At 45.5% G+C, this 115343-nt stretch carries 110 protein-coding genes and 1 tRNA gene (2 of these 111 running past the window's edge); 50 read left to right on the top strand and 61 right to left on the bottom strand.

The features are described from left to right. The 4 genes from cysD to B5D26_RS03545 form a co-directional block, all read right to left on the bottom strand. On the bottom strand, positions 1-191 hold the 5' end (the start) of the coding sequence (gene cysD / locus B5D26_RS03560; protein WP_078744316.1) for a sulfate adenylyltransferase subunit CysD. It extends 721 nt beyond the left edge of the window; 191 of the gene's 912 nt are visible here — the first part of the coding sequence; it begins with the start codon at positions 189-191; its stop codon lies off the left edge, out of view. Between the two features lie 231 nt (positions 192-422). Continuing rightward, on the bottom strand, positions 423-1205 hold the full coding sequence (locus tag B5D26_RS03555; RefSeq protein ID WP_078744315.1) for a metallophosphoesterase: 783 nt from the start codon (positions 1203-1205) through the stop codon (positions 423-425). A 55-nt stretch (positions 1206-1260) separates the two neighbouring features. Then, the gene (locus B5D26_RS03550; protein WP_078744314.1) at positions 1261-1725 is read right to left on the bottom strand and encodes a DUF1249 domain-containing protein; all 465 of its coding nucleotides are present in this window, start codon (positions 1723-1725) and stop codon (positions 1261-1263) included. Between the two features lie 28 nt (positions 1726-1753). Further along, entirely contained in the window at positions 1754-2389 is a 636-nt protein-coding gene (locus B5D26_RS03545; RefSeq protein WP_234985172.1) for an NUDIX domain-containing protein, read from the bottom strand. Positions 2390-2641: 252 nt separating this feature from the next. Between B5D26_RS03545 and B5D26_RS03535 the strand changes: the two genes are divergently transcribed. Together B5D26_RS03535 and greB are read left to right on the top strand one after the other, a co-directional pair. Then, on the top strand, positions 2642-4276 hold the full coding sequence (locus B5D26_RS03535; protein WP_078744312.1) for a methyl-accepting chemotaxis protein: 1635 nt from the start codon (positions 2642-2644) through the stop codon (positions 4274-4276). Between the two features lie 94 nt (positions 4277-4370). Beyond that, positions 4371-4901 (top strand): transcription elongation factor GreB, encoded by a 531-nt coding sequence (greB, locus tag B5D26_RS03530; RefSeq protein WP_078744311.1) that lies wholly within the window; start codon positions 4371-4373, stop codon positions 4899-4901. 67 nt (positions 4902-4968) lie between these two features. Here greB and B5D26_RS03525 read toward each other — a convergent pair whose 3' ends face one another. The 16 genes from B5D26_RS03525 to ffh all read right to left on the bottom strand — a co-directional run bounded on the left by B5D26_RS03525 (position 4969) and on the right by ffh (position 21906). Continuing rightward, positions 4969-5172 (bottom strand): YgaP family membrane protein, encoded by a 204-nt coding sequence (locus B5D26_RS03525; protein ID WP_078744310.1) that lies wholly within the window; start codon positions 5170-5172, stop codon positions 4969-4971. A gap of 120 nt (positions 5173-5292) precedes the next feature. Beyond that, positions 5293-6303 (bottom strand): tRNA 5-methoxyuridine(34)/uridine 5-oxyacetic acid(34) synthase CmoB, encoded by a 1011-nt coding sequence (cmoB, locus tag B5D26_RS03520; protein ID WP_078744309.1) that lies wholly within the window; start codon positions 6301-6303, stop codon positions 5293-5295. 55 nt (positions 6304-6358) lie between these two features. Then, positions 6359-7114, bottom strand: coding sequence for a carboxy-S-adenosyl-L-methionine synthase CmoA (cmoA, locus tag B5D26_RS03515; RefSeq protein WP_078744308.1), 756 nt, complete (start codon positions 7112-7114; stop codon positions 6359-6361). A gap of 40 nt (positions 7115-7154) precedes the next feature. Beyond that, positions 7155-8297: a methyltransferase gene (locus B5D26_RS03510; RefSeq protein ID WP_078744307.1), complete on the bottom strand. Its 1143-nt coding sequence runs from the start codon at positions 8295-8297 to the stop codon at positions 7155-7157. A gap of 52 nt (positions 8298-8349) precedes the next feature. Then, positions 8350-9192: a methyltransferase domain-containing protein gene (locus tag B5D26_RS03505; protein ID WP_078744306.1), complete on the bottom strand. Its 843-nt coding sequence runs from the start codon at positions 9190-9192 to the stop codon at positions 8350-8352. Between the two features lie 125 nt (positions 9193-9317). After that, positions 9318-10220, bottom strand: a complete 903-nt coding sequence (locus B5D26_RS03500; protein WP_078744305.1) for a porin — start codon at positions 10218-10220, stop codon at positions 9318-9320. 311 nt (positions 10221-10531) lie between these two features. After that, a complete protein-coding gene (gene recJ, locus B5D26_RS03495) occupies positions 10532-12295 on the bottom strand; it encodes a single-stranded-DNA-specific exonuclease RecJ (RefSeq protein ID WP_078744304.1) in 1764 nt (587 codons plus the stop codon). Positions 12296-12319: 24 nt separating this feature from the next. After that, entirely contained in the window at positions 12320-14212 is a 1893-nt protein-coding gene (locus B5D26_RS03490) for a DUF3413 domain-containing protein (RefSeq protein ID WP_078744303.1), read from the bottom strand. 99 nt (positions 14213-14311) lie between these two features. Beyond that, positions 14312-15706, bottom strand: a complete 1395-nt coding sequence (gene thrC / locus B5D26_RS03485; protein ID WP_078744302.1) for a threonine synthase — start codon at positions 15704-15706, stop codon at positions 14312-14314. Between the two features lie 146 nt (positions 15707-15852). Next, positions 15853-17160 carry a homoserine dehydrogenase gene (locus B5D26_RS03480; protein WP_078744301.1) on the bottom strand — a complete coding sequence of 436 codons (1308 nt, stop codon included), beginning with the start codon at positions 17158-17160 and terminating at the stop codon, positions 15853-15855. Positions 17161-17286: 126 nt separating this feature from the next. Further along, positions 17287-18027 carry a DsbC family protein gene (locus tag B5D26_RS03475; RefSeq protein ID WP_078744300.1) on the bottom strand — a complete coding sequence of 247 codons (741 nt, stop codon included), beginning with the start codon at positions 18025-18027 and terminating at the stop codon, positions 17287-17289. Between the two features lie 202 nt (positions 18028-18229). After that, complete coding sequence (rplS, locus tag B5D26_RS03470; protein ID WP_078744299.1) at positions 18230-18586, bottom strand: 50S ribosomal protein L19; 357 nt, start codon at positions 18584-18586, stop codon at positions 18230-18232. 38 nt (positions 18587-18624) lie between these two features. After that, a complete protein-coding gene (gene trmD / locus B5D26_RS03465; protein ID WP_078744298.1) occupies positions 18625-19371 on the bottom strand; it encodes a tRNA (guanosine(37)-N1)-methyltransferase TrmD in 747 nt (248 codons plus the stop codon). Positions 19372-19383: 12 nt separating this feature from the next. Then, complete coding sequence (rimM, locus tag B5D26_RS03460; protein ID WP_078744297.1) at positions 19384-19917, bottom strand: ribosome maturation factor RimM; 534 nt, start codon at positions 19915-19917, stop codon at positions 19384-19386. 36 nt (positions 19918-19953) lie between these two features. Beyond that, entirely contained in the window at positions 19954-20196 is a 243-nt protein-coding gene (gene rpsP, locus B5D26_RS03455; RefSeq protein WP_078744296.1) for a 30S ribosomal protein S16, read from the bottom strand. 330 nt (positions 20197-20526) lie between these two features. Next, entirely contained in the window at positions 20527-21906 is a 1380-nt protein-coding gene (gene ffh, locus B5D26_RS03450; protein ID WP_078744295.1) for a signal recognition particle protein, read from the bottom strand. Positions 21907-22196: 290 nt separating this feature from the next. Between ffh and B5D26_RS03445 the strand changes: the two genes are divergently transcribed. Together B5D26_RS03445 and B5D26_RS03440 are read left to right on the top strand one after the other, a co-directional pair. Continuing rightward, entirely contained in the window at positions 22197-22991 is a 795-nt protein-coding gene (locus B5D26_RS03445; protein WP_078744294.1) for a cytochrome C assembly family protein, read from the top strand. 150 nt (positions 22992-23141) lie between these two features. Then, positions 23142-24398: an HlyC/CorC family transporter gene (locus tag B5D26_RS03440; protein ID WP_078744293.1), complete on the top strand. Its 1257-nt coding sequence runs from the start codon at positions 23142-23144 to the stop codon at positions 24396-24398. 26 nt (positions 24399-24424) lie between these two features. Here the strand turns inward: B5D26_RS03440 and B5D26_RS03435 are convergent, their stop codons facing one another. Continuing rightward, a complete protein-coding gene (locus B5D26_RS03435) occupies positions 24425-25366 on the bottom strand; it encodes an alpha/beta hydrolase (protein ID WP_078744292.1) in 942 nt (313 codons plus the stop codon). Positions 25367-25505: 139 nt separating this feature from the next. Between B5D26_RS03435 and B5D26_RS03430 the strand changes: the two genes are divergently transcribed. After that, positions 25506-25793, top strand: a complete 288-nt coding sequence (locus B5D26_RS03430; protein ID WP_078744291.1) for a hypothetical protein — start codon at positions 25506-25508, stop codon at positions 25791-25793. A 6-nt stretch (positions 25794-25799) separates the two neighbouring features. Continuing rightward, positions 25800-26468, top strand: a complete 669-nt coding sequence (locus B5D26_RS03425; RefSeq protein WP_078744290.1) for a potassium channel family protein — start codon at positions 25800-25802, stop codon at positions 26466-26468. Positions 26469-26521: 53 nt separating this feature from the next. On the opposite strand, the gene B5D26_RS03420 is transcribed toward B5D26_RS03425, so the two are convergent. Continuing rightward, positions 26522-27862: a diguanylate cyclase gene (locus tag B5D26_RS03420; RefSeq protein WP_200810609.1), complete on the bottom strand. Its 1341-nt coding sequence runs from the start codon at positions 27860-27862 to the stop codon at positions 26522-26524. 134 nt (positions 27863-27996) lie between these two features. Here B5D26_RS03420 and B5D26_RS03415 point away from each other — a divergent pair, with 134 nt between their 5' ends. Then, positions 27997-28785, top strand: coding sequence for a DUF72 domain-containing protein (locus B5D26_RS03415; protein WP_078744289.1), 789 nt, complete (start codon positions 27997-27999; stop codon positions 28783-28785). Positions 28786-28923: 138 nt separating this feature from the next. Here the strand turns inward: B5D26_RS03415 and B5D26_RS03410 are convergent, their stop codons facing one another. The 3 genes from B5D26_RS03410 to purL form a co-directional block, all read right to left on the bottom strand. After that, positions 28924-29739, bottom strand: a complete 816-nt coding sequence (locus B5D26_RS03410; protein WP_078744288.1) for a DUF3037 domain-containing protein — start codon at positions 29737-29739, stop codon at positions 28924-28926. Then, positions 29736-30464: a HipA family kinase gene (locus tag B5D26_RS03405; protein WP_078744287.1), complete on the bottom strand. Its 729-nt coding sequence runs from the start codon at positions 30462-30464 to the stop codon at positions 29736-29738. The genes B5D26_RS03410 and B5D26_RS03405 overlap by 4 nt, the downstream gene beginning before the upstream one ends. A gap of 107 nt (positions 30465-30571) precedes the next feature. Then, complete coding sequence (gene purL, locus B5D26_RS03400) at positions 30572-34477, bottom strand: phosphoribosylformylglycinamidine synthase (RefSeq protein ID WP_078744286.1); 3906 nt, start codon at positions 34475-34477, stop codon at positions 30572-30574. 289 nt (positions 34478-34766) lie between these two features. On the opposite strand from purL, the gene mltF reads away from it, so the two are divergent. Then, on the top strand, positions 34767-36227 hold the full coding sequence (gene mltF, locus B5D26_RS03395) for a membrane-bound lytic murein transglycosylase MltF (RefSeq protein WP_078744285.1): 1461 nt from the start codon (positions 34767-34769) through the stop codon (positions 36225-36227). Here the strand turns inward: mltF and tadA are convergent. Further along, the gene (gene tadA, locus B5D26_RS03390) at positions 36208-36726 is read right to left on the bottom strand and encodes a tRNA adenosine(34) deaminase TadA (RefSeq protein ID WP_234985171.1); all 519 of its coding nucleotides are present in this window, start codon (positions 36724-36726) and stop codon (positions 36208-36210) included. The two genes, mltF and tadA, sit on opposite strands and share 20 nt — an antisense overlap. Before the next feature lie 99 nt (positions 36727-36825). Here tadA and B5D26_RS03385 point away from each other — a divergent pair, with 99 nt between their 5' ends. Beyond that, complete coding sequence (locus tag B5D26_RS03385; RefSeq protein WP_078744283.1) at positions 36826-37644, top strand: substrate-binding periplasmic protein; 819 nt, start codon at positions 36826-36828, stop codon at positions 37642-37644. A 144-nt stretch (positions 37645-37788) separates the two neighbouring features. Continuing rightward, positions 37789-39213 (top strand): DEAD/DEAH box helicase, encoded by a 1425-nt coding sequence (locus B5D26_RS03380; protein WP_078744282.1) that lies wholly within the window; start codon positions 37789-37791, stop codon positions 39211-39213. Positions 39214-39319: 106 nt separating this feature from the next. Here the strand turns inward: B5D26_RS03380 and B5D26_RS03375 are convergent, their stop codons facing one another. Together B5D26_RS03375 and B5D26_RS03370 are read right to left on the bottom strand one after the other, a co-directional pair. Then, entirely contained in the window at positions 39320-39877 is a 558-nt protein-coding gene (locus B5D26_RS03375; RefSeq protein WP_078744281.1) for a YtfJ family protein, read from the bottom strand. Between the two features lie 199 nt (positions 39878-40076). After that, on the bottom strand, positions 40077-40562 hold the full coding sequence (locus B5D26_RS03370) for a YehS family protein (protein WP_078744280.1): 486 nt from the start codon (positions 40560-40562) through the stop codon (positions 40077-40079). A 297-nt stretch (positions 40563-40859) separates the two neighbouring features. Here B5D26_RS03370 and B5D26_RS03365 point away from each other — a divergent pair, with 297 nt between their 5' ends. Next, positions 40860-41555, top strand: coding sequence for a DUF3334 family protein (locus tag B5D26_RS03365; protein ID WP_078744279.1), 696 nt, complete (start codon positions 40860-40862; stop codon positions 41553-41555). Between the two features lie 118 nt (positions 41556-41673). On the opposite strand, the gene B5D26_RS03360 is transcribed toward B5D26_RS03365, so the two are convergent. The 3 genes from B5D26_RS03360 to B5D26_RS03350 all read right to left on the bottom strand — a co-directional run bounded on the left by B5D26_RS03360 (position 41674) and on the right by B5D26_RS03350 (position 44861). Further along, positions 41674-43071 (bottom strand): TRAP transporter large permease, encoded by a 1398-nt coding sequence (locus B5D26_RS03360; protein ID WP_078744278.1) that lies wholly within the window; start codon positions 43069-43071, stop codon positions 41674-41676. After that, positions 43068-43646 (bottom strand): TRAP transporter small permease, encoded by a 579-nt coding sequence (locus tag B5D26_RS03355; protein ID WP_078744367.1) that lies wholly within the window; start codon positions 43644-43646, stop codon positions 43068-43070. The genes B5D26_RS03360 and B5D26_RS03355 overlap by 4 nt, the downstream gene beginning before the upstream one ends. 228 nt (positions 43647-43874) lie before the next feature. Next, positions 43875-44861, bottom strand: a complete 987-nt coding sequence (locus B5D26_RS03350) for a TRAP transporter substrate-binding protein (protein WP_078744277.1) — start codon at positions 44859-44861, stop codon at positions 43875-43877. Positions 44862-45403: 542 nt separating this feature from the next. On the opposite strand from B5D26_RS03350, the gene yrfG reads away from it, so the two are divergent. The 3 genes from yrfG (at position 45404) to hslO (ending at position 47493) form a co-directional block, all read left to right on the top strand. Beyond that, a complete protein-coding gene (yrfG, locus tag B5D26_RS03345) occupies positions 45404-46090 on the top strand; it encodes a GMP/IMP nucleotidase (protein ID WP_078744276.1) in 687 nt (228 codons plus the stop codon). Positions 46091-46140: 50 nt separating this feature from the next. Continuing rightward, the gene (locus B5D26_RS03340; RefSeq protein WP_078744275.1) at positions 46141-46533 is read left to right on the top strand and encodes an RNA-binding S4 domain-containing protein; all 393 of its coding nucleotides are present in this window, start codon (positions 46141-46143) and stop codon (positions 46531-46533) included. A gap of 87 nt (positions 46534-46620) precedes the next feature. Beyond that, on the top strand, positions 46621-47493 hold the full coding sequence (gene hslO / locus B5D26_RS03335; RefSeq protein ID WP_078744274.1) for an Hsp33 family molecular chaperone HslO: 873 nt from the start codon (positions 46621-46623) through the stop codon (positions 47491-47493). A gap of 76 nt (positions 47494-47569) precedes the next feature. On the opposite strand, the gene B5D26_RS03330 is transcribed toward hslO, so the two are convergent. Together B5D26_RS03330 and B5D26_RS03325 are read right to left on the bottom strand one after the other, a co-directional pair. Next, entirely contained in the window at positions 47570-47851 is a 282-nt protein-coding gene (locus B5D26_RS03330) for a late competence development ComFB family protein (RefSeq protein WP_078744273.1), read from the bottom strand. A 91-nt stretch (positions 47852-47942) separates the two neighbouring features. Continuing rightward, positions 47943-49931, bottom strand: a complete 1989-nt coding sequence (locus B5D26_RS03325) for a monovalent cation:proton antiporter family protein (protein WP_078744272.1) — start codon at positions 49929-49931, stop codon at positions 47943-47945. Positions 49932-50163: 232 nt separating this feature from the next. Between B5D26_RS03325 and B5D26_RS03320 the strand changes: the two genes are divergently transcribed. The 4 genes from B5D26_RS03320 (at position 50164) to B5D26_RS03305 (ending at position 54434) form a co-directional block, all read left to right on the top strand. Beyond that, positions 50164-50805 (top strand): TetR/AcrR family transcriptional regulator, encoded by a 642-nt coding sequence (locus tag B5D26_RS03320; RefSeq protein WP_159445580.1) that lies wholly within the window; start codon positions 50164-50166, stop codon positions 50803-50805. Between the two features lie 63 nt (positions 50806-50868). Beyond that, positions 50869-51897, top strand: coding sequence for a hypothetical protein (locus B5D26_RS03315; protein WP_078744270.1), 1029 nt, complete (start codon positions 50869-50871; stop codon positions 51895-51897). A gap of 163 nt (positions 51898-52060) precedes the next feature. Further along, positions 52061-53593, top strand: coding sequence for a DUF3369 domain-containing protein (locus tag B5D26_RS03310; protein ID WP_159445579.1), 1533 nt, complete (start codon positions 52061-52063; stop codon positions 53591-53593). A 34-nt stretch (positions 53594-53627) separates the two neighbouring features. After that, positions 53628-54434 (top strand): sensor histidine kinase, encoded by an 807-nt coding sequence (locus B5D26_RS03305; protein ID WP_159445578.1) that lies wholly within the window; start codon positions 53628-53630, stop codon positions 54432-54434. A 33-nt stretch (positions 54435-54467) separates the two neighbouring features. On the opposite strand, the gene yegS is transcribed toward B5D26_RS03305, so the two are convergent. After that, the gene (gene yegS, locus B5D26_RS03300; protein ID WP_078744267.1) at positions 54468-55424 is read right to left on the bottom strand and encodes a lipid kinase YegS; all 957 of its coding nucleotides are present in this window, start codon (positions 55422-55424) and stop codon (positions 54468-54470) included. 566 nt (positions 55425-55990) lie between these two features. Here yegS and B5D26_RS03295 point away from each other — a divergent pair. Beyond that, complete coding sequence (locus tag B5D26_RS03295) at positions 55991-57043, top strand: DUF3549 family protein (RefSeq protein WP_159445577.1); 1053 nt, start codon at positions 55991-55993, stop codon at positions 57041-57043. A 185-nt stretch (positions 57044-57228) separates the two neighbouring features. On the opposite strand, the gene B5D26_RS16025 is transcribed toward B5D26_RS03295, so the two are convergent. Beyond that, complete coding sequence (locus B5D26_RS16025) at positions 57229-57630, bottom strand: hypothetical protein (protein ID WP_139776590.1); 402 nt, start codon at positions 57628-57630, stop codon at positions 57229-57231. Positions 57631-57884: 254 nt separating this feature from the next. Here B5D26_RS16025 and B5D26_RS03285 point away from each other — a divergent pair, with 254 nt between their 5' ends. The 3 genes from B5D26_RS03285 to B5D26_RS03275 all read left to right on the top strand — a co-directional run bounded on the left by B5D26_RS03285 (position 57885) and on the right by B5D26_RS03275 (position 60943). After that, positions 57885-58334 carry a hypothetical protein gene (locus B5D26_RS03285; RefSeq protein WP_078744264.1) on the top strand — a complete coding sequence of 150 codons (450 nt, stop codon included), beginning with the start codon at positions 57885-57887 and terminating at the stop codon, positions 58332-58334. A 41-nt stretch (positions 58335-58375) separates the two neighbouring features. Next, the gene (locus tag B5D26_RS03280) at positions 58376-59593 is read left to right on the top strand and encodes an EAL and HDOD domain-containing protein (RefSeq protein WP_078744263.1); all 1218 of its coding nucleotides are present in this window, start codon (positions 58376-58378) and stop codon (positions 59591-59593) included. Between the two features lie 111 nt (positions 59594-59704). Next, the gene (locus B5D26_RS03275; protein WP_159445576.1) at positions 59705-60943 is read left to right on the top strand and encodes an EAL and HDOD domain-containing protein; all 1239 of its coding nucleotides are present in this window, start codon (positions 59705-59707) and stop codon (positions 60941-60943) included. Positions 60944-60955: 12 nt separating this feature from the next. On the opposite strand, the gene B5D26_RS03270 is transcribed toward B5D26_RS03275, so the two are convergent. The 12 genes from B5D26_RS03270 to B5D26_RS03215 form a co-directional block, all read right to left on the bottom strand. Continuing rightward, positions 60956-62566: a methyl-accepting chemotaxis protein gene (locus B5D26_RS03270; RefSeq protein ID WP_159445575.1), complete on the bottom strand. Its 1611-nt coding sequence runs from the start codon at positions 62564-62566 to the stop codon at positions 60956-60958. 412 nt (positions 62567-62978) lie between these two features. Further along, positions 62979-63701, bottom strand: coding sequence for a DsbA family protein (locus tag B5D26_RS03265; protein WP_078744260.1), 723 nt, complete (start codon positions 63699-63701; stop codon positions 62979-62981). A 133-nt stretch (positions 63702-63834) separates the two neighbouring features. Next, positions 63835-64263, bottom strand: a complete 429-nt coding sequence (locus B5D26_RS03260; protein ID WP_078744259.1) for a DUF1641 domain-containing protein — start codon at positions 64261-64263, stop codon at positions 63835-63837. Positions 64264-64281: 18 nt separating this feature from the next. Beyond that, positions 64282-65472, bottom strand: a complete 1191-nt coding sequence (locus B5D26_RS03255) for an NAD(P)/FAD-dependent oxidoreductase (protein WP_078744258.1) — start codon at positions 65470-65472, stop codon at positions 64282-64284. A gap of 167 nt (positions 65473-65639) precedes the next feature. Continuing rightward, the gene (locus B5D26_RS03250; RefSeq protein WP_078744257.1) at positions 65640-66239 is read right to left on the bottom strand and encodes a TetR/AcrR family transcriptional regulator; all 600 of its coding nucleotides are present in this window, start codon (positions 66237-66239) and stop codon (positions 65640-65642) included. Between the two features lie 148 nt (positions 66240-66387). After that, a complete protein-coding gene (locus B5D26_RS03245; RefSeq protein WP_078744256.1) occupies positions 66388-66708 on the bottom strand; it encodes a Rieske (2Fe-2S) protein in 321 nt (106 codons plus the stop codon). A 34-nt stretch (positions 66709-66742) separates the two neighbouring features. Beyond that, positions 66743-67288, bottom strand: a complete 546-nt coding sequence (gene sufT / locus B5D26_RS03240) for a putative Fe-S cluster assembly protein SufT (protein ID WP_078744255.1) — start codon at positions 67286-67288, stop codon at positions 66743-66745. 28 nt (positions 67289-67316) lie between these two features. Beyond that, positions 67317-68579, bottom strand: coding sequence for a cysteine desulfurase (locus B5D26_RS03235; protein WP_078744254.1), 1263 nt, complete (start codon positions 68577-68579; stop codon positions 67317-67319). Next, positions 68579-69889, bottom strand: a complete 1311-nt coding sequence (gene sufD, locus B5D26_RS03230; RefSeq protein WP_139776591.1) for a Fe-S cluster assembly protein SufD — start codon at positions 69887-69889, stop codon at positions 68579-68581. The genes B5D26_RS03235 and sufD overlap by 1 nt, the downstream gene beginning before the upstream one ends. Further along, positions 69886-70638 carry a Fe-S cluster assembly ATPase SufC gene (sufC, locus tag B5D26_RS03225; RefSeq protein ID WP_078744253.1) on the bottom strand — a complete coding sequence of 251 codons (753 nt, stop codon included), beginning with the start codon at positions 70636-70638 and terminating at the stop codon, positions 69886-69888. The genes sufD and sufC overlap by 4 nt, the downstream gene beginning before the upstream one ends. Positions 70639-70733: 95 nt before the next feature. Then, complete coding sequence (gene sufB / locus B5D26_RS03220) at positions 70734-72179, bottom strand: Fe-S cluster assembly protein SufB (RefSeq protein ID WP_078744365.1); 1446 nt, start codon at positions 72177-72179, stop codon at positions 70734-70736. 120 nt (positions 72180-72299) lie between these two features. Then, on the bottom strand, positions 72300-72815 hold the full coding sequence (locus tag B5D26_RS03215) for an SUF system Fe-S cluster assembly regulator (RefSeq protein WP_078744252.1): 516 nt from the start codon (positions 72813-72815) through the stop codon (positions 72300-72302). Between the two features lie 288 nt (positions 72816-73103). On the opposite strand from B5D26_RS03215, the gene B5D26_RS03210 reads away from it, so the two are divergent. Continuing rightward, entirely contained in the window at positions 73104-73352 is a 249-nt protein-coding gene (locus tag B5D26_RS03210; RefSeq protein WP_078744251.1) for a hypothetical protein, read from the top strand. Positions 73353-73392: 40 nt separating this feature from the next. Here the strand turns inward: B5D26_RS03210 and B5D26_RS03205 are convergent, their stop codons facing one another. Continuing rightward, the gene (locus B5D26_RS03205; protein ID WP_078744250.1) at positions 73393-74187 is read right to left on the bottom strand and encodes a substrate-binding periplasmic protein; all 795 of its coding nucleotides are present in this window, start codon (positions 74185-74187) and stop codon (positions 73393-73395) included. A gap of 126 nt (positions 74188-74313) precedes the next feature. On the opposite strand from B5D26_RS03205, the gene B5D26_RS03200 reads away from it, so the two are divergent. The 3 genes from B5D26_RS03200 (at position 74314) to parE (ending at position 77490) form a co-directional block, all read left to right on the top strand. After that, a complete protein-coding gene (locus tag B5D26_RS03200) occupies positions 74314-74835 on the top strand; it encodes a methylated-DNA--[protein]-cysteine S-methyltransferase (protein WP_159445574.1) in 522 nt (173 codons plus the stop codon). A 124-nt stretch (positions 74836-74959) separates the two neighbouring features. Next, positions 74960-75604: a YqiA/YcfP family alpha/beta fold hydrolase gene (locus B5D26_RS03195; RefSeq protein ID WP_078744248.1), complete on the top strand. Its 645-nt coding sequence runs from the start codon at positions 74960-74962 to the stop codon at positions 75602-75604. After that, positions 75601-77490: a DNA topoisomerase IV subunit B gene (gene parE / locus B5D26_RS03190; protein WP_078744247.1), complete on the top strand. Its 1890-nt coding sequence runs from the start codon at positions 75601-75603 to the stop codon at positions 77488-77490. The genes B5D26_RS03195 and parE overlap by 4 nt, the downstream gene beginning before the upstream one ends. A gap of 19 nt (positions 77491-77509) precedes the next feature. Here the strand turns inward: parE and B5D26_RS03185 are convergent, their stop codons facing one another. The 3 genes from B5D26_RS03185 to B5D26_RS03175 all read right to left on the bottom strand — a co-directional run bounded on the left by B5D26_RS03185 (position 77510) and on the right by B5D26_RS03175 (position 79896). Then, complete coding sequence (locus tag B5D26_RS03185) at positions 77510-78316, bottom strand: helix-turn-helix transcriptional regulator (protein ID WP_078744246.1); 807 nt, start codon at positions 78314-78316, stop codon at positions 77510-77512. Continuing rightward, positions 78313-78918 (bottom strand): LysE family translocator, encoded by a 606-nt coding sequence (locus B5D26_RS03180; protein ID WP_078744245.1) that lies wholly within the window; start codon positions 78916-78918, stop codon positions 78313-78315. The genes B5D26_RS03185 and B5D26_RS03180 overlap by 4 nt, the downstream gene beginning before the upstream one ends. Before the next feature lie 81 nt (positions 78919-78999). Then, positions 79000-79896 (bottom strand): LysR family transcriptional regulator, encoded by an 897-nt coding sequence (locus tag B5D26_RS03175; RefSeq protein ID WP_078744244.1) that lies wholly within the window; start codon positions 79894-79896, stop codon positions 79000-79002. Between the two features lie 139 nt (positions 79897-80035). Here B5D26_RS03175 and B5D26_RS03170 point away from each other — a divergent pair, with 139 nt between their 5' ends. After that, complete coding sequence (locus B5D26_RS03170; RefSeq protein WP_078744243.1) at positions 80036-80674, top strand: NAD(P)-dependent oxidoreductase; 639 nt, start codon at positions 80036-80038, stop codon at positions 80672-80674. A gap of 59 nt (positions 80675-80733) precedes the next feature. Here B5D26_RS03170 and B5D26_RS03165 read toward each other — a convergent pair whose 3' ends face one another. The 7 genes from B5D26_RS03165 to B5D26_RS03135 form a co-directional block, all read right to left on the bottom strand. Further along, the gene (locus tag B5D26_RS03165; protein ID WP_078744242.1) at positions 80734-81249 is read right to left on the bottom strand and encodes a GNAT family N-acetyltransferase; all 516 of its coding nucleotides are present in this window, start codon (positions 81247-81249) and stop codon (positions 80734-80736) included. A gap of 105 nt (positions 81250-81354) precedes the next feature. Continuing rightward, on the bottom strand, positions 81355-82419 hold the full coding sequence (fba, locus tag B5D26_RS03160; protein WP_078744241.1) for a class II fructose-bisphosphate aldolase: 1065 nt from the start codon (positions 82417-82419) through the stop codon (positions 81355-81357). Positions 82420-82590: 171 nt separating this feature from the next. After that, entirely contained in the window at positions 82591-83799 is a 1209-nt protein-coding gene (locus tag B5D26_RS03155) for a phosphoglycerate kinase (RefSeq protein ID WP_078744240.1), read from the bottom strand. Positions 83800-83850: 51 nt separating this feature from the next. Continuing rightward, positions 83851-84909 (bottom strand): type I glyceraldehyde-3-phosphate dehydrogenase, encoded by a 1059-nt coding sequence (locus tag B5D26_RS03150; RefSeq protein ID WP_139776592.1) that lies wholly within the window; start codon positions 84907-84909, stop codon positions 83851-83853. A 207-nt stretch (positions 84910-85116) separates the two neighbouring features. Then, complete coding sequence (gene tkt, locus B5D26_RS03145; RefSeq protein ID WP_078744238.1) at positions 85117-87123, bottom strand: transketolase; 2007 nt, start codon at positions 87121-87123, stop codon at positions 85117-85119. Positions 87124-87382: 259 nt separating this feature from the next. Further along, complete coding sequence (locus B5D26_RS03140; RefSeq protein WP_078744237.1) at positions 87383-89017, bottom strand: sensor domain-containing diguanylate cyclase; 1635 nt, start codon at positions 89015-89017, stop codon at positions 87383-87385. Between the two features lie 295 nt (positions 89018-89312). Beyond that, positions 89313-89398 (bottom strand) — tRNA-Leu (locus B5D26_RS03135). Between the two features lie 131 nt (positions 89399-89529). Here B5D26_RS03135 and queA point away from each other — a divergent pair. From queA to secF, 5 genes are all read left to right on the top strand, one after another. Next, positions 89530-90591 carry a tRNA preQ1(34) S-adenosylmethionine ribosyltransferase-isomerase QueA gene (queA, locus tag B5D26_RS03130; RefSeq protein WP_078744236.1) on the top strand — a complete coding sequence of 354 codons (1062 nt, stop codon included), beginning with the start codon at positions 89530-89532 and terminating at the stop codon, positions 90589-90591. 64 nt (positions 90592-90655) lie between these two features. Continuing rightward, positions 90656-91783 (top strand): tRNA guanosine(34) transglycosylase Tgt, encoded by a 1128-nt coding sequence (gene tgt / locus B5D26_RS03125; protein WP_428838708.1) that lies wholly within the window; start codon positions 90656-90658, stop codon positions 91781-91783. A 244-nt stretch (positions 91784-92027) separates the two neighbouring features. Beyond that, positions 92028-92366 (top strand): preprotein translocase subunit YajC, encoded by a 339-nt coding sequence (gene yajC / locus B5D26_RS03120; protein WP_078744234.1) that lies wholly within the window; start codon positions 92028-92030, stop codon positions 92364-92366. Between the two features lie 73 nt (positions 92367-92439). Beyond that, a complete protein-coding gene (gene secD / locus B5D26_RS03115; RefSeq protein ID WP_078744233.1) occupies positions 92440-94290 on the top strand; it encodes a protein translocase subunit SecD in 1851 nt (616 codons plus the stop codon). Positions 94291-94347: 57 nt separating this feature from the next. Next, entirely contained in the window at positions 94348-95271 is a 924-nt protein-coding gene (gene secF, locus B5D26_RS03110; protein WP_078744232.1) for a protein translocase subunit SecF, read from the top strand. A 179-nt stretch (positions 95272-95450) separates the two neighbouring features. On the opposite strand, the gene B5D26_RS03105 is transcribed toward secF, so the two are convergent. Continuing rightward, on the bottom strand, positions 95451-96335 hold the full coding sequence (locus tag B5D26_RS03105) for an inositol monophosphatase family protein (protein ID WP_139776593.1): 885 nt from the start codon (positions 96333-96335) through the stop codon (positions 95451-95453). 137 nt (positions 96336-96472) lie between these two features. Here B5D26_RS03105 and trmJ point away from each other — a divergent pair, with 137 nt between their 5' ends. The 13 genes from trmJ to der all read left to right on the top strand — a co-directional run bounded on the left by trmJ (position 96473) and on the right by der (position 109248). After that, positions 96473-97255: a tRNA (cytosine(32)/uridine(32)-2'-O)-methyltransferase TrmJ gene (trmJ, locus tag B5D26_RS03100; RefSeq protein WP_078744230.1), complete on the top strand. Its 783-nt coding sequence runs from the start codon at positions 96473-96475 to the stop codon at positions 97253-97255. Positions 97256-97376: 121 nt separating this feature from the next. Continuing rightward, a complete protein-coding gene (gene iscR / locus B5D26_RS03095; RefSeq protein WP_078744229.1) occupies positions 97377-97841 on the top strand; it encodes a Fe-S cluster assembly transcriptional regulator IscR in 465 nt (154 codons plus the stop codon). 85 nt (positions 97842-97926) lie between these two features. Next, positions 97927-99072: an IscS subfamily cysteine desulfurase gene (locus B5D26_RS03090; protein ID WP_200810608.1), complete on the top strand. Its 1146-nt coding sequence runs from the start codon at positions 97927-97929 to the stop codon at positions 99070-99072. 44 nt (positions 99073-99116) lie between these two features. Further along, positions 99117-99443, top strand: a complete 327-nt coding sequence (locus B5D26_RS03085; protein ID WP_139776594.1) for a HesB/IscA family protein — start codon at positions 99117-99119, stop codon at positions 99441-99443. A 177-nt stretch (positions 99444-99620) separates the two neighbouring features. Next, positions 99621-100049 (top strand): nucleoside-diphosphate kinase, encoded by a 429-nt coding sequence (gene ndk, locus B5D26_RS03080; protein ID WP_078744226.1) that lies wholly within the window; start codon positions 99621-99623, stop codon positions 100047-100049. A gap of 154 nt (positions 100050-100203) precedes the next feature. Next, entirely contained in the window at positions 100204-101382 is a 1179-nt protein-coding gene (rlmN, locus tag B5D26_RS03075) for a dual-specificity RNA methyltransferase RlmN (RefSeq protein WP_078744225.1), read from the top strand. A gap of 80 nt (positions 101383-101462) precedes the next feature. Continuing rightward, entirely contained in the window at positions 101463-102203 is a 741-nt protein-coding gene (gene pilW / locus B5D26_RS03070; protein WP_078744224.1) for a type IV pilus biogenesis/stability protein PilW, read from the top strand. A 23-nt stretch (positions 102204-102226) separates the two neighbouring features. Beyond that, positions 102227-103222, top strand: coding sequence for a RodZ domain-containing protein (locus B5D26_RS03065; RefSeq protein ID WP_078744223.1), 996 nt, complete (start codon positions 102227-102229; stop codon positions 103220-103222). Between the two features lie 54 nt (positions 103223-103276). After that, positions 103277-104392, top strand: a complete 1116-nt coding sequence (gene ispG / locus B5D26_RS03060) for a flavodoxin-dependent (E)-4-hydroxy-3-methylbut-2-enyl-diphosphate synthase (protein WP_078744222.1) — start codon at positions 103277-103279, stop codon at positions 104390-104392. 191 nt (positions 104393-104583) lie between these two features. After that, the gene (hisS, locus tag B5D26_RS03055; protein ID WP_169917389.1) at positions 104584-105852 is read left to right on the top strand and encodes a histidine--tRNA ligase; all 1269 of its coding nucleotides are present in this window, start codon (positions 104584-104586) and stop codon (positions 105850-105852) included. Between the two features lie 53 nt (positions 105853-105905). After that, entirely contained in the window at positions 105906-106559 is a 654-nt protein-coding gene (locus B5D26_RS03050; RefSeq protein WP_078744220.1) for a YfgM family protein, read from the top strand. Positions 106560-106561: 2 nt separating this feature from the next. Next, positions 106562-107743, top strand: coding sequence for an outer membrane protein assembly factor BamB (gene bamB, locus B5D26_RS03045; protein ID WP_078744219.1), 1182 nt, complete (start codon positions 106562-106564; stop codon positions 107741-107743). A gap of 86 nt (positions 107744-107829) precedes the next feature. Beyond that, positions 107830-109248 carry a ribosome biogenesis GTPase Der gene (der, locus tag B5D26_RS03040; RefSeq protein ID WP_078744218.1) on the top strand — a complete coding sequence of 473 codons (1419 nt, stop codon included), beginning with the start codon at positions 107830-107832 and terminating at the stop codon, positions 109246-109248. A gap of 67 nt (positions 109249-109315) precedes the next feature. Here the strand turns inward: der and ilvY are convergent, their stop codons facing one another. Further along, positions 109316-110194: an HTH-type transcriptional activator IlvY gene (ilvY, locus tag B5D26_RS03035; protein ID WP_078744217.1), complete on the bottom strand. Its 879-nt coding sequence runs from the start codon at positions 110192-110194 to the stop codon at positions 109316-109318. A gap of 300 nt (positions 110195-110494) precedes the next feature. On the opposite strand from ilvY, the gene ilvC reads away from it, so the two are divergent. The 4 genes from ilvC (at position 110495) to B5D26_RS03015 (ending at position 113666) form a co-directional block, all read left to right on the top strand. After that, the gene (gene ilvC / locus B5D26_RS03030) at positions 110495-111511 is read left to right on the top strand and encodes a ketol-acid reductoisomerase (protein ID WP_078744216.1); all 1017 of its coding nucleotides are present in this window, start codon (positions 110495-110497) and stop codon (positions 111509-111511) included. Positions 111512-111748: 237 nt separating this feature from the next. Beyond that, positions 111749-112135, top strand: coding sequence for a response regulator (locus tag B5D26_RS03025; RefSeq protein ID WP_078744215.1), 387 nt, complete (start codon positions 111749-111751; stop codon positions 112133-112135). Next, complete coding sequence (locus B5D26_RS03020; RefSeq protein ID WP_078744214.1) at positions 112113-112718, top strand: chemotaxis protein CheX; 606 nt, start codon at positions 112113-112115, stop codon at positions 112716-112718. Before B5D26_RS03025 ends, B5D26_RS03020 begins: the two co-directional genes overlap by 23 nt. Positions 112719-112721: 3 nt before the next feature. Next, positions 112722-113666 (top strand): sensor domain-containing diguanylate cyclase, encoded by a 945-nt coding sequence (locus B5D26_RS03015; RefSeq protein WP_078744213.1) that lies wholly within the window; start codon positions 112722-112724, stop codon positions 113664-113666. Between the two features lie 34 nt (positions 113667-113700). Here the strand turns inward: B5D26_RS03015 and B5D26_RS03010 are convergent, their stop codons facing one another. Continuing rightward, entirely contained in the window at positions 113701-114084 is a 384-nt protein-coding gene (locus B5D26_RS03010) for a response regulator (protein ID WP_078744212.1), read from the bottom strand. A gap of 260 nt (positions 114085-114344) precedes the next feature. Here B5D26_RS03010 and coxB point away from each other — a divergent pair, with 260 nt between their 5' ends. Beyond that, positions 114345-115343, top strand: partial view of a cytochrome c oxidase subunit II gene (gene coxB, locus B5D26_RS03005; RefSeq protein ID WP_078744364.1) — the 5' portion only. 135 nt of this gene lie beyond the right edge of the window; 999 of the gene's 1134 nt are visible here — the first part of the coding sequence; the start codon lies at positions 114345-114347; its stop codon lies beyond the right edge, outside the window.

The raw sequence follows: 115343 nt of genomic DNA, 5'->3' as shown, positions 1-115343 counted from the left end.
ACATGCATCAGCGGGAATGGCGGCGTACCGGGGTAAAAAGCCTTGCGCGCCAGATGCAACATCACAGCGGAATCTTTACCAATGGAGTACAGCATCACAGGGTTATCAAACTCTGCGGCAACTTCCCGAATAATATGGATGCTCTCAGCTTCCAGTTGTTTCAGGTGCGTAAGGCGCTCTGGCGATATCATCGTTGTGATCCACTCCTGCAATATAAATAAGTTCGTCTGGCAACAGCTTTGCCACCAGCACTGAAAAATTAGCGGCTATTCTCAAGCAAGACCTCTTCTGAGCCAATTGGCCAGAGGTCAAAGCGGACGCAATAACCAGAATGAGCGTAGTTAAAACGGATTTTTTAATTACGTCAAATTATTTAAAATCATTGATTGATAACAAAAAAGAATATGCAACAAGATCAAGCACTAGGCTGTTAAGCGTTTTACCTCGGTGAAAAACCCGCCATCAGTTTCAAGCTGAATGATGCGATAACCGGCCTTTTGCTCATCCAGCTCAAAATCATTCACAGCGGCTTTAAACTGAATACTGGTAGCAGGCGTAGTGAGTAAAGTTAAGCCATCACGAATGACTTGTTGCGCTTGATGCACATGCCCACATAACACCAGTTTGACAGTAGGCTGTTGGCTTAAGGTCTGCCATAACCAACCCGAGTCTCGCAGTGGAATCTGATCAATACCTTGAATATTGTCGTCACCTTCTTGAGTCGAATGATGCAACTCACCTAAACGCCCCGCGCCAACCAATAAAGGATGGTGATGCACCGCAACCAGAATAGGCTTTGCCCGCTGCTGCTGAAGAACCTGTTGAATCAATACCCGTTGCGCTTGGTCTAACACGCCGTGTGGTTGGCCAGACTGGCTATTCAATAATAAAAAGCACCAATCTTTACACAGCACCAAAAACTCAATGGGGTGCAACGACTGCATCAAGTCAACACGGTCATGATTACCGGGCAACCAATACCAAGGCACACCGGTGGCCTGCATGGTTTGGTACAAGCGCTCGTAACTCTCTAATGACTCATCTTGGCTGAGATCCCCTGTTAAAAGGAAAAGATCAGGCCAGCCTGATTGTTCAATCTCCGCCAAGATCGCCAGAAAATTATGCCAAGGTTGCTGGCCTTTAAAGTCGGCCTCGGGATCTGCCAACAAATGCAGATCAGTCAGTTGTATCAATTTAAGGGACATAAAATGCTCAAGAAACCTCAACCTGTAGAACGAACCCTTGAGTTGAGGCGTAACATTATTGAGGAAGGGCAACAGGGGCTACGCTGTGCCCATACTGTTGAAGATGGGCCAGCCACTCACCTAAAAACAAGTTGATTTGTAGTTTTTCGTCTGGTTGACGCATTTTCGGATTAGGATACAAATAGCGCCCTTCAAAATGGCGCTGCTTTTGATAGCCCACCACCTCAGCCATGCGTGCATCGTGATATAAACGCACCGACAGCTCAGGCTGGTCTAACCACTCACCCCAAGGATCTTGCTGATAGATACGCAATAACGTGGTGTAACGGCTGCGCTCGGTCACATTGATATTGAGCACACCAAGATCAACCGATTCATCACTGATCGCAAATTGCCAATGTTCGCACCGTTCTAAATCAGGCAATAAACGCATCAGGCGCAAATAGTTAGCGTCACACTCCGCCATCTGACGCTTTAATTCCGCTACATAGTTTTTCTTTCGACGCGCTACAAATAACATACACTTCTCCAGCTGCCCCATTCACGGGTCAGGTTGGTTTGAACTTTTGCTGCAAACGGCCTCGATTCAGCTGCAACCATTGCAAGGCAATAATCGCCATCGCATTATTGATAGCCCCCTCAGAAAGCGCAGCAATGGCTTCAGTATAACTCACCAGCTGTACACGAATATCTTCTTGCTCGTGATCTAAGCCGTAAACACCTTCTGTTACTTGCGTACTGTCGATGATACCCAAAAACAGATCAATCTGCTCATCTGTACCACCAGGACTAACCCAGTATTTAAATAGATGCTCAAGAGCTTCTATTGTACAGCCTGCTTCCTCTTGTGCTTCACGCTGTACGACAGACTCTAAACTTTCGCCCGCCTCTGTCATACCCGCTACCATTTCAAACTGCCAAGGGCTTTGGCTCTGATCATAAAGCGCACCGGGACGGAACTGTTCAACCAATAATAATTGATCTGTACGCGGGTCAAACAACAACACGCCTACAGCATCGCCACGTACAAAGACCTCTCGTGAAAACTCACCGCTCCAGCCACCATCAAACTGCTTTTGCTTTAAGCGCAGTTTTTCTAGTTTAAAAAAGCCTTGAAACACCGTTTGGCGGCTTACAATTTCAACATCCGTTTGATGGTAGGTCGGTTTTAAAATTGAACGCAAAATAAGCTCCAAAAAATATTCAAAATAAAGGCACAATGTCATCAAGCTGTGGTCGATATAGCATACCCATCACTTTATACTCAAAAATCAATCCACTTTTCGTTAAAAGATTACAAAAAGGTGATGCTATATTGATAGTTTTTTGAACAAGATCAATGTGCAGAAAGGTTAAGCACATCATAGTGCTACCTTTTAACGGCATTTCTAATAAAAACAACAAAGAAGTCACCTGACTTTTTAGGATGAATACTCATGTACTCTCTGTTAGGCAACATTAAGATTAAATATAAGCTGTGGGTAATCATTGGCTTAATGGCGATGGGCACAGCAATACTAATTAGCGTGTCGCTAATGTCTCTAAAAGAGAACCTATTAGAAGACCGTAAACAAAAAACCAAACACGTTGTTGAGACCGTTTACAGTTTTTTAGCGTACTACCACGAGCAAGAAACAAGTGGGCTACTGAGCAAAGACGCCGCTCAAGATGCAGCCAAGCGTGCTATTGAGAAGCTGCGCTATGACAAAGACGAGTATTTCTGGCTCAACGATATGCAGTCAGTCGTCATCATGCACCCTATTAAGCCCTCTTTAAATGGCAAAAACCTAAAAGACCTGCAAGACGCCAACGGCAAACGTATCTTCACTGAATTCGTGAATGTAGTACGCAATCATGGAGAAGGCTATGTGGATTACCTATGGCCTAAACCGGGTCATGAACAACCGCAAGCAAAAATCTCTTACGTGAAAGGCTTTAGCCCTTGGGGCTGGGTTGTGGGTAACGGCATTTATCTGAACGATATGGATGATATTTTCTGGAAAACCTTAGTGCAATATTCCATCACCGTAGGCATGTTAACCCTGCTGATTGGTGGTTTAGCACTCTTTATTATCCATATCATCACCATACAAGTGACCACCCTGAAAAACACTATGGTGGCGGTAAAGGATTCTGGTGATTTACGTTCAAGAGTCGATATCACCTCAAAAGATGAGCTGGGTGATATGGCAGGCGCATTCAACCACATGATGGATAAGTTCCAAGACATCGTAAACTCGGTGGGTCAATCAACCAATCAACTAACCACTGCAATTGGGCAGATGACCAGCGTAACGGATACCACTATAGAGGGCGTATCACGCCAGCGTTCTGAAACCGAACAAAGTGCCGCAGCTATGAATGAGATGGCAGCCTCAGCGCAGCAAACCGCAGAGATTGCAGAACAGGCCAATGCCGCCACACGCAACGCTCACGCACAAACCGAGCGCGGTTTACAAATTGTGGCAGATGCCACGCGCAGCATTAGCGAACTTGCTCAAGATGTGCAGCAAGCCAGCAGCGTAATCAACCAGCTTGAAGACCATACCGCTAAAATCGAAAGCATCTTAGATGTGATTGGTGGCATCTCTGAACAAACTAACCTTCTAGCTTTAAATGCTGCCATTGAAGCCGCTCGTGCAGGTGAACAGGGTCGAGGCTTTGCGGTAGTGGCTGATGAAGTGCGCCAGCTAGCACAGCGCTCCGCGCAATCAACGCAGCAGATTCAAGAGATGATTCACGAGCTGCAAAGTCGTTCAAAAGTTGCAGTAGAGGCAATGAACACCAGCCGAGAGAAAGCAGAGGCGACGGTAACTAAAGCTGAAGATGCAGGCCAGTCCTTCCGAACAATTGCAGGTTCAATGGAAGAGATCAGCTCACTGAATGCTCAAATCATGCACGCCGCAGAAGAGCAAAGTAACGTTGCAGGAGAGATGAGCCAAAGCTTAGTTTCAATCGCCAATGTGTCAGAGGAAACCGAACAAGGCACCAGCTTGATTCAAGCTTCTGGCCGAGAGTTAACCCGAAATGCACAAAGCTTAGACAGCTTAATCAAACAGTTCCGCACCTAAAATTAACGGACTAAAACTAAAAGGGCGGTCTTGGCACCGCCCTTATTTATTAGTCATGCAAAAATTTGAATCACTCTAAAAGGCTAAACGCGCTATGAAAGGTCGTAATATGCAGCGTTGGCGCGATCCTAAAAAAGATCCCCGCAACGAACATAAAACCAATCTTATCACCCCTGAGGGTTACGCCAAGCTTCAACAAGAGCGCGATTACTTATGGAAGGTTCGTCACCCAGAGCTGGCGCAAAAAGTACAAGAAGCAGCCGCTCAAGGCGATCGCAGCGAAAATGCAGACTACACCTACAACAAACAGTTATTAAACAAGACCCTTGGTCGAATTCGTTTTTTAGACAAACGCCTTGAAGCACTGACGGTTGTCGATCAAAAACCCAGCGATCAAAGTAAAATTTTCTTTTCTGCGTGGGTCGCACTTGAACATGAAGAGGGCGATGAACGTACAATACGTATCGTCGGCCCAGATGAAACGGATCCAAACCAAGGTTTGATCAACATTGACTCACCTTTAGCCCGCGCACTTTTGGGCAAAACGGTTGATGATGAAGTTGTGGTGCAAGCACCGGAAGGGCCACAGATTTATTATGTTTTAGACGTGCGATACTTGCGCTAAAAGCCGAGCAGAAGGACAAGCAGAAGCGGATACTTGGAGGCACTTGGCCTCCAAGCGGAACAGCGTTTTACTTCAAAGCACAACCGACTGGAATACCCATCTTGGCGAAAATCTTAGCCGCAGGGCAAAAGCCTGTAAACGCAGACTGAATCAGATTCACACCAATAAAAGCGGTAAACCAGAAGAAGTTAGGGTGCACAAATTGAGTCAGCACAACACTTAACAAAATCATGCTACCTGCAAAAACAAACATTATACGATCAATATTCATAACAACCTCTTGGGGAATCAATCACCTATCTCTGGCTGCTATAATATTAGAAAAAACTTAATAAAAGAAATATTAGTTTATTCTAAAAAGAATAAGCTTATTCCATTTTTTCTAGTTTGATCAATGATAAGGCCGCTCGGCCAATACCACTGCACGCTTAGGTGCGGGATAACCTTCCACCGTTTTACTCTGATCCTTGGGATCAAGGAAATCGACCAACGAGTGAAACGTCATCCACTCGGTGCTGCGCTGTTCATCTAAGGTTGTGGTTGAGATATCCACAACGCGCACATTAACAAAACCGCATTTTTTCAACCAAAGCACCAAAGCGTCTGGACTAGGCAAAAACCACACGTTGTTCATCATGGCGTAGCGATCTGCGGGCACTAGCACTTGATTTTCATCGCCGTCAATCACCAAGGTTTCTAACACCAGCTCTCCCCCAGGGCGCAGGGCGGCTTTGAGTTGATACAGGTGATCCATCGGGCTTGGGCGGTGATACAACACCCCCATCGAAAACACTGTGTCAAAATAGTCTAGGTTAGCGGGTACATCCTCAATACCCACAGGCAGATGGAACACTTTATTGCCATCGGCCAATCCCATCAAACGTCGTAACAGTTGAAACTGCATATGAAAGCGCGGCGAAGGATCAATACCCACCACCATACGCGCACCAGCTCCCGCCATGCGCCAGCAGTGATAACCGCTACCGCAGCCTACATCCAAGATACGACGATTATGCAGCGGGGCGATAAATTCACAAAGTCGATCCCACTTCCAGTCTGAGCGCCATTCCGTGTTGATATAGGTGCCATGCAGTTGAAAAGGCCCTTTACGCCACGGCATCAGCTTTTTGAATAGGTTGCGATATTTGGCTTGTTCAGAGTCCGGTAACGCGGGGGTTGTTTCAATCGAAACTGCGCTTTGATCTAAAGCGATATTGATCTGATAGCCTTGCTCGGCAAGCTGCTCCACTGTTGGAAACTTTTCCAACACGCGCTGCCAGCCAGCAAGATCCGCATAACGCTTCACATCTAAACCTGCATCAAGCTGTTCAGGTACAAGCGCCAACCAGCGGGTTAAACCTTCTTCGGCAAATTTTTGATAAAGCGGTGCATAATTCAACATGGGTCAACTCTATTGAGCACAAACGGTAAACCGTGATTTAAAAACAGTACACAAGCTATCGGGCTTTAATCGCCAGCATCGAGGCAAAATTCAGATATTGAAACCAGACGCAGCTTTCAGCAAAACCCGCCTCAGCAAAACGCTGCTGATGGGTGGCGAAGCTTTCGGCTTGTAAGAAGTTTTCTAACGCCGCCCGCTTTTGGCTAATCTCTAATTCGCTATAGCCATTGGCGCGTTTAAAATCTAAGTGCAAATCAAACAGAGTGTCTTGCTGCTCGTGTTCATCAAAACGCACTTTTTCTGACAGCACCAGCACACCACCAGGGGCTAAACCTGCCATAATTCTTTTCAACAGCGGCAAGCGCGTCTCTAAGGGTAAAAACTGAAAGGTAAAGTTCAGAATCACCACTGAGGCATTTTCGATGGGAGAGTCATTAATGTCGGCACAAGCCAGATGAATATGGCGAGGCTCGCCCGTCTCAGTCAAAGCCTCTTGAGCAAACACCTGTTGGCAGCGCTCAATCATCGCTTGTGAATTATCAAGAGCGACAATCTCTAGGCTTGGGTCACTGATCTGATGACACACCGATAAGGTGCTAGCACCTAAAGAGCACCCCAAATCATAGATGCGCGTACCCGGCTGCCAATAGCGTTTGGCAATCACGCCCGTCATGCCGATCATATTGCTATAACCGGGCACAGAGCGTTTGATCATATCTGGAAAAACCTGCACCACCTGATCATCAAAAGAGAAGGTGGCTACTTTATCCAGTGGGTTCGCAAAAATCGCGTCTTTATGTTCTTTTTTCATGTGGTTCTTTTCGTTAATAGCACCTGTTAAGCCTGTCAGCTTAGACCCGTGCAGACCAGATACAAAACTTACCTGTTTCAGCAATGCGTTCACAATGGCCAAAGCTGGCTTCAATAATATCGGGATATTTTAAGAACCGATTCGCCACAATTCGCAACTCGCCATTACGCTTTAAGTGCTGCTTGGCTTGGCGAATAAAACGGTCAGCCAAGTCATAATCTGTTTTTTGCCCCGTATGAAAAGGCGGATTCGAGATAATCAGATCAAAACGCTCGGTAATCCCTTGCCACATATCAGAGGCGACCACGTCACCTGTCATCTGATTCAGTGCCAAACTGCGGCGCGTAGCCTCTAGCGCCATCGCGTTGACATCGCAGAAGGTCAGTGCAAGCTCAGGGGTTCTCTTCAGCAAACTTAAGCCAATCACCCCTGTACCGCAGCCCATATCCAATACCCGACGCTGACGCAGTTTGCTCTCTTTGATTCTAGGCAGATGTTTCAGCATCAATGCGGTGCCCTCATCCAAGCGGCCATGACTGAACACACCGGGCAAACTGATCAGTGTCAGTTCATTCAACAGCGCAAGGCGCTCAGCATCCTCGGGGAGCTGCCACTCAAGCTGCCAAGGGGTGGCGCCAAAGGGTTGATACGCTGCCTGCTCAATGTCATAAGCGCGCTGTAAACTGATCAACATCGACTTTTTGGCTTTATCGGCTTTGCTCAGCTGATAGCTCCCTTCAGGCAAGACAGCCTCAGCAGTCGCTAGAATCAATTTATCAGCCGACTTGATACCCCCATTGTTTTCACCCACCAGCCAAAACTGAGCGCCTGATTTTAATAAGGGCAATAGCTGCGCCATTAAAAAACGCGCCTGCTCTTTGGCTTTCGGCATAAACAACACAATATGGTCATAAGCCGCAAGCAGCCCAGAGTCTTGATCTTGGCCTAAATAGGCTTGAAACAATGGTAAAAAACGAGGTTCTTGCGCCACAAACGCATTCAGATCATTAAAGCTACGCCAGTCATCGGTCAGCAGGTGCAAACAGTCTACGCCAGATGTCAGTAAAGGCTTAATCAAGTTGTCCACACCATCGCCTACTGGGAGGTGCGCCATTAAAACCTGACCTTTAAGCTGAGATTGGTTACGCAGTAAAAGCTCTGCGGCGGGGGATAAACTGCTCATAATGGATCTCTTCTTTTAGTCAAATTTTAGGCAATTGAGGTATCACAGAGGATTAAGCCGCAGGCTTACGGGCAATGACATGAATATAACGCCCTAAGCGCCAGTATGGCTCTTGATGGCAGTAGCGCCACTCTAAGGCTTGTACTTTTTCTAAATCGGCCTCAGAAGGGGTTTTATCGCGTAAATAGTCGTTAAAAATACGAATGCCCGCCACCGATACAATTTCTAAGCCCTGTGCTTTTAAGCCGGATAACACGGTTTCAGGGTCTTGAGGACTAATCGGCGTTAAACGCAAACGCTGCCCTGTACCGTCTAAAGTATCGCGTAGAGCTTTATCGTAGTTCCCCTTTACAATATTGCTGAACCTTAAGCCATGTTCATTAAAAAACATCAGCGACAACCAGCCTTCAGGCTGCATCATATTGGCTAAAATGGGCAAAGCAGCTTGTGGTTCATGCAACCACTCCAGCACCGCATGGCACACCACTATATTGGCAGGGCTTAAATGGGCTTCAAGCTGCTGCAAACGATAGTTATAGACCTGAACAGGCGCGGCATAACTATTCTGTTGTGCGGTAAATAGATTAATTGCCTCTGCGCGCATATCGGTTGCAGGCTCGGTAAATACCACTTGATGCCCTTGCTGTGCAAACCAATCGCTCATTTGACCAAGGCCACCGCCCACATCTAACACTTGGCAGCTTTTTTGATCTGCAATAAATGGGATACGCTGTAAGTCTTGTGACAAAATATGCTGACGTAGCCAACCTTTGTTGGTGCCATAGACGTTATTGCGAAACTTCTGAGCTAGGCCATCAAATATTTTATCGGTGGTGATTTTAGTACGCGGAGCCGCCACAACAACCTCAGCAAACGGGCTTATAAGGCGAGGCATGGTACTGGATTTTGGAGGGGTTTAAAAGCAAGTGCCGACAAAGGTAAGCAGAGAGGTATAGCAGGCATAAAAAAACCAGCCCGAAGGCTGGTTTTTCAGTATAGGATCTTGCTAATCACTAAAGATTAGAAGTCTACACGGAAGCTAGCTGCTACAGCGTCTTTGATGCCTTCTGTAGTAGTTGCATCGTCATCAGCCATAATTGCAGAAACAGCTACACGTGCTTTTGCACCCAGTTTGTACTGAGCTTCAACTGCAACTTGTGAACCTTTTTCAAAGTTTACAAGGTTAGCAAGAACAGTAGCTTTCGGGCTTACAGCGAAAGACGCTGCAATTTCCATAGAGTCTTTCTTATTGATGTCGTCAGTAGTCATTTCTGCAGCAACATACAACGCATCCATGGTGTAAGATGCAGCTACAGATGTGTAGTTTTTATCTACGCCGTTGTTAGCCATGATAGTTGCAGCACCTACAGACAGATCGCCCATAGTGTAGTTTGCCGCAAAGTTGTATGCGTCGAAGTCATCATCATTCGGTTTAACTTTATCACCCGCAGCAATAACAACAGCCGCTAACTGTAGACCTTCTAAGCTTGGAGAGATATAAGCTAGAGTGTTGCCTTGACGACCCGCAACTGCATAGTTATGAGTTGGGTTAGAACCAACATCTAGGATATCAACTTTAGAAGAAGTCCACAGGTACTGAGGAGTCCACTGACGACCAGTAGTTACAGTACCGAAATCACCTTTAACACCGATGTATGACAGACGACCACCAGCCAATGCACCAGCTTCTGTGTCTACTTTTTGCTCGTAGTGAACTAAACCAGTTAGACCGCCATCAAGAGGAGTAGACGCTTTGATACCAACACGTGAGCTGTTGTCACCAATTTTCAAAGAAGTTTTTTCAGCTGATACAGCGTTAACACGCAGAGAGCCGTATAGGTCGTAGTTTACTTCAGCCGCTTGTGCAACTGCTGCAAAGCCCATAGTGCTAACGATAGCTGTTGCAATCAGAGTCTTTTTCATTTGTTTAATTTCCTTTCTCTACTCAATCGCTCTGCAGTAACGCAGAAATTATCGGCAGCTGGCTTAAAAATTATGCCAGCAAAAAAACCGTTATTGTTTCAATCGCAGGCGCTACTTTAAACATCCTACGCGCCCATGGCAATAGTCAAATCAGCCCTTTTTACTTGCATTCTGCTGTCTTTTGACCTGTATTAGTTATGCGAACATTCTGTAAGGCTATTGAATTAAGCTTACAGAATGATGACTAGGCCGCTTTTTGTTTTACAAAAGCGGGTCAGTGTCATTGGACATCCATCTCCATTAAATATTAATTACTCTGCCCACTCTACCAATAGCTGCACACTGCTTTGACCTTTGTACTCGTTTAAGCTGAGTTGATAAGCCACTTTGATATTCGCCCCCTCTTGGAAGTTGACTTTGGCACCTGCCGCTAAAGCTTTAAACCAAATAGCTTTAAAGCTAAAGCCAGTATTAGGGCAAGACAGCAGTAGCTGTAAATGGCTTTGATCGGCACCAACAGGGCGTAGTTGCTCTACAAAAAACACACCTAAAAACATAGGGTTATCAAACTCTCGCCCATAAGGTTGTAGCTGCTGTAGTTGCTGCCAAGTCTCTATATTTATTTGCTCAGGTGCTAAGTGTTCATCTACCCATAAGGTGGGGTTTAAATGCTCTGTTTCTGATAACTGTTGTTTAACAGCCCAGTCGAAAAGTTCAGCGAAAATCTCTTGCTGACTGCGCAAAATAGTTAAGCCCGCAGCACCTTTATGACCACCAAACTTTACTAAAACCTCAGAGTGCTGCTGCGCTACTAACTGTAATACGTCTCGAATATGCACTTGGTCAACACTTCGCGCTGAACCACTTAAATGATCAGGGTTTAAAGCAGGGCATAATACCACGCTTGGTTTACCTGTTTTTTGTGTCACCCTGGATGCGACAATGCCTTGCACCCCTGCGTGACCATCAGGTACAACAATGGCCAAACCTTGTCGACGCGCTAAAACCTGCTCTGTGGCGATACCTTGTGCATAAGTCGCCATCTCTTGTTCTATGGCTTTTCTATCTTCATTGTCTTGATCAAGCAAAGACAAATAGTGATCTGCTTGATGGTCATAAGCCGACAGCATAAAGTGCAATGCCGCATAAGGATCATCTAAACGGCCACGGGCATTAATTCTTGGCCCAAGCTGAAAACCGAGCATATCCGGTGTGAAGACAGCGTTATCTTTTTTTAATAAACGTCTGAATGCGCGCCAGCAAGGTTGATCAAACTGATTGATTAACGTTAGCCCTGTTCGTACAACGGCTCTATTGACAGCGCTTTGACCCAGCGACACACAATCAGCCACAGTACCCAAGGCCACGTAAGAGAGCAGCTTGCTCAGCTTAGGGCTAGAAACTGGCAGATAGTGCTTTTGAATCAAATGATTACGAGTTGAAGACATCACCAACCACGCTACCATACAGCCCGCAATGGTGGCATCAGGATAATCGCAATCTGCTTGTGTTGGATTGACGACCGCAAAGGCAGACTCAGGTACGCCAGACTCAGGTAATGCATGGTGATCAGTCACAATCACCTCAATTCCCGCCTGCCTTAGTAACGCAATACGTGCTTCATCACTAGAGCCGCAATCTGCTGTAATGATGAGATCAGGAAGAACAGGTTGCGATAGAATACGCGCAACCAAGCCTGCACTGACACCATAACCATCATTAATACGGTGTCCGATCAAACTTTGTACTTTATCAGGGCTAACCCCAAACCACTCCGTAAGCGTTCTATAAAACACTACATGGGAAGTGATACCATCGACATCGTAGTCAGTCAGTATGCCAATTACTTCTCCCTTAATAATCGCCTGAGCAATGCGCTGAGCGGCTTTAACTGCATCTTTTAAGCGCTCAGGGTGCGGCAAATAGCGTAACTCTGGCTGCACAATTGTTTGCAGATCAATTGTTGAGTCAGAGATTCGACCTGCTAGCACTTTGGCAACTAAGGGCGATAAACCAAGCGTTAATGCCTGTTCATAGACCGCAGGATTTAAATTGCGCTGTTTAATCTCAGGCATCGCGTGGTTGAGTTCCTAAATTGGCTACTTGTAAAAACGACTCATCTCTTTGAGTACTTGTCCAAACGTTGTCATATTAAGGCTGGCTTCTGGCTGAGTTTCATACTCTGGCGACAAGATTTCATACTGACCAGTCTGATAAGTGACGGTAATTCGATTAGGCTCAATTACACCATAATTTCCCACAGCGCCTGCTAAGCGCCACTGAGGAGCCCTCTCACTTGTTTGGGAGTTTAAAAGATGTCGGCCTGCACTGTAATCTTTAACATCATTTTGGCAACCTGCTATATCCGTTAATACTGTTGGTGCCAAGTCAAAATGAGAGGTTGCATGGTCTATTGTTTGACCTGCGGTGAAACCCTCGCCTGCAATAATCAAAGGTACTTGCAGCTGGTAACGAGTAAAATTACTGCCATGCCCCCAATAGTTTTTCTTATTATCATTAAACTCTTGTCCATGATCAGCTGTAATAATCACCAGTGTATTATCCAGCAGATTGCGCTGCTTTAAATCTCTTAAAACTCTACCAATTTGACTATCTGTAAAATGAACAGCGTTCTTATAGCGATTTAAGAAAGGTGTCGGATCAAAATTATTGTTTAAAGCTAAGAAATTGACTGAGCTCCATGCAGGACTAAATACTTCTGGGTAGCCTGCAATAGGGCTATAAGAGTGCGGCGCATCATAAAATAAAAAACCAAAAAATGGCTTGGTTGAGCCTTTCGATTGTTGTTTCAGCTCTAACCATTCCAGCCAATCATCGGTAAGCCGTATGTCACGCTCCGCTGAGCTGTTGCCAACGGTATCAATACGTAGATTCTGTATGGAGGAAAATACGGTTTTATCAAAGGCCGGACTGGTCAGTTTAGCATTTGAAAAAATACCAAACTCATAATCTTGTTGTTGCAGTTGCTGTATCATTAGCGCGGGTGTAGAGCTGCTGGCCATGGCATCCCAGTAGGTTCCCGGTAGGCCATAAAACATTGAAAAAACCCCTGTACGAGTGCCATTTCCGCCGCTGTAGTGATTAGTAAATCTCGTTCCGTATTGATTAGCAAAATTAGCGATATTAGGTGCTGTTTGCTCGTCCGCAGTATCAAAGCGCCATGAATCCACTGCAATCAATAAGACATTTTTCTGCGCTAATGGCTTTTCACACTGCATCGGTTGTAACGGGTAATGGACGACTCCTGAACCTTTTTTTAGCAGGGCCGCTTGCTTTTCTGCCTCTGGGTTTGAGATACCCCATTGTGCTAACTCTTTCTTGGCCTCGGTAGGAAAATGTACGGGATAGAAACGTGCTTGGCGCGTAACATCAAACAGGTACATCGCATGGGCATAAGCATGTATACCATGGCTACCCAACAAAGCGGCAAATAAAACCAAACTCACTAGCCAGCCTTTTCTAGCAGAGCGTATCTTGCTTAGATTTGACCATAGCCATTTTGCTGCGAATATTTGTGTTAGAAAAATACCCAATACACCCATGCAGGCAATAAGTTTTGAGGTCAATGAAAAGTCAAATATCTGGCCATCGGTATCATTTAGAATCAGGTCTAATACAAAGCCGTTAATATGAAAACGGTACTGATCAAATACAAAGCTGTCTAGAACTAACAATGTTAGTCCTAAGCTTGAGAGTACAACTGCGATAAATGTTAAGGTACGTTTTAATGGATAGATTAAAGCGACAATCAAGAAGAGAGGAACCATCAAAAATGACAGTAATGCGGCATGACCAATCCATGTGCTAATCAGGTATGACCAGCCCAAACCTGTGCTAGGTGTATCAATATAAGCTGTAAAACGAAAGAAGATTAATATGGCGAGGAAACTTACCCATACACCATACCAGCCAAGCCATGCACAGAGCTGTCCTCGGCTAGTTTTTTGTTTATTTCTTATTATGTTAGACACTTATATCGTCCCACTGATAGGTTAAAAGTGAAGTTTTAATGAATAAAAAGGGCGAACAGTTGTTCGCCCTAATCTATTAAATAAACGCCAATTTTCTAATTAGCGTTTATTTTCAACAACATATTGTTGAATAGCTGCCGCATCTGCTGGCAGTACTGTGTAGCGTTCTTCACGCTCTAACAAGTCAGCCATATGCGGTGGTAATGGCGCGCCTTGAGCAAAGCCTGCTTTTATCACAGCATCTTCAAATTTTGCTGGATGAGCAGTCGCCAAGGTAATCATCGGCACAGATTGGTCACGATTACAAACTTCAGCCGCACGATAGCCCGTTGCAGTATGCGGGTCTAATAGCTCGCCAGTACGCTCAAAAGCCTCTTTAATCACGTCAATAGTGGTTGCGTCATCAACGCTTAGGCTGTCAAACAATTTGCGAGCATTATCCCAGCGAGTCTGTTCAATTTGCACTGGTTCGTTATTGAAACGATTCAGTAAATCTTCCACCGCAGCGCCATCATTATCATAAAGATCGAACAATAAACGCTCAAAATTGCTAGACACTACGATATCCATACTTGGCGATAAAGTATGCAGCAGAGGTTGTTTGCTGAAATCATTTTTGCTGATGACACGGTGCAAAATGTCGTTAGCGTTGGTTGCCACAACAAACTGATTCACTGGCAGCCCCATTTTATAGGCCATATAACCCGCGAAAATATCGCCAAAGTTGGCTGAAGGTACGCTAAACGAGACTTTACGGTGTGGTGCGCCAACCGCAACAGCAGACACAAAGTAGTACACGATCTGCGCCATAATGCGCGCCCAGTTGATCGAGTTCACTGCCACTAGACGAGTGTTACCACCTAAGAAGCCTTGGTTGTTAAAGCTAGCTTTAACAATTGCTTGGCAATCATCAAAGTTACCTTCTACCGCGATATTGAATACGTTATCAGCCAGCACAGTGGTCATTTGACGGCGCTGTACTTCTGATACGCGGTTGTAAGGGTGCAGGATAAAGATATCCACATGCTCACAAGGCTTACAGCCCTCAATCGCAGCAGACCCTGTATCGCCAGAGGTTGCGCCCATGATCACTGCATGCTCATTGCGCTTACCTAGGAAGTGATCCAATAGACGACCTAGCATCTGTAAGGCAACATCTTTAAACGCTAAGGTGGGGCCGTGGAACAATTCCAATAGGTAGTGGTTGCTATCTAGTTGTTTAAGCGGTGTGACTGCATCATGTTTGAAGGTGCTATAAGTGTCTTCAATCATTGCTTTTAGAGTGTCGGCTGGAATCTCGTCACCGATAAAAGCGTGCATCACTTTGTACGCAATCTCTGTGTAAGATAGACCTGCCCATGAGGCGATCTCTTCTGCACTAAATTGTGGAATCGTTTCTGGTACATACAAGCCACCATCGGTAGCCAAACCAGTTAATACTACATCTTCAAAATTAAGGGCAGGCGCTTGGCCGCGAGTACTGATATAACGCACGGGAATTCTCGTTTTATTTGCAGGACTCAATGAGTCGAATCGTTTGTTATCTGTGCAGCAATCTTAAGGTCTGTGCTGCACAATAATTTATATGCTCTTGCGAAGGCTGAGCGATGAACGCTACAGCCTTTTTGCGGTATTGAAACTTAGTTATCTAAGCTTTCAACACGGATACGTATCACGTCACCGCAAATATCAGACAAAGATTCAATCTCACGGATTGCTTCATTCATCTGTTTTTCTTTGGCTTGGTGGGTCATCAAAATAATTGGCACTAGTTCACTTTCTTTGGCTTCTTTCTGGATGATAGCTTCAATACTGATGCCTTTTTCACTCAGAATCGTTGCAACACGTGCCAGCACGCCTGGACGATCAACCGCTTGAATACGTAAGTAATAAGCTGTATTCACTTCATCCATAGACAAAATTTCAGCGTTATTATCTAAAGCATCTTGAGCAAATGCCAAAGGTGGCACACGATCAGAGTAGTCTGCGGAGATATTGCGCGAGATATCAACAATATCAGCCACCACAGACGAAGCTGTTGGCTCTGCACCTGCACCTGGGCCGTAATACATGGTAGGGCCAACTGCATCGCCATGTACCATTACTGCGTTCAGTACACCATGTACATTGGCAATTAAGCGCGATTTTGGAATCAAGGTTGGGTGTACACGTAGTTCAACACCAGACTGAGTGCGACGCGCAATACCTAGGTGCTTGATGATATAACCTAACTCATCAGCCTGTACGATATCCAGTGGGGTGATTTTGGTAATGCCTTCTGTATAAGCTTTATCAAACTGTAATGGAATACCAAAAGCCACAGATGCCAAAATGGTCAGTTTGTGGGCTGCATCAATGCCTTCAACGTCGAAGGTGGGATCAGCTTCAGCATAACCTAGCGCCTGCGCTTCTTTTAAAACATCATCAAAGTCACGACCATAGTCACGCATTTGAGTCATGATATAGTTGCCAGTACCGTTAATAATACCCGCTAACCAGCTGATATTATTGGCCGCTAAGCCTTCACGAATGCCTTTAATAACTGGAATACCACCCGCTACAGCAGCCTCAAAAGCCACAACAACGCCTTTAGCACGAGCAGCTTCAAAAATTTCATTGCCATGTACTGCAATCAGCGCTTTGTTGGCTGTGACGACATGTTTGCCATTTTCGATCGCTTTCATGACCAATTCACGGGCGATATCATAGCCGCCAATTAGCTCAACAACGATGTCGATTTCAGGATTGTTAACTACGTCAAAAATATCACGCGTGACATTAATGCCTGTGGTATCGCAGTTGGCATTGTCACGACGGGCACCAATCTGCTCTACAATAATCGGGCGACCAGTACGACGGGCAATCTCTTCTGCATTACGATGCAATACATTCACAGTACCGCTACCGACAGTACCTAATCCACACACACCCACTTTAACTGGTTTCAATGCTTTACCCTCTTGACGTTTCCTGCAATTAACAAGCCGCTAAGCGCTTCCACTAACAATGCTAGCGACCCACAAAGGCTTTAAAGCCCTACATATTAGCCTCTTTTGGCGTAGAGAAAAACAGGCTTAAAGCTTTAGACCTAGTGTTGTTGCTATTCGAGCGGCAGGCATGTAACCGGGGAGTAATCGACCATCATCTAGAAAAATTGCAGGCGTGCCATTAACACCTAATTTTTGGCCTAACTGGTATTGAACCGCAATAGGATTTTTACAATCTTTAGACTGAATAGCCTCACCTTGCTTTGCTCGGGTCAATGCATCTTGTCGATTGTCTGAGCACCATACAGAGGCCATTGTACGATAGACCTCTGAACCTAGACCTGCCCTTGGGAAGGCCATATAACGCACACTGATGCCCATTTTATTTAGCTCAGGCACCTCTTGATGTAACTTTCGGCAATAACCGCAATCAATATCAGTAAAAACGGTGATTTGACCTTTTTTCTCCCCTTCAGCCGGAAAGATAACCAGCTCTTTTTCATCTAAGCTTTGAATCTGCTGAGCACGGGCTAACATGCGCCCCTCTTCAGTAATATTTTTAAAGCCCTGTGGTGCCACTTGATAAAGATCACCACTGAATAGATAACCGCCATCGGCAGTACTATAGAAGACCTCTCCGGAACTGAGTTCTACTTCATAAATATTTTCCACCACAGAAGGGCGAACCACTGTAACTGGAATATCTCTTCCTGCAGCTTGTAGCTTTTGCTTGATCACCTCTTCCGCTGTTACTGCATGAGCCGCGCTAAAAAATGCTAAACCTGCAAAACTCAGGCTAACAAAAGAAATTGCGTGTAGAAATTTCATTGGGGATCCTTTTAGTATCTCATTAGAGCCTAGCAACCAGCTCTATCATTTAAACTAAGCCAAGTAGTGTAGCTGGAATCAGAGGGTAGAGTAACTGGGACTCAAATAAACTGATGGTGTTCCATCTGTATGACCTTTATTTTAGACATAAAAAAACGGGCAACCCAAAGGTTGCCCGTTTTTTTCTGCCCAATCGTTTAGATTAAGACAATTTTTCTTTAATACGTGCAGCTTTACCGCTCAAATCACGTAGATAGTACAGTTTAGCCTGACGAACGTCACCACGACGCTTAACAGTTAGGCTATCTACGATAGGGCTGTAAGTCTGGAAAGTACGCTCAACACCAACACCGTGAGAGATTTTACGTACAGTAAAAGCAGAGTTCAGACCACGGTTACGCTTGCCGATTACAACGCCTTCAAACGCCTGTAGACGCTCGCGTGCACCTTCTTTTACTTTTACTTGAATAACTAGAGTATCGCCTGGTGCAAACTCAGGGATTTCTTTGTTGATCTGTTCGGCTTCAATCGCCTGAATTACAGTATTTTTGCTGCTCATTAGCTCGCTCCTAGATTTAAGCCGCTCGACTTGCGCGTTCAGCGCGAACCGTCATGATTGCGGATGAATTCTTCCAACAATGCCTGGCGCTCATCGTCCAGGTCGACCTTTTCCAGCAGATCAGGACGTCGTAACCATGTTCGTCCCAGAGATTGCTGGAGTCGCCACCGACGAATGGCTGCATGATTCCCGCTTAACAGAACCTCCGGCACCTGCAAACCATTAACCTCTTCAGGTCGGGTGTAGTGCGGACAGTCCAGCAAGCCTGTAGCAAATGAGTCTTCCTCAGCGGAATCTTCATGCCCCAGTACGCCAGGAATCAATCGTGATACGCTATCAATGAGAGTTAAAGCAGCTAGTTCACCACCGCTTAGAACATAGTCGCCTATTGACCACTCTTCATCAATCAGTGTCTCCACAACACGCTCGTCGATCCCCTCATAGCGGCCGGCAACAATAACCATTCGCTCACGAGAAGACAGCTCACGCACCCCTTCTTGGTCAAGAGGGCGCCCTTGTGGAGACATATAAATCACCTTAGCGTTCGGACCGGCTGCTTGCTTAGCTGCCATAATGGCATCATGCAAGGGCTGAACTTTCATCAGCATACCAGGGCCGCCGCCATAAGGACGATCGTCAACTGTGCGGTGCTTGTCTGTTGTGAAATCACGAGGATTCCAGAATTCTAGCGAGAGCAGTTCATTTTTAACCGCTCGCCCAGTCACACCGTACTCGGTAACTGCATCAAACATCCCTGGAAACAGGGATACAACACCTAACCACACAGTAATATCTCTTTAGAAGTCAGGATCCCAGTCCACCACCATTTTTCCGGTGCTGAGGTTAACTTCTTTGACTACCTGATCAATTAGATAAGGAATCAAACGCTCATTGTCATCAACGCTGTCGCTAGACGCATGTATGACCACGACATCGTTCGCACCTGTTTCCATCAGATAGGCAATCCGACCCAAATTAACACCCGCTACAGTGACTACTTCTAGCCCCTCTAGTTGATGCCAATAATAGTCTCCGTCTTCCAACTCAGGCAGTGTTTCTTTTGGTATACGAATTTCACTGCCACACAGCTTTTCAATTTGTGTACGATCCTGAATATTTTTCAGAAGTACGATCAAACCTTTACTGTGTTTCTGGCCCTTACTGACAACAAAGTCACCAACGTGTTTGCCGTCTAACCACAAAGACCAGCTTTTATGCTGAAAGATGTTGTCGATTGGATCAGTATAAGAATAGACCTTAACCCAGCCTTGAATACCAAAAGGACTTGTAAGCTTACCAAGTACTACGAAATCATCTTTTGGCTGAGACATAAGCAGATCTAATTCTCTATAGTGCAGCGTCTAAAATTACTTAGCCGCTTGCTTTAGCAGTTGAGCTACGCGATCAGAAACAGTTGCACCCTGGCTTTTCCAGAATTCAACACGCTCAAGATCAACACGCAGGCTTTCTTCTTGGCCACGAGCAACAGGGTTAAAGAAACCTACGCGCTCAAGGAAGCGACCGTTACGAGCGCTACGTGAATTAGTTACTGTCAAGTGGTAGAACGGACGCTTTTTAGAGCCGCCACGAGCAAGACGAATGGTTACCATTGCCTTTTTATCCTATGTTCGGAGTTCTCAAAATTTTGCTACAGACTTTCAGATACGGCCATTTAGGCCCGAAAGGCGGCATATTCTAAGTGAAAACACCGTCATAGGGAACCAAAAAAGCACAATATTCCATACAACTGCTCTTTTCATTGAAGTTGATGGATCTGTCAGCCTGAAAATGTGGACGCTATTGTAGGCACCCCAATACTAAACGCAAGTACTGTGAGCGCTTTTTTACAGTTCTGGAGCCTGAATACACAAAAAACCAGCAAATAGTTTAAATTTGCTGGTTTTAAGCTCTATCTTTCAGCGACTTTTTTCACACGTAAATTACATGCGAGGAAAGTTCCCTCCCCCCATGCTTGGTGGCAACATACCACCTAAACCACGCATCATTTTACCCATACCGCCTTTGGTACTGAATTTTTTCATCATCTTTTGCATTTGCTTGTGCTGTTTTAGCAAACGATTTAAATCTTGAATCTGTAGACCTGAACCAGCACAGATACGACGTTTTCTAGATCCAGAGATCAAGTCAGGCTTTTGACGCTCTTCTGGCGTCATAGAGTTGATCAAAGCTTCTAGCTTACCCATCTCTTTTTCAGCCGCACCACTTTTGGCAACCTCAGCCATCTGCCCCATACCTGGCAGTTTATCAATTAGGCCAGCCATACCGCCCATATTTTTCATCTGTTGCAGCTGGTCACGAAAGTCTTCAAGATCAAAGCCTTTGCCTTTTTTGACTTTATTGGCCAGTTTCTCAGCTTTATTTTTATCAATTTGCTGTTCGGCTTGTTCTATCAGGGACAGAATATCGCCCATTCCCAAGATACGAGAAGCAACACGATCAGGGTGGAATGGCTCTAAGGCATCTACCTTTTCGCCCATACCCATGAATTTGATCGGTTTGCCTGTGATATGACGCACAGACAACGCTGCACCGCCTCGCGCATCACCATCTGCTTTAGTTAAAATCACACCTGTTAGTGGTAGCGCATCATTAAAGGCTTTAGCTGTGTTCGCCGCGTCCTGACCTGTCATAGCATCAACTACAAACAGCGTTTCAACTGGCTTGATACCCGCATGTAGCTGCTGAATCTCACCCATCATATCGACATCAACGTGAAGACGACCGGCGGTATCCACGATCACCACATCAAAGAATTTGATTTTGGCGTGAGTAATAGCAGCATTGGCAATATCTAGAGGCTTCTGCTCGATAGAGCTTGGGAAAAACTCAACCCCCACTTCTCCTGCCAAGGTTTCCAACTGTTTGATCGCAGCTGGACGATAAACGTCAGCACTGACCACCAGCACTTTTTTCTTCTCACGCTCACGTAAGAAGCGCGCTAGCTTAGCAACAGAGGTGGTCTTACCTGCCCCTTGCAAACCGGCCATCAGAATAACGGCAGGCGGTGATGTGTGTAGGTTAAGCGATTCGTTCGCCTCTCCCATGATCAGCTCAAGCTCTTGCTGAACAATTTTCACAAACTGCTGACCAGGACTTAAACTTTTGCTGACCTCTTGACCGACCGCGCGCTCTCTAACTTTCTCGATAAATGCCTTAACAACAGGCAGGGCAACGTCTGCTTCTAAAAGTGCTTTACGCACCTCACGCAGAGTGTCTTTAATATTATCTTCGGTTAAACGTGCTTGACCCGTAATGGTGCGTAGGGTTTTCGAAAGGCGTTCGGTTAAATTCTCAAACATCCACAGTTCCTTGCTGCGGGCAGTGCCGCAGAAACACAAATAATTGACGTAATTGCCACCATTATAACCAGTGCAAGGGCTTCGCATCTATGGGAAAAGCAACCTGAGTGCAAATGCGGCCTTAATCAATATCGGCAACAGCATTACCTGATGTGGATGCAGCAGACTGCACAATCAGGTACTATTCAGCCTCCAATTGACAACCAACGTGCTCATCCGTCAAGACTAACCTTGAGCACCGCGCCTTGGATACAGACTAAAACTTACCGAAGCAGGATTGTTACCTCATTATGGATGCCATTGCGTTAGCACTGATTGCGATCATTTTTTACCTTGCTGCCGCCACATACCAACTACTGACCTTGCAGCGAAAAGCACCTGTTAGATCCACTGTTATTCAGATATTAGGTGGTGCTGCAATTTTGAATCACGGTTTAAGCGTTTGGCTTGCAATGTTTCAAAGTGATGGCGTACATCTCGGTTTAAGTGAGATGGGATCACTGGCAACTTTTTCTATTAGCTTAATGCTGTTGATCAGTAGTTTAAGAAAACCTGTATTAAACCTTGTAATAGGCGTTTTCCCCATGTCAATGGCAGCACTGCTGTTTGCAATTTGGGGGCCTGTTTCTGCACCTACTGGATACCTAAAAACAGGCTTACTACTGCACATTGTCTTATCACTTGTTGCCTACAGCTTAATGGTAATTGCAGCCTTTCAAGCTGTATTGGTTGCCATCCAAAACTATCAACTCAAAAACAAACATACACGCGGTATTATTCAAGTACTGCCGCCATTACAGACAATGGAACGTTTGCTGTTTGAGCTGATCTGTAGTGGTCTTGCAACATTAACTTTAGCGATAGCCTCTGGTGTATTCTTCCTTGATAACCTTTTTGCTCAGCACTTGGTACATAAAACAATTTTAACCCTTATGTCGTGGTTAGTTTTTGCCATTTTACTAGCGGGGCATCGCTGGCTGGGCTGGCGCGGTATGACGGCTGTACGCTGGACTATCGGCGGCAGCTTTCTACTGGTATTAGGCTATTTTGGGAGTAAAGTGGCACTTGAAATTCTATTGAACTAAACCAATATCCGCTGTCGTAGTGTACAGATTATGGCAAGATGCCAAACTTAGCACTGCGGCTGTTAGCATAATGAATAATAGCGCTGTCCTTGACAGCCTTGGTACAAGGCTCTAAAACACAGACTCTGTTTAGAAAGGAAACAACGTCTCTTGAACGACACCCCCATAGGCATCTTATTAGGCCTGCTTGTATTTTTGATTATCTGCTCTGGTTTCTTCTCTAGCTCTGAGACCGGAATGATGTCATTAAATCGCTACCGATTGAGCCACCGCGCCAAAAATAAGGATCGTGCTGCACTGCGTGTAAGTCGCCTTTTAGAGCGCCCAGATCGCTTAATTGGTGTGATTCTCATCGGCAATAACTTCGTGAATATTCTGGCTTCTTCGATTGCCACGATTATTGCGATTCGCCTGTACGGTGATGCTGGTATCGCCATTGCTACAGCACTATTAACTTTTGTAATTCTGATTTTTGCCGAGGTGACACCTAAAACCTTAGCAGCATTGAATCCTGAACGCGTAGCCTATCCATCCTCTCTAATATTGGAACCACTGCTCAAGCTGATGTACCCCTTGGTACTGATGGTGAACGGCATTACCAATGGCTTACTCAAGCTGATGGGTGTGAACCAAAATGACAGTAGCAATGACCAGCTCACCCCTGAAGAGTTACGCACAGTCGTATTAGAAGCGGGCGCAATGATTCCTCGTCGTCACAAGACCATGCTATTAAGCATTTTGGATCTAGAATCCATGACCGTGAACGACATCATGATTCCGCGTCATGAAGTGCAAGGTATTGACCTAAACGACCCAATAGAGTCGATTCTTGAGCAAGTTCAGAACTGCCGCCACACACGTTTAGTACTCTACAAAGGCGACATCAACAACGTGCTCGGTATTTTGCACATGCGTAATGCTGCGCGCTTTGTAGCCAGAGCCAACCCAACAAAAGAGAACTTGCTTGCAGAGGCACGTGAACCTTACTTTATTCCAGAGACCACACCGCTACAAACACAGCTGCTACATTTTCAAAAACTAAAGCGTCGTATCGGCATTGTGGTTGACGAGTACGGTGATGTAATGGGCATCGTCACCTTGGAAGATATTTTGGAAGAAATTGTCGGCGACTTCACCTCACCGATGAATGGCCAAAATGATGAGATCAAGCCAGATGCTGGCGGCAATTTTGTTGTTGATGGCACCGCAAGTATCCGTGATATCAACAAATCCTTAGACTGGGCGCTACCTGTTGATGGTCCTAAGACATTAAATGGCTTGATTATTGAACAACTTGAATCTATCCCAGAGGCTCATGTTTGTTTGAAAATTGGCCCATACCGCTTAGAAACCATCGAAATCAGTGGTAACTTAGTGCAAAAAGTTCGTTGTTGGGCGCAGGATTAAACCTGCACCTTCCGCTTTATTAACCTTTAATCTGCTAAAAAGCCTGCTATTTGCTGATAAGTTTCAGCGCAGGCTTCTGGCACCATTCGCTCTAAGTTTAAATAGGCATGCAGCATATCGGCATAAGTGCTAAGTCGAGCTGAGTGGCCTGCCTCATTTAACTTCTGCCAAAACGATACCGCCTCATCCCTAAGTGGATCAAAGCCAGCATTGATAATTAGCACTTCTGGAAAATCATGTGGTACGACCATATTCAATGGCGAAATTGAGGCCGGTTCAGCCCTACCTTGTAGATACTGTTCAAAATACCAACGCATGCGCTCAGCCGTCAGCAAATAGCCCTCTGCAAACAAGCGAACTGACTCGGTATCCATTCGATAATCAAGGCTTGGATAGAGTAAAACTAGCTTCTCTATTTTTGGCAAATCGGCCTCTGAGCTTTGTAGGCACAAAGTTGCAGCCATAGCACCGCCACCAGAGTCCCCCATTAAATGAATAGGTAGGTCAGCTGGCAAGCCAAATTCAACCAACAGATCAGGTAACGCAGCACGTATTGTTTGTAGATCATTCAGGCCACTAGGCCAAGGATGCTCAGGTGCTAGCCTATATTCAATCGCTAATACAGCCTGTTTTGTAGCTGCGGCTAGACGTCGGCAGATCGGCTCATAAACCTCAATACTGCCGGCCATATGACCGCCACCATGAACAAAAACAAGTACCGACTTAGGGCATGTTTCCTCTGCCTGATAGTAACGCAGAGGAATTTCGTCCCTTACGCTTTTATGCAACAGATCCCGCACAATATGTAGCTCTGGGCCATCCGTAACAAAGTGCTGCGTCATAGCTGCCAAGCCCTGACGCGCACTTTCTGGTGTGGGCTTAGCCGCCTCTGTAGTTAGCTCAGCCATCAGTTGGTTCACTTGCTGACGCCACGCTTCAAGTTTTGGGTGAAGTGTTTGTTGATTCACAGACAGATCCTTTTTGATTCAGTGAAAATATTAAACTGCCTCACAGTCTGCCAGAGACCGATAGCATAACAAAGTAAGCATTTACAGCTACCAACCTTATCCTTACCATTATTAAGCCCTTTATTGATCAGGATAGAATATGCCGCCTGCTTCTCTTCGTCTTCGTCTTCGTTGTTATCAGCTTTTAGATGGTGAAAATGCCACAACCTTTGTGGGTAAAATTGTAAATGGTTTTCTGATTGCTTTAATTATTCTAAATGTAATCGTGGTTATCATTGAGTCTATACCCGAAATAAACCAAGAATACGGTGGCTATTTTGCTATTTTAGAGCTGTTTTCAGTGGCGATATTCACTCTAGAGTACCTAGCAAGAGTTTGGATGAGTGTAGAAAGCCCGAAGTTTGGAAAGGGCTTCAAAGGGCGATGACGCTACATGTGTAGCCCTATTGCGATAATTGATCTGATTGTAATCCTACCTTTTTACCTTTCGTTGTTTATCAGTATTGACCTACGCTACTTGCGCTTGCTACGCCTGTTACGCTTATTAAAGCTCTCTCACTATATCCGCAGTATGGATGTTTTTGTCAAAGTCATTACTTCTGAGCTCGCCTCTTTGGCTTCAGCAGTTTTTGCTGTTCTCGTACTGGTTGTATTGGCTGCATGTTTGATGTTTACCCTAGAGCATAAAGCGCAGCCTGATCAATTTAAAACCGTGCTAGATGCTATTTGGTGGGCAGTGGTCACAATGACGACTGTCGGCTATGGTGATATGACACCTATAACCGCAGGGGGAAAAATTCTGGCTATTTTGATCATGCTGCTTGGTGTTGGTACAGTGGCATTACCTGCGGGTATGCTAGCAGCACGCTTCTCAGAGGAGTTGCAAAATCGAAAGTCCGCAATGACGGCAGAGGTCATTAACGCATTAGAAGACGGCGAGCTAACAGAGCAAGAACAGAAGTTACTTAAAACCATGAGTCGCCAATACGGTATTTCTGAAGAAGACCTTAATCAAATCATTCACAACCAGAGACTAGAGTTAGGACACAAACTACATTGCCCTCATTGTGGAGAGAGTGTATTTGACGCTCCTGCCAAGTAATAAAAAAGCCAACTGTAGCTGCTTCAGATAATCAGTCTGGCGGAAAGTTGTGATTACTCCGCCAGTTCAACCCTATTTCGGCCATTATCTTTTGCCCGATACATCGCTTGATCCACCCTTAAAATAACTGAGTGGAAGCTATCTGATAATTTGTTGAACTGCCCAACGCCAAAGCTACAAGAGATACGATCCATACCTTCAAATTGCAGCCCATTAATTGTACTTCTCAACTTTTCAGCAACAGTCTGAGCGCTTTCTAATGAGGTAGAAGGTAAAATTGCAACAAACTCCTCACCACCCCAGCGCGCCAAAATATCTGTTAAGCGCATATGTTGACTGACAGTTTGGCAAATTTTTTGTAACACTAGATCACCTATAGCATGACCGTGGTTATCATTAATTTTCTTAAAGTGGTCAACATCAAAAAACAACACCGAGAACGTCTCAGAGCCATAACGCTTGACTCGATCAATTTCTCGTTGCAGCTCCAGTTCAAACTTCGCGCGGTTGTAAATTCCAGTTAGATGGTCGGTCACCGCCAACGCCTCAAAACGGGTTGCACGGATTTTCAGCGCCTTATTCATTTCTCTTAATTGGGTGTCGTGACTACGTACCATCTCTGACCAACGAGAATAAACCCGAGTAATTAACTCGCCTTGTGTAATTTGTCCAACAATGATGCCATCACGATCAACCACAATCAGGCGTTTGAACTTCTTCAACTGAATAAAATCCAGCGCCTGTTTAATAGAGGTATCAAAAGAAACTGTTTGAATTGGGCGGCTCATATAGTTCGCAATCGGCTGAGTCAGATCACAACCTTCACCAAAAAGCCTGATTACATCTTTAGTGGTGATTATGCCTACAGGTTTATCAACATCGTAAATCATGACACAGTCATTCAATAGATGATCCATAAGGCCAATTACTTCAAGTGTTGACTCACTTTGCTGTGCTTGCTTAAGGTGTTGATTAAGAATAATTTCACCAATGGCACGTTTCTCCAGCAACATTCTAGGGTCAATGCTAGAGATAATATCTGCGTAAAACACAACGCCGGTCAGATTGTCTTGAGCATCCGTTACGCATAAGCACTCTATTTCGTGACTCACCTCTTCAAGAATATCTTCTAACTTTGCTTCTTCACTTATAGAAAATATTTTGTCGTATTTGATCGACTTAATCGGCAGCGAAAAATCAATCTTTGCAACACGTAAGCGAATCAAATCACTGGCGGTGAGCAAACCAAAGCGGTGATGGGCATTGTCAGAAATGACAATAATATTGCGGTGATTCTCCTTATACATCAAATCCACTGCACATCCGATAGACTCATGTTCACTGATTTTAATCACATTCTTCTGAGCAATATCTTTTATTTTAGGTGTATTCAATGCGCAGGCCCTTTACAGGTGGAGGGGTGACGGAGAAAAACAGTCCGTAATTTATCGACTTAAGCACACCTCTGCAAGCCTCTATACTTTGCGGTATTGTTACGTATAGAGATACTCCGTTAGGTAAAGTAAACATGACCTCAACCCGCTGCTATGTCGGCCTATCCCAGTGGAACCATAAACACTGGCAACAGACTGTTTTGTCAGGTAATGGCAGCTTATCACCTCTATTTCGCTATAGCCGCTGGTTTTCTAGCGTTGAAGGTAATACGAGTTTTTATGGTTTGCCAGAGGCACAAACAATCAAGGATTGGTATGAGCAAACGCCAGAGCACTTTCGGTTTTGCTTTAAGCTGCCGCGTACCATTACCCATGACAGAAAACTGCAAGTATCACATCAGGAGTTACTGACAACCTTAGAGAGATTTGCCCTATTAAAAGAAAAACTGGGCATGATTTTTCTGCAACTACCCGATAGTTTTGGGCCAGAGCAACTGCCCGTACTTGATCACTTTTTGCGCGGCTTACCGGAAGAAATGCGCTTCAGCTTAGAAGTACGGCATCGTGGTTTTTTCAATAAAGATGAGTCAGAGCGACAGCTCAATAGCCTGCTAATTGAGCTAGGTATTAACCGCACGATGTTTGATACCCGCGCCCTATTTCAACATCCTGCACCAGATGCCGACACGCAGGAGGCCTTAAAAGCCAAGCCTAACTTGCCATTGCATGTGATTGCTACAGGGCAAAATCCAATGGTACGTTTTATCACCGCAAAAGATTGGCAAGGGACGTTGTATTGTTTGGAGCCGTGGATCGTGAAAATAAGCCAGTGGCTGCAAGAGGGGCGCTCGCCCTATGTATTTTTGCATACACCGAGAACAGTCATGCCCCAGAAGTGGCCGCTTATTTTGTCGAGCAACTGAATCGCGAGATACCGGATAAGGTGTTGTTTACGCCGTGGCCGGAAGCACCAGAGCAACGGCAAGAGTCGCTGTTTTAGGGTTAGCACCCAAGCTTAAAAAAAGCAGCCGAAGCTGCCTGTAATAAAATTGTTATCATTTCTAATGCTCACGAGCGAACTTGATTATAGAGCATTCATCCTTAGCATTTGCCGTTTCAATTCCGAGTTCACTCAATTTGTCCTGAAACTTCCTGATATACCTTTCTAAACCTCTATCATTGACAGACTCAAAATCCAAAGTGAAAAGAAGATCTTTTGCATCAATATCCGCATCAACAAGGTGTTCTGCCTGGCTAAGCCATGAATCAGCATGCTTCACAGAACGCTCAACCGTGCTTTGATCAAACGCAATTGGTTTAATTCCACCTTTCAGGACTCCGCACTTCTGATGTACAAAAGGTAAAGAAATATTAATAAGCCCTGCATTGATCTTTGCTTCTTTATAAACATGATCGAGATTGACCTGTTTTAAGGTATTACGTAAGTTCTGCACCAGAATCGTCTCTCGATATTTTTTCGTATTAAAAGACCGACCTACAAAATGGTTATAAAGTTCATCAGTGGTTTGCTTTAGGCTGCTAGCCATTAAAACTCGAGTATCCGAAAAGTGAACGACCCCCCCCTTAGATCGGGACAGCTCGTTAAATATATCCTTCGCTCTAGTTCCACCTTCAATAGCCATTAACTTCTGGGTTCTGTCGAATTCTTTTCCCAGAGTGCTGATTATCTCTTTGTAAACAGACACTTCCATTCCTGTGAAAAACTGAGTCACACGACCAAACCTTGCAGGTGCCAAACGAAACTCAAGTTGAGAAGTTGAAGGACAAAAAAGCAAAATGCCGATATTGGCGAACTCTCCAGTTTCTAGAAACGGCATAAAACGCACAATTTTGTACTGACAAGCAAACTTTTTCATATTAAGTCCCCCCAAAAAGCGTCTGAACTCCCTTCTCTGAGAATTTCTGTTATAAAGTCGATCAAAGGCTCAGCTGCGGCAGAATGCTCCAACCACTCTTCTGGGATCTGTTCAATCCACACATTTAAATCACGCTCGGCAGATTTCATACGAGCCAAGTATTCAGCTTTATCTGCAAGATCAATAGGGTAAGCCTTTACCGAACTCCGAAACACATGATTGGACATTTGATCAATCGAAAATTTATCATCAAAAGCCAAGTTAAAATCGATGACCTGAAGCAACTGCGTTGATGACTGTATCAATAGATTTACATTCCCGCCATTAGGTCCCAAATTCCTATCTGAGTTTCTTACCCAAAGATCAAAAACGAATATGTCACGTTGTAATTTCAGAGGGATATTAGAAACATTAGACAGCGTCAATGTTTCACACGGCGCAACTGACTTTGATGCAAATACGTTCTCAAAATCAAGATCTCTGAGCCAAAAAGGGTCATCGATGACAGCCTTCAGCTCGGGGTCAAGATAAAGCAGAAGGCTGTCTGGAACTGGCAAACCAAATGCAATTGCTAACTTACTGGCAATCCACTCTCGGACAAGCCCTAAAACCGTTGAGTTTGACCCTTTTATAAAATACAGCTGTTCGTCCTCAGCTCTACAAATAAATGGTTGCAGAAACCCCTGACTCAAAGCGCACCTTTCAAGAATCTCTTTTATTTGCATCCTGCGATAACCCCTTTTCTAAGGGAATCTATCTTGACAGTACTCGAAACAATAATCGACAAAAAAGGCAGCCGAAGCTGCCTTTTTTGTGCCGAATGGGTCAGGTATTAACCCACCCAAACTCGCGCATTGCGGAACATACGCATCCAAGCGCCATCTTCGCTCCACTCATCCGGTGCCCAAGAGTTGGTTACCGCACGGTAAACACGCTCTGGGTGCGGCATCATGATGGTCACACGACCGTCAGTGGTGGTCACACCTGAAACACCCGCTGGCGAACCATTCGGGTTTGCAGGATAGGTTTCAGTCACTTTGCCGTAGTTATCCACATAGCGCAGCGCCAGTGCATCGCTGTCAAGCAGGTCGTCTAAGTGCTGTTCGTTACGGAACTCTGCACGACCTTCACCATGAGCAATGGCGATTGGCATACGAGAACCTGCCATGCCTTGCAGGAAGATCGACGGGCTGTCTTGTACTTCAACCATCGCCACACGGCCTTCGAACTGCTCTGACTGGTTACGTACAAAGCGCGGCCAGTGATTGGCACCCGGAATCAGCTCGTGCAAGTTAGACAGCATCTGACAACCGTTACACACGCCTAAGGTAAAGGTGTCTTCGCGGTGGAAGAAGTTGTAGAACTGCTCACGAGCAACCGCGTTAAACAGAATACTCTTCGCCCAGCCTTCACCTGCACCTAGTACGTCGCCGTAAGAGAAGCCGCCACAAGCCACTAAACCACGGAACTGATCTAAGGTGACACGACCAGACAGAATGTCGCTCATATGCACGTCAACCGCTGCGAAGCCTGCACGATCAAAGGCTGCGCCCATTTCGATTTGGCCGTTCACACCTTGCTCACGCAGAATCGCCACTTTTGGACGGTTGCCGGAGGCAATCAGTGGGGCTGCAATGTCTTCGTTCACATCGTAAGTCAGATCCGCGTGCAGACCCGGATTGGTTGAATCCAGTATGCCATCGAACTCTTCCAGTGCGCACTCTGCATTATCACGCATCGCTTGAATGCGGTAGCTGGTTTCGCTCCACTTGCGCTGATAGTTCACGCGGGCATTTTCAAGTACCGCTTCGCCATCGTAGGTGAAGCGAATCCAATCTTCGTCGTTCAAACCACCAATCACTGAAACGCAGTCGCCTAAACCTGCTGCTTCGAATTGTGCTAGCACTTCTTCAGTATCTGTTTGGCTGATCTGTACCACTGCACCTAATTCTTCATTGAATAGGCTAGCAAGTACGTCTTGGGTCGAATCACTATCTGCAACCAGATCAAGTTTGATGTTCAAACCAGTGTGGCCTGCAAACGCCATTTCGCAAACGGTCGCAAATAAACCACCGTCTGAACGGTCATGGTAGGCCAATAACTTACCGTCTTGGTTCAGACCTTGGATCACCGCGAAGAACGCTTTTAGGTCTTCGGCATCATCAAGGTCTGGTGCTTGGTTACCCACTTGGTTAAACACTTGCGCTAACGCTGAGCCACCTAAGCGGTTCTGGCTGCGGCCAAGATCAATCAGTAATAGATCGGTCTCGCCTTTGTCAGTACGCAGCTGCGGCGTCAATGTTTTACGGGCATTCAATACGGGAGCAAAACCTGTAATCACCAAAGATAGGGGTGAAGTAACCGCTTTTTGCTCGCCGTTATCATCCCAAACAGTGCGCATCGACATCGAGTCTTTGCCCACAGGAATCGCGATACCCAGTTCTGGCGCTAACTCCATACCCACCGCTTTAACAGTATCAAACAGGGCTTGGTTTTCACCATTATGGTTGGCAGCCGACATCCAGTTAGCCGACAGTTTAATGTCGCCCATCTTCTCGATATTTGCTGCCGCCAAGTTGGTAATAGCCTCTGCAACAGCCATACGGCCAGAAGCAGCTGGGTTGATCAGCGCCAGCGGAGTACGCTCGCCCATTGCCATCGCCTCACCCGTAATCGAGTCTTGAGTCGTGGTGGTTACGGCTAAATCCGCAACAGGCACTTGCCAAGGGCCAACCATTTGATCACGCGCCACCATTGCGGTGATCGAACGGTCACCAATGGTGATCAGGAACGATTTACTCGCCACTGAAGGTAACTGTAGTACGCGCTTGGCCGCTTCTTTCAGTGTCACCGCAGACAGATCTAAAGCAGGCAGTTCCGGATTAACGCGGTTAAATTCGCGGTGCATTTTAGGCGGTTTGCCAAACAAGACGCTCATCGGCAGGTCAACGGGTTCATTGCTGAAAACCGTATCTTGAACGGTCAGATGCATCTCTTCAGTGGCTTCACCAACGATTGCAAATGGACAACGCTCACGGGCGCAGATCGCTTCAAATCGAGCCAAATTCTCAGGAGAAACGGCCATTACATAGCGTTCCTGAGATTCGTTACACCAAATCTCTAGCGGGCTCATGCCCGGCTCGTCATTCAACACTTTACGAAGGTTAAACTGACCACCACGTTCGCCATCTTTAACCAGCTCAGGCAGTGCGTTAGATAAACCGCCCGCGCCCACGTCATGGATAAAGCTGATTGGGTTGCGATCACCCAATTGCCAACACTGGTCGATTACTTCCTGACAGCGGCGCTCCATTTCTGGGTTTTCACGCTGTACAGACGCAAAGTCTAAATCTTCAGAACTAGCACCCGTTGCCATTGATGAGGCCGCACCGCCGCCTAAGCCGATCAACATCGCTGGGCCGCCCAGTACAATCAGCTTAGCGCCAACAATAATTTCGCCTTTTTCAACGTGGTCTGCACGGATGTTACCCATTCCGCCTGCTAGCATAATAGGCTTGTGGTAACCCCACATCTCTTCGCCATTAACGCCCGTTGCTTTCTCTTCAAAGGTACGGAAGTAACCATTCAGGTTCGGGCGACCAAACTCATTGTTGAACGCCGCGCCACCTAGTGGGCCTTCAATCATAATGTCTAAGGCCGACACAATGCGCTCAGGCTTGCCGTAGTTGCCTTCCCAAGGTTGTTTTAGCTCAGGGATATTCAGGTTAGAAACTGTAAAACCAGTTAAACCTGCTTTTGGCTTAGAACCACGACCTGTTGCACCTTCATCACGAATTTCACCGCCAGAACCTGTCGCAGCACCAGGGAATGGTGCGATAGCGGTTGGGTGGTTGTGGGTTTCAACTTTCATCAATAGATGAACTGGCTCGCTGTTTTTGCCATAGACCTTGGTTTCAGGATCTGGGAAAAAGCGATTGGCCACAGGGCCAACAATCACAGATGCGTTGTCTTTATAAGCCGACAATACGTTCTCTGGACTTTGTTGGTAGGTGTTTTTGATCATGCCGAACAGAGATTTCTCTTGGGCAACACCGTCAATAGACCAGCTCGCATTAAAAATCTTATGACGACAGTGTTCAGAGTTAGCCTGTGCAAACATCATCAGTTCGATGTCGTTTGGATTACGGCCCAGCTCGACAAAGCTGGTGACTAGGTAATCAATTTCATCTTCTGCTAAGGCTAAACCCAAGCTCTGGTTGGCCTCTTCTAGAGCTGCACGACCGCGGCCTAGAATATCAATAGAGGTCAGAGGACGCGGAGACTCATGGCTGAATAAGCATTCAGCCGCATCTAGATCAGGCAAAATAGCTTGAGTCATACGGTCATGCAGCATCGCTTTAACCACGGCGACATCTGCATCGCTTAGATTGTCAGCTTGTACGTAATAAGCAATACCGCGCTCAATGCGTGAAATTGCCTCTAAACCACAGTTGTGGGCAATATCCGTTGCTTTAGATGACCAAGGTGAAATTGTACCGGGACGCGGTACAACCAAAAACAGCACTCCAGAGGACTCCTTTGCTTCAGCGGTTGGGCCGTAGCGCAAAATACGATCGAGTACAGCCTGTTGCTCTGCACTTAGATCGGTGGTCAACTCTGCAAAGTGCATAAATTCTGCATTCACATCCTGCACAGCAGGCACTGCGGTTTTGAGTGCTTGACGCAGTTTACGGATTCGGAAAGCAGATAGGGCGGGCGCTCCACGCAACTTAAGCATGACGAAAAGAAGCCTCTTAAAAAATGTCTAAAACCAGAACTAGTTCTACTATTTAAGCAGATCAATTCAGATATGATACGGTGATACTATCCGTTGACCCACTGACAAAAAGCAGAAGGAATGAGGCTGCTAATAATACTGCAAACCTCATGATCAAAGCTAATTGAAGCGTGCATTTTCTGCCAATTTAAACGCTAACTTTACAAAAGATGTCAAAAAAAATGCGACAATCAGGCTAGTATGCGATAAATAAGCATCAAGATATTACAATTAACAAAGGTTGATTAGGGTGCAACAGACGCATCAGACAGAGCAAAAGTGGGGCAAATTACAAATACTGGCATTGATGCTGGTCTTTGCGTTGCTTGCTGCCTGTTCTGAGCCCAAGCCTTCACAACTAGACACAATCAAGCAGCAAGGCGTTCTAAAAATACTCACCCGCAACACGCCTTCGACTTATTACGAAGGGGCCGACGGCCCTGCTGGCATGGAATATGAATTGACCAGCCTGTTTGCTGAATATTTGGGGGTGAAGCTTGAGATCGACAGCAATCACGATATCAATGATATTTACAGTTCGCTGAGTACCACAAACGCGCACATTGCCGCAGCCGGATTAGAAGTTAGCCTAGATAAACTCAACGACTTCTTTTACGCCCCAAGCTACCTGAGCGTGCAACCCATCTTCATCTACAATCGTAAAACAAGCAAACCTAAAACCATTACCGATCTTATCGGTAAACAGATAGCCGTAATTGCAGGCTCTGAGCAGGCAGCATTAATGCGGGCGCTTCAGGTTGAACACCCCAAACTCAGTTGGAAAGAAACCAACGAGCTTGAAGCCACAGATTTGATTCGAATGATCAACGAACAAGAGTTAGACATCGCATTGGTAAACTCCAATGACCTCGATATCAACCAAGCCTATTTCCCAAGGGTATCTGAAGCATTCTCCGTTGGCAGCCCTATCCAGCTCGCTTGGGCACTACCGCGCACAGACGACACCAGCCTGTACCATGCTGCAAAGGCTTTCTTTGACGAAATCAAAGCCAATGGCACCCTTAGCCAAATTACAGATCGCTATTATGGCCATAAAGAAGAGCTGAACTACGTTGGGGTACAGCTGTTTCTACGTCATGTGCGGCAAAGGCTGCCAAAGTATGAAAAGCACTTTCGTGCCGCCGCTGAAAAATATGATCTAGATTGGCGCTTGCTGGCTGCGGTGGGGTATCAAGAGTCACATTGGCGACCTAAAGCGGTATCTCCCACGGGTGTGCGCGGCATCATGATGCTAACCCTGAATACAGCGGGTGATATGAAGGTTAGCAATCGTCTTGATGCAGAGCAGAGTATATTCGGCGGTGCTCGCTACTTAGCCCAACTGATTAGGCGTATGCCCGAACAAATTATTGAACCAGACCGCACTTGGATGGCGCTGGCATCTTACAATGTCGGCTACGGTCACTTAGAAGATGCTCGCAAAATTACTGAGCACCTTGAGAAAGACCCTAACAAGTGGATCGACGTAAAAGAACACCTTCCTCTATTACAAAAGCGCAACTGGTATCGTTTTACTAAACATGGTTTTGCCCGAGGCGAAGAGCCTGTGACCTATGTACAAAATATTCGTCAGTATTATGATGTTTTAAGCTGGTATGACAGTCGACTGCAACAGTTGACGCAAAACCAAGTGACAGAAGAAAACCTATCAGAAAAAGTGAACTTCAATATTATTCCTCCGATTTTATAGCCACGTCCTGCTTCTTACTTTGAGCTTGTTCTGTTTTGTTCTGCCGTCGCTCGGCAAAAAAACTTTTCAGTAATTGTTTGCACTTTCCTGCCAACAGACCATTTTCAATCTGCACTTTATGGTTGTACCAAGGTTGAGCAAACAGGTTACACAAGCTCTCATTAACCCCTGTTTTAGGCTCGGCGGCACCATAGTAAACCTTGCGAATACGACTGTGGATAATAGCACCGGCACACATGGTGCAAGGCTCTAAGGTGACATAAAGATCACAGCCACTCAGGCGATAATTACCTAGCGTTTTGGCCGCGTCGCGCAAGGCCACTACCTCAGCATGGGCGGTTGGGTCGCAACGGGTAATGGATTGGTTGAAGCCCCGTCCGACAATTTCACCTTCAAAAACAACAACAGCACCAATGGGCACTTCGCCCTCTTGAGCCGCTTGTTGTGCAAGTTCTATCGCCCTGTGCATAAAGTATTCTGGTTTATGGCTTATTATCATGTAGTAGGATCTTTTATTTTGTGTTGTTCGGTTATCAGTTATTCTCAACGTTAAACCACAGATCAGCAGTCTGTTGAATGACAAAATGCAGGAGGCAATGTGCATTTATTATCGCAACATCACAAGGCCAGTTTTGGGCTTTTGGCTCTACTTTTATTTGGCACATTATTATTCAGCCGCATGGCAGAAGCTGCACCTATTCGCTTCTTAGTAGGCTACCCAGATGAAACCCATGTGCCATTTTACCTAGACTCAGGTACAAACGTCCCCTTAAATCCAGGTTTTGCTGTAGAGGTAATGCAGCAACTGGGCAAGAAAGTATCAGAAGTGAAGTTTGAGCTGGTACGCTGTTCATTTGAGCAATGTTTAGAGCAGATCAGAATAGGTAAGCTCGATGGTCTATTTAATGTACCCTATCGAGAGAAGTGGTTATTTACAGGCAAATACCCCTTCACCAAAGCAAGAGTTGACGACCGCCAACGCATGAACCGAGAGGAGTATGCTTTGTATAGAGTAAAAGACACCTTGGTTTCAACGGATGGCGGGCAGATTTACGGTTTAAAAGGTCGTCCCGTTATTATTCCAGCGAAGCACCCACTTGCAGATTGGCTTAAAGAGCACGAGTATCCGCTGATTGTTGCCAATAACACCACCGATGCTTTGCAGAAGTTACTACAACGCCAAGCCCCCGCTGCTGTTTTGGTGGTGGAGTATGTCGAACACCTTGCACGTCAGCATCCTGAGCTAGTTGAAATGCTACGCCGCTCAGAAGAATCTATTCTAACCGAAGACTATTACTTGATGCTAAGTCGCCAGTTTTATGCCAAAAAACCTTGGTTGGCAGAAAAAATTTGGGCAGAGCAAACCAAAATTGTTGCAGAAAAATATAACGATCTATCAAGCAAGTACTTCCAATAATATTGATCTTGCAGGGTTAAGCTTGCCAAGTAAGCATTGGTTTATTAATGGCTCTTAACCCTTAGTTCCTGTAAGCTGCACGCCCGCCAGAAAGGCGGATAACATTTATTTTGTATACCGCAGCGACAGTAGAGACCACCTTATATGAGTTTTGCCTTATTAGGCTTATCCGCCCCAATCCTTGCAGCCGTTTCTGAACAAGGCTACACCACGCCATCACCGATTCAAGCACAGGCTATTCCTGCTGTTTTAGGTGGTAAAGACGTGATGGCCGCAGCCCAAACAGGTACAGGTAAAACCGCAGGTTTTACACTGCCTATTCTTGAGCTGTTAGCCAAAGGTGAACGGGCGAAACCTGGTCAAGTGCGTGCTTTAATCTTAACACCAACACGTGAGTTGGCCGCTCAAGTAGCTGAAAGTGTGTCGCTTTATGGTAAAAACTTAAACCTAAGCTCTGCGGTGGTTTTTGGTGGCGTGAAAATTAATCCACAGATTGCCAATCTACGTCGGGGTGTGGATATTTTAGTGGCGACCCCTGGTCGTTTGCTGGATTTGTACAATCAAAATGTTGTGCGTTTCAAGCAACTAGAAATTCTGGTGTTAGATGAAGCCGATCGCATGTTAGATATGGGCTTTATCAACGACATTCGCAAGATTTTGGCCGTACTGCCAAAAGAGCGTCAAAACTTAATGTTTTCTGCGACGTTTTCTAACGACATTCGCAACCTTGCTAAAACAATCGTACACAATCCTGTTGAGATTTCGGTGACGCCGCCTAACTCAACAGCCAAAACGGTCAAGCAATGGATTTGCCCTGTTGATAAAAAACAGAAACCTGATCTGCTAGTACGCTTGATTTTTGATCATCAATGGTCACAGGTTTTGGTCTTTACGAAGACTAAACATGGCGCAAATAAGCTGACTCAACATCTTGAAGCCAATGGCATTCGTGCCGCAGCCATTCATGGCAATAAAAGCCAAGGTGCTCGTACCAAAGCGTTGGATGACTTCAAACGTAGTGCGGTACAAGTATTGGTCGCCACTGACATCGCTGCCCGTGGTTTAGACATTGATCAACTACCGCAAGTGGTTAACTTTGACCTACCAAATATTCCTGAAGATTATGTACACCGCATTGGTCGCACAGGTCGTGCAGGCGCCTCTGGGCAAGCGGTATCATTGGTCAGTGCAGATGAATTCCCTTACTTGTCAGATATAGAGCGTCTGATTGGTGAAATTCTGCCCCGAGAAGAGATAGAAGGCTTTGAGCCGAACCATAACTTGCCTGAATCACGTCTAGATCGTCGTGCTCCGCGTCCGAAAAAACCAGTAGTGGCTGCTCGTGGTCACAGAGATGGGCAACGCTCTGGCGAAAATGCCCGAGGCCATAAGCCAACAGGCAAAAACAAACGCCACACAGGTGCCGCTAAGGCTGATGACAAACCTGCGAGCAAACGCAGCCGAGGGAGTAAGGATCATCGTAAAGGTGCAACCACCGCTCGACCTGCAACTAAATCAGCTGGGACATCACGCTCAGCCAGTCGCCCAGCACCAAAAGCTAAAGTTTAAGTGGGTATAGAGACTGTACTCACTTAGAAAAATCAGTTAGAAATCTGTTACTGGAGGGCGTTTACAACCTATCCAGTAACAGATTGGGCGAGATCGTTTTGAGTGTCTATTTCAGTAGCTGCGTGACCAGCTGCATCACTTGATTTTGCTCATCATCATTCAATGCTCCCTCTTTCATCCAGCGTACTTGACGATTTTTATCTAGCACGATAATGGCTGAGCTTTTCTTTTCTAATTGCCACTGATTAAGTGCTGCACCCTCTTTGTCCAACACCATCATCGACCAAGGAAACTCTTTCTTACTGCCTTCAAGCTTGCCCTGAACAATGCCACTGGTGCCCCAAATAGCATCATCAGTATTCACAAGCGTAACCGTTTGATATTGATCAGGTTGTAACTTAGCTGCTTTGATACGTTCAATCAGAGGTGCGTTCATCTCTTTAGCTGAACCACGACCTGCAATATGTTGAACCACATATACTTTGCCGCTCAGTTGATCACTCTTCCAGCTCTGATACTGGATATCAGCCCCTGACAGCACCAGCTCGCCACCCTCTTGAATGCTAACCTGAGGTAAAACTTGCCCAACTTGAATGGCTGCCGCCATGACCCAAGAACTACAAAGCGATAGCAGCAGTGCTGCGCCTATTTTTAGTGTGCCCATCTTCAAACTCCTACTTTGATTATTATTGTTAGCCAGTATTGGATTGCTTGGCACAATGGAGAGTAATACAAACCAGCATCAAAATTCAAACAGTCGTTTGTTTTATATTTGCATTCAAAAAAAATCCCCGACGAGATCAGGGATTTAAATGTAGAACGGTAGAGATAAATAATTTGGTTATTGGTCGCACCCAAGCTGCTTACTGACTGGCTTCTGAACCGCTCACACTTGGATGAAATTTGATCTGCAAGCCTTGCAAAAAATTCCGCAAAATCTGATCTTTACACTCTCGATAATGCTTATTCTTTGGCTTTCTAAAAAAAGAACTCAATTCATGCTTGCTTAAAGGGAAATCTGCAAGCTGCAATATATCAATAATATCTTCAGCTTTTAAGTTAAGGGCAATGCGTAGCTTTTGTAACACCATATTATTACTAAGCTTTTTCTCTGGTTTTGGCTGTTCGCCTTCACGCTTACCACGCTTAAGATTGATAAAGCCATTTAAAAACTGCGCAAAAGTTAGATTATTTAACTTAACAAAAATGTCGTCTTCCTCTTTTTTCATCCAGGCAATCACCTGCTCCTCCGTCACAGTAACATCTGCTAAGGCAAAAGCCTCTACTACGGTGCTATCTCTTAAATTAAAGGTGTAACGTAAACGGCGCAAAATATCATTGTTGGTCAAAATAAATCCTAGCCTTAGGTAAATCCTTAGCAATCCACACGATTGCTGGAGACTGTTAATCTTAGCAGAGTTAGCCTTAACATCGCGCAGTTGATTGTCAATGTGATGATTGATTTTTTGACTGGCTCTATTGACCAAAGCTACTGGCCATCAGCTGGATTCCATAGACCTATTTACTGCCTGAATAAGACAGCCTAAAACCATGGAAGTGATAGACCCCATGTAAATTAGGGGAAAAAGTGAGTAAGATTCATTGATCATGAATATTAAAGTTAGAATTAGAACAAGAGGTTTATCGTGACTAAGCTTGCTACCGCCAGACGCTCCAGCACCATTACGACAGAAGAAGTGCTACTGATTCTTTGTCACTCTGTTACAGAAGTATTGAGCAATACAGGGAATGATCAGGTCAATTATTCTCCTATGGTGCAGAAAATCAACAAGACCTGCTTAAGACCTGACATTGGCTGTTTTGTGCTATTTGATGGTGGTTTCTCAGGTTTGGTGATCATTAACTTTACCGCAGAGTCAGCGATGGAAATTTATCGCACCTACTTGCTCAATATGGGGATGCCTGAAAACGAACTTGCACAGTTCCATACTGCTGATGAGGTGGGAAATGTGATGGGTGAAATCATGAACCAGATTGTTGGACACTTTACCAATAAAGTCCGTCATCAGCTGAAAACCTCTATCACCCAGAGTCAGCCAAAAATGATGGCGATTAACAAGCAAGTACAGATCTCCGTCAACACCACTCTAGATCAACCTCAATCACGCCGAGTGACATTCAATACTGAATCTAACAATATATTTTATCTTGAGCTGTCGATGGATAAGACTGAGTTCATCAAGCTGCATGACTTTGATGAAACCGAGTTGGAAAGTCCAGACGATATTTTTGCTGAAAGCAGCCAACAATCTAGCAGCAGCAAAAATGAATCAACAGCCAATAGTGATCATGATGATTTGATGAATGATCTAGGTATCTAAGTTTAGAGTTGAACTAAGCATTTTTAGACCAACAAGCCTACAAAAAAGCCCCGCAAACGCGGGGCAAAGGATCAAGGGCGAAAGTAAAATCCCAAGTTAAGATAAGTATCTAATCTATCTAGTAACCATTCATGCTATCAATCAGTTCGGGCAGGAACAGAGAGATCTGCGGTACATAGGTGATTAGAATTAAGAAGCCCAATAGTAAACTTAACCAAGGCAACGCTGCTTTAATCACCCAAATCATGCTGCGACCTGTGATACCTGCGGTCACAAATAGGTTAAGTCCAACGGGCGGCGTTAACATACCGATCTCCATATTCACCACCATGATGATACCTAGGTGAATAGGATCAATACCCAGTTGAGTGGCAATTGGGAACAAAATCGGTGCCATAATCAGCAGAATTGCCGATGGCTCCATAAAGTTACCCGCCATTAACAGCAGAATATTCACTACAATCAAGAAGCCCCAAGCTGGCAAGCCCCAACCAATGATGGCTTCAGCGATGGTGTGCGGAATACGCTCCGTGGTTAAAACATGTGCGAATAGCATGGCGTTGGCGATAATAAACAGCAGCATCAGTGACACTTTGGCCGCGTCCAATACAACTTTACGCACCTCGTCATCAAAGAATGACTTAGGTAAACCAACCGAGATCTGACCAATATTTCGCGCTATGCAACTGGCTATATTTTCATTTTCATAACGCCAAGGTTTGTCTTTCAATGGCCCCATGTCTCGATAGCCAAATACCGCCACTAAGAATGCGTATACTGCTGCTACCGCTGCTGCTTCTGTTGGGCTGGCAATACCACCGTAAATAGACCCCAGTACAATCACAATCAACATCAAGCCGCCCATGGCAATGGCACCTGAGCGGAACAGTTGGCCAAAACCGGGGAAAGGTTGTGCAGGAAAGTTCTTAATCCGCGCAACAATATAGATAGCGATCATTAAGATACCACCCATCATCAGACCCGGAATCATACCTGCCATAAACATACGAGAAGCAGACACTTCCGTTGCCGCTGAGTACACCAGCATCACAATGGAAGGCGGAATCAAAATACCCAAAGTACCTGCATTAGCAATTACGCCTGCCGCAAAGCTTTCGGGATAACCTGCACGCACCATACCTGCAATCACGATAGTACCAATGGCCGCTACAGTTGCAGGAGATGAGCCTGACACCGCCGCAAACAACATACAAGCCATCACCGATGCCATTGCTAGGCCACCTTTAACGTGACCGATACTGTCTACAGCAAAGTTAATTAAACGTTTCGCCACACCGCCTGTTGATAAAAAGGCAGAGGATAAAATAAAAAATGGAATTGCTAACAGCGTATAGTGATGAGAAAGCGCCTCAAATAGTTTCAGCGCGATAGACGCTAAAGAGTCATCAGAGAACAGCAAAATCGTACCCACACTGGACAGCCCCAGCGCGACAGCAATTGGCATACCTAAAAAGATACAGCCAAACAAAATCATAAATAAAACGGCGATAGTCATTTGCTTGCTCCTGTGTTGTTTGCGCTGCTGTCTTTGTTGGCATTTTCTTTGGCCAGTTCTTCTGCAAGGTGCATACTTTCTTTGCCTTCGTCAGCCAGATGGAAACCATCTTTCTGCCCCGTTAAGATCCCCCAGCCTAGTTCAGCAAAACGAATCACAAGCAACACAAAACCAATCGGCATGATCATCAGCGCCATCCATTTTGGGATCGGCAGATCCTCCATTTCGATGCCAATCATGTACATCAGCTCTAGATAATCCCAAGAACCTAAAAGAAATAGCGCGCAGTACACAAAACACAACGCAATGGCAATTAAGCCCGCCACACGACGTAGAGGATCGGGCAACAGCTTCACCAAAACATCCACACCGATGTGGGCACCAATACGCACACCGTAAGAGGCACCAAACAATACAAACCATGCAGAGGTATACAGCGTGGCTTCTTGTATCCAAGTCACACCAGAGTTAAAAACAAAGCGCATCACCACTTCCATGAACACCATCAGCGTTATGGCGACCAATAGAAAGGCAACAATGTTTTCTTCAAGCTTGTGAATAAAACGTAAAAGCATGATAAAACTCTCATCGTTTATGAATGAGCTGGCGCGTTGATAGGCACTCACCCCAATCAATCTAATCCTGTCTTCAGCAAACCTTTAGGGTGCTGGTCAGACTAAATTGATTGGCTCAGTGTCTATCAGAACTTCTTTACGAAATTGAGCCAGAGTTGATGTGGGAAATAGATGACTTCAGATTAAAAGCAGGGCTTCAGTACTGAGCCGAAGCCCTGCTTTGGCAGCTTATTTGTTCGCTTGAACAGCCGCTTCGATAATATCTTTACCGATCTTACGCTCGAATTGCTTCCAAACTGGCTTCATTGCATCAACCCACTGCTGACGCTCTGCTTCAGTGATTTCAATCACTGTAGAACGGCGTGAGTCGATAATGCGCTGACGGTCACTCATCGCTTTCTCATCAGACACTTTGTTACCAAAAGCAATGGCTTCGTCCATCGCACCTTTTAGCTCAGTGCGCACATTATCAGGTAGGCTCTTCCAGAAACGTGCAGAGGTCACCACCATGTAATCTAGGACACCGTGGTTGGTTTCGGTGATATAGTCTTGCACCTCAAAGAATTTCTTTGAATAGATGTTTGACCAAGGGTTCTCAGCACCATCAATGGCTTTGGTTTGTAGTAACGTAAATACTTCTGAAAATGGCTTCTTCAGAGGAATTGCGTCAATAGACTCAAACTGAGCAACTAGCACATCAGAGGTCATCACACGGAACTTAAGACCACCCGCATCGGCAGGTACACGCAACGGCTTATTCGCAGACATTTGCTTCATGCCGTTATGAATATAACCTAAGCCCAACAGACCGCGCTTGTTCAAGGAGGTCAGCAGTTTCTGGCCCACAGGCCCTTGCTGGAAGCGATCTACAGCGTCCATGTCTTTGAATAGGAAAGGCAGGTCGAACACTTGTAGTTCAGGGGTATATTTCTGGAACTTTGACAGTGAAGGCGCAGCCAGTTGTACATCACCTAGCAGCATCGCTTCTAATACTTTATCGTCACCAAACAACTGCGAGTTAGGGTAAACCTCAATGTTCACTTTACCTGGCAGACGTTGTTCAGCCAGCTCTTTAAACTTCAGAGCCATCTGACCTTTAGGGGTATTTTCAGCCACCACGTGTGCAAACTTAATGGTTACAGGGGCTGCGATTGCGGTAGTAGCACCAGCAAACATAAGTGCCGCAAGTGTTACGGCTTTAGTCAGTGAACGCATTGATCCGACTCCTACTGAGTTATTTTTATTTAAATGCTGAAAAAATGGCCGCCGAATCGACGGCCTCAATGCAAAGGCCAGCCCAAATGACTTAAAGGCTGTCACAATATAGTTATAACAAGATTGATGCCAGAAACTAAAAATCCATAAAAAAACATACAACCTATTGTTTTAAATAGAAATAAATAATATTTAACAGCGGAATTATTAATTTCTACATCTTGAATATTGTGCGAATATTCGCACAACCCACCGAAACACAGAGGGTAATATCACCCACATATTGCACCTGCACTTTAGACCTAAGTCGCAATATTCTGGTCGTAATTTGTTTATATCGGCGTATGTTATCTACAGGTAACCTTATCTTTGGGTAAAGTTTGACCTAATAGGTCAACCACCAATAAGACAATGTGCGACAATTCACACAACCTCGCATAAGAGTATTCAGCGCGACTTGAAAAGCGCGAGAATCCCCCCACATTTAGTCTAATCATCCCTCGAGCTGATCTTAGCTCGCCGTTCTAAAGTAGATATTGACCATGACAAGCACCCCCAACAACACCGATTTACCTGTTCCAGATTGGGCGCAGATTGATACCGTGCTACTTGATATGGACGGCACCTTGCTAGACCTGCATTTTGACAGCCACTTCTGGTTGCAACACTTGCCCAAACGCTATGCTCAACTGCATCAGCTAGACGAAAGCTCAGCCCGTGATCATGTCATTACCGCTATCACCAGCCAGCAAGGTACGTTGAACTGGTATAGTTTGGAGTACTGGGCAGAGCGCTTTCAACTTGACATTGTTGCCTTAAAACGAGAAGTACAGCACCTAATCGGCTTTCGTAGTGATGCGGAGCATTTGTTGCAGTTTTTACAACAACACAAAGCCCAAGTGATTCTAGCCACCAACGCTGACCGCCACAGTTTAGGCTTGAAGTTACCCGCAACAGGACTTGATCAATACGTTGATCAAATTGTCAGCTCTGCTGATTTGGGGATCGCCAAGGAAGAGCCAGAGTTCTGGCAGGCGCTACAAAAACAAGTACCCTATGACCCTGCTCGTACCTTACTTATTGACGATAATGAAGAGGTGCTAGACTCTGCACAGGCGTTTGGCATTCAATATCTCTACACTATATTGCAGCCAGACATGCAATCACCTGAACGCAGTTTGACCCGTTATCCTGGTGTGCAACAATTCAAACAAATGACACCCAAATAACTAAGTAAGCATTGATTACTTTGAGATTATAAAGAGTTAGACCAATTCCAATGACAGCCGTAGCCGAAAAAGTACGTTTAGATAAGTGGTTATGGGCCGCCCGTTTTTTTAAAACTCGCGCCCTCGCCAAACAAGCCATTGAAGGCGGTAAAATTGAGTTTAACGGTACCAGCTGTAAAAGCAGTAAGCTTGCCGAAGTGGGTGCTATGCTGAAAATACCAACAGGCTGGGATATCAAAACCGTTGAAATTTTAATCGTTTCTGATCAAAGAAAAGGCGCACCAGAAGCACAGTTGCTATACAAAGAAACAGAGGACAGCATCAAAAAAAGGATGTTAGAAGCGGAAAAACGCAAACTGATGCGTAGTGATGCACCAGATCATAGGCCAAATAAAAAAGACCGCCGTATGATTCACCGCTTTAAACGTATCGAAACAGAGTAAACTGAACGATAAGATCCAATCAGAGCGATCAACAGCATGCTCAGCTCATTTTGGCACCCTTGCTTAACACTGACATAGAATTTGACCATGACTCAACTTGATACCATTCAACGCTTTTTAATCGACAACAGCCCTGTGCGTGGCGAAATTGTTCATCTACAAGCCAGTTACCAAAAAGTGCTTGAAAACCATAACTACCCCGAAGCCATTCAAAAGCAATTGGGTGAAATGCTCACTGCGATTGCACTCTTAACCGCCACGGTCAAAATTGAAGGGGTTTTATCGCTTCAAGCTCGGGGAAACGGCAATTGTAGCCTGCTCGTTGCTGAGTCAAACTCTAACGGCGACCTACGAGGCGTGGCACGCTGGGAAGGAGATGTTTCTGGGGCTGAGAATCTACAGCAACTGATGGGCGATGGTCAGTTGATCATCACCATTGAGCCGAAAGACGGCAAGCGCTATCAAGGCATAGTGTCATTAGAAGGCCAAACATTGGCCCATTGCCTAGAGCAATATTTTGAACAGTCTGAGCAACTACCCACGCGTATTTGGTTAGCAACCGATAGCCAAAATACGGCAGGCTTTATGTTACAAGCATTACCGTCAGACCGCACAGAAGCCGATCAAGATGCATGGGACCGCAGTATTATGCTGGCAGATACGCTGTCTAATGAAGAGCTGCTGACCTTAGACAACGAAGCGTTATTACACCGCCTATATCACCAAGAAGCTGTGCGTTTATTTGATCTGAAAACCCTACAGTTCAAGTGCACTTGCTCAGTTGAGCGTGTAAAAAATGCACTGATCAGTGTGGGTAAAGAGGGTTTAAACGAAGCTATTGCTGAGCACGGCAAAATCGAAAGTCAGTGCCAATTCTGCAATAGCGTTTACGAGTTTTCAGCGGCAGATATCGAGCAACTATTTGATGATCCACAAGCACCGCCACCTGTAGTTCATTAAACAAAAATACACTCCGCTTTAGGGTGATATATACTCAAAAAAAAGGTTAACGAGACTGTTAACCTTTTATCATGTTTTACTCGTGCTCTATTCTGGGCTGCTTGATTTTTTCGTTGATAAACAAAATAGCCTCATCTAAAGCCTGTGATACTTGGCTACGCATTAGCTGATAGTCTTCACTGGACAGGAAAAAGCCCATATCCACCTCAAAGCGAATGTATTGGCAGGGCAAGTTATTCAAAGCAATACAAGCGATATCTTCAACATATCCCTCTTCATAGCCTAACATAAAGCCACGCTTTACCAGCTCGTCAAAGACTAACTTTTCGTAATAGTTTTGAACATTTTGAAATAACATGGCTCTCTCCTATACGTTCTGTACTGTTCTTGTTCTTAGTATAACAAGATCGCTCACTAGCCAATGTAGCGTTTTATTATGTCGGCACCAGCTAGCCACCAAATAAGCGCGACTCTGCCTGTTCGATATGATCAGACATCCCTTGCAGCAACAAGGTATCGCCACTTTCTAGGATAAAATCATCCTCTGGCATTACAATTTCATTATCGCCTCTGTGTACTGATTGAATACTGACCTGCGCCTGTATCAGGTTGATTTCTCTAACAGTTTTACCACGAGCATAGCAAGTATCACTGATTTTCACAGGGTGTAGTCTAATCAAAGGATTACCTGACTTATCTAACAGTTGTGACTGTGCACCATGGAAATAACCATGCAGCAGTTGATAGCGCTCTTCGCGGGCAGTTTGCACCATTTTGGCAATACGCCGGAAAGGAATTTGCATCTGCGTCATCACATGGGTGACCAGCATTAAACTACCCTCCAGTGCTTCAGGAATAACCTCAGTTGCCCCTGCTGCTTTTAATTCACTCAGTTTGCTGTCGTCTTGCGTTCTTACCACTATTGGCACCGTGGCGTTATGTGTGCGAATACTGTGTAAAATACTCATAGAGTCGTCATTTTTATTCACGGTAATGACCACAAGCTTGGCACGATCTAAACCAACCGCCATTAATAATTTGTGGCTGCTGGCATCACCATAAAAAATCAATTCTCCCCCAATAGTAGCTTCATTAACTCGCACGGGATCATTGTCTAAGGCTAAAACAGGCAGGTTTTCTTTACGCATAAAGCGCGCCACTGTTTGTCCAACCCGACCAAAACCACAAATAATAATATGATCATGCAGTTCTGAAGTGGCCTCTGCCAGCTCTTCTGTTGAGTGAGGAATAGGGGCTTCATAAGGTTTGTTAGGTAGCAAACGCTGACAAATTTGAGCGTTATAACGAATTAATACTGGCGTAACACCAATACTGACAACAATGATAGCAACCACTAGACTGACAGCTTCTGGCTCTAACAAATGATTTGCAGAAGCTAAGGTCAGTAGCGCAAAACCAAACTCCCCCCCTTGTGCCAGTACTAAACCTGTACGAATTGCTGTTGACCGATCCTTTCCTAACCATTGCGCCAATATAGCAATCATAAGGGTTTTACTGATTACAATACCTAGGCTACCCAGTACAACCCAGTGCAGGTTGATCAGTAGCACTTGGTAATCTAGCTGCATACCTACGGTGACAAAGAAGAGACCAAGCAAAATATCTCTGAATGGTCGTATATCAGCCTCAATCTGATGTTTGAAGTGGCTCTCACCCAGCATCATACCCGCTAGAAATGCGCCCAGCGCCATAGACAAACCTATTTCGTGGGTAATCCACGCAGAGGTTAATGCCACTAATAGCACGGTCATCACAAACAGTTCTTCAGAGCGAGTTTTACTGATCTCATGGAAGATAAACGGCATCAACCACTTACCTACGGCCAGCATCACTACAAACAGTGCGACACCTTTTAATAAAATCAAACCAATGGAAAAAGAAAAGCTGTTATCGCTAGTCCCTGCTAAGGCAGGCACTAAAATGAGAAATAGTACCGCCGCCAAGTCTTGAAACAACAAGATACCAATTGCAGCATGGCCATGATTGCTATTCAGCTCACTCCAACGGGTTAACTCTTGGGTGACAATCGCAGTCGACGACAACCCTAATGCTCCCGCAATAATCAGAGAAGCTTCCGAGGATAAGCCTAAAAGATAGTGCAATATTGACCAGAAAAATAACGAACAGAGCACAACTTGAGCACTGCCCAAGCCAAATACTGTTTTCCGTAAGGCTGTCATTTTGGCGAGAGAGAACTCTAGCCCAAGAGAGAAGAGCAAAAAGACCAATCCAAACTCAGACAGAAAATGCAAGTCATCTGGTGTTTTGATCAGCTGAAACGCAAATGGGCCTATTAGTAAACCCACCAATAAATAGCCTAACACAGGAGGTAAACGATAACGGCGTAGCAAGGCTGTAGAAGCAACCGAGCCGCCTAAGATGATCATCACCTCATTAAAATAATTCGCACTTTGCACTCAAGCAGTCCTTGTATCACTAGTGTTTGTTGTCGGTCTAATGTAGCAGAGATAGAAGTCAATAATCCCCTTAATTTATATCAAGAACACTACATTTTGCTGCATTAGTCTCGTTTAAGTCACAGTTGATTTAGTGCTAACATGGCCTGAAATGGGATTGTGTACATTCTGTTCAATAATAAAAATATGGCAAATTTGCCAGTACACTGATTGGCAAAATATTAGGGTTGAGATGAACAAAAATAATAATTCATCAACCGCTGAACGTATTCTGGACATTGCACAGGATTTGTTACAGCGCAAAGGTTTTAATGGTTTTAGCTATCAAGATATTGCTGAACGTATTGAGATTCGTAAAGCCAGCATCCATTACCACTTTCCATCTAAAACTGATCTCGCTGTCAGTTTATGTGAGCGCTACGTTAACCAGTTTGTTGAACGCTTACATCAAGTTGAACAAAAGAATGACAGTTGTTTGCAGCGTATTAAAGAGCTGTTTCGTTTTTTTGCCCGCATCATAAGAGACCAAGAAAAGCTGTGTCCAATTACCATGCTAACGGCAGAAATTGAGGCGCTCCCCCAAGCCGCTCGCTTACAACTACAGCGTTTTATTACTGAAACAGAGTGTTGGTTAGGGCGTACCTTAGAGCAGGGTAAACGTAGCAGTGAACTGCATTACGAAGGCAGTTTTCAGTCTCAATCCAGAATTTTGCTTGCAGCACTACAAGGTGCAATGTTGCTGGCACGTGCCACTGGGGAACGTGGACACTTCCAAAGCATTACCGACGACCTGCTCAAGCAGTTACAAAAAAATTCCTCACAGGCAATATCAGCCCGCATTGAAAGCCCTTCACTTGCAGTGGGGATCTTATGACAGTTAGAGCAGCTTTCGGTATGATGCCAGCTGTTTTTTGATGCAATTATAAAGAGGTCATAGATGAGCACTCAGCCAGAGCAACTGGTTAACTGGCAAGATTCTGTTGTTCAGGAAGCCGTTATTGCCCTTTGTGAAACTCGGGGCATTCGTCAGAATGCAACTATATTGCCGTTGGTTCTATTTTTGTTGGACAAACAGTGGTTAACTCCTGATGAACAGGAAACCCCTGTATTTAAACTCAATACCAATGGTACACGCTGGTTACCTGCATTATTAGATCAGGTTTTCCCTGAGTGGAGAGAACGTGTTGAAGTACGCTATGAACTTAACCCACAAGAACGCAGCACCCTGCTGTCACGACTAGAGTTTATTAAAAATAATACTCGCTTTGACCTCCCTCTTTGGTTGAATCAAGTAAGCTACAACTCTCTTTTTGGTGAACTCGATGACGAGACACAGTCAAAGGAAGTAAAAGCACTGCTGCCTGACTTCAAGGTGAGCCGTGACCAAGTACTGCGTATTCGTGGCACTACAGATATGCACCTTGTTCGCAAAATGCTCAAGCCTATTAAGCTTGGCCCTTTGGTTAAACTCATGTCTCAAGCCATTATTCCTGAGCGTGACTTGCAAGAGCTAACCGAAGTAGAGGGTGAACAACCCTATATGATCATGACGGTTGAGAACTTATCAACTTTTATGGACTTGGATATTCCAGACCACCTGATGCTAATTTGGGCACCATTGGATTATCCAGATTTGGCAATCCGACTTATTAAGTTAATTCCCCACTATGTGCCTCATATTCACTTTGGTGACTTAGACGCCTCCGGTATGGAACTGGCAAACCTGATCGCCAGTGAAACAGGACGTCCGGTACGTCGATTTATTCCTGAGTTTTGGCATGAATATACCAGCCACTTTGCTCAACCTTGCAGTACAGCAAAATCAGGTAAGGGTGCGCGCTGGCAAGGTCCTGTTAACTCAAATGAATTTTTGCGTAAATTAATGATACGCAAAGAGTGGTTGCCACAAAATGCGATATTGTTAGATCCACGATTGAAAAAAGAGCTGCACAATCTGCTGAGCTAGCATAAATAAATCAAGCGTCAAATTTGAGTTTATGGGTAGAGTCCATTATCTTCAAATAAGGCGCTTTTTTAGATCTACTTTTTATTTGTACATCTGCGCTAACTACAAGGTATTTATCTGCCAGTCATCCGCAGCCTTGTTCGTATCTGTTAGGAGTAAACCGATGAGTGAAGGATTCCTGTTTGCCAACGAGCAGTCCTCAGCAACTACACCTAAAGAGGTTATTTCAGAAAAGCCTTGGAAGGTGATGATTGTTGATGATGACAAGGCTGTACATCAAGTGACCAAAATGGTGATGTCTGGCTTTCGCTTTGATGATCGTCCAGTACAGTTCTTAAGCGCCTTCAGCGGCCGAGAAGCGAAAGATATGATCGCTGAAGAAGAAGATATCGCCCTGATTTTACTTGATGTGGTAATGGAGTCCGATGATGCAGGTTTAGAGGTTGCCCGCTATATTCGACAAGAACTGCATAACAACATCACTCGTATCGTATTAAGAACAGGACAACCCGGACAAGCACCAGAAGATGATGTCATCCGCAACTACGACATTAACGACTATAAAGACAAAACAGAACTCACCAAAACCAAACTAGTCACACTGTTTTATTCAGCCTTACGCTCTTATCGTGACATTTGCATGATCAATGAGAGTCGTGGTGGCTTACGTCGAGTGATTCAAGCCATTACCAGCGTACAAGATGCTAGCTCTCTAAAACAATTTGCTTCCGCAATATTAGAGCAGCTACTTGGTCTATTGGGTTTACCTTCAGATGCTGTTTTTTGCCATTCATTAAGCACCTTTTCAGTCAAAAATGCAGGCAGCTTTAAAGTAATGGCCGCAACTGGCGACATGGCAGAGCTACTAGAGAATGAGTTTGAAATTCTAGACCCTCGTATCGCCGCTGCATTTGGTGAAGCAATGGATATGCGTCGCGGTCATTATGGTGATGATTACTTTATCGGCTTTTACCGCACGGCCAGAGGTAGCGAGAATCTACTCTATATTAAGAAAAATAGAGAAATCGCCTTGGCAGATCGTCAGCTACTAGAGCTATATGCTGATAACGTGGCTTGTACTTATGACCGTTTATTACTCGCTGAAGAAGCAATGTCTTCACAACAAGACCTTATTCATCTATTAGGTGAGGCGGTAGAACAACGGTCAGATACCGAAGGTCAACACGTATCTAGGGTGGCAGACTTAGCCGCATTAATTGCTAGAGAGTATGGGTTAAATGCCTTTGAGGTAGAATTAATCCGCATGGCCGCCCCCTTGCATGATGTTGGTAATATCAGCCTAGGTGATGCACTAGTACATCAAACTACGGTTTATACAGAGCAGCAGCGAGCAGAAATGCAACAGCATGCACAGGTGGGCTATGAGTTATTATCACGCTCAGATGAGCCAATGATGCGCTTAGCGGCCGCTATCGCCCATGAACATCATGAACGTTGGGATGGGCAGGGTTATCCGCAAAAATCACAAGGCGAAGACATACATATTGCAGGACGAATTGTCGCACTTGCAGATAGCCTAGACGCGATGACTCATGAGAGAACTTATAGGCCAGCAAAAAGCTTAACTGAAGCCTATACTGAGCTGAAAGCACAGTCAGGCACACAGTTTGATCCTAGGTTGGTTGATATTGTGCTTGCCAATGAAGAAGCAATCGCCAAAATTTTACAAATTTAATCCTTACAGTTATGCAAACTACTGGGGGGGGAAGATGACCGAGCAAACACCTTCAATAGCTGATATTGAACGACTCAAGCAGCAAATGATCGCACAAGAGGCTTTGGCTTCCATCGGTGCGATGGTGCCCGGTGTTACCCATGAGGTGAATACACCTTTAGGAGTTTGCATAACGAGCTTAAGTTTTTTACGCAACGAGTTGGCCGACTTCGATCAACAATTTAAGAGCGGTGAGTTGACCGAGCAAAAACTCACGGAATTTCTAGAAAGCTGTGATGATGTCAGTGCCTTACTAGAGAAAAATTTACAACGTGCTGCTCAACTGATTCAAAGTTTTAAAACGATTGCATCCAATCAATCAGTGGTTGAGAAGAGTCGCTTTAAATTATCAGAACTCATACATGATGTGATGCGTAGCCTGCGCCATGAAACTAAACGTTGTATTGGTGAGATTAAAATCATCGGTGCTGAAGAGATTGAACTTTATAGTGATGCTGGCGCACTGACACAAGTAATCAACAATCTGGTAATGAACTCAGTACGCCACGGTTTTGATGAAAAGTGCGCACAACCGCTACAAGGTAAAATTGAGATCAGTTGTTCTCGAACAGGTGACAAGGTTGAAATCCTTTACTGCGATAACGGTAAAGGAATTAGCGCAGAAAATGCACCTAAAATATTCGAGCCTTTTTTTACGACTCGTCGCGGCAGCGGTGGTACTGGGCTTGGGCTATCGATCATTCGAGAGTTGATGCAGCAACGCTTACAGGGCGATATTCTGTATTTACCCGTCGAACATGGTGCTAGTTTTAAGCTCAACTTACGTCACCAAATCAACTAAATGCAGTCTACCCCCTTATTAACATGGTTTAAGTTAATAAACTGCCTCACTGTTTTTAGTTAACACCGGAGAGTGTCGGGGCAGGTGCATCTTCAAAGTCCCTGAGAATGATTCAAACCTAAAGTGCTGCCCTGATATAGGCTCACCATCTAAGTTAATATTTAACAACTGTGTTGCACTGATTTCTAACCAAGGCACGCGCTTGTGAATCATTGCTCGTTGCAACGCATCGCCACCATCTAAAATCAAATACTGCATTGTATCGGCTAATGTTGACTGGTCAGACTGAGGCAAAATTGTTAAATCGAGCAAGCCATCATCTAACAGCGCATCGGGGCAAAGCTGATGCCCTCCTCCTGCTTGACGACCATTACCCACGCCTAAAACCAAAAAGCGGCCTCGCCATTCAAAATCAGGCGCAGTGATCGCCCCTTCAACAGCAGAGATACTGGTAAACTGGGTCATACCTGTTAGAAAATAAGCCACGCCACCCAAAGCGCGTTTAAGCTCTTCTGATGTAGAGGAGGTAATCTGCGTACCAAAACCGCCCGTTGCCATGTTAATAAAAAAATGGCCGTCTACTTTACCAATATCAATAGGTACTGCGGGCAACTCGGTAATCAACAATAAAGCTTCTAACGGTGCTAAAGGGATACGACAAGCTTGGGCAAAGTCATTGGCAGTGCCTAAAGGAATTACACCTAACGAGGGCATAGGTAAACGTAAATCACCAGACATCAGCCCATTGACCACCTCATTGATTGTGCCATCGCCTCCAGCCGCCACCACCGTATCAATACCCAGCTGGCGCGCCTCTCGAGCTAGGCGCCGTGCATCACCTTCTTCCCAAGTCACACGTACATCAATTTTATAACGGTGATCACGCAATAAACGTACGGCATCACGAATGGCAACATTTTGCGCTTCTTTTCCATGCAAAATAATTCTGATGTGATGTTTCAGTGCCTCTTGATGTACCGAATGACTCATATTTCACCTAATGACCGCAAACCTTATCAATAAAGGGTACTTCAACTCAGTAGCAAATAATGCCACGACTGTTATCCACACTCTAGTGACAAAAACATATATCATTAACAAGCTGTGTATAAACTGAGGTTATGCAGGGAGTTTACTGTGAGTAGCACTTACTGGCCTTTAGTTTGTTCAGTTTGGCAGCGCTATTCGATTAGCATACCCCACAAAACAACTGTATATAAAAACACTTCAACTTACTGTTTTAATAACTTTTTCTCGTCAGGATCTTTAAATTCAAAAGAAATTAACTGTATTGCAGACTCCTTTATTCTAAACAGATCGCAACTTTAATTATGCACAGCAACATTGAAAACAGCTGTGGATAATTTATGGACAACTCATTGGGAGTAGCCCAGCGCACCGCTTTAGAAGGACTGACTGTTTTTTGTACAGCTAGCTAAGCTTAGCGTAGATCAACTGGAGAATTTCAGCCAAAACCGTTACTCTGCGATGCATATAGTTGTCCGCACAAAAACCTGAATGCAGACCCTCACAATAGATAGACAATGGGAAGATCAATGTCCGACATTCATACTCTGACCGACTTCTTAAATAGAACCGGTGCCAACATTCGTATCTTCGATATGGGAAGACGAGTTTCAGTTGTGTCAGCGCAAAGCTTCTCCAGATTTGAACAGTGCGAAATACCTTATCCCCAACCTTACATGTATCACGCACGCTTAGGTATTTTATTCTGGTATCCACAGGCCCCTGAAAATCACTACATCTGGTTTTTACAGTTTCCGCTTGATGAGCAAGGTTTTATCATCCAAGCAGCAAGGGATGGCTTTTTAAAGCGTTTATTAGAAACTGTTGGGCAAAGCGCCAAAAGCGTGAACGAGGACACTGAAAGCCCTGCCCATAACTTGATGAAAGACAATCCTCTAGCTTTCACACCTGATCAAGAGCGAATTGCGGTTTTCAATGCCAAAGCAAAACTGGCCTTAGGGCAACCAGCCTCGCGCTTTCATGATCAGGCTGAAGAATATTTCACAGGGCAAAGAGATAAAGACGACTGGGAGGATATCGGCCTTCAAGGCATTGCTGATTTCTGCGCTCGATTAGAAAAGCAAGATAACAGTAAAAGCTTAAGCCAACAGATTGCTAACTTTCCCGAGATCCCTTTTAGCGCACTTTGTCGCTGTTTAGAAAACGAAGTGATTGATCATCATCTGGCTGCCGCTATTTCAGAGCGCGCCATGCCTTTAACAACTGACCCAGAGGCCGATAGTATCAGCTTAGCTTCAGCAATTCGGGGATTAAGCCATACTCAAGCCAAAGGTATTAAAACAGCACTCATTTTAGCCGCATTGAATGGTCCACATGCAGCAGACATTGAAGTATTAACCGTTATTGCAGCTAGAGCTTGGGATGCATTAGAAGAGCCTTCAACTTTGGCGCTTTATCTAGAAAAACTTGCAATCTGTGATATCGGACAAGATGCATTTAACAAAATTGTACGCGATCTTATATTTATTCCTGGCTTGCGCACATTAATCATTGCACAGTTCCGAAATCCAGAGCGTAGCGAAGCGCTAGGTCAAGCAATTGGTATGCTAATGAACGGTTAACTCATTGTATTATTAACAGAAAATGGCGTTAACCTATTAGCGCCATTTTTAACTAACGTTACCTAAGCCTACACTCTGTTGCTGAGATGTCACTTTTCTATTGGCGATAGAGGTAACAGTAGAAGAGAAAATCAGTCCTGTTTTAATGCTTATAGACACAGAGACTACCTTAGCTCCCAGCCAATTTAACTTACAGCTGCAAAATAATCCGGAAGCTGCCACTGCAATAGAAAACTGGCCGCGAATAGCACATAACCGATGCGAATCAAGCTGCCTTTGTTAAGTAGATAACCCGCCACCACAAAACCCACAAATCCAAGCCAGCTCAGTCCTTGTACAAAAGCCGTCCATGCGTAAGCTAATGTCAAACGTGGTGCCCAGATACCATCACTAAAACGCTCCATGCCAAGACTGCTGGGGGTTACAGAGCTTTGCGTCCAAACCTGCCACCATTCTTGCAGGGAAAATAACGCTAAGGGAAAAATAAAAAAAACGGGGAGCACCAGCAAAAAATAATTGTAACGTCTTCTCTCTACTAATCTACTAGTCCCTTGAGTTGCAGAATATTTATTCTCTAACATCGACATTTTATCACCTAATTCAATCGCTACAGCCCACTTAAGTACCATGCTAAGAGATCAACATGACTGTTATATTTATTATTTTAAGACCGACTCCCTTTGGTTTTATGTTCCATATCTCAGCAAACATGCTGTTACGTTAGGTTAGCAATTCACATACCAGTTAAAATATTTAAAATTAAACATCAACCCTAAGCCATAGAAGCAAGTCTGTTTTCAGGCCATAATGTGCCAAACAAACACTCTTCTGAGGCCGATCTATGCTGTTAGATGAATCACAAGCAGCCCTGTCAGAGCTCATCGAGATGCTGCATGAGTCACTGGATGACTATCAAGATAATCTACAAAGAGTGCACCATTCTGATATCGCAGAAGAATTTAATGGTGCAATGAACTATAGAAACCAGCTGTTGAATCAATTGGAAGAAAATGCACGCCTAGAGTTGAGGTTGCTACCTAGAGCAGCAGACACTGAGCGAGAAGACTTCAACCACTTGTGGAGCAAATTAAAAAGCTTAGTGATGGATGAGCTGCCTTTATTACTGCGTGAGCGGGCAGAACAGGAGCGTCAACTGATTGCGTTGACTGCACGTTGTCAAAGTTACGACTACCCAGAAGTAATTACGCAGACACTTACAGAGCTACATCAGCACCTCAGCAAGCAATTGGCACAGATCAAACAGTTCCAAAATCAGTACCGAACTGTTTAACCAATTGCATGCGATACCAATAATAAAAGGGAGTTTAATAGATGGATCACTTTTGTATAGCCCGTCAAGCCATCTGCGACGAAACACTTCAGCTGGTGGGCTACGAACTCCTATATCGTGCAAACTCAGAAGATATCAGCGCCATTATCAGCAATCCTCATGAGGCAACGGCACGGGTCACCAGTTTGGCCTTGCTCGACTTTGGACTAGATCATGTTGCATCCAAGCAACCAATCTACATTAATATGAGTAGTGAGTGGTTTAAACACCCAGAATTACTGCCCTCTGCAAAAATTCGCCAGCGCATAGTATTACAAGTGCCCACCGATATTGTGGTAGACGAAACGCTGTGTAGTAACCTGCAACGCATTCGTGCCAAAGGTTTTCTAATAGCCTTAGATGATTATAAGTTAAATGACCCCAGAACAAGCTTACTAACCGTGGTTGATATCGTAATTGTGGAGACCTTAAACCAGTCACTCAGTACTATCAGAAAGGTTAAAACATCACTGTTACAGTATCCTGTTAAAACACTCGCAGAGAAAATAGAGAACTGGACAAACTTTGAACAGCTCAAACAGATGGGGTTTGATTACTATCAAGGCTTCTTCTTAGCACGTCCTGAAAACTTAGCACCACAAGCCTCTGGGGCTAATCAATTGATATTAGCTAAGCTGATGACACTGCTTTTTGATGAAAGCAGTAGTGTTGAACAGATCGAGCACTATATCAGCCAAGAACCTGCCCTTTATTATCGGCTGATGAAGTATGTAAACTCAGCAATGTACAACTTACCCAACAGCATTGACAGCATGCACCAAGCGGTTGTTTATATGGGGATGGAAACCCTGAGAACGGTGATATGCATTTTAATGTGGGCTAGAAATAGTAATAACGTATATACCGTACTGCCCTTACTGCTGACTCGCGCTAAAGCTTGCGAACTACTTGCGCGACATCATGGAATGAAGCCTGTTGATCGTTCTTTCACTTTAGGTTTTTTATCTTTATTAGATGTTGCCTTAGGCCAACCCTTGCCTAAACTTCTAAGTAACCTCCCTCTTTCACCAGATATGTCCGAAGCACTGCTTCATAGCAAAGGTAGTTTGGCTGAGTTATTAAACTGCGTTCGACATTGGGAGCGAGCTGAGTGGGAAGCGTTAGAGGCTCATCCACTTTACTGTGCAGAGTTACCTATTCTGATGAGCAAAGCGTTAGATTGGGCTAACCAGACCGAAGACAATATGACTGAGCATTAACTATAAAAGACATCTGGAATATTAGTTAGTTTTTATTTATTCCACAAGCTTTGCTAGGCATTAATACTTTAATTACCTAGAATAACGGCTTAATTTACTTTGGAGAATACGGTGATTGCACAGAGCTTAACCAGTGATGCCTTTTGCCTAGCTAGACAAGCCATAGCAGATAGAGAGCTTAACTTAGTCGGCTACGAGCTACTTTATCGGCAAAGTAATTACGCTCAGGTAGCGCAATTTGACGATCCGGTTGAGGCTAGTGCGCGTGTCTACTCTTTGGCTTTGCTCGACTTAGGCGCTGCGCACTTAGGTTCTGGTTTTCCGATCTCACTGAACGTGCCACAGTTTTGGTTAGAACGTCCCGAGTTATTTCCAGAAGTCACCAGTAAAGTCATCTTAGAGATTCTTGAAGACACCGTACCGAATGAAAAGGTGTTTAAGGCCCTTGAGCAACTCTCCGCCAAAGGTTACACCATCGCCTTAGATGACTTTACCCTCACCCAAGAAACTCATCCGCTGATCCAGTATGCTAAGTGGATCAAACTCGACACCCATCAATACAGCAAAGATGAGCTGGCCAAATTAGTTGCTGAATTAAAAGCTTATCCAGTAAAGCTTGTCGCTGAAAAAATCGAAACATGGCAAGAGTTTAAAGATCTAGAAGAGATGGGCTTTGATTACTTCCAAGGTTTCTTCCTCTCACGTCCCCGTATCTTTCGTGGCAGTCGTGCACACAGCAATCAGCAAGTGTTGATGGATCTAATACAGCAGCTATACCAAGAAGCCCCCGACATAGATCAACTGGTTGACACTGTAATTCGTGACCCCGGTTTAACCTATCGCCTGCTAAGACATATCAACTCAGCGGGCTATATGTTTAACAAAGAGATCACCAGTATTCACCAAGCCGTGATGCTACTAGGGCAAGAGCGTTTACGCTCAATGGTCAGTTTGCTGCTGTGGAGTAAAAGTCCATTCAAAGCCAGCTCTCAGCTACCCACAATTTTAGTTCGAGCCAAAGCTTGTGAGGCTATTACTCAACACTATAAATTACCTGAGGCTAAAACGAGCTTTACGGTTGGTGTACTGTCTAGCCTACATATTGCTTTGGGTATGGACTTCAATGAAATGATCAGCCAGCTTAAGGTTGAATCTATTATCACTGAAGCCTTTAAAGGACGCGGCACCTTGGGTGAAGTACTACGTCTAGTCATTGCTTACGAAAAAGGCGACTGGGACGCAATGGAAAAATCTCGTTGGTATAAACCAGAAGTGAACACACTGTTTATACAGTCTATTGAGTGGGCTGACGAAGTGTATCAACAGATGGGGCTGGGCACCCTATTATGAAGCCAATCTGGCTTATTTGACCTTAAACTGACTGACTAAACCGTGTAATTTCACGGCAACCTCTGCCATATCTGTAGCAGTTTGATTGGTTGCTTTTGAACTGTGATCTAGTTCTTCTGTTGCTTGCCCTATCTCAGTAATACTTTTACTAACCTCCTCTACCGCAGTTGCTTGCTCCTCAATGGCAGAGGCCACTTGATAGCTTAAGTCTGAAGTTTGGTTAGACATATCCGTAATAGTCGCCAGCTCCTGTCCTGCATTCAAAGTGATGTTTAGTGTCATATTAGATTTCTCTTTACTTTCTAACATCAGCTGAATTGCTTGATTGGCACTATTTTGAAAAGACTCTACTAACCCTCTTATTTCTTCAGTGCTTTTTTGGGTTCTTGAGGCCAAGTCTCGTACTTCACCCGCCACAACAGCGAAGCCTCTGCCATGCTCTCCTGCTCTTGCCGCCTCGATTGCAGCATTGAGCGCAAGCAAGTTTGTCTGGTCTGCAATACTCAAAATAACGTCAGAAATACCGCTAATATCATCCCCTCGCTTAGCCAAGGCTTGTACGGCTAAACTGGCTTCTTCAATACTCTCATTAAGCATACGAATATTATCTTCCGCCTCTTTAACTAAGTGATTACCTGTTTTCGCATGCTTTTGAGAACGTTGAGATGCTGTTGCCGCCGCATCACTATTATTAGAAATATCTTGTATTGTGACGGCTATTTCATTAGCTGCAGTCGCTGCCTGTTCAGTACTCAGTACCTGTTCGCTAATGCGGCGCACATTTTCTTGAGAGTTGATACTAAGCTGGCGAGAACTTGCCCGTATAGTTTCTGCTGAATTGTGTATCTGACTGATCATAGCTGCATATTGATCCAGCATGGTTTCAATATTTCTTGCGACAGTAGACACTTCATTATTACCAACAGTATTAAATTTCCAGCTCAATAATTTATTACTACTTATTTCAATAATACCTTGACATAGAATATCTAAATTCAATTTCAACATTCTTGAAAAAGATGAGAACAAGAAAATTGTAACTATACTGATAATTATAACCAGAGAAAACATCATATAATTAACTATAGACTGTACCTCTGGAACCAATATAGAAAACCTTACAGAATTAAACTGATTCTTTTGTAATATTGTCTCGCTAAGCTTTAGAAATTCAGAAACAGAAATTTCATTAGTTGAGTACCTTTCTAAAATAGCTATCAACTTGTTACTTTCGACTACTTCACTTCGGCATAAATCCAACGCCTCACCATATCCTAATATATTAAACAACACTTCCTCTGGTGGATAAACAATATCAAGACAGTTTTCAGCCTGCTCCTTCATAAGCTCTATAGTTTGGAAAAGACCTAGATCTTGCCTATTTTCAACAGAAGCTTTATTACTTAGAAAGTCTGGCGTGATAGACTTACCTTCCTTACTTAACAATCTAAGATTATCTATTTTTTGTTTTGTTAAATAATATCCTTCTAAATGCTCTCGCTCAAAATGGGTGAGTGTACCTGTTTTCTTCAGCTCGTACATACCAAGCAAAGATAGAAGCACACTTGAAAGTAGAACAGAAACAAGGATGTTAATTTGCTTTTTAATTTGATATTTTTTCATATTCATCCTTATAATACCTTATAGGCATTAACCACTTATACAAAACCAGCGATACTATCGCCATTATTGAAATAAACATTTCAATATCCATGTTTTATAAGCCATGTATTACCTTGAAAAATTGGCATAAATATTCCATATACTTTTCACAGCGACCAAACTAGAAACAAGTGTAATTTGATCTATAGAGACTATCAGCTTACCTGACCAACGATAACTATCCGTTAAATTTGCTACATCATCTTCAACAAATGGCTCTATGAAACGCATTTTTAAGTTCTCCAAACAACGGCTTGGCTAACCTAAGGGCGAGGGTAGCAAGATCTCTGCTTGGATTTTATTTTCCAATAATATGGGCTAAACCAGAGCAATATCATCTTATACTTGGCATTTTATATTTCTTATAAACCATCTATACTGAACAGCCATTGCTATCACAGCTTAATGTTGCACTATTTTTTCTAAACAAATCCTTATTAATATCTATAGGGGTTTGTCCAGCTTCTTTTCTAGCCCAAAGTAGATTATTAATTAACATATCTTTTCTACTATAACCTGTTGCCAAGCTGTATCCTTTATTATTGGCAATATAAATAACAGCAGGAAAACCCGTCACACCTATTTGCTTTGCCTGCATATATTCTTTATGTGTTTCAATAGTATTTTTTGAATCATTGAATAGCGTTACAAAGCCCTCTCTATCAGCACCTTGCTGCACTGCTATATCAGCCAGCACTTCTGTGTCATTAGGGTTTTTACCTTCTATAAACACCGCCCGCTGTAGATCATGAATAAAAGACCGCATAGAAGCTTCATTCAAAAGGTGTTTTATGGCAACAGATGCTCTTGCACTAGGTTCGGTGTCATAACGGAAATTAGGCGTTTCTAGCAATGACCAGAATGAATCACCAAATATTTGACCTGTATATTCAGTAACCTGCTGAGCTGCACCCTTTAGATAGTTTCTAAAACTTTTATCTGCAACACGAGCATTTTTGGCAGGAAATAAACCACCATTTATTGTTTCACAATAAATATCTGAGGGTAGCGTAGCATAGAACGCTTCAAGATCAGGCGCCATACCATAGCACCAGAGGCAAAGTGGATCTGTAACATATAGTATTTGACTGCTCATGAAAATCTCTTTGTATTAATATAAAAAAGCCCCATCCTTAGGGCGCAAGTAGAATAAGCTAATATGCTTAATCTAAAGCACATAGGCTTACTCTGATTGGGAATACAATATCTCTCAGCAAAAGCCTTAGTTTTTAATCATCATCAGGTAATGGATGATTCATTTGTTTGCCAATACCTTTTGCCATCATAAACATAAAGGCAATACCCCTGCGTACATCAGGATCTTTCGATGTTTTTATAAGCTCCCATGCCGTTGGCGGCTCATCCATTTGCCTTACGTCGTTGCCAGCCATACGAGCAATATTGCCTACTGTCCAAGCCGTACCTATGGCCTCTTCGTAGACCTTACACAGTTTCTCAACCATATAATCATCAGTCATATCTACAACATCAGCGACTACTGACATGAGATCTACGATTCGATTTAAACGGCGCCCTGCTAGTAAAGGCTCCAGCTTTTGTATTAACTCTTCTAACCCTTCCTGTGCATTAGGATTTGAGAGTAAGGTTGTTGGCTGAGGCTCGATAGCGCCATCAATACTTGTATTTGTTGTGTTCATAGTTACTCTCTCAATCAGTTAAACAAGGCCACGTGCGACAGACCAATAAACCCCTCTGTTGAAGCTTTTTCTCATCAAACCACCAAGCTTATTAGGGGGAGTTGGCTTCACATCTGATTCATAGTCATACCAAAGAGGCATGCCATCTTCTAAGCCCATTTGGGCAATAGCGACAACCCTGCCGTCGTACTGATCACACAGTCGGCCAAGTCGAATATGAGAGGCAATATTGTTTACGATTACTGGAGATTGGCTGTGGCATGAACCACCTGCTTTACTGACAGGAAGGTCGACGGTATCACCCAAAACAAAAACATTCTTGAGGCCGTATACTTCCATTGTTTCATGGTTGGTAGGCAACCAACCTTCGTTATTCTCAGCTTGAGACACACCTGAATTTAAAACTGCGTCAACTGCGCGTATTGGTGGTGTCGCCATTAAGATGTCGAAATTTTCAGATTTACCCTCTTCTGAATATGCAATTTTCTTATCAGGGTCGACACGAGCCAATGAAAAACCACGTTGATATTGAATATTTCTTTGTTCAAAAATTGAAGGTAAAACTTCGCAAGTATCTTTTTGTAAGAACAAACAGTTACGCATCAACTGAGCTACGGTAGGGTAGGTGTAAACAATTTCAACCTTGTCTCGCACGCCTCTCTTACGCAGTAAATCGTCTAGCATTAGAGTGGTTTCGATAGGCGCAATACCGCACTGGTGAGGAACGTTTGGCGTTTTAGGGAAGTTAACCGTGATAAATATTCTGCCCTTTTCAATGGTTGTCAATTTCTCAGCCAGTGATTTTGCAGGTGCATATTGGTAGAAATGGTCGCCTGCTTCTTTCAAGCCTTCAATGCGCTCAGGTGACGGGATACAACCAGTAGAGATCACTAAATAATCGTAGTCATAGAATTTCCCACTTGAACAACGCACTCGAGAGGCTGCAAATTCGAATGCATCAACTTGATCAACGATAAAATTAATTTCTGGTCTTAGTAGGCTTTGCTGAGGTCTACGCAGTTCATTTTTGAAGAACTTATTGAATGCCACATACATGAATGCAGGTTTGTAGTAATGCCATGGAGAATTTGACAGTAGAGACACCTCCACTTTATTACTACTTATTTCAGGGTAAAGCTTACTAACCAAATGGTTAGCCGTCATTGTGCCGCCAATACCACCGCCAATGATCAAGATTTTTTTAGCCATGCAGCAGGCTCCTTAAGTTGTTGTATTTGTTATACCAACTGGCTTTAAAACCCAAATAACAGAACGAACGATCGTTCTGTTATTTGGGTTTTAAAAATGCTCGCTGTTATCTATGAAAGATGCAAAAAACAGAACGAGCATTCGTTTTGATCATAGGTTAGAAAAAATTATGGGTCAAGCCCAGACCAAGTGTTCAACCATAGATCATCTGCAAGAGTTTCAAGTGAGGTTTCGATGACGCCATCTAACCGCAGGCAAATCATACGAATAGCACCACCATATACGATCATAGCGGCAACTAGAGGGTCCATTGGACGAATTTCTTTATTTTCAATACCTTGAAAAACAAGTGCGCGCATACGCACGAATGCTGACGCTGAACAAATAGATTTTTCATTCGGCAGGAATTCTTTATGGCGGGCATGAATAATAAACTGCATCGCCTCAGGTTCCTGCTCTGTAAGCTTGAATAATGCCTGAATAATGGCATAGCAGCGCTCTTTGCATGTTGAATATTGAGCCTCTATGTCATCAATCAGCTCATTCATACGCTGCAACAAAATATTGTATAGCGCTTGTGCTATACCTTCCTTGTCTTTGAAGTGGTGATAGATGAAGCCAACAGAAACTTCTGCCAAGTTGGAAATATCATGTACAGAAGTCTTAAAGAATCCCCTAGTGGTAAAGAGGTGTAATGACGTTTCCAGTGTTTTAGCTTGCCGTGGAGGAAGTGCGCTAAAAAAACAAGATGGCTCCGATAATGTCATGCTTTATTTCTCGTACTGTTAAATATGCATTAATACTAAGGTTAATTGTAACATGCTCTTTCTATTACGAAATATTAGTCATGGCACAGAGTTGAATCTAAAGCATCGGAAGATTTTGCAAGCAAACACTCAAGAGCAAAAAGCCAGCTTAGTCTGCTGGCTCATCACTCACTTCTACTACGCCATCCACGATCCGTACCGGATAGACGTCGACATCTTCGTAAGCGGGTGGAGCGGTCACCTCACCTGTACGCAGGCAAAAACGTGCGCCATGTCTTGGGCAGACAATTTCACCATCTTCAATACAACCACCTTCCAGTGAGCCACGGTCATGGCTGCACATATTCTCGATCGCGTGAAACTCACCATCGACATTGGCGATCAGTAGCTCGACGTCATCTTCGGTGGTCACCAGTTGATATTCGCCTTCTGCAATTGCGGCGGCGGCATCGACTTTTATCCAAGCCATTGTTTAATCCTATTAGCTTAAGGGGTGATAGGGGCTAGAACATGCCTGTGGCAAGTTGGGCATCTTCGGTCATCATGTCGCGACTCCAAGGCGGGTCAAACACGATGTCGGTGATCACTTTGGAGACTTGCGGTGCGCCTAAGATTTTACGACGTGCGTCTTCAGCAATCACATCACCCATGCCACAACCCGGTGCGGTTAGGGTCATTTTGATGATGACAACAGTCTCCCCTGTGATCAACTGATCAATACGACAGCTGTACACTAACCCCAAATCGACGATATTGACCGGAATTTCAGGGTCGTAACAGGTGCGTAATTGATCCCAAACGTAGGTTTCCAACTCTTTCGCTGTGGCGGTTTCCGACAGTGTGGGGCGGGCTTTAGCCTCACCGCCAATGGCGTCAAGATTGTAGCTTTCGATCAGGTACAAACGCCCTTCATAACCGACGCTGACACTACCCCCCTTGGCTTGCATCACCGACACTTCGCCACCTTCAGGCAGGGTGATGGTTTTGCCAAAGGGAATCGAGATCGCTTCAACAGCTCGCAACAGATTAATTTTGTCGCCTTTTTGCATTCAGTGGCTCTCCAAAAGCGTGCTGCCGTTACAGCAGCATATCTCGTGCACGGTGCATGGCGGCAATAAAGCTGTCCACTTCATCTTTGGTGTTATACAGCGCAAATGATGCACGGGCGGTAGCGTTAACACCGAAGTGATGTAACACCGGCATAGCACAGTGATGACCAGTACGAATGGCAACCCCTAACTGATCCACCAATACGCCAAGGTCTTGCGCGTGCACACCGTCCATCACAAAGGAGATAACCCCTGCTTTGTGCTGCGCGTTACCGATGATACGCATACCAGGAATTTCTAACATCTGCTGAGTGGCATACTTCAGCAACACATCTTCCCACGCGGCCACTTTGTCTAAGCCAACGTTGGTTAACCATTCAGCGGCAACCCCAAGGGCGATACCTTCAGCAATGGCAGGAGTACCCGCTTCAAACTTGTGAGGTAAGTCGGCATAGGTGGTTTTTTCAAAGGTGACCAGATCAATCATGTCACCACCGCCCTGCCAAGGGGGCATTTGCTCTAACAGCGCTTCTTTTCCATATAAAATACCGACACCCGTTGGGCCGTACATTTTATGGCCTGAGAAGGCGTAAAAATCACAGTCTAAATCTTGTACATCCACCGCCAAGTGAGGCACCGCCTGTGCGCCATCTAGCAACACAGGAATCTCATGCAGATGCGCCAACTGCACAATCTGTTTCACGGGGTTAATGGTGCCCAGTGCATTTGAGATATGGGTGACAGAGATCAGCTTGGTGCGTTCACCGATTAGGGCATTAAACGCGGCCATATCCAGCTCACCGTCTTCATCAACCGGTGCAACTTTCAAGACAATACCCAACTGATCGCGTAGCATCTGCCAAGGGACGATGTTGGCGTGGTGCTCCATCATAGAAACAATGACTTCATCACCCGCTTTTAACTGGCGGCCAAAAGTGTTGGCCACCAAGTTGATCGCTTCGGTGGTGCCGCGCACAAAGATGATCTCTTTGCTTGAGCGGGCGTTGATAAACTGGCGCACTTGCTCACGGGCTTTTTCATAAGCATCGGTCGCTTCACCAGACAGATAATGCACACCTCGGTGGATGTTGGCATTCTGCTCACGGTAATAGCGGTTCATGCTGTCGATCACCGCGTCCGGTTTTTGCACCGTAGCGGAGTTATCAAAATAAACCAGTGATTTGCCGTGTACGGTGCGGGTCAGCAGAGGGAACTCTGACCGCAAATTACGCATCTGCTGCGCCAGTTCAGCTTCGTTAAATTGAGGCTGTGTTTTGACATTTGCGTTCATCACACTAAACCTTTCAGGTTGAATTTTTCTGGCAAACGCCCTGCCACGGCCAACTCAATACGATCATGTACCGCAGGGATTTCAATGCGGTCGATCACTTCATTGGCGAAGGCTAAGGTTAATAAGCCGCGCGCCATCGCTTCATCTAAACCGCGAGAGCGTAGAGCAAACAGCGCATTCTCATCCAACTGACCTGTGGTGCTGCCGTGAGAGCACTTCACATCATCGGCATAAATTTCCAGTTCAGGCTTGGTGTCGATCTCGGCTTTATCAGACAACAACAAGTTACCATTAGACTGATGTGCTTCAATTTTCTGAGCGTTTTTGTGCACCACCACACGGCCATTAAACACACCACGAGAGCGGTCGTTTAAGATGCCTTTGTAGTCTTCGTTGCTGTTGGTGTGCGGCGCGTTGTGGTTCACCAGCGTGTGGTTGTCCAGATGCTGACGACCATTGCCCAGATACAAACCATTCAAGTTCACCTCAGCGCCTTCCGCGTTCAGCTCCACCTGAATATCTTGACGTGCTAACTTGCCGCCCAAACAGATATTGTGCGAGGTGAAGCGGCTGTCACGCTGCTGCTGCACATGCAAACTGGCGATGTGGTACTGATGCACACTTTCTTGCTGGAGTTTGTAGTGGGTAATCTGAGCACCATCGGCCAGATCCACCTCGGTGACGACGTTGGTGAAGTTTGCGGCCTCTTCTGCGCCCGCAAAGTGCTCCACAACCGTAGCCTGCGCATACACCCCTGCTTTGATCAAAATGCGCGGTTGAATCAAGCAAGCGTCAGTGTGCTCAGTGGAGACAAACTGTAGATAGATCGGCATTTCAACAACAGTGTTGGCGGCCAAGTCGATCACCACACCATCTTGCCATGCTGCCAAGTTCAGCGCCGTAAAACCGCTGAAGTTAGCCGCGGCCACTTGGCCCAATAGGGTTTTGGCAACGTTGGCATTGTCCGCCAATGGCAACACATTTGCACCTTTTGGCAGGGCATCAAGTTGTGAGTGAGCAGCAGAAAACAGACCGTTCACAAACACCAAGCGGATACCATCAAGTGCCAAACTGGTCTCAGCCACTAACGCATCAGCCTGAGTGGCTGCGTTTTTAGGCAAAACAAACTCACGCTTGGCCAGTGCTTTAACGTCGGTATATTTCCAGTTCTCTAAGCGTGCATGAGGCAAACCTTGAGTGGCAAACTGCTCTACCGCACCTTGGCGCAGATCGGCTAACCAACTAGAGCCTTGGCTGATTTGTGGTTGCACCACCGACAGCCATTGGTCGGTGTAATCCATCAAACTCATTGAGCCGCCTCCTCGATTACCCAGTCGTAACCGCGCTCTTCAAGCGCCAGCGCCAGAGACTTATCACCTGATTTGATGATTTTACCGTCAGACAGCACATGGATATGATCGGGCACAATGTAGTCCAGCAAACGCTGATAGTGTGTCACCATCACGATAGAGCGACCTGCATCGCGCAAGCTATTCACGCCATGAGAGACAATTTTCAGGGCGTCAATGTCCAGACCTGAGTCGATCTCGTCTAACAGGGCTAACTTAGGTTCCAGAATCAGCATCTGTAGAATTTCATTACGCTTTTTCTCGCCGCCTGAGAAACCTTCGTTTACAGAGCGGTGCAGAAAGCTGTTGTCCATCTTCATAAAGGCCAGCTTTTCACGTACCAGTTTCATAAACTCTGGCGCTTCAATTTCAGGCAAACCTAGATGTTTACGCTTGGCATTTAACGCCGCTTTAAGTAGATAGACGTTTTTAACCCCAGGGATCTCAACCGGATATTGGAAACCCAACAGCAGGCCTTCACGGGCGCGCTCTTCAATGTCCATTTCCAATAGGTCTTGGCCTAGATAGGTGATGCTGCCACCTGTAATCTCATAACCTTCGCGACCCGCAATAATGGCCGACAGCGTCGATTTACCCGCGCCGTTAGGGCCCATAATGGCGTGTACTTCACCGGCATTAATGGTCAGGTTCAGCCCTTTTAAAATCTCTTTGCCTTCAACACTTACACGCAGATCTTTAACTTCTAACATGGTTTAACCTTTTCTGTCGGATGGCTTGGCCATCATCAAATCTGAATTCTTGATATAGGGAGCGCAGCATGGGCGCTGATCAGTCTGGCTAAAACTTAGCCCACTGCACCTTCTAGGCTGACACTGAGCAAGGCTTCGGCTTCTACCGCAAACTCCATCGGCAGCTCTTTGAAGACATCTTTACAGAAGCCGTTCACGATCATGTTCACCGCATCCTCTTCTGCGATACCACGCTGACGACAGTAGAACAGCTGATCTTCGCCAATTTTAGAGGTGGTGGCCTCATGCTCAATTTGTGCCGTGCTGTTGGCAATTTCCTGATAAGGGAAGGTGTGTGCGCCACACTGATCACCAATTAACAGAGAATCACACTGGGTAAAGTTACGCGCACCTTTGGCACTGGGCAGCACTTTCACCAAGCCTCGGTAAGACTGGTCAGAACGGCCTGCCGAGATCCCTTTAGAGATAATGGTGGAGCGTGAACCTTCACCAATATGGATCATCTTGGTGCCTGTATCGGCTTGCTGCATGTTGTTGGTGACGGCTACAGAGTAAAACTCACCCACAGAGTTTTTGCCTTTCAGTACGCAGCTTGGGTATTTCCAAGTCACCGCTGACCCTGTCTCAACTTGAGTCCAGCTGATTTTAGAGTTGTCGCCACGGCATTCACCCCGTTTGGTCACGAAGTTGTAGATACCGCCTTTGCCCTCTTCATCGCCCGGATACCAGTTTTGTACGGTCGAGTATTTGATGTTGGCATCTTCTAGCGCCACTAGCTCGACCACCGCTGCGTGTAGCTGGTTTTCATCACGCATTGGCGCGGTACAGCCCTCAAGGTAAGACACCTGGGCACCTTCGGCACAGATAATCAATGTGCGCTCAAACTGTCCGGTGTTGGCGGCATTGATGCGGAAATAGGTGGATAGCTCCATCGGGCATTTCACGCCCTTTGGCACATAAACAAAAGAACCGTCTGAGAACACGGCACAGTTCAGTGCGGCATAGAAGTTGTCGGTAACAGGGACAACTGAGCCTAAATATTGGCGCACTAGGTCGGGATATTCGCGAATCGCTTCAGAGATAGAGCAGAAAATAACGCCCGCTTCGCCCAACTTTTCTTTGAAGGTGGTGGTGACTGATACTGAGTCAAACACCATATCCATTGCCACACCCGCTAAAGCGGCGCGCTCATGCAGGGGAATCCCTAGTTTTTCATAGGTTTCCAGTAGCTTAGGGTCAACCTCATCTAAGCTTTTTGGCTTGTCATCGGAAGATTTAGGCGCGGAATAATAAGAGATCGCTTGGAAATCAATGGCCGGATAGTGCACATGTGCCCACTGAGGCTCTTCCATCTGTTTCCATTGTTCAAACGCAGCCAAACGCCAGTCTAACATCCACTGCGGTTCTTCTTTTTTAGCGGAGATGAAACGAATCACCTCTTCGTTCAAGCCCGGTAGAACAGTGTCTGATTCGATATCGGTTACAAAACCTTGTTTGTATTCGCGACGGACTAACTGTTCCATCTCTTCTTGATTTGCCATTACACGCTCCCCATCAAACAGCTGGTGCTGTTCGATATTGGTCAAAATAAATCCGGTCTCATCAGGTGATTCATGTGTTTGCTTATCCTGCAAACGACATCTAGTGGCTTCAACTCAGGTTCAGTCGGTTGAAAGCGCCACCAAAGGAATCGTCGAATGTTGCTTTAATCGGGTTGTCTTTGGATTGGCTGCATTTTCAGTCACAGGTTGTTGCATCCAAGCCAGTTGCAACGGCTCTTTTTGCGCCAGTTGCACTAAGGTAATACTGCTCAGCATCTGTCGAATCACGACGCTGACACGCTGCCAGTTGTCAGATACCCCGCAGGAATCTTGCAAATCGCAGGTCACATCATCTTGGCTACACTCGGTCATGCCGAATCGGCCTTCAATGGCATCAATAATATCGCTGGCGGTGATCTGCTGAGGCGCTCGGGCTAACCCATAACCCCCTTGCGCGCCGCGATGTGAGACTAACAAACCCGCTTTTAATAGCATTTTTAGGGTTTTGCTGACCGTAGGCCGAGGAATCTGCACCTGATCCGCAATATCCGTTGCGGTAAAAAGCTGATCAGGGGTGCGCGCAATGTGCGCCATCATCACCGCGGCATAGTCAGTTAATTTACTCAGTTTCAGCATCAGGTATCCTGCCATTTCATAGTAGACCATTTTAGTCCCATTTCGAGACGAACAAAACCCTGATACCCGAGTTTTTTACTCTGTTTTGTGCAACTTTTGCCTAATACCTGCACGATCGCTGCGGTTACTGGCCAGATAAACGCTTTTAGTTGAAAATCATTCTCAACAACAGGTGTAAATTCAAAAAGTTTTAATTAGCAAATGGGATGAGTAAGAGAGGTAAATGATCAATAGCTAAGATAAAATGCGAAGCTTCATTATCAGAGCTATATTTATCAGGAGATCAATATGCCGTTATGGTTACAACTTGTGATTATTTTTATTGTCTCGATCAGCGGTATTGTTTTTCATCTGTACCTGATTAAAAAAATCAGACACTGGAGCACACAAGATCTGATCAAAGCACTTTCGGCAGGTAATGAGGCAAAACAGACTTTCTTAGAAGCAGAGCTAGCCAAGTTGGCTCAGGCAAAAGTACCTCACAAGCAACACCATGACAGGTTAGAGCAAGCGGCCAATCAGTTTGATAAATCTTAGGTCGGCATCCCAAGCAAAGAGTAGTCTAACTGGCGTTGGGCTACTGTGTTTTCTTCATCGGCGCATCTTGATAAACCTTTTCCATCAATTCCGCTCTTAGTAAGTTTTGCTCATCTAAGCTTTGTTCTGCTTTTAACTGTGCAAAACCACTGTTTAATGCTGCCAAGACTTGCGGTGACTGCTTATTGACCCAGAGGACAATCGGAATCTGCAAACGTTCGTGATATTGCACTTGGCCGGTGAGTCCGAGTTTTTCTAAGTACCACTGAAAATCAATAGAACCCCAAAGTAAATCCCCGCGTCCTCTGCTTAACATCTGAATAGCACTGTAGTTACTATTGGTGTAATTCACACGAAGTTTGCCATCAGCTACCAGCTGGTCAAAGTTGGGCATAAAACGATATTGTGAGCGCCAACCGCGCACCACAATTAAAGAGTGACCTTCCATCTCGCTTTCGGTTTTTGGGATATCTCCATTAGTTAAAGAAAATAGACCTGCACTCCAAGGATAGCTCCAGTCTGTCGCTGTGCAGCACTCATCAAAGCGAGGATGCATACCTGAAATAGACATATCAGCTTGGCCGGATATCACCATGTCATAAGCACGCACAATTGGATACATCTGTGTGCGACACTCAACCCCGCCTTTAGAACAGAGCTGTTTAATGGTTTCACCCAAAGTGCCTGAAAACTGCCCTTCCACAGAAGTATGATAAAGTGGTGGATATTCATACACTGCAACTTTTGCTTTCAAGGGTGCTGACTCAGCCCAAACCCACGAGTGCAGGCAGAACAGCATCAAGAGAATTGGCGATTGAATAAGATGGTTAAACATTATCCCCTCTGGGCTGATATTGATGCTTAAAACTAGGCCTGCTAGTCATACAAGCTTACGTTAGGTTACTCAATTAGACACTGTCTTTTTCAAGCGGTTGATTAATTTTTTATGGGCATAAATCATATGAACATCAATTACATGGTATTTAAATCACAGTTTGGCGCACTTCTAGTTGCGCACAATGGCGAAGGCATTTGTACCGTTCTATTAGCAGACGATGAGGCTGAGCTGCAAACGGAGTTGGCCAGAATTTGGCCCTCTGCCACGTTGAGTGAGGCAGTGGATGACGCCTTCAGACAGATTTTTCAACAGGTATTAGACCTTGTTAACATGCCTCAAACGGGCTGTGAGTTACCCTTAGCACTGAAAGGCACTGATTTTCAAAAACAAGTCTGGCAGGCGCTATTAGAAATCCCTGTAGAGACAACGATCAGTTATCGCGAACTTGCGCAAAAAATCGGCAAACCCAAAGCCATTCGTGCAGTCGCCAGCGCTTGCGCTGCTAATAAAATAGCGGTGTTAATTCCTTGCCATCGGGTGGTACGTAACGATGGCAGTTTATCGGGTTATCGTTGGGGGTTAGCGCGTAAGGCCGCACTACTTGCACATGAACAGTTTGCAAGTAGCAAAACTGATTCAGATTAACGACGGGCGAGGTATAGGCAAAATAGCCGATAAAACTATGTACGCCCAACCAGTATTTATTCTACACTGTGCGGCTTCGATTTAAGGGCTGTGACGGGTATAGCCCGCTAAGGAAATAAGTGGCATGGCGACTGAGCATCTCATCTATATTCACGGTTTCAACAGTTCTCCCTTATCGTTTAAAGCGCGCCAACTCAAAGCCCATGTGCACACCAATCAGCTCGACGTTACGGTACATTGCCCAGAGCTGAGTCACTGGCCAAAAACTGCGATGCAACAACTGATTGAGTTGATCGAATCCCTGTCAGGTGGAATCACCTTGGTGGGCAGTTCATTAGGTGGCTTTTACAGCACGGCATTGTTAGCACGATACCCTGAGTTGAAAGCGGTGCTCGTAAACCCAGCGGTTGCGCCCCATAAACTATTACCCGCATATTTGGGCGACAATGAGAACCTTTATAGCGGTGAACGTTACCAACTGACTTTGGAGCACATGCACCAGCTTGAGCAACTGCATCTTGCCAAACCGATCGGCTGCGAGCGGATGCTAGTACTGTTACAAACCGCTGATGAAACCTTGAACTATCTGGACGCTGTTGCTTACTACAATGGCGCTCAACTTGATATCAGCCTCGGTGGCAGTCACGGTTATGACCAATTTGAAACCAAGCTGGCACAACTCTTAGATTTTGCTGAGATTCCTTATCAGCAGCCTTTAACTTTATTACCTGCTTTTGTCCCCGCAGAACCATCAGGAACAGATCAATGAGCACCGACAATTACAATGCTCAGGCCATTGAGGTCTTAAGCGGCCTTGATCCGGTACGCAAACGTCCGGGCATGTACACCGACACCACTCGCCCGAACCACCTTGCCCAAGAAGTGATCGACAACAGTGTCGATGAAGCCTTAGCAGGTCATGCGCGCAATATTCTGGTGAACCTTTATAAAGATGGCTCACTGTCTGTCGAAGATGATGGCCGTGGTATGCCAACCGATATTCACCCAGAACATGGGGTGAGTGGGGTTGAGCTGATTTTGACCCGATTGCATGCGGGCGGTAAGTTCTCAAACGACAACTACCAGTTCTCAGGTGGCTTGCACGGGGTGGGGGTGTCGGTGGTGAATGCGCTGTCGACCCGTTTAGAAGTACAAATCAAACGTAATGGCGTGCTGTTACAAATGAACTTTGCCGATGGCTATAAAGCATCGGAGTTGGAGCAGATCGGCACCGTTGGCAAACGCAATACCGGCTCTAAAGTTCACTTTTGGCCTGATGCCCAGTATTTCGATACGGTCAAGTTTTCGGTTTCTAAGCTCAAACATATCTTGCGCGCCAAAGCGGTACTCTGCCCCGGTTTGCAAATCACCTTTACCGATGAAAATACTGGAGAAACCAGCAGTTGGCAGTATGAAGATGGTTTGTGTGACTATCTGAAACAAGCCTCTGTCGACTGGGAAACTCTGCCTTCAACCCCTTTTACGGGTAGTTTTAGCGCGCGTACTGAAGCGGCGGATTGGGCTCTGCACTGGTTGCCTGAAGGCGGTGAGCTGTTGGCCGAAAGTTACGTTAACTTAATTCCCACCGCACAAGGTGGTACCCACGTTAACGGTTTACGTACAGGCTTGTTAGAAGCGATTCGAGAGTTTTGTGAGTTCCGTAACCTACTGCCCAGAGGCGTTAAGCTGACCCCAGAAGACATTTGGGAACGTTGCAGCTACGTGCTCTCAGTCAAAATGCAAGACCCACAGTTTGCCGGACAAACCAAAGAGCGTTTGTCTTCACGACAAACCGCCAGCTTTGTATCAGGCGTGGTGAAAGACGCTTTCAGCTTGTGGTTGAATCAGCATACCGCCGAAGCGGAAAAGCTGGCCGAGTTGGCGATCAACTGCGCCCAAAAGCGTTTACGCGCCAGTAAAAAAGTCGCCCGTAAAAAGATCACCCAAGGCCCAGCGTTACCGGGCAAACTGGCCGACTGTTCAGGACAAGATATCAACCGCTCAGAACTGTTCTTAGTGGAAGGGGATTCAGCAGGTGGTTCGGCCAAGCAAGCCCGTGACCGTCAATTCCAAGCGATTTTGCCGCTACGGGGTAAAATTCTGAACACTTGGGAGGTCAGCTCAGATCAGATTCTCGCCTCTCAAGAGGTGCATGATATTGCGGTGGCCATCGGTATGGACCCTGCGTCAGATGACTTGAGCGGCCTGCGTTACGGTAAAATCTGTATTCTGGCCGATGCGGACTCTGACGGTTTGCACATTGCGACTTTGATCTGCGCGCTCTTTATTCGCCACTTTCCTGTTCTCGTCGACCGTGGCCACGTCTTTGTGGCGATGCCACCGCTCTACCGCATCGACATCGGTAAAGAGGTACATTACGCCCTAGATGATGATGAAAAGCAGGGGATCCTAGATCGACTCGAAGCGGAAAACAAAAAAGGCAAAGTGAACGTGCAGCGCTTTAAAGGCTTGGGGGAGATGAACCCGATGCAACTTCGGGAAACCACAATGGACCCCAACACCCGTCGATTAGTGCAACTCACCCGTGAAAGCCAAGATGGCACCATCGAAATGATGGACATGTTACTGGCCAAAAAACGAGCGGGTGACCGTAAAACTTGGTTGCAGCAATACGGTAATATGGCCGAGATTTAATCTCGGCTTTGGTCTGACCTCAACTGAAAAACGATTGATACTGTTTTGGCGTGAGCGCCAAACGTCTTTTGAAATTACGCTGCAAGTGGCTTTGGTCTGCAAAGCCCAACTCACTGGCAGTGGAGACAATGGAACAGCCGTTTTTCAGTAGCACCTTGGCTTTTTTGATACGCTCATCCAGCTGCAAGGCGTGGGGGGATAAGCCGTAAGCTTGTTTGAAACTCCGCAAAAAATGGTAGCGACTTAAACCCACTTCTTGAGCCAAATCGACCAGCGAATGATTGACCGCCAGCTCATCTAACAGCTTTTCTTTGGCCTTTTCTAAGATTGGAGCAGGGCTAGACACCGACTTCAAATTGGGCTGAAAGCAATGCTGCACAAACTCAATTAAATGCGACTCCGCTTGCAAGGCGTTAGGCTCAGTTTGTAGGGTATTAAACAGGTCTTTGAAGCGCTGAAAAGTTTCTACTGCGGTGGTGTGATGATGTAAAAACGGCTGATAGTCAAAATCATCACGACCCAACAGCTCTTGTTGTAGTGCACCAAACCAATGGCTATCCACAAACAGCATACGGTATGACCAATGTTGATTGTCGGGGTTGCAGGCGTGAATATCACCGGGGTTAATTGTCACTGTATGCCCCGTTTGTATGGCATAGTGCGCTTTACCATTTTGATAAATGGCACGGCCTTGTTCAATCACACCAAAAGAGAACTCATCATGGGAATGGGCATGGTAACAGGCCGCCGAGCCGACGGCCGTGCGCATCTCAACATAAGGTAAACTTGGGCAGCGCTCTAAATAGGTTGTTGAATCAGCTTTCATAGTTGCTCCCACCACATCAAACACACCGTACTGGCTAACAAGACGGCCATCAAACGATTAAACATCAACTGGCGTTTTGCCGTGGTTAAATATTGTCCCAATTGTTCACCCAATAACGCCCATAGGGATACCCCTACAAAACAACAGCACAACGACACCAAACAGAACAGCCACAGATAGACAGTGTCGGGCAGATCACTCACCACAAATAGACTCACACCAGATAAGGCCACTAACCAAGCTTTAGGGTTCAGTAGTTGCGCCAATGCACCGTCACGCAAAAAAGCAGGCTGATCAACCTCACCCTGAACAGATCGACTGGGTTTGGCCAAGGCAATTTTAAGCGCCATATAGAGTAAAAACAGGCCGCCCAGCATACTGAGCAACCCAGTCGCTTTCGGCAACCAATAACTGGTTTGTGTAAGGGCAATACCGGAGATCAGCACCACTACACTATAGGCCAAAGACGCGCCCAGCACATGAGGCAAGGTTCTGCGATAACCAAAACGTGCGCCCGAACTGGTGGCAATAATATTCACAGGTCCTGGGGATGCCGCTCCCACCAACGCAAAAATGATCATTGAAGCCAATACTGTCCACATTTCACACCCCAACAACTCAACTTGATGATTTCATCAGTAATCTAGTCGGAATGCAGGGACAGGTATTGAACAAAATTGCGCTTAAACTTTTAGAACCTGAATATCATGCTGCCATCTCTCCGATAGAAAATCGATAAAACGTCTTACCAAAGTTGTTTGATAGCTGCGAGATAAATACACCGCCCACAAGGTCGTGCTGGGTATGCGGTAATCCAGCAAAATGGGGGTGAGCTGCTGAAGTGCAATAAAAGGATTGGCTAAGTCACAGGGTAAACGCACAACACCTTTCCCTTTTATCGCGGCGTGAGCCAACAAAAGGGCATCATTGGCACACAAGTTACCTTTAACGGGTACAGTCATACTCTGGTTGTTGTGTATAAAGTGCCACTTGTTGACGTTTAAATGCACAAAGCAGTTATGTTGTTTGAGATCGTCAGGATGCGTAATGGCGGGCTGTCGTGTCAAATACTCTGGTGAAACACAGATCACCGAGTCAATGTCGATCAAACGTTTGGCAATCAGGCTATTGTCCGGTTGAGGGGTGAAGCGCAACGCGATATCCACTCGCTCATCAACCAACTGTGAAAAACGGTCAGACGCCAAAATATCTACGACAACATGGGGGTGTTGGTCGTTAAAAGCGGTCACTACATCAAGTAATCTTGTTTGCGCTAAGCCGATAGGGGCAGCCAATCGAATCGTGCCTGTCAATTGGTCAATTTGTTCAAGGGCTTTAAGCTCTAACTCTGTTGTTTGATAGAGAATTTGTTCACAACGCTGTAAAGCGGATTCTCCTGCTTGAGTCAAACTCACCCGTCTTGTGGTGCGGTGAATCAATCGCTGTTTCAACCAAGCTTCTAATTCTTGTACATGACGAGACACCTGTAATCGGCTGAGATTTAAATTGTCTGCCGCCTTGGTAAAACTGCAGGTATTGGCCACTTCAATAAAGCTGCGCATAGCTGTTAGCCGATCCATGATTCAACCCCTTATTAGTTCATTTCCCGAAACAATATTGCTTATTTTTGTCTATTTATCACCAATTATTAGACTACTAAACTGCACTTATTGTTAAAACACAGAGAACGGCGTTTAAAGCGTCAGTTGGAGAATACAGATGAAAGTCGCAATTTTAGGTGCAACAGGTTGGATTGGTAGCCACATTGTTAACGAGGCCAAAAGCCGTGGCCATGAAGTGATTGCCTTAGTGCGCGATCCAAGCAAACTGATGGATAGTCAAATTGAAACCCGTCAATTTGACCTGCTGAATACAAACGTTGATTTGGCCGCCGCTTTACAAGATGTTGAAGTGCTAATCTCTGCAATTGGCGGCCGAGCAGCAGGCAATCACGATTTAGTGGCCACAACTGCGGAACGCGTATTAACCGAGTTACCTGCAACCGCAGTACAACGTTTACTTTGGGTGGGTGGCGCAGGCTCATTAGAGGTCGCGCCAAATGTAGCTTTAGTCAACACCCCTGATTTCCCAGCTGAATACAAAGATGAAGCGCTAGCAATGGGAGAGGCTCTGGCGGTGTTTCGCAATAGCAAAAGCCCCTTGAATTGGACATTTGTCAGTCCAGCAGCGGTTATTTTTCCCGGCGAAAAACAAGGTCACTACCGTATCGGCGGTGATCAGTTATTGCAAGATGCTGAAGGCAATAGCCAAATCTCTGTCAGTGATTATGCCGTTGCGATGATTGATGAATTAGAACAAGCGCAATATCCACGTCAGCGTATTGGCGTGGCTTACTGAAACAGACTTATTAAGACTTGAAGCCTAATAGCGCTGCGGGTAATCACCACCCGCGGCCTTTAGCTCGCCCCCTTCAATGACGATAAACACAGCACCATCAACTGTGCATCATCACCATAAGCGGTGCAGACCGCTGTTTCAGCCAAGGCTTTAAAACCAAAACGCCGCCAAAAACCTTGTGCATTTTGCACGGCAGTGAGGCGTACCTCTTGATAACCTTGCGCGCAAGCTTGCTCGCAAAGCTGTTGCACCAACTGAGAGGCAACACCTGTGCTGCGGGCGCTAGGCGCAATGGCAAGATCATGCAGATAGAGATATTCACCTGTGATCTGCTCAGACTTTCGTTCAGGTAACCGTTCATTGAGTTTAGGTGTGTTGTCGCCCTGCCAAGGATGCGCCAGCAGATAGCCCTGTACCTGTTGCGATGCATCTTTCACCACAAAACAGCTGTCTGGCGAATACTGCCACTTACTTTGTAATACGCTTAAGTCTTCGGGCTCTAAATCTGGGTAGCAGGCCGCTTGTACCCGCATAATGGTGGGCCATACGCTGTCTGAAATGGGATGAAAGGTCATGAGGTCAGGTTCAATAAAATCAGGTAGCAGATTTACGGATCAATAAAAAACCCTGCATATCACTATGCAGGGTTTGGGTCTGTGCCATCAGGCACACTAACAGGCTTAGTTCACTTTTGGATCTAAAGCACCAGTCAGATAACGCTCGTACATCGCGTCCAGTGAAATCACATTGATTTTGCTGGCGTTGCCTGCAGTACCAAAGGCTTCGTAACGGTCGATACACAACTGAGTCATCGCTTTGACAGACTCGTTCAGGTATTTACGCGGGTCAAACTCAGATGGGTTTTGCGCCATAAAACGACGAATTGCACCCGTTGAGGCCAAACGCAGATCGGTGTCGATGTTCACTTTACGTACACCGTACTTGATGCCTTCCACGATCTCTTCTACAGGTACACCATAAGTTTCTGGAATTTCGCCACCAAACTCGTTGATGATCGCCAACCAGTCTTGAGGTACAGAAGAAGAGCCGTGCATCACTAAGTGAGTATCTGGAATACGGCTGTTGATCTCTTTGATACGATCAATACGCAGTACGTCACCCGTAGGTTTCTTAGTGAATTTGTACGCGCCATGAGAGGTGCCGATGGCGATAGCCAGTGCGTCAACGCCTGTCGCTTTTACAAACTGTGCCGCTTCTTCTGGATCAGTCAGCATCTGGTCATGATCTAACACGCCTTCAGCGCCTACGCCGTCTTCTTCACCCGCCATGCCCGTTTCTAATGAACCTAGGCAACCCAACTCACCTTCAACAGAAACACCACAAGCGTGTGCCATTTCTACAGTACGGCGAGTCACATCAACGTTGTACTCATAAGAGGCTGGTGTTTTACCATCGTCTTTTAAAGAGCCGTCCATCATCACTGAGCTAAAGCCCAGTTGGATAGAGCGTTGGCAAACTGCAGGGCTTGTGCCGTGATCTTGGTGCATACACACCGGAATATGAGGAAACTCTTCAATCGCAGCCAAAATCAGGTGACGCAGGAAAGGCGCGCCCGCATATTTACGTGCACCGGCAGAGGCTTGCACGATAACTGGAGAATCGGTTTTGTCTGCGGCGATCATAATCGCACGCATCTGCTCTAAGTTGTTGACGTTGAACGCAGGAACGCCGTAACCGAACTCTGCTGCGTGGTCTAACATCTGACGCATACTGATTAAAGCCATGCTCGATATCCTTGTATCAAAATAAGATCAATTCATTCAGGAAAACATTGACCAGAGGTTATACGTGAAAAGCGCAATCAAGGCCAATTTTGCCGCCTATTTTTGCCATTTTCTCGCTCACTCTGGTCAATTTTATATGAGGTTTTATTACTAGGTTTTATTGCTCAGCAATTAACCGCAGCAACCACTACCACAGCAAGTATCAACATTATCTACCATCAACTTCGCCGCTAACTCTAATGCTGCGACGGCTGGTAGTTTTTTACCTTCAACATACTCAAGGAAAGCACCGCCACCCGTTGAGATATAAGACACTTGCTGCTCAATACCATATTTATCAATGGCCGCCAAAGTATCGCCACCGCCTGCAATCGAGAAGCCTTCGCTTTCAGCAATCGCCAACGACAAGGTTTTAGTGCCTTCGCCAAACTGGTCGATTTCAAATACGCCTACTGGGCCATTCCACAAAATGGTTTTGGCGCTTTTCAGCTGTTCTGCCAGTTTTGCAGCGGTCACAGGGCCGATGTCTAAAATCATCTCATCGTCGGCCACTTCGTCGACATTTTTCACAACCGCTTCAGCATCTGCGCTGAACTCTTTAGCCACCACCACATCAACGGGCAGTGGAATACTGGTTTTAGCCATTAAGCTTTTTGCGATTGGGATCAGGTCTGCTTCGTACAGTGATTTACCAACGTTATAACCTGCGGCTGCAATAAAGGTGTTGGCGATGCCGCCACCCACAATCAGTTGATCACATTTTTCAGACAGGGCGTACAACACTTCCAGTTTAGTGGAAACCTTAGAGCCCCCCACAATTGCTGCCATTGGACTGGCTGGGTTAGCCAAGGCTTTTTCTAACGCCTCTAACTCAGCGGCCAACAACGGGCCTGCACAGGCCACAGGAGCAAAACGTGCCACACCATGAGTAGAGGCTTGTGCGCGGTGTGCAGTACCAAATGCGTCCATTACAAAAATGTCGCACAGCGCAGCATAAGCGCGTGACAGATCATCTTCGTCTTTCTTTTCGCCTTTGTTGAAACGCACGTTTTCTAGAATGACCAACTCACCTTCAGCCACTTCAACGCCGTTCAGGTAGTCTTTTTCTAAACGCACTTCACGGCCCAATAATTCACCGATATGTGCCGCTACAGGTGCCAGTGAGGCTTCTTCAGAATACTCACCTTCGGTTGGACGACCTAGGTGTGACATCACCAATACTTTTGCACCTGCTTTTAAAGCACGCTCAATAGTCGGTAGCGACGCACGGATACGCGCATCAGAAGTCACTTTGCCATCTTTAACTGGTACGTTTAGATCTTCACGGATCAATACACGTTTGCCAGTCAGTTTCAGATCAGTCATTTTTAATACGGTCATGATTTGTCCTACCGTTTTGAGTGGTTCAAAGTTTAAAGCTATATTAAAAGTCTACAATTCAGTGCTGTTTAGCAGCTCAGTGGGCTCTTGCGGGGTTTGGTTTAACCAGCATAGCGCCACATCTAACATTCTATTGGCAAAGCCCCATTCGTTATCAAACCAGCATAGTAACTTCACCATACGTTGGCCGGAAACTCGGGTTTGCGTACCATCGACAATGCCTGAGCGTGGATCATGGTTAAAGTCTACCGAGGCATGAGGCTCTTCGGTATAGCCCAATAGCCCAAATAATTCATTTTGTGCGGCATTGGCAAGAATGCCATTGATCTCTTCTGCGGTGGTATCTCGCTGTACGCATAAAGTAATATCCATCGCTGACACGTTCATGGTGGGCACCCGCAAGTGCAAACACTCAAACTTGCCAGACAAGTGCGGCAACAAGCGGTCGATCCCTTTAGCCAATCCCGTATCAACAGGCACAATCGAGGCGATGGCCGATCTAGTCAGACGCAAATCAGTTTGGTGGTAGGCATCAATCACAGGTTGATCATTCATCGCAGAGTGAATAGTGGTGGTCACACCATGCGCAATCCCCAAGTGTTCATCAATCAGTTTTAAAACAGGAATCACACAGTTGGTTGTGCAAGAGGCGCTAGAGACAATCTGATGTTCCGCTTTTAACTGATCATGATTTAAGCCGTACACAATGGTCGCATCAACGTCTGCTTCAGCAGGTTGTGAAAACAACAGCCGTTTAGCACCACTGACAAGATGTTGTTCAGCCGTTGCACGGTCTTTAAAAGAGCCTGTGCATTCAAATAGAAGATCCACCCCCAACTCGGCCCAAGGTAATAACTGAGGGTCAGGGTGGTTAAATACTTGAATACTGCGATTACCTACCAAAAGATGTTGTTCGGTGCGGCTGACAGGTAAAGGAAAACGTCCGTGGGTCGAGTCGTAACGGGTTAAATAAGTGATCGTCTCTAAATCAGACAGCTCATTTAACGCAACAACCTCTAAGTTTGCACAGTCAGAACGCTCAACCAAAGCCCGCAATACACACTGGCCGATTCGACCATAACCATTAATGGCTAACTTGAATTGAGTCACTGAACAAACCACTCCTTAGCCCGTTGGCTGAATAGCGTTTATACGCCCATAACAGTTGATAGGCGTAAAATGGTGCGCCATTTTCCCGTATCTTGGGAGATAGCGCAAACTTGTTCGGTAAGAGGATAAACAGATCAAAAAACAGCTAAAAAAAGAGGGCAAGCCTTTCAGCTAACCCTCTTTTTTCTGCATCAAAGCTTCTAACGATTAATCGTCCAGCTCTTCCAGCAGTTCGTCAACGGTGCCAACAATGTTGTCAACGGTGAAGCCAAACTCTTCAAACAGTTGCTCAGCAGGTGCTGATTCACCGAAAGTTTCCATACCGATGATCGCGCCTTCTAGGCCAACGTACTTGTACCAGAAGTCTTTATGAGACGCTTCAATCGCAACGCGAGTGATCACGTCAGCAGGCAGTACAGACTCACGGTAAGCCGCATCTTGTGCGTCAAAACGATCTGTCGAAGGCATAGAGACCACACGAATATTCTTGCCTTTTGCAGTCAGTTCTTCAGCGGCTTTCAGTGCCAGTGCCACTTCTGAACCTGTTGCAATCAGAATGGCATCCGCTGTGCCTTCACAGTCTTTCAGTACGTAGGCACCACGGGCGATATTCGCCAGTTGCTCATCGCTACGTGGCTGATGATCTAGGTTCTGACGTGACAAGATCAGTGCGGTAGGGCCGTTGTTGCGCTCTAACGCTGCTTTCCAAGATACGGCTGTTTCTACCGCATCACAAGGACGCCATACGCTCATGTTTGGCGTGCCACGCAAGCTTGGTACTTGCTCAACCGGCTGGTGGGTTGGGCCGTCTTCACCTAAACCGATAGAATCGTGGGTGAACACATAAATAGCACGTTGCTTCATCAACGCCGCCATACGGATAGCGTTGCGGGCGTATTCCATAAAGATCAGGAAGGTTGCACCGTAAGGCACAAAACCACCGTGCAGCGCCACACCATTCATGATAGCGGCCATACCGAACTCACGTACGCCGTAGTGCAGGTAGTTGCCTGACGCGTCTTCAGCGGTGATCGCTTTTGCGCCATTCCAGAACGTTAGGTTAGACGGCGCTAAGTCCGCAGAGCCACCTAGCAATTCTGGCAACTCAGGGCCAAAAGCGTTCAAGCTGTTTAAAGAGGCTTTACGTGTGGCAACGGTTTCGCCTTTCTCTTGGCAAGCTTTGATATAAGCATTTGATTTTTCAGCAAAGTCAGCAGGTAGCTCACCGCTCATGCGACGTGTGAACTCTGCAGCCAACTCTGGGTAAGCGGCTTGATAAGCGGCAAACTGTTCTGCCCAAGCTTGTTCTGCTGCTGCACCTTTCTCTTGTGCGTTCCAAGCAGATGCAATCTCAGCTGGAATTTCAAAAGGCGCATGTGGCCAGTTCAGGCGTTCGCGGGTCAGTGCGATCTCTGCATCACCCAGTGGTGCGCCGTGGCAATCTTCTTTGCCTTCTTTGTTAGGCGAGCCAAAACCGATGATGGTTTTGCAGATGATCAAAGAAGGTTTTGTAGATTCGGCTTTGGCAGCCTCTACAGCGGCTTTGATCTGCTCTGGGTTGTGGCCGTCTACTTTGATCACATGCCAGTTATAGGCTTCAAAACGCTGTGCTGTGTTGTCGGTGAACCAGCCTTCCACTTCGCCATCAATAGAGATGCCGTTGTCGTCGTAGAATGCGATCAGCTTGCCTAGACCCAGCGTACCCGCCAAAGAACACACCTCGTGAGAGATGCCTTCCATCATGCAGCCATCACCTAAGAAGGTGTAGGTGTAGTGATCAACAATCGCATGGCCATCACGGTTAAACTGAGCGGCTAATGCTTTTTCTGCGGTCGCCATACCAATCGCGTTAGCAATACCTTGGCCTAACGGGCCAGTGGTGGTTTCAACGCCCGGCGCGTAACCATATTCAGGGTGACCTGCGGTTTTAGCGTGTAGTTGACGGAAGCTTTTCAGATCATCAATCGACAGATCATAGCCGCTCAAGTGCAGCAATGAGTAAATCAGCATAGAGCCGTGGCCGTTTGACAGGACAAAACGGTCGCGGTTATACCAGTTCGGGTTCTGTGGGTTGTGCTTAAGGAAGTCGTTCCATAACACTTCAGCAATATCAGCCATACCCATTGGGGCGCCGGGGTGACCGGACTTGGCTTTTTGGACGGCGTCCATGCTCAAAGCACGGATGGCATTAGCTAAATCAGAACGGGAAGGCATGCTTACCTGACTCCTGGTCTGTGGCGACTCACAATAAGCCCCACGGAAATTAAGATGTGTTCATGATTCACTCAAAAATGGGCAAATCACCGTAAAATAGGCGCGTATTGTCGCTGATATGGCCGCAGGCTTCAAATTTAATCCTGACAAGCCTGTATATTTTTGGCAATGGTTATATCAAGGCTAGCCTTGGCTAGAAAACTCTCTCTGCTCTTAAGATTGCAACCTTCAGCCATTGCAGTGAAGAGGCATTTAAGTATCAGCAGATAACAGTTTTATTTCGGGTATATAAAACAACCCTGTTTCTACCTTGTTGTTTAGCGGCATACAGGGCTGCATCAGCAAGGCTCAGTAGTTGATCCGCAGAGTCAGCATATTGCCTTTCACACACACCAACACTACAGGTCACAGGTTGAGAGCCGTTTTTACTGTCGATAGTGACCGCTTGCTTAAAGCCTACACACAAACGTTCGGCAAAGGCTTTAGCAGACTCCTCGTTGTAATCCGGTAAAAGAATGCAGAACTCTTCCCCGCCGTATCTGGCAACAATGGCACCCTTCTCAGAGATTGATTTCAGATAATGACCGGTTTTGATGAGCACTTCATCTCCGATGGTATGGCCGTAGGTATCATTAACCTTTTTAAAATAATCCAGATCCAAAATAATCGCTGATAATTGGGCTGAATTTTTAGCGGCTTGTTCGAACAGCCTCTCGAAATGCTCTGTAAAATATCGGCGGTTATACAAGCCTGTCAGAGGATCTGTTGTTGCTTGCAATGTCAGCTTCTTATTGAGCGCCTCAACCTCTTCTGTTCTAAGTACGACTTCTCTTTTTAGATGATTCTGAGAAAGCCGTATAGCAACAAACAACAGCACTTCAACAAGAATAAAACCGAATGTAGCAATCTTAATATTGAGCCATGTATTTGACTCCAAGTTTCTTAACAGCTCATCTGCAGGATACCAAAGAAAGAGGCGTCCAACGGGCTTGGAATGGTCGTCACGCTGACCAATATAATCTCTGATACCAATATGAATCACTGCAAATGTGCCCGCTTCGGTCTTCACCAGCTGTGATCTGAGTTTCAAATCATTATTCGCACCAAAATCAATATTTGTGTTCAGTAGGTACTCCAATGAATCGCTTGACGTGGCCTCAACAAAACAATCACAAGCCGCCTTTAGCGCCTCCTCAGGCCTGCTCCACGTGGCCTGCTCAACTCTATTTTCCTTTAACAGAATCGCGATATTCGTTCCCAGCAAGTTACTGAGCAGCTGTATCGTGGCTTTATAAGATGTACCAGCTTCTAGTGCTCCAATCTGCTGCATGTTGGTGTCAAAAACAGGGACAACCCCTCTGAGTCCTGAATAGACACGACCTAACTCAAAGCCCGTTCTGGGGATACCATCTTCATTCACATCAACAATGATGTGTCTTAAGTCATCCATGTTATCCCCAAACTTACCTGCTTTATGTACTCTCAAAAAACTGGTTGAACCGGGGCCAATATGGAAGTGCAACTGACGGACATAATATTCTTGAGTCATCTTTTTCCAGCTAGGAGAAACGATGCCGTACAGCTCTTGTCGGAGCTGGTTCACATGATCCGAGTCATATGCTTTATTTTCTTCTTTTATGGCATATACCGCTTTGCTGAAAATGTCTCTTACGTCTGAGTTGTTCGCAACAAATGTTGCGAGTTGAGACATATTGCTGAGTGTCATTTTCTCAGCGATTTCAAAAGCCGAATGAAGCCTTTCACCCTCGGCTTGAAGTGCTTGTTGAAGATTCGTCCTATCCTGCCAATAGTTAACGCTAACAAAAATAACGTCCAGCATTAGTATGAATATTGAAACCAATAGGAATATGGCGTGCTTGCCAAGATACTTCATAGCAGGGATTACAGCCTGTGCAAATTATTAATAGCGGAGATTTAAACAGGAATGACGAAATAAAAAAATAGCGCAGAGGTCTTAGCTTAGCCGTATGACTTATGACACGACACAAAATGCTTGCGAGCCAATATTAGGGAAGCGACCTAAGGCAATGCGGTAGCGTTTACCTGAGCTATTACTGTATCTGAACAACCAGACACTGCAGACTCATCACATCGCTATCGGGAGCATTTTTTCAAATCCCATAAACAACAAAAGCCCACATTTCTGTGAGCTTTTGTTGATTTATTCATGGTACCAGTAGTCGGACTCGAACCGACACGCTTTAAGGGCAACGGATTTTGAATCCGTCGTGTCTACCAATTCCACCATACTGGCATACTGATTTTGCGTTAAGAATCAGTTGTATGGCGCGCATTATAAAAGATTCTAAGCTGCCGTCAATGACTTCGTTGCATCTTTCCGATAGTATTCTGCACTTCCTTTCCTTTATACGCACTTGACGCCTGATGTTACGTACTGACTTCTCTTTTGAATTACCTGATGACTTGATCGCTCGTTACCCTACCGCTGAACGTACCGCTAGTCGGTTACTCTGCGTTGAAGGTGTTTCCGGTCAACTTTCCCATCGCCATTTCTCTGATCTGCTGGCTTTAGTTGAGCCAGGGGATTTGATGGTGTTTAACGATACCCGTGTGATTCCTGCCCGTCTGTTTGGCAAGAAGGAATCGGGTGGTCAAATTGAGATTTTGATTGAGCGACTGCTTGATCATAATCAGGCGTTAGCCCATATCCGCTCCAGTCGCTCACCTAAAGCTGGCAGTAAGCTGATTTTAGAAAATGGCACTGAGCTGCTTGTATTGGGTCGGCAAGATGCGCTATTTGAATTGCAATTTCCTGAGTCAGGCTCTGTTTTAGAGTTGCTGGATCAGGTGGGGCATATGCCTTTGCCGCCTTATATTAGCCGTGAAGATGAGCTAAGTGATCGAGAGCGCTATCAAACCGTGTATGGCAAAAATGCCGGAGCAGTTGCCGCACCAACGGCAGGTTTGCACTTTGATGATGCGCTGTTGGCGGCATTAAAAGAGAAAGGCGTAGAGATGGCCTTTGTGACGCTGCATGTGGGCGCGGGCACTTTTCAGCCCGTTAAAGCCGAGAGTATTTTTGAGCACCATATGCACTCTGAAATGATTCAGGTCAGTGCCGAGGTGTGCGAGCAGGTGAAAGCCGCCAAAGCCCGTGGGAATCGTGTGATTGCGGTGGGTACAACCAGTGTACGCTGTTTAGAAACCGCAGCGCGCTCCGGCGAAATTACACCAATGGAAACGGATACCAATATTTTTATCTACCCGGGCTATCGCTTTAATGTGGTGGATGCGTTGGTGACGAATTTTCACCTGCCTGAATCAACCCTATTAATGTTGGTGTGTGCTTTAGGTGGTTATCGCAATTTAATGAATGCTTACGAGCACGCGGTGCAGTTGCAATACCGCTTTTTCAGCTATGGCGATGCGATGTTCATTACGAAAAATACCGCCCCTGATCTACCGCCAAGTGCGATGACTGAATAAGCCGCAACTTTGGCTAGAAACTGATTACTTTTTGGATTGTATTGTTATGTCTCGTGAATGTTTTATGCAGTTTGAGCTAAAAGCCACTGATGGTAAGGCGCGTCGTGGTGAGCTGAATTTTCCCCGTGGTAAGGTGCAAACCCCTGCGTTTATGCCTGTTGGTACTTACGGTACGGTAAAAGGTATGTTACCCCGTGACATTGAGGCCATTGGTGCTGAAATTATTTTGGGTAACACCTTTCACTTGATGCTGCGTCCGGGCACTGAGGTGATTAAGGCACATGGTGATCTACATGATTTTACGCAGTGGAAAGGCCCCATTCTGACCGATTCGGGTGGCTTCCAAGTATTCAGCTTGGGCGCGATGCGTAAAATCACTGAAAAAGGCGTTGAGTTTCGCTCTCCGGTAAACGGTGAAAAGGTCTTTATCGACCCTGAGCGCTCAATGCAGGTACAGCGTGACTTAGGCTCAGATGTGGTGATGATTTTTGACGAGTGCACCCCTTATCCTGCCAGTCATAAAGAAGCCAAAGACTCTATGGAGATGTCGCTACGTTGGGCAAAACGCTCAAAAGATGCGCATGGTGACAACCCTTCTGCTTTGTTTGGCATTATTCAAGGCGGCATGTATAAGGACTTGCGCGAAGTTTCCTTAAAAGGGCTGAGCGAGATCGGCTTTGATGGTTATGCCATTGGTGGCTTATCTGTGGGCGAGCCAAAAGAGGAGATGATCAAAGTTTTAGATTATCTACCAGCGATGATGCCTGCTGATCGTCCACGTTACTTGATGGGCGTAGGTAAGCCAGAAGATTTAGTTGAAGGCGTGCGTCGCGGTATTGATATGTTTGACTGCGTGATGCCAACCCGTAATGCCCGCAATGGTCACCTGTTTACCGCTGATGGCGTGGTAAAAATCCGTAATGCAATGCACCGTAATGACCCTCAATCATTAGAGGCAGAGTGTGATTGTTACACTTGCCAGAACTTCAGTCGCGGTTATTTACACCACTTAGACAAGTGCAAAGAGATGCTGGGGGCGATGCTGAATACGATTCATAACTTACGTTATTACCAGCGTCTAATGGCAGGTTTGCGCGATGCTATTGAACAAGGTAAATTGGACGACTTTGTTAGTGACTTCTACGCCCGCCGTGGTCTTGAAGTGCCTGAATTAGCTGAACAAATTGATTGATTAATTTTAGCGATTACCAATGAACAAGCCTTTATTTTGGCAGTCTGAGTAGATCCAGAGTTTATTGATCATTTACGGCGAGTATTCGACGTTTAAGCCTTGTAAATCATAAGGTTTGGCCGCATCTAACCAAAAGCCCTATAGGTTTAGCTTTGGGGAAGTGTGTGCAGTGGCTTCAGCGTTTGGCTCACCGTAACGTTTAAAACACAATAAATGCAGTACCATTAAATTTTTAGAGGACTCTTTGATGAGCTTTTTTATCTCTCCTGCTTTTGCTGAAGGCGGCGCTGCCGCTGCGGGTCAACCTGGTGCAATGAGCCAGATTTTCCTGCTGGTTGGTTTTGTTGTGATTTTCTACTTCATGTTGTGGCGTCCGCAAAGCAAGCGTGCCAAAGAGCACCGTGAGCTGATTGCAGGCATTAGCAAAGGTGATGAGGTGGTAATCGGTGGCGGCCTAGTAGGTCGTATCACTAAAGTATCTGAAGAGTTCTTAGTGATTGAAATCGCTGAAGGCACTGAAGTTAACGTGCAAAAAGCGGCGGTAGTCGCAGTGCTGCCAAAAGGCACCATCAAGTCTATCTAAGTGCTTAGAAACCCTGCCGGCAAATGCCGGCAGGGTTTTTTTCGAGCGGGTGTTTTAAGGAACGTAACGGCTCATGATCAATAAATATCCTCTCTGGAAATATCTTCTGATTCTTACGGTACTGGCTTTTGGCGTGATTTACGCGATGCCAAACTTGTACCCAGATGATCCGGCTGTACAGCTCACCAGTCAGCGTAGTTCTGTACAGGTTGGTGAAGCTGAATTCTCAAAAGTGGCCAAGGCATTAGATGCCGCAGGCATTGAACACTTTGGAGAAGAGATTACAAGCAACACTGCGGTAATTCGCTTTCGCAGTGATGAAGATCAGCTGAAAGCAAAAACGATTATCCAAGAAACCTTGGGTGAAAATTATGTTGTCGCCCTAAACTTGGCACCTACAACGCCACAGTGGCTGGTTGATTTAGGCGCTGGGCCGATGAAACTGGGCTTAGATCTTCGTGGCGGTGTTCACTTCTTAATGGAAGTGGATATGAAAGCTGCGATCTCTCAACGTAATGAAGTCTATGCCAGCGAAATCAAAACTTTGCTACGCACCGAGCGTATTCGCTATCGTCGCCTCACAACTAAAGATGGCAGCATCAGTATCCGCTTTAATGATGCAGAGCTACGTGACCAAGCCAAACCATTGTTACGCAAAGAGTTTGCTGATTTTATGCAAACAGAGCGCGACAATGCTGAAGGCTTTTTCTTAGAGCTGGCCTTGTCAGAAACAGCTGTACGTAACATTGAAGACTATGCGGTAAAGCAGAACCTAACCACGTTACGCAACCGTGTAAACGAGTTGGGTGTGTCTGAACCATTGGTTCAGCGCCAAGGCCGCAATCGCATCGTAATTGAACTACCCGGTGTACAAGATACTGCGGCAGCTAAGCGTGTTCTGGGTGCAACGGCTAACTTAGAATTCCGCCTTGAAGCTAGCTCTGACACTAATACGTTAGATAGCGAAGAGCATGTTTTCCGTAACAATCCTGATCGCACAGCGGTACTAGAAAAAGACATTATTATCACAGGTAACAGTGTTTCTAATGCACTATCTGCCTTTGATGAGAATGGTCAACCGCAGGTGAATATTGATCTGGACACCCAAGGTGGCAAGCTTATTAACCGTGCAACCCGTAACAATATCCGTCGTCGTATGGCGGTGCTGTTTGTGGAGCACAAGATGAAAACCCGCATTGTTGAGGTCGCTGGTGAGAAAGTTGAACAGCGCACGCCTTATGTGGAAAAACACATCATCTCATTGGCGACCATTCAAAGTGCCTTGGGCAACAGCTTCCGTATCACAGGCTTAGACAGCCCTGCGGAATCCTCTGAGTTGGCGCTGTTGCTACGTGCAGGTTCTTTAGCAGCACCGATCTACTTTGTAGAAGAGCGCACCATCGGCCCAAGCTTGGGTAAAGAGAATATTGAGCTCGGTATCACCTCTGTCCAAATTGGTATGGCGTTGGTTGTTGTCTTTATGTTGGTGTATTACCGCATGTTTGGCCTATTTGCCAACCTAGCATTGACCGCCAACTTAGTCTTACTGGCCGCATTGATGTCGATGATGTCCGCCACGCTGACCTTACCGGGGATTGCAGGTATCGTATTGACCTTAGGTATGGCGGTAGATGCCAACGTATTGATTTTCTCGCGCATCAAAGAGGAAATACAAAACGGTATGTCGCCTCCAATGGCGATTCACTCTGGTTTTGAACGTGCCTTTATCACCATTTTTGACGCCAACTTAACCACGTTATTAGTGGCGGTGATTTTATTTGCAGTGGGTACGGGGCCGGTTAAAGGTTTCGCAGTGACACTGTCATTGGGGATCTTAACCTCAATGTTTACCGCGATTATGGTCACTCGTGCGTTAGTGAATATCGCTTATGGCGGTCGTCAGTTAAAGAAACTGTCGATCTGATCAACACTCTGTTTACGGCGGGCGTTTTGCCCGCCTCAAACAAACGGAAGCATTGTTATGTCGCGGATTAATCGCTCTATCGACTTTATGGCGAAACGCAAAATCGCCGGAATGCTGTCCATTATTCTAGTGACATTGTCACTGGTTTCATTGGCAGTGAACCAGTTAAAACTGGGTTTAGACTTCACAGGCGGCACCTTGGTTGAGGTAGCCTTTGAAAAAGCACCTGAGCTGAACCTATTGCGCAATCAATTAGAAAGCGCTGGCTTCAGTGATGTTACGGTACAAAGCTTCGGTACCGACCGAGATGTACTGGTGCGTTTAGGTCAAGGCTTCTCACCGACAGTCGGTGACGATGTACTACAAGCCATTCGCCAAAATACCGAATCAGGTGTTGAACTGAAACGGGCAGAGTTTGTGGGTGCGCAGGTTGGTGAAGAACTACGAGACCAAGGTGGCATAGGCATGTTATTAGCGTTAGCGCTGGTAATGTTGTATGTGGCATTTCGTTTTCAGTTCAAATTCTCTGTGGCTTCTGTTGTGGCGTTAGCTCATGACGTGATTATTATGCTGGGGATGTTTTCTATCTTTCAGCTGGATTTCGATCTAACTGTATTAGCTGCTGTGCTGGCGGTAATCGGCTACTCACTTAACGATACCATCGTGGTATTCGACCGTGTACGTGAGAACTTTCGTCGTTTACGCACAGGTGATGCCATTGAGATTGTTAACGTATCACTGAACCAAACGCTAGGCCGTACTTTGATCACCTCGTTAACCACTATATTAGTGCTATTGGCGCTATTTTTCTTTGGTGGCGAGCTGATTCATAACTTTGCAGTGGCGTTATTGGTGGGCGTGATTGTGGGAACCTACTCCTCTATCTATGTGGCGGCGAATATTTTACTGCTGATGAAGATTGACCGTGAAGATCTGATGCTACCTGAAAAAGAGGGCGAAGTGATGGATGATCGCCCTTAAGCGTTTTGAGCAACTCAAACCAAGCTCAACGATAAAATCAAGGCAATAAAAAACGCCCCAGCCAATGAATTGGCTGGGGCGTTGGCTTTCGTAGAGAGAGAAAGCGAAAACTAAGTTATAAAACTAACTTACAATATGCGATTTTTGAGTAGATCTTATTCGAATTCTGTTTCGCAAGATTACTGATAGTTCTTCGCAATCTGCAATACAATTTTATACATTTTTGGATTAGCCAAAATAAGGTTGCCATCTTGCGGCAGATTTGGGCTACCGTCAATTGCACCAATTAACGCGCCACTTTCTTTAGCAAACAATGCTGCGATACGCATTTCGTTTTCATCAACGCCATAAACAACACTTGCATCAGTGAAGCCAGCGGTTGTGCTTAATAAATCCAATAAGTTACAGCCAGAATTGTGCAGGCTTTCAGCGACCTGACCAATCTGTTGGGTTAGACCCATAAATAGCGCAAAGTTGCGACCACGAGTTTCTAGTGAAGGCAGCGGCAATGCATATTTGCCCGCTTCGATAGCGCGTTGGTTGCTAACACGGACACGGCGACCGTTTAGCTGTGCGCTACGGCCACGAGAGGCGGTATATTCATCACCCGTAAAAGGGTTTAGTACGATGACGTGCTCGATTTTACCTTTGATTTCGCAGCTGATAGACAGTGCCGCCATTGGTAATGAACGAGAAAGATTGTCCCACCCATGGGCAGCTTGTACTGTCCAAACGATATCCTTGCCTTCGCCTTTACCTGGAATCTGACGCTGGTACTGGCTTTTAAAGCTATGCTCTGGATGAGCACGAGTCAGTTGCTTAATAACATACTCTTCCACAGAGCGCGCTGTTTCTTCCAGCAGTTGCTGAACTGTATTTTCTTTACGAGCGATGTCTAAACGCTCATTAATGCGCTGAAAGTTTTGCACAGCACTACGCGCAGTACGTAGCGCCAATTGAACCATTGGATGCATGCGAATACCGTATAGGTGAAACATTGTTAAAGAACGAAGGGGCGCGATAATACCAGAAAAACCTCTAAAATCGAGTGTTTTTATAGTCAATTCGATACCAAGAGGCGCTTTCTGCTTTTTTTGTTACAATCTAGTTTTGTATTTGATCAAGTCTAATTGCAAGCATATAAGGCGCAATTACTTGATCAAACAGTATTTTTTCTTCAGGTCGATGAAAAGGCGCAATCATGCTTCAGCAGATCCGTATCGTTTTAGTGAACACCACGCATCCCGGCAATATAGGTGCCACTGCCCGAGCAATGAAAAACATGGGCTTGGCTGAACTGGTGCTGGTTGCGCCCAAACACTTTCCGAATGAAGAAGCCAATGCCAGAAGTTCAAGAGCCGACGACATTTTGGAGCGAGCCATTGTTGTCGACACATTAGAACAAGCTTTAGCTGATTGTCAGCTGGTTGTCGGCACAAGCGCCCGTCAACGCAATATGCCTTGGCCTTTAATCAGCCCACGCCAAATGGCTGGTCAGGTGTTTTCAGATATAGCCAAGGCCAATCAGGCTCCAGATACTCAAACTCCTACAATGAAAGCCGCTGTGGTTTTTGGCCGAGAAGACCGCGGCCTAACTAATGAGGAATTGGCGCTATGCCACTATCATGTGCATATACCAACAGATGAGCATTTTAGCTCACTCAATGTGGCGGCAGCCGTACAAGTATTGGCTTATGAACTACGAGTCGCCTATTTAGACTCTAGCCAACAGGTTGCACCTGCGTGGCAGGAAGACTGGGACAATCCTTGGGCTAGTGGTGAAGATGTTGAGCGTTTTTATCAACATTTAGAACAAACGTTAATTGAAATCGGCTTCCACGACCCCAACAATCCTCGTTTATTGATGACTCGCTTACGCCGCTTATATCAACGAACTCGTTTAGATCAAGTAGAAGTGAATATTCTGCGTGGTATTTTGTCCACAACGCAAAAAGCTGCAAGAGGGCAAAAAGAGAGCAATTGAAACGCTCCACCTTAAAAGTTGAGTGATGCTATCTGTGAATTATTTCGACTATACTTGACCAAAATGGTAGGTGTTAGCATAATGCTTGTTTATTGTTGAGTATTTGAGTGGGGATATCACCATGCGGCTGACTACCAAAGGGCGTTATGCAGTGACGGCAATGCTAGACTTGGCTTTACACGCCACTGATGGGCCTGTGAGTTTGGCTGATATTTCTAAGCGTCAGGAAATTTCGCTCTCTTATTTGGAGCAGCTGTTCGCTAAACTACGCCGTAACGAATTAGTCAGTAGTGTGCGTGGCCCAGGCGGTGGTTATCAATTAAGTCGTGAGAGCGATGATATTTTTGTCGCCCAAGTCATTGATGCAGTCAATGAGTCTGTTGATGCCACTCGTTGTAAAGGCTTAGGCGACTGCCAAGATGGTCGTGAATGCCTGACTCATCATTTATGGTGTCAACTAAGCGAACAGATACATGCCTTTTTGAGTGGCATTAGTTTAGGTCAGCTGGTACGTCAGCATGAAGAGGCTGCACGAGCAGCATGTGGCTTGAAATCAGATCAAAAGATTCAAGTAGCGCTGATGTAAAAAAAAGATCATCTGCTCACTCAAAGCCAGACGATGTCTGGCTTTGTTGTCTCTATCTTATATATCAACATTATAAAAAATTATCATGAAAACAATCTATCTTGATTATGCCGCCACAACACCTGTTGACCCGGCTGTTGCTGAAAAGATGATGGGCTACCTTACGCAAGACGGCTGCTTTGCGAATCCAGCCTCTCGCGCCCATATGTTAGGCTGGTTTGCAGAACAAGCCGTTGAAGAATCTCGCTTACAGATTGCAAAGCTATTGAATTGTGATGCCCGTGAGCTAGTCTGGACATCAGGAGCAACTGAGTCTAACAACCTAGCCTTGAAAGGCGTTGCGGAAACACGTCGCACCCGAGGCCGCCACATCATCACCTCAACTATTGAGCACAAAGCAGTTCTGGACACTTGTGCTTGGTTAGAGGATCAAGGTTTTGAGGTGAGCTACCTAAAACCAAATGCTAAAGGTGTTATCTCTGTAGAGCAGGTTGCACAAGCACTACGCCCTGATACCATTTTAGCCTCTTTTATGCTGATCAATAACGAACTGGGTAGCATCAATGATATAGCTAGCATTGGTGCACTATTACGCGATAAAGCGGTCTTATTCCATGTTGATGCCGCGCAGGCCGCAGGTAAAGTGCCAATTGACTTAAAAACACTTTCTGTTGATTTGATGTCATTTAGTGGTCACAAGGCTTATGGCCCTAAGGGTATCGGGGCACTTTATGTGCGTCGCGACCCTGATTTAAAAGTATTGGCTCAAATACATGGCGGCGGTCATGAACGCGGTATGCGTTCAGGTACTTTACCTACTCACCAGATTGTTGGCATGGCCTCCGCGCTCACCTTGGCAGGTGAGCGTATGGCAGAAGACTTTGCACACTTAAAAAGTCTTCGCAGTCAATTTTGGCAAGGCTTATCTGCCTTAGAGCAAGTCAGTATCAATGGTGATTTTGAGCAGGGTTACCCCGGCATTCTTAACTTGTGTTTTAGTGGAGTTGATGGCGAAGCGCTACTAATGGCGATTAAAGAGGTTGCCGTCTCAACAGGCTCCGCCTGCAACTCTGCCAGCGTTGATCCATCTTATGTCTTAAGCGGGATAGGCTTAAGCCGAGAAAAAGCTTTAAGCTCACTACGTTTTAGTTTTGGGCGTTTTACAACGCCAGAAGAGATCGAGCAAGTGATTGAAATTGTTGTACGTGCAGTTAATGCATTACGCAACTGATTCGCACTTATATTGAAATAGAATTGAAAATCAATGAGGGCATTGTGATGTCAGTGACAATTACAGCTACAGCAGCTGCCCATGTGCAGAAATGCTTGCAAGAGCGTGGTAAAGGCGAAGGCTTAAGATTGAATATTAAGCCCAGTGGTTGCTCCGGCTTTTCCTATGTATTGGACTTTGCCGATGACATTGGCAGTGAGGACATCGTCTTTGAGCAACACAATGTCAAAGTCATAGTTGCACCAGAAGCAATGGATGTTTTAGCAGGCACAGAAGTCGATTTTGTAACCAAGGGCTTGAACAGTTTTTTCCGCTTTAACAACCCCAATGTCAAAGATGAATGTGGTTGTGGGGAAAGCTTCAACGTCTAAGCCGAGATTAGAGTTGTGCCGCTAATATTGCGCTAATTGAGTTAGCACCAAAAAACAAGCTTTTTTGCTTTGAATAGCGTCTGATGCATACTAATTTAGCCTTAATCTGCGTATACTTCGCGGGTTTTTGAATTTAAACATTGTTTTTTTAATTGTGATTATATTGGGGATATTCCAATGGCGGTAGAACGCACTCTTTCTATTATCAAACCAGATGCAGTGGCTAAAAATGTAGTTGGCCAGATCATTGCTCGTTTTGAGAATGCAGGTCTGCAAGTTGTAGCAGCAAAAATGATCCAGCTGTCTCAAGCACAAGCTGAAGGCTTCTATGCTGAGCACAAAGAACGTCCTTTCTTTAAAGATCTAGTTGCGTTCATGACTTCAGGCCCAGTTGTAGTTCAAACTCTGGAAGGTGAAAACGCAATTATGCAGAACCGTGATCTAATGGGTGCAACTAACCCTAAAGAAGCGGCTGAAGGTACGATCCGTCGTGACTTCGCAGAATCTATCGATGCTAACGCAGTACATGGTTCTGACTCTGCAACCTCTGCTGAGCGCGAAATTGCTTACTTCTTCAGTGCTGAAGAGATCTGCCCACGCGGTTAATCTTTTCTGAAGACTGTTTTGCTTTAATTTGTGTGAATTAGCGCATTTAAAAGTAAGACTCAAACAGCCACCTTGTGTGGCTGTTTGCGGTTACTGATTAGAGAGCAATTAGAACCGCCTCCTTGCCGTTATTTTTTTCAGGTTGCACGCACCAATGTCTACTCAGTCAACAGAAACCTCGCCAGTCACATCAAGCACTCAAAGCAAAGTCAATTTGCTAGGTTTGACAGCTCCGCAAATGGATGCTTTTTTTGAATCCCTTGGCGAAAAACGTTTCCGTACTTCGCAAGTGATGAAGTGGATACACCACTATGGTGTGGATAACTTCGACGAGATGACTAATCTGAGCAAAGTATTGCGCGTCAAACTACATGAAATGGCCGAAGTACGCGGCCCTGAAATTGTCTACCAAGATTTCTCTGACGATGGTACTCGCAAATGGGTGCTACGGGTCGATGGTGGCAGTTGTATCGAAACTGTTTTGATCCCAATGGACGAAAAACGTCGTACATTATGCGTATCATCACAAGTAGGTTGCTCATTAGATTGCAGCTTTTGCTCAACGGGCAAACAAGGTTTTCAGCGTAATCTAACCCCTGCCGAGATCATCGGCCAAGTATGGGTTGCTCAACGCTCTTTTGGCCCACGCACAGATACTACTAAGCGTCCAGTCACCAATGTGGTGATGATGGGGATGGGCGAGCCACTGATGAACTTTGAACCTGTAATGTCTGCAATGCGTTTAATGCTGGATGATTTTGGTTACGGTTTGTCTAAACGTCGTGTCACATTAAGCACTTCAGGGGTTGTGCCTGCCATTGAAAAAATGACAGGACAAATCGACGTTGCACTGGCAATCTCGCTACACGCTCCAAATGATGAACTACGTAATGAGTTAGTGCCAATCAATCGTAAATACCCAATCAAGATGTTATTAGAGGCTTGCAACCGCTACCTTGATACCTTGGGTGATAACCGCTCAATCACTATTGAGTATACTTTGATTGCAGGTGTTAACGACCAACCTCAGCATGCTGCACAACTTGCCAAGGTGTTGCGTACACTTGATTGCAAAATCAACCTAATTCCATTTAATCCATTCCCAAATAACGATTACCAACGCCCAAGCCGTAACGCTATTGTGCGCTTTCAAACAGCCATGATTGACGCAGGTTATGTGGTCACTGTACGTAGCACTCGTGGGGATGATATTGACGCTGCTTGCGGACAGCTTGTTGGTCAAGTGATGGATAAAACCCGTCGTAGCGCCCGTTATACAGAATTATTGCCTTTTGTTGATGTCACAGATGCAAGTGATAGCGCAGCGGAGTAAGATCTAATTGATCACAGCCAACAACACTGTACAACACGAGCTGACTATCGACTGCTTAAAATATTAAACAGGAGCAATAGATGAAAATAAGCCGCAGAAGCACCTTTGGCCGATTAATGGCTGTAGGATCTGTACTGTGGCTATTATCAGCCTGCACAGCACAGCCTGTGAATACAGTGCCTAGTGATCAGGCGCTCAATAAAAGCGCTATCTCTTATACACAGCTGGGCTTTGCCTATTTAGAGCGTAATAATAGCGAGCGCGCAAAGCGTGCGATGATTAAAGCGCTCTCTCTGCAACCTGACTTTGCTGATGCGCTGCATGGCATGGCTTTAATTTATCAGCAAGAAGGTGAGTACAAACTTGCTGAAAAGCATTTTCGGCAAGCGCTATCTGAATCGCCAGAGTTTTCAACTGCACGTAATAACTTTGCAGCCTTTCTATACAGCCAACAACGCTATGATGAAGCCTGCAAACAACTTGAGCTAACCGTAGCAGATACACTTTATTTTAACCGCCAACAAGCATTTGAAAATTTAGGCTTATGTGAAGTACAGCGCCAACACCTACCAGCCGCCGAAACCGCATTTAAAAAAGCCTTACAGCTGAATAGTAAGTCTGAAAAAGCCATGTTAGAGCTGGCTGACATTTATCGGCAACAGAATCACCCCTTAGATGCATGGCGTTACCTACAAAAACATTTTGAATTTGCCAAACCCACTGAACGGAGTTTAAGGTTAGGTATTTTTTTAGCGGATAGCCTAGGTAAAAAGGCTGACAAAAGCCGCTGGCTAGCTGAGTTAGCTAATCTCAAACAATAACGATAGTAAGGATTTTTAATCATATGACTGACATCGTTGCTAAACCAGAAGAGGCGTCGTCCAACATGACTACATCAGACGTATCTTCAACAGAGCAAACAATATTAAATATAGGTGAGTCCCTAAAACACGCCCGTGAAAAAGCCAAGCTTAGTACCACAGATGTTGCTGACAAACTGAACTGGAAGCCTAGTGTGGTCGTTCAGATTGAAGCTAATGACTTTTCGGCTTTGCCAGGGCCTACGTTTATTCGTGGTTATCTAAGGGCTTACGGAAAATTAGTAGCCCTTGACCCTGAAGCGTTAATCGAGGGCTATAACCAATGCGCCGGAGAACTGGAGAAACCAGAAAAGCGCTTCAAGCCAGTAGACACAATAAAACCGCAGCGTAACTTGTCAGACCCACTAATTAAGTACACCACACTGATTATTGTCGCCGCATTAATCGCCCTATCGGTGATTTGGTGGCAGAGTCGAAACGGCGCAGAAACATTAAGTCTAACGAAGAATGAAACGGTTGAGATCGAAACTTCTAACGGCGAGACCATTATTGCCAAGATGGATTTAAGTGGAGCTGAAGACACCGAATCTACAGCTTCAGTTGAGACAGAAGTGTCACCAGCACCCTCAGAAGAAGCCCCAGAGGATGAAGCTATTGACGAGGCAAATTTGATTGATGATAACTCAGCAGATGAGACTCCCCCCACAATACAAGCAGCCAGTGAAGATACTGATGTAAGCGAGCCTGAACCAGAAGCTCACGTACTGGCACCAGGCGAAGAAAAAATTCTGATTACCTTTAGCCAAGAATGTTGGGTTGAAATGACAGATGCTCGTGGAATTAAACTGATCGCTAATCTGAAAAAGGCTGGAGAGCAATCATTAGCTTCTGGTGTAGCCCCCTTCAAACTGATGATTGGCAATGCTCAAGGCGCTGAAGTGACCTATGGGGACAAAATTATCGACCTGAAGCCATATACCAATCGAAATGGTATTGCACGCCTGACATTAGGTCAGTAATCTGCTCGCGTTAAAATCGAGTAACCGCTGAGACATATTGAAAGAGAGAGCACTGTGCACTTTGAATCTCCGATAAAACGCCGCAAGTCCCGTCAAATTATGGTTGGCAATGTGGCTGTGGGCGGTGATGCGCCCATCTCTGTACAAAGTATGACCAATACTGACACTTGTGACGTGCAGGCGACCGTTGGTCAAATTTTACAGTTACAAGATGTCGGGGCTGATATTGTGCGAGTTTCAGTGCCGTCGATGGAAGCAGCGGAAGCCTTTGGCAAAATCAAACAACAAGTCAATATCCCTCTGGTGGCTGATATTCACTTTGACTACCGCATTGCATTGCGTGTTGCAGAGCTTGGGGTTGATTGTTTGCGCATCAACCCCGGTAATATTGGCAACGAGGCGCGTATTCGCAGTGTGGTGGATGCTGCCCGTCACCATAACATTCCGATTCGTATCGGGGTGAATGCAGGCTCTCTCGAAAAAGATTTGCAGAAGAAATATGGCGAACCAACGCCTGATGCGCTGGTGGAATCCGCCATGCGCCATATCGACATCCTAGATCGTTTGAACTTCCCTGATTTCAAACTCAGCTTAAAAGCCTCAGATGTCTTTATGACAGTAGCCGCCTATCGTAAAATTGCGGATCAAATTGAACAGCCTTTACATTTGGGTATTACCGAAGCGGGTGGTCTGCGCTCAGGCACAGTGAAGTCCTCTGTTGGCCTAGGTATGCTGCTGATGGACGGTATTGGTGATACCATTCGTGTTTCACTGGCCGCTGATCCAGTTGAAGAAATTCGTGTGGGTTTTGATATTTTAAAAAGTTTGAAACTGCGCAGTAAAGGCATCAACTTTATCGCTTGCCCAAGCTGTTCAAGACAGAATTTTGACGTCATCGGTGTAATGAACGAACTGGAAAGTCGCCTTGACGATGTGCGAACCCCTCTAGATGTTGCAGTGATTGGCTGCGTGGTGAATGGCCCAGGTGAAGCAAAAGAGGTGTCGGTTGGCCTAACAGGAGGCTCGCCTAACCTAATTTATATTGATGGCACACCTTCACAAAAGCTGGGTAACGATAACCTAGCCGAAAATTTAGAACGCCTCATTCGTGAGCAGTTGCACAAAAAAGAACAAGCAGAAGCTCAGCTCATCGCCAAAAGCGGTGCTTGAAAACCTATGTAGTTTTCAGCTGTAGCGCATTGAAATCATTGAAAACGAGCCGTGATACTCACCGCTCGTTTTTTGTCATTTTCAAAGCACAAAATAACAGGTTGCAATGCGGGTTAAACCGCCCATATATCGAGCGGCCTGTCGAGAAAATGACCTCAACAAGACTATGACAAAATACGGGAAGTAGAAACTTGGCGAATAAAATCCAAGCCATCCGTGGCATGAACGACATCCTGCCGGAAGACAGTGCAATTTGGCAATATCTAGAAAACACCGTAGCGAATTTGCTAAAGCGTTATAGCTATAACGAAATTCGTATGCCGATTGTGGAGCAAACAGCTCTATTCAAACGCTCTATTGGTGAAGTCACAGATATTGTTGAAAAAGAGATGTACACCTTTGAGGATCGTAACGGCGATAGCCTAACTTTACGTCCAGAAGGTACAGCAGGTTGTGTACGCGCAGCAGAAGAGCATGGTTTGTTATACAACCAGATTCAGCGCCTGTGGTATTGCGGTCCAATGTTCCGCTATGAACGCCCACAGAAGGGTCGTTATCGCCAGTTCCACCAGATCGGTGTTGAAACTTTTGGTATGCAAGGACCTGACATTGATGCCGAACTAATTCTGCTCAGTGCTCGCCTGTGGAAAGAGCTGGGTATCTATGATGCCGTGACTTTAGAGCTGAACTCCTTAGGTTCATCTGAGGCACGAGCCGAATATCGTGATGCTTTAGTTGCCTTCTTGAGTGAGCGTAAAGACCAACTGGATGAAGACAGCCAGCGCCGCTTAACCAGCAATCCAATGCGGATTCTTGACAGTAAAAACCCTGAAACACAAAAGCTGTTAGATGGCGCGCCAGTATTTGCCGACTTTATAGATACAGAGTCTAAAACGCATTTTGAGCAACTCTGTGCCACCTTAGATGCCGCAGGCATCGCATATGTGTTAAACCCACGTTTAGTACGCGGCTTAGATTATTACGGCAAAACCGTTTTTGAGTGGACTACTCAAGCACTAGGCTCACAAGGTACGGTATGTGCCGGTGGCCGTTATGATGGTTTAGTTGAACAGCTTGGTGGTCGTGCAACACCTGCCGTAGGTTTTGCGATGGGCGTTGAACGCTTGATTTTGCTACTACAAACCTTAGAAGCGATACCGGCCAGCGTTAACGCACAACCTGATCTTTTTGTGGCCGCAGTTGACGCTCAGCACAGCTTATTACTAGGTGAACTACTGCGCGCTAACACCCAATATCGCACCTTAGTACATTGCGGTGGTGGCAGCTTTAAGAACCAGATCAAAAAAGCGGATAAAAGCGGCGCTAAAATTGCGTTGATTATTGGTGAGACTGAAGCTCAAAATCAGCAAGTTACAGTGAAGTTCCTACGTGACGAGCGTGAACAAACCGTTGTCGCACAGGCCGACTTGGTGGCATTTTTAGCCACAATCTTGGTATAGAAATGATTTTTAGCCCGTACTTTTAGAGCATAGGCCAGCAGGAGTAAAGATAAGTGTCTGAGTTAAGAACAGAAGAAGAACAGGTTGAACTGATCAAAAAATGGTGGGCTGAAAACGGTAAAACCGTCATTGTCGCACTGGTGCTTTCAATAGCCGCTATTCTAGGCTGGCAATGGTGGCAAAATCAGCAACAGGCCAAAGTAGAAGCGGCCTCAGAAGCCTATGAGCAGATGGTTGAACTCATGAGCAAACCTGAGCTAACTGATGAGCAGAAAGCCACTGCACAGCATTTATCTACACAGCTGCAAAGCGAACATGAAGGCACTTTGTATGCTAACTATGCCTCACTGTTTAAAGCTCGTTTACAACTAGAAGAGAAAAAGCCTGACGATGCGCTTGCCACCCTAAAAGCGGTGCAAGCAGCGGCTGTAAATGAAACCGTTTCTGAGGTTGCTGTATTACGCCAAGCTCAGATTCTGTGGCAGCAAGGCCAAAATGATCAAGCCTTAAGCCTACTAAACAACCTGAAAGCCAAGACTTACATGGGAGAAGTAGAAGAGTTAAAAGGTGACCTTTTAACTGAGCTTAAACAACCTAAAGAAGCCAAAGAAGCTTATCTAAAAGCGCGCGCTGTATTCATTAACTTAGGTATTCAACGCCCAGTAATTGATATGAAACTGGCCGATTTAGGTGGTGCCGGAGCGTGATCATGACTCAATGGTTTAAACAGTACCAAAGACCACTTAAATGCTTCGCTCTAGTAAGTGCGCTAAGTTTATCGGGGCTATTGGTGGGCTGTGGTAGTTTGCCAGAGCCTAAAGTTGCACCCAAATCACTGGTAGATTTCAAACAAAGTGTTGAGCTTAGCTTAACATGGCGTGATTTTGCCGCGAAGGGTGCAGGCGAGCAGGGTTATTTACTCACGCCTGTTATTGCAAACAACATTGTTTATGCCATTGACCGTGAAGGTAATTTAACTGCTTGGCAGCAAGCAGATGGTGAATTCTTGTGGGAAGCTGAACTTAAGCAAGACATCAGCTCTGGTCTTGCTTATGCAAATGAGCAGTTATTAGTAGGCACCCAAAATGGTGAGTTATTAGCACTGTCTGCCGCTGGTGGCGAGCTATTATGGCGCACTCGCTTGAGCACCGTGATCTTGGCAACACCACAGATCAATCCAGAACTAAAGCAGGTTGTGGTGCAAACAGCCGATGGCAAAGTCTCTGCCTTAGATCTCAGCACAGGCCGCTTGCAATGGAGCCTAGATGGTGAAGAAGGACTACTCACCTTACACGGCACTGCGGCACCTAAAGTAACACCAGCCTTAACGTTTACGGGTTTTGCCAGTGGCAAACTCGCAGCGATTGATAATCGTAATGGCCAGTTGGTCTGGGATGTTCGAGTAGCCATTCCATCGGGGCGTACCGACATTGAACGTTTGGTCGACGTTGATGGACAGCCGCTATTAACCAGTAAAGGCTTACTGGTTGTAACCAGCTTCCAAGGACGTGTGATGGCGCTAGACCCCAAAAGTGGTCGAGCACTATGGGAACGAAAAGACTCAAGCTTTAACCCTGCGGTAGAAGGTTATGGCAATCTACTTTATGTGGATGATGCTAGCCGAATTATCGCATTAGACAGCCGCTCCGGCGGTGTTTTATGGAATCAGGATGCACTGGAAGGACGCCGGCTAACGGCTCCAGTGATCTGGGGCGATGCATTGGCGGTAGCAGACTATGAAGGTTATATTCATCTGTTTGCGCTTACCGATGGTCACCCAATCGCTAGAATTCAAGCGGATACGAGCGGGATTGAACATCCGCTAACGGTGGCGAGCAACCAGCTTTTTGCAGTGGCTAATAATGGCCGTGTAATCGCTATAAAGCGCTAACCCGATTTCTGAGCAGGCTGAACGCAGCGCTCTTGATATGATTTGCCGATGTGAATCGGCCTGACAACTGAACTGAAGATATTTTAATGAATCCTGTTATTGCATTGGTTGGTCGCCCAAATGTGGGTAAATCAACGCTGTTTAATCGCTTAACCCGTAGCCGTGATGCCCTTGTGGCTGATTTCGCAGGCTTAACCCGTGACCGTAAATACGGCGAGGGTAAAGTGGGTGGCAAGCCTTATATTGTGATTGATACTGGCGGTATCAGTGGCGATGAGGCGGGTATTGATATGGCAATGGCGGAACAATCGCTATTGGCCATTGAAGAAGCCGATATTGTTTTATTTATGGTGGATGGTCGTGCAGGCTTAACTGCTGCCGACCAAATGATTGCGCAACACTTACGCACTCAAGGTAAAGATGCTTGGTTGATCGTCAACAAAACTGACGGCATCGACCCTGAGATGGCCGAAATTGATTTCTACGAAATGGGCATGGAACGCGCACCCATTTCAATTGCTGCGGCACATGGTCGTAACGTGACCAATATGATCCAGCATGTTCTGGAGCCTTTCCCAGAAGAGCAGGATGAGGAAGAACACAACCAGATCAAACAGAAAGGGATTCGTATCGGTATTATCGGTCGACCAAATGTAGGTAAATCTACATTGGTAAACCGCATTCTGGGCGAAGATCGCGTTGTGGTTTTTGACCAACCGGGCACAACTCGTGATGCTATTGCCATTCCGTTTGAACGTGATGGCAAAGAATACACTTTGATTGATACCGCAGGTATTCGTCGTCGTAAAAACATCACTGAAATTGCTGAAAAGTTCTCAATTATCAAAACCCTTGAAGCGGTACGTGAGTGTAACGTTGCGGTAATGGTGATTGATGCTCGTACGGGTATCGTTGAGCAAGATCTACACCTGTTGGACTTCGTGCTACAGAGCGGTCGAGCCTTAGTCGTTGCGGTTAATAAATGGGATGGTCTAGATATTGATGTGAAAAACAAAATCAAAGAAGACGTCGATCGTCGCTTAGGTTTTGTGGATTACGCAGATATGCATTTCATTTCTGCACTGCACGGCACAGGTGTTGGCCATCTGTATAAGTCAATCAACAGTGCTTATGACTCTGCTATGAGCCATTGGCAGACCAATCGCTTAACCACTATCTTAGAAGATGTGGTGCGTGAGCATCAGCCGCCTATCTCGAAAGGACGTCGAATTAAGCTACGTTATGCCCACCAAGGGGGTAAAAACCCACCCATCATCGTGGTACATGGTAGTCAGACCGAGGCTTTGCCGGATAGCTATAAGCGCTATCTGACCAACACATTCCGCAAGGTGTTGAAAGTGAAAGGTACGCCAATCCGTTTTGAATTCCGTTCAGGTGAAAACCCATTTGACCCGAACAAAACAGATGACCGCGACAAGGCAAAACAGCGCCAGTTGAAACTGACGAAAGAATCAAGAGATGAGCGCAAAAAACGCCGCAATTGATACGATTGATCTGAACCGAAAAACCCGCTACCTGCGGGTTTTTCGCTTTCTAATTTAGGCTCTCAGGTTAGAGCTGTGCCCAAAAGGCTTCAATCAGAGGATTCTTCAGCTTTTTCTGTAACACACAGACACCCACATCATAAGCCGGCAGAGTAGGCGTCACTGGCAACACCTTGACGCGATCGGCCAACGGGCTGTTTTCCAATACAATTTTAGGTACAACACCCACACCAAAACCTAAGCTCACCATACTTACAATAGCTTCATTACCTGCCACTTGAGCGTAAATATTGGGCTTGAGCGCCTTATTGCTGAACCAACGGTCAACCCGACTCCGTGCTAACCCTTGTTCCGACAAAATCATTGGCACCTCTGACCAATTGATCTCTTCGATGGGCTTATCCACATGGGGGGCTAAAACAGGATCATCCACAGGGGCGATAAACAGCAAGGGAGATAATCCAATCGATTTAAAGGCTAATGCAGAGGGTAAGCTATCGGGACGTGCCGCAATGGCAATATCTTCATCGCCATTGAGCACCCGATTAGGTGCAGGCGCGGGATCGCCCGTATGCAGTTTGATCTCAATTTTAGGGTAGCTACTTCTAAAGCGCCGCAAAATATCATGCAAAAAACTATAGCTGGCGGTCACTGAGCAATACATGCTCAGTTCACCTTGCAGCTCTTGCGCTTCTTCAAGCAACGCATTGCGAATCATATCCCAATGACTGAGTGCATCTCGGGCATAACGCTGAAATTTAACGCCCTCTCGGGTTAGGCTTACAGTGCGATTGTCCCTTTCGAAAAGTGCAACGCCAAGTGAATCTTCAAGCTGTTTAATACTTCGGCTAAGCGCAGAGGAGCTGATATGACACAGCTCACTGGCACGACCAAAATGTAGGGTTTCAGAGAGCACTAAAAAGTGCTTTAACAAGCGTGTGTCCATCGTAACTGTGCCAAATCAGTGAGTATTGCATTTTATGGGATATATTGTTGCATATATATCATTTTACGCAACGATAAGACTTGAGTATCTTTACCTCATCAAGTGCAGGCAAGGTTTTAGTGGATCGGCTTAACAGTGAACCACCCCTTCGCACTGAGGTGATCAAGGTGATAAATCACTGCCATTGAGCAGATAAAAAAATGCAAGAGCTAACCCCTCTTTGATCGCCACCCTAACAGATTTTTTGAAATTTAATTGTTAAGTCAAAGGCTTAACAACTCATTGATTAGGAAGAACATCATGCAAGTGTATTACGATAAAGACTGTAACCTGTCGATCATCCAAGGCAAAAAAGTTTCAATCATCGGCTACGGCTCACAAGGCCACGCTCACGCTTGCAACCTGAAAGATTCTGGCGTTGACGTAACCGTTGGTCTGCGTGCAGGTTCTTCTTCTCGCGCTAAAGCAGAAGCACATGGTCTGAAAGTGGCTGACGTTGCAGATGCAGTAGCACAAGCTGACTTGGTCATGATCCTGACTCCAGATGAGTTCCAAGGCAAACTGTACAAAGAAGAGATTGAGCCAAACATCAAGCAAGGCGCAACTTTAGCATTTGCTCACGGTTTCTCTATTCACTACAACCAAGTTGAGCCACGTGCTGACCTAGACGTGATCATGATCGCGCCTAAAGCACCAGGTCACACTGTACGTTCTGAGTTCGTAAAAGGCGGCGGTATCCCTGATCTGATCGCAATTTTCCGTGACGTTTCTGGTTCTGCTAAAGAAGTTGCACTGTCTTACGCGATGGGCGTAGGTGGCGGCCGTTCAGGTATCATCGAAACTACATTCAAAGATGAGACTGAGACTGACCTATTCGGTGAGCAGGCTGTACTTTGTGGTGGTGCTGTTGAGCTGGTTAAAATGGGCTTCGAAACCCTAACTGAAGCAGGTTATGCTCCAGAAATGGCTTACTTCGAGTGTCTACACGAGCTGAAACTGATTGTTGACCTGATGTACGAAGGCGGCATCGCCAACATGAACTACTCAATCTCTAACAACGCTGAGTACGGTGAATACGTTACTGGCCCAGAGGTGATCAATGAGCAGTCTCGTGCAGCAATGCGTAATGCTCTGAAGCGCATTCAAGATGGCGAATATGCGAAGATGTTCATCGCTGAAGGTCAAACTAACTATCCTTCAATGACTGCACGTCGTCGTAACAACGCGGCTCACCCAATCGAGCAGACAGGTGAGAAACTGCGCGCCATGATGCCTTGGATTGCAGCTAACCAGCTAGTAGACAAGACTAAGAACTAATCGTTTTGAGTTAGTTTGATTAATAAGAGGGCCAGCAAATGCTGGCCTTTTTTATGCCCGAAATAAATAGAAACAATTTCATTACAACAATAATCTCTTATATCAAACTTAATCATGCTTTATCACCTTCTTAGCCCGTAGTTTTATGATATATTCAGTGGGTAATAATGATGTAATTAAATGGCAGCTTGAGCATAGGGAACGCTTGTAACGCCAATAAACCCAACAGGTATTGAAATGATAAGAACTGTTCTCGTCGTAGATGACAGCCGCGTTTCTCGTATGATGCTCTCCCGCGCCATTATCACTATAGATACAGATTGGCAGGTAGTTGAAGCTGAAAATGGTCAGCAAGCCATTGAGATGGCCTTTGAGTATGCGCCCAATCTGATCATTATGGATATCAATATGCCAATCATGGATGGTTTTGAATCTGTTGAGCAATTGCGGCCAAAGTTGCCAGATACAACTATTGTCATGCTAAGCGCTAATGTGCAAACCTCAAGTAAACAGCGGGCAGAATCGCTGGGCGTGCATTTCTTGGCAAAACCCGTAACCCCTGCGGTTGCTGAACAGGCGTTGGCTATTTGGAGGCAAGAAAATGAAGGATCTCAGCGCGCTTGAGCTTGATGCCCTTGCAGAAATTTTTAATATCAGTGTAGGTCGCTCTGCTTCCGTTTTAAGTGAGCTAACGGGTGAATCAGTTACGATGAGTGTGCCGATGGTGCATATTCTTAGCCCTGAGCGAGTGATTGACCTATTCGGTATGGCGCACCAACGCTTAACCTGTATTAGTCAATATTTCACAGGCTCTTTTTCAGGGGAAGCGATGCTGATGTTCCCTGAGCAAAGCAGCCTAGAGGTTGTGCGTTTAATGCTGGGTAGCCAAGTACCGCTAGAGCAGCTATCTGAAATCGAACAAGATGCACTAAGCGAAATTGGTAATATTATTCTTAATGCTTGCTTTGCTGCCATTGCGGATATGCTGCAAGATGACTTTTCTTGTCAACTACCAGAGCTTACAGTTGCAGAAGTGTATGAAATATTACACCGTGGTCAAAATGGCCACAGTGTGCTTTTCATCCAAATTCAACTTGGCTTAGAGCAACGTGATTTAGAAGGCTATTTAGCCTTTTTAATGGGTAGTGAATCAGAGCTAATGCTACAAAAAGCGCTGTCTGTGTTTCTAACTGGAGTACAAGGTTAAGTCATGCTGCTATTTGAACAGGCGCTGAATAAACTTCAATCTGGAGTTATGATTCTTGACTCTGAGCTCAACGTAATCTTTGTTAACCACTGGTTGGTTGAGTCATTTACTCAAGTTTCAGTAGTTCAAGGGAGCGTGTTAACTGAGCTACTACCTGAGCTTTCTAGCCAGCGCATCTATACCTGTATTCGACAAGCATTAGATCGAGGCTTACCCGCTGTACTATCGCCTGCACTTAATCGAACGCCTTTGCCTTTATACTCAAAAGGTAAAACCGATGCAGAGCCATTTGCACAAATGATTCGTATACAGCCGATCAAACACGATAATAAGAGCTATTGCATGCTTGAAGTGCAAGATGTTAGCACCATGATGCACCGTGAACGTTTGCTGAATCAACAAGCTAAAAAGTTGAATCAGATGGCACTGACGGACGAGTTAACAGGCGTTGCAAATCGACGTTGTTTTAATAGCCTATTAGAACATGCGATTGCTGAAGCAACGCGACAGAGCTCTGCACTAAGCTTACTGTTTTTCGATATCGACTGTTTCAAACTTTACAATGATCACCTAGGGCACCAAGCAGGTGACTATTGCCTATCTAAAATTACTCGCGTCTTAAGTGAACATATAAAGCTGACACAAGGCATTGATCGTGCGGCTAGCTTGGCACGCTATGGCGGCGAAGAGTTCTGTATTATTCTTCCAAATATCGCACCAGATGATGCTGTGGCTTTTGCCGAGAGTTTTCGCCACGTGATCGAAACCATTGGCTTACCGCACCCAGCAAGCCCCGTCAGCTCAGTGGTTACAGCAAGCTTTGGTATTTCGGGTTTTAAGGCAGGTAAATCTGATACATTTACCAGTATTGTATTAAAGGCTGACAACGCGTTGTATCGTGCTAAAGCCTCTGGGCGTAACCAAGTGGTGTTGGCCAATAAAGAGTAGGCCAACGCCTGTTTTGCGTCGGTGAATCTGGTATTCAATTTAACGACAAAATCTGACGGATTTTGTCGATTAACACCTCTTCATTCAACGGCTTGCTGAAAGTGGCAACTGCACCCAAACGCTCTGCTGTTCGTAGATAATCTTGTCCACTGACTCGTCCACCGCCAGAGATATTGATCACCGGAATATTAGGGTGCTGTTGACGTAACTCCATCAGCAGTTCAATACCTTCTTTCTCAGGCATAACAATATCACTGATAATTAACTGTACAGGGTTGTCGAGTTGTTTAAGTGCCCGTGATACCGCAATATCTGCTCCATGCTCTGCTTCAGTAACCTCAAAGCCTGCCATTTTCAATGCCATACTTAGTGCAAAACGCACCAGCTCGTCGTCATCAATCAATAAAATATGTGGCATATTTGGCTCTCCTAAACAAGTGTTGGAAATCACGCTAACACAATGACTTATCAGTCGAATATAAATAATTATACGACTAAATATATGTCGTTAGTATAACGCTGTTCTGTCTATTTGAATGGCCTCTACTGCAAATTAAACCCTTGATAATTTCTTGCCACCTTAAAACCCCGTCTATACTCAGGCTGAAACAGAGCAATTTCTGACTGTACCGCTCTGTTATTAAAGCCACCAAACAATATCGTGGGGGCATGAGTATGATGAGGTCTAGGGCAAGTCAACGCATGGCGTTGCTAACGCTGCTCCTGTTGGGAGCCAACAACGTGGCACACAGTGCTTGGCAACTCAATATGCCAGAGGGGGTCACCCAGATCAGTGCCTCGGTATATGAGCTACATATGATCATCTTCTGGATCTGCGTTGTCATTGGCTGTGTTGTTTTTGGGGTGATGTTTTGGTCAATTTTTCACCACCGAAAATCTAAAGGCGCCAAACCCGCCAGTTTCCATGAAAGCACAACCGTTGAACTGATTTGGACAATAGTACCCGTGCTGATTCTGATCGGAATGGCCGTACCTGCAACCGCCACCTTAAGGCAGATGTACGACACAACAGCATCAGACGTCGACATACAGGTGACAGGTTATCAATGGAAATGGCGTTACCGTTATCTGAACGAAAACATCGACTTTTTCAGCACACTCACCACCCCTACCGAACAGATTCATAATCAAGCGGATAAATCAGAGCATTATCTACTGGAGGTGGATAACCCGTTGGTACTGCCCGTAGGTAAAAAAATCCGCTTTTTAACGACCTCCAATGATGTGATTCACTCTTGGTGGGTGCCTGACTTTGCAGTAAAAAAAGACGCCATCCCCGGCTTTATCAATGAAGCTTGGACACGTATCGACACCCCCGGCACCTATCGCGGCCAGTGTGCAGAATTGTGCGGTAAGGATCATGGTTTTATGCCGATTGTGGTCGTAGCTTTGGCCGATACTGACTACCAAACCTGGGTAACAGAACAGCAACAAGCCGCACTGAGCAAACAAGCGGCTGCGGAGAGAACTTGGACGCTAGCAGAGTTAATGCAGCAAGGCGAACAGGTTTACAACACCGCCTGTGCCGCCTGCCACCAAGCCAATGGCATGGGGATTCCCGGTGCTTTTCCTGCACTTAAAGGCAGCTTAATTGCCACTCAAGATCAAGCCGCGCATCTCGACATTGTGTTATTTGGCAAGTCCGGTACAGCGATG

The sequence above is a fragment of the Oceanospirillum multiglobuliferum genome (assembly GCF_900167095.1).
GTDB classification, from domain to species: Bacteria; Pseudomonadota; Gammaproteobacteria; order Pseudomonadales; family Halomonadaceae; genus Oceanospirillum; species Oceanospirillum multiglobuliferum.
Note: the sequence above shows the minus strand (reverse complement) of the source record. Positions and strands in the feature narration are given on the sequence as shown.

Excerpts from the sequence above, each read along its gene's own strand:
- B5D26_RS03505 (WP_078744306.1), bottom strand. The coding sequence starts at position 9,192 with ATGCCTCGCCTTATAAGCCCGTTTGCTGAGGTTGTTGTGGCGGCTCCG.
- der (WP_078744218.1), top strand. The coding sequence starts at position 107,830 with ATGAATCCTGTTATTGCATTGGTTGGTCGCCCAAATGTGGGTAAATCA.
- B5D26_RS03270 (WP_159445575.1), bottom strand. The coding sequence starts at position 62,566 with ATGAAAAAATATCAAATTAAAAAGCAAATTAACATCCTTGTTTCTGTT.
- B5D26_RS03065 (WP_078744223.1), top strand. The coding sequence starts at position 102,227 with ATGACTGACATCGTTGCTAAACCAGAAGAGGCGTCGTCCAACATGACT.
- B5D26_RS03535 (WP_078744312.1), top strand. The coding sequence starts at position 2,642 with ATGTACTCTCTGTTAGGCAACATTAAGATTAAATATAAGCTGTGGGTA.
- yegS (WP_078744267.1), bottom strand. The coding sequence starts at position 55,424 with ATGAGTCATTCGGTACATCAAGAGGCACTGAAACATCACATCAGAATT.
- rlmN (WP_078744225.1), top strand. The coding sequence starts at position 100,204 with ATGTCTACTCAGTCAACAGAAACCTCGCCAGTCACATCAAGCACTCAA.
- B5D26_RS03445 (WP_078744294.1), top strand. The coding sequence starts at position 22,197 with ATGGATGCCATTGCGTTAGCACTGATTGCGATCATTTTTTACCTTGCT.
- parE (WP_078744247.1), top strand. The coding sequence starts at position 75,601 with ATGAGCACCGACAATTACAATGCTCAGGCCATTGAGGTCTTAAGCGGC.
- sufD (WP_139776591.1), bottom strand. The coding sequence starts at position 69,889 with ATGAGTTTGATGGATTACACCGACCAATGGCTGTCGGTGGTGCAACCA.
- B5D26_RS03170 (WP_078744243.1), top strand. The coding sequence starts at position 80,036 with ATGAAAGTCGCAATTTTAGGTGCAACAGGTTGGATTGGTAGCCACATT.
- secF (WP_078744232.1), top strand. The coding sequence starts at position 94,348 with ATGTCGCGGATTAATCGCTCTATCGACTTTATGGCGAAACGCAAAATC.
- bamB (WP_078744219.1), top strand. The coding sequence starts at position 106,562 with ATGACTCAATGGTTTAAACAGTACCAAAGACCACTTAAATGCTTCGCT.
- pilW (WP_078744224.1), top strand. The coding sequence starts at position 101,463 with ATGAAAATAAGCCGCAGAAGCACCTTTGGCCGATTAATGGCTGTAGGA.
- B5D26_RS03315 (WP_078744270.1), top strand. The coding sequence starts at position 50,869 with ATGAGCACTCAGCCAGAGCAACTGGTTAACTGGCAAGATTCTGTTGTT.
- recJ (WP_078744304.1), bottom strand. The coding sequence starts at position 12,295 with ATGCCTGAGATTAAACAGCGCAATTTAAATCCTGCGGTCTATGAACAG.
- B5D26_RS03310 (WP_159445579.1), top strand. The coding sequence starts at position 52,061 with ATGAGTGAAGGATTCCTGTTTGCCAACGAGCAGTCCTCAGCAACTACA.
- sufT (WP_078744255.1), bottom strand. The coding sequence starts at position 67,288 with ATGCAAAAAGGCGACAAAATTAATCTGTTGCGAGCTGTTGAAGCGATC.
- ilvC (WP_078744216.1), top strand. The coding sequence starts at position 110,495 with ATGCAAGTGTATTACGATAAAGACTGTAACCTGTCGATCATCCAAGGC.
- rimM (WP_078744297.1), bottom strand. The coding sequence starts at position 19,917 with ATGTCTCAGCCAAAAGATGATTTCGTAGTACTTGGTAAGCTTACAAGT.
- rpsP (WP_078744296.1), bottom strand. The coding sequence starts at position 20,196 with ATGGTAACCATTCGTCTTGCTCGTGGCGGCTCTAAAAAGCGTCCGTTC.
- ffh (WP_078744295.1), bottom strand. The coding sequence starts at position 21,906 with ATGTTTGAGAATTTAACCGAACGCCTTTCGAAAACCCTACGCACCATT.
- B5D26_RS03350 (WP_078744277.1), bottom strand. The coding sequence starts at position 44,861 with ATGCGTTCACTGACTAAAGCCGTAACACTTGCGGCACTTATGTTTGCT.
- secD (WP_078744233.1), top strand. The coding sequence starts at position 92,440 with ATGATCAATAAATATCCTCTCTGGAAATATCTTCTGATTCTTACGGTA.
- hslO (WP_078744274.1), top strand. The coding sequence starts at position 46,621 with ATGACTCAACTTGATACCATTCAACGCTTTTTAATCGACAACAGCCCT.
- B5D26_RS03255 (WP_078744258.1), bottom strand. The coding sequence starts at position 65,472 with ATGGCTAAAAAAATCTTGATCATTGGCGGTGGTATTGGCGGCACAATG.
- trmJ (WP_078744230.1), top strand. The coding sequence starts at position 96,473 with ATGCTTCAGCAGATCCGTATCGTTTTAGTGAACACCACGCATCCCGGC.
- B5D26_RS03375 (WP_078744281.1), bottom strand. The coding sequence starts at position 39,877 with ATGGGCACACTAAAAATAGGCGCAGCACTGCTGCTATCGCTTTGTAGT.
- B5D26_RS03155 (WP_078744240.1), bottom strand. The coding sequence starts at position 83,799 with ATGACCGTATTAAAAATGACTGATCTGAAACTGACTGGCAAACGTGTA.
- B5D26_RS03235 (WP_078744254.1), bottom strand. The coding sequence starts at position 68,579 with ATGAACGCAAATGTCAAAACACAGCCTCAATTTAACGAAGCTGAACTG.
- tadA (WP_234985171.1), bottom strand. The coding sequence starts at position 36,726 with ATGATAATAAGCCATAAACCAGAATACTTTATGCACAGGGCGATAGAA.
- B5D26_RS03195 (WP_078744248.1), top strand. The coding sequence starts at position 74,960 with ATGGCGACTGAGCATCTCATCTATATTCACGGTTTCAACAGTTCTCCC.
- B5D26_RS03555 (WP_078744315.1), bottom strand. The coding sequence starts at position 1,205 with ATGTCCCTTAAATTGATACAACTGACTGATCTGCATTTGTTGGCAGAT.
- B5D26_RS03525 (WP_078744310.1), bottom strand. The coding sequence starts at position 5,172 with ATGAATATTGATCGTATAATGTTTGTTTTTGCAGGTAGCATGATTTTG.
- sufC (WP_078744253.1), bottom strand. The coding sequence starts at position 70,638 with ATGTTAGAAGTTAAAGATCTGCGTGTAAGTGTTGAAGGCAAAGAGATT.
- B5D26_RS03140 (WP_078744237.1), bottom strand. The coding sequence starts at position 89,017 with ATGAAGTATCTTGGCAAGCACGCCATATTCCTATTGGTTTCAATATTC.
- B5D26_RS03355 (WP_078744367.1), bottom strand. The coding sequence starts at position 43,646 with ATGCTTTTACGTTTTATTCACAAGCTTGAAGAAAACATTGTTGCCTTT.
- B5D26_RS03265 (WP_078744260.1), bottom strand. The coding sequence starts at position 63,701 with ATGAGCAGTCAAATACTATATGTTACAGATCCACTTTGCCTCTGGTGC.
- B5D26_RS03330 (WP_078744273.1), bottom strand. The coding sequence starts at position 47,851 with ATGTTATTTCAAAATGTTCAAAACTATTACGAAAAGTTAGTCTTTGAC.
- B5D26_RS03245 (WP_078744256.1), bottom strand. The coding sequence starts at position 66,708 with ATGGCTTGGATAAAAGTCGATGCCGCCGCCGCAATTGCAGAAGGCGAA.
- greB (WP_078744311.1), top strand. The coding sequence starts at position 4,371 with ATGAAAGGTCGTAATATGCAGCGTTGGCGCGATCCTAAAAAAGATCCC.
- yrfG (WP_078744276.1), top strand. The coding sequence starts at position 45,404 with ATGACAAGCACCCCCAACAACACCGATTTACCTGTTCCAGATTGGGCG.
- B5D26_RS03380 (WP_078744282.1), top strand. The coding sequence starts at position 37,789 with ATGAGTTTTGCCTTATTAGGCTTATCCGCCCCAATCCTTGCAGCCGTT.
- B5D26_RS03500 (WP_078744305.1), bottom strand. The coding sequence starts at position 10,220 with ATGAAAAAGACTCTGATTGCAACAGCTATCGTTAGCACTATGGGCTTT.
- B5D26_RS03320 (WP_159445580.1), top strand. The coding sequence starts at position 50,164 with ATGAACAAAAATAATAATTCATCAACCGCTGAACGTATTCTGGACATT.
- cmoB (WP_078744309.1), bottom strand. The coding sequence starts at position 6,303 with ATGTTGAATTATGCACCGCTTTATCAAAAATTTGCCGAAGAAGGTTTA.
- B5D26_RS03175 (WP_078744244.1), bottom strand. The coding sequence starts at position 79,896 with ATGGATCGGCTAACAGCTATGCGCAGCTTTATTGAAGTGGCCAATACC.
- B5D26_RS03180 (WP_078744245.1), bottom strand. The coding sequence starts at position 78,918 with ATGTGGACAGTATTGGCTTCAATGATCATTTTTGCGTTGGTGGGAGCG.
- B5D26_RS03010 (WP_078744212.1), bottom strand. The coding sequence starts at position 114,084 with ATGCCACATATTTTATTGATTGATGACGACGAGCTGGTGCGTTTTGCA.
- B5D26_RS03205 (WP_078744250.1), bottom strand. The coding sequence starts at position 74,187 with ATGTTTAACCATCTTATTCAATCGCCAATTCTCTTGATGCTGTTCTGC.
- B5D26_RS03510 (WP_078744307.1), bottom strand. The coding sequence starts at position 8,297 with ATGAGCAGTTTATCCCCCGCCGCAGAGCTTTTACTGCGTAACCAATCT.
- B5D26_RS03215 (WP_078744252.1), bottom strand. The coding sequence starts at position 72,815 with ATGCTGAAACTGAGTAAATTAACTGACTATGCCGCGGTGATGATGGCG.
- rplS (WP_078744299.1), bottom strand. The coding sequence starts at position 18,586 with ATGAGCAGCAAAAATACTGTAATTCAGGCGATTGAAGCCGAACAGATC.
- B5D26_RS03090 (WP_200810608.1), top strand. The coding sequence starts at position 97,927 with ATGAAAACAATCTATCTTGATTATGCCGCCACAACACCTGTTGACCCG.
- B5D26_RS03280 (WP_078744263.1), top strand. The coding sequence starts at position 58,376 with ATGGATCACTTTTGTATAGCCCGTCAAGCCATCTGCGACGAAACACTT.
- B5D26_RS03165 (WP_078744242.1), bottom strand. The coding sequence starts at position 81,249 with ATGACCTTTCATCCCATTTCAGACAGCGTATGGCCCACCATTATGCGG.
- B5D26_RS03295 (WP_159445577.1), top strand. The coding sequence starts at position 55,991 with ATGTCCGACATTCATACTCTGACCGACTTCTTAAATAGAACCGGTGCC.
- B5D26_RS03475 (WP_078744300.1), bottom strand. The coding sequence starts at position 18,027 with ATGAAATTTCTACACGCAATTTCTTTTGTTAGCCTGAGTTTTGCAGGT.
- sufB (WP_078744365.1), bottom strand. The coding sequence starts at position 72,179 with ATGGCAAATCAAGAAGAGATGGAACAGTTAGTCCGTCGCGAATACAAA.
- iscR (WP_078744229.1), top strand. The coding sequence starts at position 97,377 with ATGCGGCTGACTACCAAAGGGCGTTATGCAGTGACGGCAATGCTAGAC.
- tkt (WP_078744238.1), bottom strand. The coding sequence starts at position 87,123 with ATGCCTTCCCGTTCTGATTTAGCTAATGCCATCCGTGCTTTGAGCATG.
- B5D26_RS03550 (WP_078744314.1), bottom strand. The coding sequence starts at position 1,725 with ATGTTATTTGTAGCGCGTCGAAAGAAAAACTATGTAGCGGAATTAAAG.
- ilvY (WP_078744217.1), bottom strand. The coding sequence starts at position 110,194 with ATGGACACACGCTTGTTAAAGCACTTTTTAGTGCTCTCTGAAACCCTA.
- B5D26_RS03430 (WP_078744291.1), top strand. The coding sequence starts at position 25,506 with ATGCCGCCTGCTTCTCTTCGTCTTCGTCTTCGTTGTTATCAGCTTTTA.
- B5D26_RS03415 (WP_078744289.1), top strand. The coding sequence starts at position 27,997 with ATGACCTCAACCCGCTGCTATGTCGGCCTATCCCAGTGGAACCATAAA.
- B5D26_RS03185 (WP_078744246.1), bottom strand. The coding sequence starts at position 78,316 with ATGAAAGCTGATTCAACAACCTATTTAGAGCGCTGCCCAAGTTTACCT.
- B5D26_RS03210 (WP_078744251.1), top strand. The coding sequence starts at position 73,104 with ATGCCGTTATGGTTACAACTTGTGATTATTTTTATTGTCTCGATCAGC.
- B5D26_RS03200 (WP_159445574.1), top strand. The coding sequence starts at position 74,314 with ATGAACATCAATTACATGGTATTTAAATCACAGTTTGGCGCACTTCTA.
- B5D26_RS03405 (WP_078744287.1), bottom strand. The coding sequence starts at position 30,464 with ATGCAAATAAAAGAGATTCTTGAAAGGTGCGCTTTGAGTCAGGGGTTT.
- B5D26_RS16025 (WP_139776590.1), bottom strand. The coding sequence starts at position 57,630 with ATGTCGATGTTAGAGAATAAATATTCTGCAACTCAAGGGACTAGTAGA.
- B5D26_RS03410 (WP_078744288.1), bottom strand. The coding sequence starts at position 29,739 with ATGAAAAAGTTTGCTTGTCAGTACAAAATTGTGCGTTTTATGCCGTTT.
- tgt (WP_428838708.1), top strand. The coding sequence starts at position 90,656 with ATGCAGTTTGAGCTAAAAGCCACTGATGGTAAGGCGCGTCGTGGTGAG.
- B5D26_RS03360 (WP_078744278.1), bottom strand. The coding sequence starts at position 43,071 with ATGACTATCGCCGTTTTATTTATGATTTTGTTTGGCTGTATCTTTTTA.
- B5D26_RS03250 (WP_078744257.1), bottom strand. The coding sequence starts at position 66,239 with ATGACATTATCGGAGCCATCTTGTTTTTTTAGCGCACTTCCTCCACGG.
- B5D26_RS03425 (WP_078744290.1), top strand. The coding sequence starts at position 25,800 with ATGTGTAGCCCTATTGCGATAATTGATCTGATTGTAATCCTACCTTTT.
- cmoA (WP_078744308.1), bottom strand. The coding sequence starts at position 7,114 with ATGAAAAAAGAACATAAAGACGCGATTTTTGCGAACCCACTGGATAAA.
- B5D26_RS03260 (WP_078744259.1), bottom strand. The coding sequence starts at position 64,263 with ATGAACACAACAAATACAAGTATTGATGGCGCTATCGAGCCTCAGCCA.
- B5D26_RS03340 (WP_078744275.1), top strand. The coding sequence starts at position 46,141 with ATGACAGCCGTAGCCGAAAAAGTACGTTTAGATAAGTGGTTATGGGCC.
- B5D26_RS03020 (WP_078744214.1), top strand. The coding sequence starts at position 112,113 with ATGAAGGATCTCAGCGCGCTTGAGCTTGATGCCCTTGCAGAAATTTTT.
- B5D26_RS03285 (WP_078744264.1), top strand. The coding sequence starts at position 57,885 with ATGCTGTTAGATGAATCACAAGCAGCCCTGTCAGAGCTCATCGAGATG.
- B5D26_RS03025 (WP_078744215.1), top strand. The coding sequence starts at position 111,749 with ATGATAAGAACTGTTCTCGTCGTAGATGACAGCCGCGTTTCTCGTATG.
- fba (WP_078744241.1), bottom strand. The coding sequence starts at position 82,419 with ATGGCTTTAATCAGTATGCGTCAGATGTTAGACCACGCAGCAGAGTTC.
- queA (WP_078744236.1), top strand. The coding sequence starts at position 89,530 with ATGTTACGTACTGACTTCTCTTTTGAATTACCTGATGACTTGATCGCT.
- B5D26_RS03015 (WP_078744213.1), top strand. The coding sequence starts at position 112,722 with ATGCTGCTATTTGAACAGGCGCTGAATAAACTTCAATCTGGAGTTATG.
- ndk (WP_078744226.1), top strand. The coding sequence starts at position 99,621 with ATGGCGGTAGAACGCACTCTTTCTATTATCAAACCAGATGCAGTGGCT.
- purL (WP_078744286.1), bottom strand. The coding sequence starts at position 34,477 with ATGCTTAAGTTGCGTGGAGCGCCCGCCCTATCTGCTTTCCGAATCCGT.
- B5D26_RS03305 (WP_159445578.1), top strand. The coding sequence starts at position 53,628 with ATGACCGAGCAAACACCTTCAATAGCTGATATTGAACGACTCAAGCAG.